The sequence below is a fragment of the Rhodoglobus sp. G.S.23 genome (assembly GCF_056675935.1).
In genome coordinates, this window is the sequence record NZ_CM155237.1 from 224,538 (window position 1) to 339,880 (window position 115,343).

97 protein-coding genes and 3 pseudogenes (2 of these 100 cut by a window edge) are annotated in these 115,343 nt (G+C 59.7%); 51 read left to right on the forward strand and 49 right to left on the reverse strand.

Going from position 1 to position 115,343, the window contains the following annotated elements; translation table 11 throughout:
* Positions 1–240, forward strand: the final stretch of a protein-coding gene (locus AC1ENN_RS01160; RefSeq protein WP_480406436.1) for a peptidase M56 family protein. Its footprint begins 531 nt before the window's first position; 240 of the gene's 771 nt are visible here — the last part of the coding sequence; its start codon lies beyond the left edge, outside the window; the stop codon is at positions 238–240.
* Between the two features lie 210 nt (positions 241–450).
* Here AC1ENN_RS01160 and AC1ENN_RS01165 read toward each other — a convergent pair whose 3' ends face one another.
* The 3 genes from AC1ENN_RS01165 to AC1ENN_RS01175 all read right to left on the reverse strand — a co-directional run bounded on the left by AC1ENN_RS01165 (position 451) and on the right by AC1ENN_RS01175 (position 3,135).
* Positions 451–1,011: a recombinase family protein gene (locus AC1ENN_RS01165; protein WP_480406437.1), complete on the reverse strand. Its 561-nt coding sequence runs from the start codon at positions 1,009–1,011 to the stop codon at positions 451–453.
* A 278-nt stretch (positions 1,012–1,289) separates the two neighbouring features.
* On the reverse strand, positions 1,290–1,976 hold the full coding sequence (locus tag AC1ENN_RS01170) for an MAE_28990/MAE_18760 family HEPN-like nuclease (RefSeq protein ID WP_480406438.1): 687 nt from the start codon (positions 1,974–1,976) through the stop codon (positions 1,290–1,292).
* Complete coding sequence (locus AC1ENN_RS01175; protein ID WP_480406439.1) at positions 1,966–3,135, reverse strand: DUF262 domain-containing protein; 1,170 nt, start codon at positions 3,133–3,135, stop codon at positions 1,966–1,968. Before AC1ENN_RS01175 ends, AC1ENN_RS01170 begins: the two co-directional genes overlap by 11 nt.
* A gap of 658 nt (positions 3,136–3,793) precedes the next feature.
* On the opposite strand from AC1ENN_RS01175, the gene AC1ENN_RS01180 reads away from it, so the two are divergent.
* The 4 genes from AC1ENN_RS01180 to AC1ENN_RS01195 all read left to right on the forward strand — a co-directional run bounded on the left by AC1ENN_RS01180 (position 3,794) and on the right by AC1ENN_RS01195 (position 10,482).
* Positions 3,794–4,768 (forward strand): DUF3560 domain-containing protein, encoded by a 975-nt coding sequence (locus AC1ENN_RS01180; protein ID WP_480406440.1) that lies wholly within the window; start codon positions 3,794–3,796, stop codon positions 4,766–4,768.
* A 201-nt stretch (positions 4,769–4,969) separates the two neighbouring features.
* The gene (locus AC1ENN_RS01185) at positions 4,970–5,707 is read left to right on the forward strand and encodes an HIRAN domain-containing protein (protein ID WP_480406441.1); all 738 of its coding nucleotides are present in this window, start codon (positions 4,970–4,972) and stop codon (positions 5,705–5,707) included.
* Positions 5,708–6,289: 582 nt separating this feature from the next.
* Positions 6,290–9,310 carry an AAA family ATPase gene (locus AC1ENN_RS01190; protein WP_480406442.1) on the forward strand — a complete coding sequence of 1,007 codons (3,021 nt, stop codon included), beginning with the start codon at positions 6,290–6,292 and terminating at the stop codon, positions 9,308–9,310.
* A 275-nt stretch (positions 9,311–9,585) separates the two neighbouring features.
* On the forward strand, positions 9,586–10,482 hold the full coding sequence (locus AC1ENN_RS01195; RefSeq protein ID WP_480406443.1) for a hypothetical protein: 897 nt from the start codon (positions 9,586–9,588) through the stop codon (positions 10,480–10,482).
* Positions 10,483–10,849: 367 nt separating this feature from the next.
* Here the strand turns inward: AC1ENN_RS01195 and AC1ENN_RS01200 are convergent, their stop codons facing one another.
* From AC1ENN_RS01200 to AC1ENN_RS01245, 10 genes are read right to left on the reverse strand one after another with little or no spacing between them, the layout of a single operon-like run.
* A complete protein-coding gene (locus tag AC1ENN_RS01200; RefSeq protein ID WP_480406444.1) occupies positions 10,850–11,299 on the reverse strand; it encodes a hypothetical protein in 450 nt (149 codons plus the stop codon).
* Positions 11,296–11,691, reverse strand: coding sequence for a hypothetical protein (locus AC1ENN_RS01205; protein WP_480406445.1), 396 nt, complete (start codon positions 11,689–11,691; stop codon positions 11,296–11,298). Before AC1ENN_RS01205 ends, AC1ENN_RS01200 begins: the two co-directional genes overlap by 4 nt.
* Positions 11,691–13,526 carry a type IV secretory system conjugative DNA transfer family protein gene (locus AC1ENN_RS01210; RefSeq protein WP_480406446.1) on the reverse strand — a complete coding sequence of 612 codons (1,836 nt, stop codon included), beginning with the start codon at positions 13,524–13,526 and terminating at the stop codon, positions 11,691–11,693. The genes AC1ENN_RS01205 and AC1ENN_RS01210 overlap by 1 nt, the downstream gene beginning before the upstream one ends.
* Positions 13,523–14,839, reverse strand: a complete 1,317-nt coding sequence (locus AC1ENN_RS01215) for an AAA family ATPase (protein ID WP_480406447.1) — start codon at positions 14,837–14,839, stop codon at positions 13,523–13,525. The genes AC1ENN_RS01210 and AC1ENN_RS01215 overlap by 4 nt, the downstream gene beginning before the upstream one ends.
* Positions 14,836–16,464 (reverse strand): hypothetical protein, encoded by a 1,629-nt coding sequence (locus AC1ENN_RS01220; RefSeq protein WP_480406448.1) that lies wholly within the window; start codon positions 16,462–16,464, stop codon positions 14,836–14,838. Before AC1ENN_RS01220 ends, AC1ENN_RS01215 begins: the two co-directional genes overlap by 4 nt.
* Entirely contained in the window at positions 16,464–17,960 is a 1,497-nt protein-coding gene (locus AC1ENN_RS01225) for an SCO6880 family protein (protein WP_480406449.1), read from the reverse strand. Before AC1ENN_RS01225 ends, AC1ENN_RS01220 begins: the two co-directional genes overlap by 1 nt.
* Positions 17,960–19,375, reverse strand: a complete 1,416-nt coding sequence (locus AC1ENN_RS01230) for a TrbL/VirB6 family protein (RefSeq protein ID WP_480406450.1) — start codon at positions 19,373–19,375, stop codon at positions 17,960–17,962. The genes AC1ENN_RS01225 and AC1ENN_RS01230 overlap by 1 nt, the downstream gene beginning before the upstream one ends.
* Before the next feature lie 6 nt (positions 19,376–19,381).
* Entirely contained in the window at positions 19,382–19,696 is a 315-nt protein-coding gene (locus AC1ENN_RS01235) for a hypothetical protein (RefSeq protein WP_480406451.1), read from the reverse strand.
* 28 nt (positions 19,697–19,724) lie between these two features.
* A complete protein-coding gene (locus tag AC1ENN_RS01240) occupies positions 19,725–20,330 on the reverse strand; it encodes a M23 family metallopeptidase (RefSeq protein WP_480406452.1) in 606 nt (201 codons plus the stop codon).
* Positions 20,330–21,115, reverse strand: a complete 786-nt coding sequence (locus AC1ENN_RS01245) for a hypothetical protein (RefSeq protein ID WP_480406453.1) — start codon at positions 21,113–21,115, stop codon at positions 20,330–20,332. Before AC1ENN_RS01245 ends, AC1ENN_RS01240 begins: the two co-directional genes overlap by 1 nt.
* Positions 21,116–21,573: 458 nt before the next feature.
* On the opposite strand from AC1ENN_RS01245, the gene AC1ENN_RS01250 reads away from it, so the two are divergent.
* From AC1ENN_RS01250 to AC1ENN_RS01260, 3 genes are all read left to right on the forward strand, one after another.
* On the forward strand, positions 21,574–22,104 hold the full coding sequence (locus tag AC1ENN_RS01250; RefSeq protein ID WP_480406454.1) for a helix-turn-helix domain-containing protein: 531 nt from the start codon (positions 21,574–21,576) through the stop codon (positions 22,102–22,104).
* 170 nt (positions 22,105–22,274) lie between these two features.
* Complete coding sequence (locus AC1ENN_RS01255; RefSeq protein ID WP_480406455.1) at positions 22,275–28,412, forward strand: P-loop domain-containing protein; 6,138 nt, start codon at positions 22,275–22,277, stop codon at positions 28,410–28,412.
* A gap of 334 nt (positions 28,413–28,746) precedes the next feature.
* Complete coding sequence (locus tag AC1ENN_RS01260; protein WP_480406456.1) at positions 28,747–28,917, forward strand: hypothetical protein; 171 nt, start codon at positions 28,747–28,749, stop codon at positions 28,915–28,917.
* Here AC1ENN_RS01260 and AC1ENN_RS01265 read toward each other — a convergent pair.
* The 5 genes from AC1ENN_RS01265 to AC1ENN_RS01285 form a co-directional block, all read right to left on the reverse strand.
* A complete protein-coding gene (locus AC1ENN_RS01265) occupies positions 28,901–29,680 on the reverse strand; it encodes an SDR family NAD(P)-dependent oxidoreductase (RefSeq protein ID WP_480406457.1) in 780 nt (259 codons plus the stop codon). The genes AC1ENN_RS01260 and AC1ENN_RS01265 overlap by 17 nt on opposite strands.
* 194 nt (positions 29,681–29,874) lie before the next feature.
* Positions 29,875–30,702, reverse strand: a complete 828-nt coding sequence (locus AC1ENN_RS01270; RefSeq protein WP_480406458.1) for a fumarylacetoacetate hydrolase family protein — start codon at positions 30,700–30,702, stop codon at positions 29,875–29,877.
* Positions 30,699–31,478, reverse strand: a complete 780-nt coding sequence (locus tag AC1ENN_RS01275; protein WP_480406459.1) for an MBL fold metallo-hydrolase — start codon at positions 31,476–31,478, stop codon at positions 30,699–30,701. Before AC1ENN_RS01275 ends, AC1ENN_RS01270 begins: the two co-directional genes overlap by 4 nt.
* Positions 31,475–32,395, reverse strand: a complete 921-nt coding sequence (locus tag AC1ENN_RS01280) for a ketopantoate reductase family protein (RefSeq protein WP_480406460.1) — start codon at positions 32,393–32,395, stop codon at positions 31,475–31,477. The genes AC1ENN_RS01275 and AC1ENN_RS01280 overlap by 4 nt, the downstream gene beginning before the upstream one ends.
* On the reverse strand, positions 32,392–33,405 hold the full coding sequence (locus tag AC1ENN_RS01285; protein ID WP_480406461.1) for a zinc-binding dehydrogenase: 1,014 nt from the start codon (positions 33,403–33,405) through the stop codon (positions 32,392–32,394). The genes AC1ENN_RS01280 and AC1ENN_RS01285 overlap by 4 nt, the downstream gene beginning before the upstream one ends.
* Before the next feature lie 157 nt (positions 33,406–33,562).
* Here AC1ENN_RS01285 and AC1ENN_RS01290 point away from each other — a divergent pair, with 157 nt between their 5' ends.
* The 6 genes from AC1ENN_RS01290 to AC1ENN_RS01315 all read left to right on the forward strand — a co-directional run bounded on the left by AC1ENN_RS01290 (position 33,563) and on the right by AC1ENN_RS01315 (position 40,111).
* Complete coding sequence (locus AC1ENN_RS01290) at positions 33,563–35,137, forward strand: sugar ABC transporter ATP-binding protein (RefSeq protein ID WP_480406462.1); 1,575 nt, start codon at positions 33,563–33,565, stop codon at positions 35,135–35,137.
* Positions 35,134–36,135 (forward strand): ABC transporter permease, encoded by a 1,002-nt coding sequence (locus AC1ENN_RS01295; RefSeq protein ID WP_480406463.1) that lies wholly within the window; start codon positions 35,134–35,136, stop codon positions 36,133–36,135. The genes AC1ENN_RS01290 and AC1ENN_RS01295 overlap by 4 nt, the downstream gene beginning before the upstream one ends.
* 90 nt (positions 36,136–36,225) lie before the next feature.
* Positions 36,226–37,236 (forward strand): substrate-binding domain-containing protein, encoded by a 1,011-nt coding sequence (locus AC1ENN_RS01300; protein ID WP_480406464.1) that lies wholly within the window; start codon positions 36,226–36,228, stop codon positions 37,234–37,236.
* Positions 37,237–37,323: 87 nt separating this feature from the next.
* The gene (locus AC1ENN_RS01305; RefSeq protein WP_480406465.1) at positions 37,324–37,827 is read left to right on the forward strand and encodes a VOC family protein; all 504 of its coding nucleotides are present in this window, start codon (positions 37,324–37,326) and stop codon (positions 37,825–37,827) included.
* Complete coding sequence (locus AC1ENN_RS01310) at positions 37,824–38,582, forward strand: SDR family NAD(P)-dependent oxidoreductase (protein WP_480406466.1); 759 nt, start codon at positions 37,824–37,826, stop codon at positions 38,580–38,582. Before AC1ENN_RS01305 ends, AC1ENN_RS01310 begins: the two co-directional genes overlap by 4 nt.
* Positions 38,579–40,111, forward strand: coding sequence for a D-apionate lactonase family protein (locus tag AC1ENN_RS01315; RefSeq protein ID WP_480406467.1), 1,533 nt, complete (start codon positions 38,579–38,581; stop codon positions 40,109–40,111). Before AC1ENN_RS01310 ends, AC1ENN_RS01315 begins: the two co-directional genes overlap by 4 nt.
* Here AC1ENN_RS01315 and AC1ENN_RS01320 read toward each other — a convergent pair.
* The 3 genes from AC1ENN_RS01320 to AC1ENN_RS01330 form a co-directional block, all read right to left on the reverse strand.
* The gene (locus AC1ENN_RS01320; protein ID WP_480406468.1) at positions 40,080–40,814 is read right to left on the reverse strand and encodes a FadR/GntR family transcriptional regulator; all 735 of its coding nucleotides are present in this window, start codon (positions 40,812–40,814) and stop codon (positions 40,080–40,082) included. The genes AC1ENN_RS01315 and AC1ENN_RS01320 overlap by 32 nt on opposite strands.
* A gap of 51 nt (positions 40,815–40,865) precedes the next feature.
* Complete coding sequence (locus AC1ENN_RS01325) at positions 40,866–42,131, reverse strand: four-carbon acid sugar kinase family protein (protein WP_480406469.1); 1,266 nt, start codon at positions 42,129–42,131, stop codon at positions 40,866–40,868.
* Between the two features lie 321 nt (positions 42,132–42,452).
* Positions 42,453–42,887, reverse strand: a complete 435-nt coding sequence (locus AC1ENN_RS01330; RefSeq protein WP_480406470.1) for a sigma factor-like helix-turn-helix DNA-binding protein — start codon at positions 42,885–42,887, stop codon at positions 42,453–42,455.
* A 22-nt stretch (positions 42,888–42,909) separates the two neighbouring features.
* On the opposite strand from AC1ENN_RS01330, the gene AC1ENN_RS01335 reads away from it, so the two are divergent.
* The 4 genes from AC1ENN_RS01335 to AC1ENN_RS01350 all read left to right on the forward strand — a co-directional run bounded on the left by AC1ENN_RS01335 (position 42,910) and on the right by AC1ENN_RS01350 (position 46,715).
* A complete protein-coding gene (locus tag AC1ENN_RS01335; protein WP_480406471.1) occupies positions 42,910–43,827 on the forward strand; it encodes a DNA-processing protein DprA in 918 nt (305 codons plus the stop codon).
* 182 nt (positions 43,828–44,009) lie between these two features.
* Complete coding sequence (locus AC1ENN_RS01340; RefSeq protein ID WP_480406472.1) at positions 44,010–44,606, forward strand: hypothetical protein; 597 nt, start codon at positions 44,010–44,012, stop codon at positions 44,604–44,606.
* A gap of 353 nt (positions 44,607–44,959) precedes the next feature.
* Entirely contained in the window at positions 44,960–46,171 is a 1,212-nt protein-coding gene (locus tag AC1ENN_RS01345) for an integrase core domain-containing protein (protein ID WP_480406473.1), read from the forward strand.
* 352 nt (positions 46,172–46,523) lie between these two features.
* Positions 46,524–46,715, forward strand: coding sequence for a hypothetical protein (locus AC1ENN_RS01350; RefSeq protein WP_480406474.1), 192 nt, complete (start codon positions 46,524–46,526; stop codon positions 46,713–46,715).
* A gap of 87 nt (positions 46,716–46,802) precedes the next feature.
* Here the strand turns inward: AC1ENN_RS01350 and AC1ENN_RS01355 are convergent, their stop codons facing one another.
* The 10 genes from AC1ENN_RS01355 to AC1ENN_RS01400 form a co-directional block, all read right to left on the reverse strand.
* Entirely contained in the window at positions 46,803–50,495 is a 3,693-nt protein-coding gene (locus AC1ENN_RS01355; RefSeq protein ID WP_480406475.1) for a cutinase family protein, read from the reverse strand.
* 75 nt (positions 50,496–50,570) lie between these two features.
* Positions 50,571–51,059, reverse strand: a complete 489-nt coding sequence (locus AC1ENN_RS01360; RefSeq protein WP_480406476.1) for a hypothetical protein — start codon at positions 51,057–51,059, stop codon at positions 50,571–50,573.
* 121 nt (positions 51,060–51,180) lie between these two features.
* Positions 51,181–51,630, reverse strand: a complete 450-nt coding sequence (locus tag AC1ENN_RS01365; RefSeq protein WP_480406477.1) for a hypothetical protein — start codon at positions 51,628–51,630, stop codon at positions 51,181–51,183.
* Entirely contained in the window at positions 51,627–52,040 is a 414-nt protein-coding gene (locus tag AC1ENN_RS01370; RefSeq protein ID WP_480406478.1) for a hypothetical protein, read from the reverse strand. Before AC1ENN_RS01370 ends, AC1ENN_RS01365 begins: the two co-directional genes overlap by 4 nt.
* Complete coding sequence (locus AC1ENN_RS01375; RefSeq protein WP_480406479.1) at positions 52,040–52,519, reverse strand: TraM recognition domain-containing protein; 480 nt, start codon at positions 52,517–52,519, stop codon at positions 52,040–52,042. The genes AC1ENN_RS01370 and AC1ENN_RS01375 overlap by 1 nt, the downstream gene beginning before the upstream one ends.
* A gap of 1,130 nt (positions 52,520–53,649) precedes the next feature.
* Complete coding sequence (locus tag AC1ENN_RS01380; RefSeq protein WP_480406480.1) at positions 53,650–55,398, reverse strand: ABC transporter ATP-binding protein; 1,749 nt, start codon at positions 55,396–55,398, stop codon at positions 53,650–53,652.
* A complete protein-coding gene (locus AC1ENN_RS01385) occupies positions 55,379–58,213 on the reverse strand; it encodes an FAD-binding and (Fe-S)-binding domain-containing protein (protein ID WP_480406481.1) in 2,835 nt (944 codons plus the stop codon). The genes AC1ENN_RS01380 and AC1ENN_RS01385 overlap by 20 nt, the downstream gene beginning before the upstream one ends.
* Positions 58,210–59,223, reverse strand: a complete 1,014-nt coding sequence (locus AC1ENN_RS01390) for a DUF4432 family protein (protein WP_480406482.1) — start codon at positions 59,221–59,223, stop codon at positions 58,210–58,212. The genes AC1ENN_RS01385 and AC1ENN_RS01390 overlap by 4 nt, the downstream gene beginning before the upstream one ends.
* Positions 59,220–60,218, reverse strand: a complete 999-nt coding sequence (locus AC1ENN_RS01395) for a class I mannose-6-phosphate isomerase (protein ID WP_480406483.1) — start codon at positions 60,216–60,218, stop codon at positions 59,220–59,222. Before AC1ENN_RS01395 ends, AC1ENN_RS01390 begins: the two co-directional genes overlap by 4 nt.
* A complete protein-coding gene (locus tag AC1ENN_RS01400; RefSeq protein WP_480406484.1) occupies positions 60,215–61,246 on the reverse strand; it encodes a carbohydrate kinase family protein in 1,032 nt (343 codons plus the stop codon). Before AC1ENN_RS01400 ends, AC1ENN_RS01395 begins: the two co-directional genes overlap by 4 nt.
* A gap of 113 nt (positions 61,247–61,359) precedes the next feature.
* On the opposite strand from AC1ENN_RS01400, the gene AC1ENN_RS01405 reads away from it, so the two are divergent.
* Positions 61,360–62,205, forward strand: coding sequence for a class I fructose-bisphosphate aldolase (locus AC1ENN_RS01405; protein ID WP_480406485.1), 846 nt, complete (start codon positions 61,360–61,362; stop codon positions 62,203–62,205).
* Positions 62,202–63,350 carry a Gfo/Idh/MocA family protein gene (locus AC1ENN_RS01410; RefSeq protein WP_480406486.1) on the forward strand — a complete coding sequence of 383 codons (1,149 nt, stop codon included), beginning with the start codon at positions 62,202–62,204 and terminating at the stop codon, positions 63,348–63,350. The genes AC1ENN_RS01405 and AC1ENN_RS01410 overlap by 4 nt, the downstream gene beginning before the upstream one ends.
* 51 nt (positions 63,351–63,401) lie before the next feature.
* Here the strand turns inward: AC1ENN_RS01410 and AC1ENN_RS01415 are convergent, their stop codons facing one another.
* Positions 63,402–65,297 carry a glycosyl hydrolase 2 galactose-binding domain-containing protein gene (locus AC1ENN_RS01415; protein WP_480406487.1) on the reverse strand — a complete coding sequence of 632 codons (1,896 nt, stop codon included), beginning with the start codon at positions 65,295–65,297 and terminating at the stop codon, positions 63,402–63,404.
* The gene (locus AC1ENN_RS01420) at positions 65,294–66,355 is read right to left on the reverse strand and encodes a glycoside hydrolase family 130 protein (protein WP_480406488.1); all 1,062 of its coding nucleotides are present in this window, start codon (positions 66,353–66,355) and stop codon (positions 65,294–65,296) included. The genes AC1ENN_RS01415 and AC1ENN_RS01420 overlap by 4 nt, the downstream gene beginning before the upstream one ends.
* Before the next feature lie 200 nt (positions 66,356–66,555).
* On the opposite strand from AC1ENN_RS01420, the gene AC1ENN_RS01425 reads away from it, so the two are divergent.
* The 4 genes from AC1ENN_RS01425 (at position 66,556) to AC1ENN_RS01440 (ending at position 71,829) form a co-directional block, all read left to right on the forward strand.
* Positions 66,556–67,884, forward strand: a complete 1,329-nt coding sequence (locus AC1ENN_RS01425; protein WP_480406489.1) for an ABC transporter substrate-binding protein — start codon at positions 66,556–66,558, stop codon at positions 67,882–67,884.
* 74 nt (positions 67,885–67,958) lie between these two features.
* Positions 67,959–68,870: a carbohydrate ABC transporter permease gene (locus tag AC1ENN_RS01430; protein WP_480406490.1), complete on the forward strand. Its 912-nt coding sequence runs from the start codon at positions 67,959–67,961 to the stop codon at positions 68,868–68,870.
* Positions 68,867–69,724 carry a carbohydrate ABC transporter permease gene (locus tag AC1ENN_RS01435; RefSeq protein ID WP_480406491.1) on the forward strand — a complete coding sequence of 286 codons (858 nt, stop codon included), beginning with the start codon at positions 68,867–68,869 and terminating at the stop codon, positions 69,722–69,724. Before AC1ENN_RS01430 ends, AC1ENN_RS01435 begins: the two co-directional genes overlap by 4 nt.
* Complete coding sequence (locus AC1ENN_RS01440) at positions 69,721–71,829, forward strand: hypothetical protein (protein ID WP_480406492.1); 2,109 nt, start codon at positions 69,721–69,723, stop codon at positions 71,827–71,829. The genes AC1ENN_RS01435 and AC1ENN_RS01440 overlap by 4 nt, the downstream gene beginning before the upstream one ends.
* Here AC1ENN_RS01440 and AC1ENN_RS01445 read toward each other — a convergent pair.
* The 4 genes from AC1ENN_RS01445 to AC1ENN_RS01460 all read right to left on the reverse strand — a co-directional run bounded on the left by AC1ENN_RS01445 (position 71,813) and on the right by AC1ENN_RS01460 (position 76,690).
* The gene (locus tag AC1ENN_RS01445) at positions 71,813–72,433 is read right to left on the reverse strand and encodes an SGNH/GDSL hydrolase family protein (RefSeq protein ID WP_480406493.1); all 621 of its coding nucleotides are present in this window, start codon (positions 72,431–72,433) and stop codon (positions 71,813–71,815) included. The genes AC1ENN_RS01440 and AC1ENN_RS01445 overlap by 17 nt on opposite strands.
* The gene (locus AC1ENN_RS01450) at positions 72,426–74,402 is read right to left on the reverse strand and encodes a hypothetical protein (protein ID WP_480406494.1); all 1,977 of its coding nucleotides are present in this window, start codon (positions 74,400–74,402) and stop codon (positions 72,426–72,428) included. The genes AC1ENN_RS01445 and AC1ENN_RS01450 overlap by 8 nt, the downstream gene beginning before the upstream one ends.
* Before the next feature lie 97 nt (positions 74,403–74,499).
* Positions 74,500–75,489 (reverse strand): LacI family DNA-binding transcriptional regulator, encoded by a 990-nt coding sequence (locus AC1ENN_RS01455; RefSeq protein ID WP_480406495.1) that lies wholly within the window; start codon positions 75,487–75,489, stop codon positions 74,500–74,502.
* A 781-nt stretch (positions 75,490–76,270) separates the two neighbouring features.
* On the reverse strand, positions 76,271–76,690 hold the full coding sequence (locus AC1ENN_RS01460) for a hypothetical protein (protein WP_480406496.1): 420 nt from the start codon (positions 76,688–76,690) through the stop codon (positions 76,271–76,273).
* A gap of 139 nt (positions 76,691–76,829) precedes the next feature.
* Here AC1ENN_RS01460 and AC1ENN_RS01465 point away from each other — a divergent pair, with 139 nt between their 5' ends.
* The 4 genes from AC1ENN_RS01465 (at position 76,830) to AC1ENN_RS01480 (ending at position 80,478) form a co-directional block, all read left to right on the forward strand.
* Entirely contained in the window at positions 76,830–77,576 is a 747-nt protein-coding gene (locus tag AC1ENN_RS01465) for an ATP-binding cassette domain-containing protein (protein ID WP_480406497.1), read from the forward strand.
* A 647-nt stretch (positions 77,577–78,223) separates the two neighbouring features.
* Positions 78,224–78,859, forward strand: a complete 636-nt coding sequence (locus AC1ENN_RS01470) for a DUF7224 domain-containing protein (RefSeq protein ID WP_480406963.1) — start codon at positions 78,224–78,226, stop codon at positions 78,857–78,859.
* 92 nt (positions 78,860–78,951) lie between these two features.
* Positions 78,952–79,461 carry a hypothetical protein gene (locus tag AC1ENN_RS01475; RefSeq protein WP_480406498.1) on the forward strand — a complete coding sequence of 170 codons (510 nt, stop codon included), beginning with the start codon at positions 78,952–78,954 and terminating at the stop codon, positions 79,459–79,461.
* Positions 79,462–80,298: 837 nt separating this feature from the next.
* Positions 80,299–80,478, forward strand: a complete 180-nt coding sequence (locus tag AC1ENN_RS01480) for a hypothetical protein (RefSeq protein ID WP_480406499.1) — start codon at positions 80,299–80,301, stop codon at positions 80,476–80,478.
* Between the two features lie 99 nt (positions 80,479–80,577).
* On the opposite strand, the gene AC1ENN_RS01485 is transcribed toward AC1ENN_RS01480, so the two are convergent.
* The 5 genes from AC1ENN_RS01485 to AC1ENN_RS01505 all read right to left on the reverse strand — a co-directional run bounded on the left by AC1ENN_RS01485 (position 80,578) and on the right by AC1ENN_RS01505 (position 86,306).
* Positions 80,578–84,270: a cutinase family protein gene (locus AC1ENN_RS01485; RefSeq protein WP_480406500.1), complete on the reverse strand. Its 3,693-nt coding sequence runs from the start codon at positions 84,268–84,270 to the stop codon at positions 80,578–80,580.
* A 78-nt stretch (positions 84,271–84,348) separates the two neighbouring features.
* Entirely contained in the window at positions 84,349–84,837 is a 489-nt protein-coding gene (locus AC1ENN_RS01490) for a hypothetical protein (protein ID WP_141629992.1), read from the reverse strand.
* Positions 84,838–84,958: 121 nt separating this feature from the next.
* Complete coding sequence (locus AC1ENN_RS01495; RefSeq protein ID WP_480406501.1) at positions 84,959–85,408, reverse strand: hypothetical protein; 450 nt, start codon at positions 85,406–85,408, stop codon at positions 84,959–84,961.
* A complete protein-coding gene (locus tag AC1ENN_RS01500; protein WP_480406502.1) occupies positions 85,405–85,827 on the reverse strand; it encodes a hypothetical protein in 423 nt (140 codons plus the stop codon). Before AC1ENN_RS01500 ends, AC1ENN_RS01495 begins: the two co-directional genes overlap by 4 nt.
* Positions 85,827–86,306, reverse strand: coding sequence for a TraM recognition domain-containing protein (locus AC1ENN_RS01505; RefSeq protein ID WP_480406479.1), 480 nt, complete (start codon positions 86,304–86,306; stop codon positions 85,827–85,829). The genes AC1ENN_RS01500 and AC1ENN_RS01505 overlap by 1 nt, the downstream gene beginning before the upstream one ends.
* A 393-nt stretch (positions 86,307–86,699) precedes the next feature.
* Between AC1ENN_RS01505 and AC1ENN_RS01510 the strand changes: the two genes are divergently transcribed.
* Complete coding sequence (locus AC1ENN_RS01510) at positions 86,700–86,828, forward strand: hypothetical protein (RefSeq protein WP_480406503.1); 129 nt, start codon at positions 86,700–86,702, stop codon at positions 86,826–86,828.
* Positions 86,829–87,450: 622 nt separating this feature from the next.
* Here the strand turns inward: AC1ENN_RS01510 and AC1ENN_RS01515 are convergent.
* Together AC1ENN_RS01515 and AC1ENN_RS01520 are read right to left on the reverse strand one after the other, a co-directional pair.
* Positions 87,451–87,753 (reverse strand): hypothetical protein, encoded by a 303-nt coding sequence (locus tag AC1ENN_RS01515; protein WP_480406504.1) that lies wholly within the window; start codon positions 87,751–87,753, stop codon positions 87,451–87,453.
* On the reverse strand, positions 87,750–88,460 hold the full coding sequence (locus tag AC1ENN_RS01520; protein WP_480406505.1) for a cytochrome P450 family protein: 711 nt from the start codon (positions 88,458–88,460) through the stop codon (positions 87,750–87,752). The genes AC1ENN_RS01515 and AC1ENN_RS01520 overlap by 4 nt, the downstream gene beginning before the upstream one ends.
* A gap of 719 nt (positions 88,461–89,179) precedes the next feature.
* On the opposite strand from AC1ENN_RS01520, the pseudogene AC1ENN_RS01525 reads away from it, so the two are divergent.
* Both AC1ENN_RS01525 and AC1ENN_RS01530 read left to right on the forward strand, forming a co-directional pair.
* Positions 89,180–89,380: pseudogene (locus AC1ENN_RS01525) on the forward strand (IS256 family transposase); the annotation flags it as partial.
* 985 nt (positions 89,381–90,365) lie between these two features.
* Positions 90,366–91,067: a Pr6Pr family membrane protein gene (locus AC1ENN_RS01530; protein ID WP_480406506.1), complete on the forward strand. Its 702-nt coding sequence runs from the start codon at positions 90,366–90,368 to the stop codon at positions 91,065–91,067.
* Positions 91,068–91,157: 90 nt separating this feature from the next.
* On the opposite strand, the gene AC1ENN_RS01535 is transcribed toward AC1ENN_RS01530, so the two are convergent.
* Both AC1ENN_RS01535 and AC1ENN_RS01540 read right to left on the reverse strand, forming a co-directional pair.
* Positions 91,158–92,048: a Rieske (2Fe-2S) protein gene (locus AC1ENN_RS01535; protein WP_480406507.1), complete on the reverse strand. Its 891-nt coding sequence runs from the start codon at positions 92,046–92,048 to the stop codon at positions 91,158–91,160.
* Positions 92,049–92,094: 46 nt separating this feature from the next.
* Positions 92,095–92,340, reverse strand: coding sequence for a hypothetical protein (locus AC1ENN_RS01540; protein ID WP_480406508.1), 246 nt, complete (start codon positions 92,338–92,340; stop codon positions 92,095–92,097).
* Positions 92,341–92,962: 622 nt separating this feature from the next.
* Here AC1ENN_RS01540 and AC1ENN_RS01545 point away from each other — a divergent pair.
* The 17 genes and pseudogenes from AC1ENN_RS01545 (at position 92,963) to AC1ENN_RS01625 (ending at position 109,971) form a co-directional block, all read left to right on the forward strand.
* The gene (locus AC1ENN_RS01545) at positions 92,963–93,229 is read left to right on the forward strand and encodes a GlsB/YeaQ/YmgE family stress response membrane protein (RefSeq protein ID WP_480406509.1); all 267 of its coding nucleotides are present in this window, start codon (positions 92,963–92,965) and stop codon (positions 93,227–93,229) included.
* 313 nt (positions 93,230–93,542) lie between these two features.
* On the forward strand, positions 93,543–94,097 hold the full coding sequence (locus AC1ENN_RS01550; RefSeq protein WP_480406510.1) for a hypothetical protein: 555 nt from the start codon (positions 93,543–93,545) through the stop codon (positions 94,095–94,097).
* Between the two features lie 279 nt (positions 94,098–94,376).
* The gene (locus AC1ENN_RS01555; protein ID WP_480406511.1) at positions 94,377–94,628 is read left to right on the forward strand and encodes a hypothetical protein; all 252 of its coding nucleotides are present in this window, start codon (positions 94,377–94,379) and stop codon (positions 94,626–94,628) included.
* Between the two features lie 849 nt (positions 94,629–95,477).
* A pseudogene (locus AC1ENN_RS01560) lies at positions 95,478–95,612 on the forward strand (IS3 family transposase); the annotation flags it as partial.
* A gap of 723 nt (positions 95,613–96,335) precedes the next feature.
* A complete protein-coding gene (locus tag AC1ENN_RS01565) occupies positions 96,336–97,445 on the forward strand; it encodes an iron-containing redox enzyme family protein (RefSeq protein WP_480406964.1) in 1,110 nt (369 codons plus the stop codon).
* 81 nt (positions 97,446–97,526) lie between these two features.
* Positions 97,527–97,763, forward strand: a complete 237-nt coding sequence (locus tag AC1ENN_RS01570; protein ID WP_480406512.1) for a CDGSH iron-sulfur domain-containing protein — start codon at positions 97,527–97,529, stop codon at positions 97,761–97,763.
* A gap of 1,111 nt (positions 97,764–98,874) precedes the next feature.
* Positions 98,875–99,828 (forward strand): hypothetical protein, encoded by a 954-nt coding sequence (locus AC1ENN_RS01575; protein ID WP_480406513.1) that lies wholly within the window; start codon positions 98,875–98,877, stop codon positions 99,826–99,828.
* A complete protein-coding gene (locus AC1ENN_RS01580; protein WP_480406514.1) occupies positions 99,803–100,630 on the forward strand; it encodes a hypothetical protein in 828 nt (275 codons plus the stop codon). The genes AC1ENN_RS01575 and AC1ENN_RS01580 overlap by 26 nt, the downstream gene beginning before the upstream one ends.
* Before the next feature lie 286 nt (positions 100,631–100,916).
* Positions 100,917–101,624: pseudogene (locus tag AC1ENN_RS01585) on the forward strand (integrase core domain-containing protein); the annotation flags it as partial.
* Between the two features lie 123 nt (positions 101,625–101,747).
* Positions 101,748–102,959, forward strand: coding sequence for an integrase core domain-containing protein (locus AC1ENN_RS01590; protein ID WP_480406515.1), 1,212 nt, complete (start codon positions 101,748–101,750; stop codon positions 102,957–102,959).
* 261 nt (positions 102,960–103,220) lie between these two features.
* A complete protein-coding gene (locus AC1ENN_RS01595; RefSeq protein ID WP_480406516.1) occupies positions 103,221–103,508 on the forward strand; it encodes a hypothetical protein in 288 nt (95 codons plus the stop codon).
* A 221-nt stretch (positions 103,509–103,729) separates the two neighbouring features.
* Positions 103,730–105,037, forward strand: coding sequence for a cyanophycinase (locus tag AC1ENN_RS01600; RefSeq protein ID WP_480406517.1), 1,308 nt, complete (start codon positions 103,730–103,732; stop codon positions 105,035–105,037).
* A 143-nt stretch (positions 105,038–105,180) separates the two neighbouring features.
* Positions 105,181–106,137, forward strand: a complete 957-nt coding sequence (locus tag AC1ENN_RS01605; protein WP_480406518.1) for an ABC transporter substrate-binding protein — start codon at positions 105,181–105,183, stop codon at positions 106,135–106,137.
* A gap of 30 nt (positions 106,138–106,167) precedes the next feature.
* Entirely contained in the window at positions 106,168–107,118 is a 951-nt protein-coding gene (locus AC1ENN_RS01610) for an amino acid ABC transporter permease (protein ID WP_480406519.1), read from the forward strand.
* The gene (locus tag AC1ENN_RS01615) at positions 107,115–107,879 is read left to right on the forward strand and encodes an amino acid ABC transporter ATP-binding protein (RefSeq protein ID WP_480406520.1); all 765 of its coding nucleotides are present in this window, start codon (positions 107,115–107,117) and stop codon (positions 107,877–107,879) included. Before AC1ENN_RS01610 ends, AC1ENN_RS01615 begins: the two co-directional genes overlap by 4 nt.
* 2 nt (positions 107,880–107,881) lie before the next feature.
* Positions 107,882–109,096, forward strand: a complete 1,215-nt coding sequence (locus tag AC1ENN_RS01620) for a M20/M25/M40 family metallo-hydrolase (protein ID WP_480406521.1) — start codon at positions 107,882–107,884, stop codon at positions 109,094–109,096.
* Positions 109,093–109,971: a MurR/RpiR family transcriptional regulator gene (locus tag AC1ENN_RS01625; protein WP_480406522.1), complete on the forward strand. Its 879-nt coding sequence runs from the start codon at positions 109,093–109,095 to the stop codon at positions 109,969–109,971. The genes AC1ENN_RS01620 and AC1ENN_RS01625 overlap by 4 nt, the downstream gene beginning before the upstream one ends.
* A 343-nt stretch (positions 109,972–110,314) precedes the next feature.
* On the opposite strand, the gene AC1ENN_RS01630 is transcribed toward AC1ENN_RS01625, so the two are convergent.
* Complete coding sequence (locus tag AC1ENN_RS01630) at positions 110,315–110,704, reverse strand: hypothetical protein (protein ID WP_480406523.1); 390 nt, start codon at positions 110,702–110,704, stop codon at positions 110,315–110,317.
* 253 nt (positions 110,705–110,957) lie between these two features.
* On the opposite strand from AC1ENN_RS01630, the gene AC1ENN_RS01635 reads away from it, so the two are divergent.
* From AC1ENN_RS01635 to AC1ENN_RS01645, 3 genes are read left to right on the forward strand one after another with little or no spacing between them, the layout of a single operon-like run.
* Entirely contained in the window at positions 110,958–111,599 is a 642-nt protein-coding gene (locus AC1ENN_RS01635; RefSeq protein WP_480406524.1) for an NAD(P)-dependent oxidoreductase, read from the forward strand.
* A complete protein-coding gene (locus AC1ENN_RS01640; RefSeq protein ID WP_480406525.1) occupies positions 111,596–112,039 on the forward strand; it encodes a MarR family winged helix-turn-helix transcriptional regulator in 444 nt (147 codons plus the stop codon). Before AC1ENN_RS01635 ends, AC1ENN_RS01640 begins: the two co-directional genes overlap by 4 nt.
* Entirely contained in the window at positions 112,039–112,899 is an 861-nt protein-coding gene (locus AC1ENN_RS01645) for an SDR family oxidoreductase (RefSeq protein WP_480406526.1), read from the forward strand. The genes AC1ENN_RS01640 and AC1ENN_RS01645 overlap by 1 nt, the downstream gene beginning before the upstream one ends.
* Before the next feature lie 109 nt (positions 112,900–113,008).
* Here AC1ENN_RS01645 and AC1ENN_RS01650 read toward each other — a convergent pair whose 3' ends face one another.
* Together AC1ENN_RS01650 and AC1ENN_RS01655 are read right to left on the reverse strand one after the other, a co-directional pair.
* A complete protein-coding gene (locus tag AC1ENN_RS01650; RefSeq protein ID WP_480406527.1) occupies positions 113,009–114,373 on the reverse strand; it encodes a hypothetical protein in 1,365 nt (454 codons plus the stop codon).
* Positions 114,374–114,388: 15 nt separating this feature from the next.
* On the reverse strand, positions 114,389–115,343 hold the 3' portion of the coding sequence (locus tag AC1ENN_RS01655) for an Rv1681 family radical SAM protein (protein ID WP_480406528.1). The gene runs 44 nt beyond the window's last position; only the last 955 of its 999 coding nucleotides appear in the window; its start codon lies off the right edge, out of view — the gene reads right to left on this strand; the stop codon is at positions 114,389–114,391.

Below are 115,343 nucleotides of genomic sequence, written 5' to 3' on the forward strand. Positions count from 1 at the left end.
TCGTACGGGGCTATGAATGAAAACGGCACCCCCGACCTCATTGCCGTAATCGCCACAAACGGGAAACAGGGCTACGTTTTTGCCGCTGATCTCGCCCACGCCGATGGCAGCGACCAAAATTTCAGCTCCCCTGAAGAAGCTGTCGAGTGGCAACGTGAGCGACTGGGGCAAACTTTCTCGATCACGGTCTATTTGGCCGACGGAAAGACGCCAATCGGCACCTTCGAAATTGCAGGCTGACAGCCCGAGGGAGATAGGCGCCCAGCTCGCAAAACCACGATCATAAGATCCGCAAGGGGATCCGTAAACGAGATCACTCCTGCCTGATGTCGAATGTGGGTTCTCGGAATCCCGTAAAGCGTGTGCGGAAAGGAATCTCGCAAGGGTTCCCTAAACGGTCTCGCATGGCGGTGCTAGTAATTGATGGGTTGGATCCACTCGGTAATGCAGTTACGGAGTGCGTGGCTGAAGGTACTCGTAGATCGTTTGACGGCTAACACCGAATTCGCGGGCGAGCGCTGCCTTCGTTTCGCCGGCGGCGGCGCGCCTCGCGACTTCGGAAGCTTGTTCGCTGGTCAGTGCTTTGCTGCGGCCTTTGTAAACGCCTGCTTTTTTGGCCAGGGCAATACCTTCGCGCTGTCGTTCACGAATGAGCGCTCGTTCGAATTCGGCGAATGCCCCCATCACAGAGAGTAGGAATGTTGCCATCGCGGTGTCGTCGCCGGTGAAGGTTAGATTCTCTTTCACGAACCGAACCTGTACCTTCTTGTCGGTTAGTTGTCGAACGATCGCTCGGAGGTCGTCGAGGTTGCGAGCTAATCGATCCATTGAGTGGACCAAGACGGTGTCGCCGTCTCGAGCAAAGTCGATTAGCTTCGCCAGTTCCGGGCGGTTCTGATCTTTCCCGGATGCTTTGTCGGTGAAGACGCGGTCGAGGGTTTCGCCGTCTAGTTGTCGGGTGGAGTTCTGGTCCAGCGTGCTGACTCGGATGTAGCCGAATGTTTGAGTCACTGTTCCCCGCCTCGATAGTGTCAAGGGAACTCTAAGACCCGATTGCAGTTAGTGTCAAGAAAGGCAATTGGGGCTTCAGCTTGACACATAGTTGCTGGGGGAGCGGTGACCCACCTTGACGTCTGTTTAGGGTGTACTCCAGCTAGGCATCCTTCCAACATTTCAGGGCTTACCTGTGCAGAATGCCTGACCGCAAGCGGAACCGTCAGCGGGCGTCCCGTGCGAGCGACCAGTTAGTTTTTTTCCTCAAGCCCACGCGGACCGCCCGTTGCGTCTTACTAGTTGCGTTGAGCCACTTGCGAGGTTAGGACGAGAGCTTTCCTTTGGAGTCGCTCGGAGAACGTGCGCAGGAAGTAGACATATCGCCTGATGTCGTCAGGCGTCGGCTTTCGCTCCGCCTTACCGTGGGCAACATCATTGCGACATGCGACGACATCGCGGAGACTGAATTCGACGCTAGCCGTGACGATGTCGCCGTTGAGATCCGACATCTCGATGTCCCCGTCACACACGTTGGTGCTATTGCCCATCCGGGCGAACAGATCATTGATAATGTCTGCTTTAGCGCTAGTCACGAGTCTCGCGAATGTGGCGGCGTTAAGCGCGCCCTTTGGGGGTTTAGCGTCGTCGTTCCATAGGGCGGCGATGCCTCCGAGCCTTTTGAGCAGCGCAGATCGCTGGTCGTCATCGCGCGAGGTGACTATGGACTCGAGCCGCGGGAGAGTATGCGCCTCGCGCAACCCTCGAGGTAGGCGGCTCGACTCCACGTCCCCCGTTCCCACCGCGTCAACGTATTCTTCAGCGATCGTTTTCAAAAACGACTCGAAGTGGCTGACGAGCAGAACGACCGCCGCGCGACACAGCGCATTTGTCTCATGGGTGGCCTCCCGCTGCTCCGCCGCAACTGCAAGTTCGCGAAGGAGAACGACTTCGGTAGTCCCATCCGAGAAAGTATCAATTGCCACGTGGCAACAGGCCTTCTGAAATCAAATCAGCTGGAAGTGAACTAGGTACCCCGGTCGCTGACAGGCGGTCGCTTAATGCAGATACCCGATACAGGACACGTGTGCGGTCTGCGGTTGCGCGGCCGATGGATAGCTGAAAACGATTCTCGGATGCGAGTGCTTTAAGAGCTGCGCGCGCCGCATCTTTGTTCTGTAGGAGAGCATTCTGCTCGCAATACGCGACGGAGACCATGACGGCGTCGAAGAGCGCCTTATTGACTGGATTATGAGAGCCGGGCGCCATAAACGGTCGGTCTCCGAATACGTTTTGTACGGCTAAACACACCCCGGAGAACTGATCTGTCTCGGCGACTGTGATCGCTTCTTTGCGGTGGGTTCTCATAAATTTGTTCAGCAGCTGACGCAATGGTGGCTTGTAGGTGCCGATCCCATCGACCAGGGCGAAGTAACGAAGCACGAGTTCCTCGTGACCCATGCGCTTGTTCGTGAAACTACCAACGAGGTCAGTGAAATAGCTCTTCCTTGCAAGCTCCTTCAGGGAATCATTGAACGGTCCGCGGTATACAGAATTGCGCAGCTCCTGCGCTGTGAGGCTAGCTGCGCCGGTGTTCAGGCGTTCGAAGACGTCAAATTTAATGTCCGGATGGCTGTCTGCGGTAATAACGATGCAGCGGATCGTCCGGCTCTCGAGGCGACGCTGATCTTTCGGTATGAGGCCGGAGAATTTGACGCCGTTAAGCTCCGCCAGCACCGATACGCCGTTCAGTGCGAATTCATCGTCCAAGAACCTCTGAATCGTTGTGAGGCGTTGCAATCCATCGATGACTTCGTAAACTCCGTCGTCGTCCTCGGCGAAATAGCAGACGGGGATTGGAACGTTGAGCAGCAGCGACTCGATGAGGCGTGAGGCTTTGCCGTTGTCCCAGACATACTTACGTTGGTACGCAATATTGAGACTGATCCTGCCGGTCCGAATGTCCTCACGGATTGAACGAACGCCGAGGTCGTAAGGCTGTGTCACTAACTTGCGCTCGTCAGGGGCGATTGAAAGTGGCTCCGCCTGTTCGGTGTCATCGCTGTCGTCGGGACCGTCGAGTGAATTACGGAGATTATTGCTGTCCTCGTCTTGCAAGGCGGACGTATCGATGGGCGTTGTCATGGTTTCCTTCCTGGAGATGATTCCGACTGTACAGCCCGTGACGGGAATCGGTCCCGTGGGTGAGCACCCATAAACCGCCTCGGCGCAGGCTGGGCCGAGGTCGAGCCGGAGCGTCAACGTTCCGTCCAGTGTGGCTTTCACCGAAAGATGGCGGTGCGGTGACGATCGCGTTGTCGATGCGAGGCCGGCGGGGTGCCCGGTATCGGGACGGCCAGCGGGCACTCCCGCGCCGCTACTCGCATCGCATCGGCGACGGTCGAACGCATTCGCGTTTAGGTCGCCCGAGATAAAGCCCGATGAACGGTCGTGAAACGCACGAGGTCGGGACGTCATTTGGCCGACTCTGGCTTCGGTTTAGGGGCTACCTCAGATAGACGCCACCGCGAGCATCAATCGACGGCGTGCCGCCGCAGTTCCTCCAGCGAGCTGGCGCTCACATTTTTGCCAAAGCGCTCTGCGAGCGATTGTACGGTCGGCTTCACGAAACACAAACGGCATTCTGCCGTCAGCTCCTCCGAAGATTTTTGGCGCGCGGTCGCAAGCTCCCTTATTTCGCGCCAAAATTCTTCGCCCCGCAGCCCTACGGGTTGTGTTGCGCTTCTCCTCCCATCGGCACTGCGTGCCGCTTTGGCAAAAAAACGTGGAAGAGAAGAAGAACATGTTGACAATCACCCATTCGCACGAGGCCGGAACCATGATCGAGGGAACGGAACGCGGAGATGGAACCGCTGAAATTTTGAAGGGTCAGCGCTGGCGCTGGGGGCGCAGTATCGAGGCGTGGTTCGTTCCGCAGACCCGCGACCGCCTCCCGAAGTTGCACACCATCAAAGCCACCGCTGCAGCGCTACGCGCTGCAGGGTTCGAGGTCGCCACAGAGATTGACGAGGCCACCCGATCCACAGCCGAAGTCGAGGCCGGAAAAATCGAGCGCCAAGAACAGCGCGCGGCCGCACTTGAGGCCAAAGCCGACCGCAAAGCCACGGACGCAGATCAGGCACAAGCGCGCGCAGACAGGGCACACGAATCTTTGCCCGAGGGAGGCGAGCCAATCAAGGTAGGCCATCACTCAGAGAACAGGCACCGTAACGCGATCGAGAAAGCGCACAACACACAGGGACGCGCAATCGCCGCAGGAAACGACGCGACCGAGGCAGCCAGACGAGCCGAAACAGCACACCACACCACCGACGCGCGCTACAGCGTGCAGACCGTCGCGAACCGAATCAAGAAGCTGGAAGCCGACACCCGCCGCACTCAGCGCCACATCGACGGCAAACGGGAGTGGACCACCGACGAAGCCGGACAAGACGCACTAAGCGCCGAGCCCATCGGAGCAACCGGCGCGTATCTTGACCGGCTCACCGTTCGACTCGTAGAACAGCGCGACCAGCTCGCCTACTGGCAGCAGATCCGCGCCGATCAAATCAGCGCCGGCGCCGCTACAAACTACAGCCGCGAAACGATCAGTAAGGGCGACTACGTGCGGTATCGGTTCGGGTGGGCAGAGGTCGCCCGAGTCAACGCCAAATCAGTATCGATCCGCACAGAGCACAGCTGGACAAATACGCTCGAATACGAAGCCATCAAGGAAGTGAGAAAAGCCGCCGACACGGGCGACCAAACAGCAAGCTAGGTATGTGTGAGGTTCTGGCGGTCTCAGTCAAAGTGCTGAGACCACCAGAACAAAAGTGCGAGGGGGCGCCCCTCGCGCTCCCCGACTCACAAGCAGGCACACACCAGCAATTTAGTGGATGCAGGAGTCACTTCTTTTGTGGGTGAAATTCACTTGCCGACCCCCATCACGTGCGTAATGTCGAGTCTGTAGTCTTTCCTCATGTGGCTAGTGCTGATTGGTGTCGGTGTGGTCGTTTTCGTCGTCTGGGTCGTGGCGAAGGTCGTCTCGGAAACTAAGCGCGGGACTTCGCCAATAAGCGGAACCGAAGTGCCACAGTCACAATCTGACTCTGAGGTGCGGCAGGCAGGGGATGCTGCCCTGCTCCGCACTGTCTCCGAGAGGATCAAAGCTCGCCAAGAAGCAGAGGACGTCAGCTTTTGGGATGTTGCAGAGACAGAGGCGACTCGTGCGGGTGTGTATGTCACGGACGTGAGGCACCAAGAAGCCCTGGATGCCGAGGCGAAGGATGCGTCGGAAGAAGCTGAGCGTCAGGTCCTGTTCAACGAACGCCACTTGTTCAATTTGGCGGATTATGTTGACCTGAGCGGGCTCGATAGCACGCCGTTGAAAGTACGCGGCAAGGGCAACTACACCGACAAGCCGGCATCGTTTATGTCGGGTGTGTGCCGACTAGTCCGTGAGCCTGAAAACACCTTCGATCCAAAGGCGATTGTCGCGTTTATTGGGGAGCAGAAGGTTGGATATGTCAGCGCAAGTCGGGCCGCGTCGATGGCTCCGCTGATGGACGAACTTGGTAGGCCGTTGATCATCCGTGCCGACCTGAGTGGGAGCTCCGTCACCCTTCTCCTGCCGACGTTGCCTGCCTTTCGATCGTGGGTAGCCTCGCAACGTTCGCGACCTGTCACCCGCAACGACTTTTTGTTCCTGCGTCCTTGAACAAGCCACGATGTCAGACCGCCAACAGCTATCTAGACCGTCGCCGAAGCCCGCTCAACAGCCGCCATTGTTCCCCTCGGTAAGTGTTCGCATTTGACCCATTAGCCGGTCGATCTGGTATTCGATGCAGTGAAATTTGATGCGACTGAACGAGGATGCGTTCACGGATTGTGATTGCGAACTGGGCGGGGGTCGTGAGAGCTCTACAACCAATTGCCCCGTACAGAACAACCTCCGTCTTATTCCGGCACGATCGCCGGCCCCTTCCTGTTCGTAGCTGTCAACGTGCGTGGCAACACTGTGTTGGTGACAGCGTCTCTTGCTCCGTCGGAGAAGCGATGTCGGAGCAAGAGAGAAAAGGACGTGCATGACGCACGATTAGACATGCCCTCTACGAGATGAGGAGCAATCGAGACAAGTAGCGATTAAGAGATAAAGATGTTGCAATGCACGCAGGCACTATTGAGTGTGAGGTACCCTTGTGGCATGCGCGGAGGGATAGCCAGATGGAAGCGAGGGGTCGCTTCTCAGGGTGTCCGGCAGGCTCTTGATTACGCATTTGGCGGTACCTGCGACTCGCATATGGCTACTTCTGCAGGATCTGAAGCGGCAGCCAATTACACCGATGGTGTGATGGAACGCTTCGTTGTAGAGGACGGGGTTACGGTCTCTGACTCGCTCAGCCGTGACCAATTGAAAGCGTGGATCGGTGGTGCTGATCCCGAAACCGGAGAGCACCGCGGGCGCGAACTTCCGTCTCCAGAAGCAGACCTGTTGCTGGATGCAACGGTCAATTCTCCGAAGTCCTTTTCGCTAGCGGCTCTTCTCGATGACGAGTTGGCGGCCGAGTTCGAGCAGCTCCAAGACCGCTTGCGGGACCGTGTGCTGCTGACTTGGCAGTCCGAGCTCAACGCTCGACGCGGCGCTGGCGGAGCCATTAGGCAGGAGCTTTCTCGCATTGAAGTCGTGGAGCTCAAGCACGAACGTTCGCGTTCTCTGGACCCTCACAAGCACCGTCATCTGTGGCTGAACATGAAGGTTTGCGGCGTCGACGGACGATGGTCAAACGTCGATTCACGAGCGGCATTACGGTTCCAAACTGTGGTCAATTCTGAGGGCGATTTGGCCGCCCGTACTGACCCAGAATGGATCGCTGCGTTGGCGGCAAAAGGGTTCACTTTGGATGCCTCTGGAGAGATCGAACAGCTCGCTCATTTGGTGCGTCCGCTGTCGCGCCGCTCGAACCAAATTGAGGCAAACCGGGCACTGAAACTTGCTGAGTGGAAGGCGGCTAACCCTGGTCAGGAACCTGACCACAATGTGCTGACTGCGATCGACCGGTGGGCCTGGGCGGCAGGTCGCCCGAACAAGCCCGGCAAGGTTGACGAGGCCCGCTGGACTGAGATTGTGCGCAACGAACTGTTGGAACTCGACCCCGAAGTGTTGGGTGCGCGAGCCGCTAACGAGGTCGCTCCGGTTCACGTCGGAGAGCTTGATCGTGACCTTTTGGCTGCCCAAGCAATCGCCGATGCTGACCGCCGTTCCGCTGGTACCGGTGGTCGATTTAGTCACTACGACATCCGCGCCGGTGCCGGCCGCGCCGTCGCCGCCAGCGGCATCGTCCTCGATCGAGCCCTTGTTTCAGAGCTACTCGAAGACGTCGTCGCTCGAGCAGTTGCGACAGAGACCGTCGAACTCTCGGAGGACGTGGACGCTCTTCCGGGTCACGTCAAACACTTCATGGCCGCCGATACTGCAGTGCTGAAAACGCAGCTCGCCGACCAGCTCGACCTGCTCATTGAGACAGGAGAACCTGTTGCCGTTGGCGCGATCGACACCATCGCCAGCCGTGTTCTAAGCGACGGCCGCAAACTGGATGAAGGACAAACGAACGCCGCTGCAGCGATAGCCGGCAGCGACCGTTTGGTTACAGTCACCGGACCTGCCGGCACTGGTAAGACGACCATGCTGAAGGTCACAGCGGCATCGTTGGCAGAGCAAGGTCGCCAACTCATCGTCGTCGCCCCGACGAAAAAAGCAGCCAGTGTTGCCGGTCGTGAGACGGGCGCCACAGCATCGTCGCTGCACGGCCTGCTGTACGACAACGGGTGGCGTTTCGCGCCGGACGCTGCCGGCGTCCAACGTTGGTCGCAGCTGACCGTCGGCGAAGTGAGCGCCGACACCGGCGCGATCTACGAAGGCCCCCGCAAGCACGTACTGCACCCAGGTGACCGCATCGTCGTCGACGAAGCAGGAATGATCGACCTGAACGCAGCACGCGCCCTGGCGATCTTGGCCGAGCAAACCGGAGCAGGAATTGCAATGGTCGGCGACCACCTGCAGGCTGCCCCAGTCGGACACTCGGGCGCAATGGCGTTGACCAAACAACGTTCCACCGCAGTGGTCGAGCTCACCGCCATTCACCGCTTCAAGGATGCCGAATATGGGCGGCTGTCGATGCGGCTGCGCGATCCGGGCAGCGAAGAAGCGGCCACGGATGTTGCCCGCGAACTTTACGACGGCGGACACGTAGCGTGCATGGCCAACGACATCGACGCTCGCGCCCACATGGTCTCTGGATACTTCAAAGCCGCGGGTGCCGGCCAGAGCATTGCCCTGGTCACTGGCACCAACTCGGACGCGCAACTGGTTAACGAGAGCATCCAGAGCGAACGCGTTGCTCGTGGCCAGCTCACAACGAAGCGTCTGGCCGAAGGCCAAGAAGGACAGCGCCTCTTGGAAGGCGACGTAGTACAGACCCGCCGCAACGACTCCACTTCGGGTGTCGAGAACCGTCCGTTGTGGGTTGTGAAGAAGATCCGCTCGGAAGAGATAGTGCTTGAGAACGCCGCGCAAGCCGGCGACACCAGGACAGTTACTCGTGACTACGGAACCAAGCACCTGCACCTTGCCTACGCATCCACGGTCCACGGCATTCAGGGTGAAACAACTGATGTTGCCATCGTGGGCCCTGGAGTCGATGCTGCTGGTTTGTATGTCGGAATGACGCGTGGACGGCGCCACAACGAGAGCGTTGTGATCGCGGGCAACCGTAGTCAGGCGGTCGATTCGATTTCTGATTCGATGCGCCGTGGCCGCGTGGAGATTACTCTTGACGATTCTCGAGCCGCTGCAGCAGCAGAATTGTCCCGCGCCGCGCGTACTCTTACAGTCGTTGGGCCCGAGCTGGCTGAGGGCATGCCAGCGGACGATCCGCGGCGTCCGGCGATCCTCGCTGCGCGCGCCGAGGCGCACGATCAGCTGGAAAAGGTATCTAGCCGGCTCACGCGCGATCGTCAGACGATTCGAGAGCTGGACACGCGCCTAGCCCAGCGCGCAGCGCGTAACCACAGTGCGCAGATCACTGGTGGAGAGCCGGAGCCTATAGACGTGCTGGAAGCTGCCAAGTCCAAACTCATTGAGAGAGTCGAACGGGATACAGCCCAGCGAGCTCAGCTCGCGGTGCACTACCGCAAGCTAAGCAATGAGCTAGAGAATCCGAATTCGAAGCAGACGGCGAGCAAGCCACAACCATCGCGGGATATGCAGCACTTCCAGGAGGCCGCTTCAGCAGATACAGAAGGGCTGGAGTCCTCGCTCTAAAAGATCTGTGAGGCCCACAATCGACCTTGACACGCCGGCTCAAGCAGTTGCGCAGATAAAACGATCATTTTCTTGAGAAAGTAATCGGCGAGGCCAGCGGGAGCCCTCGGAACCGCAACCATTGCAATCGCGCTAGTGGTGTATCGCATTGTGTCGCATCTGGTGCATCGCATCTGGAGTATCGAATCGGTGTATCGCACTGCTTGGCGCGAAACGACAATCGGAAAGTGCTGACTCTTGGAATGATTTCCGGCTTTCAGTGGTTCAATTATCTTATGAACCCGAAACCAGCACCTCCTGAAGAGGAAGAGACGACTGCCACTCCAGCAGACGCCCGTAAAGAGCTGACCCGACTCTCTGCGCGCGGGTATACCCAGCTGCGTCACATCCTTGTGCAGCTCCCGGATACAGAACCTACGCGCGCGTCTGTGCTCGGCAGCATGCTCAACAAGCGTAAACACCGCGCTCTCTTGCTTTATATCTTGCTATTGACAGCATGGCCTTGGCTTAAGGATCGGCGTGAACCGCTCGAAGCCAGCGTCTGGATCAGAGCGCTGGACGGCAAGGACGTGTCCTTCGCGGAGAAGGGTAATACCTGGTCGACATCTACTCTTTCGCGTGCGTGGTCTGACCTGAAAGAGATGAATCTAGTTACGACTAAGAGGGAAGGGCGCCTGCTTCGAGTGTCCCCGCGCCGGGAAGACGGTAACGCGGAGTACGAGCTTCCTGGCGGTCGTAAGGATCGTTGGAACGCTTACTTCACCTTGTCTGATGACTTTTGGAACGAAGGATGGTTTGCACGACTCTCGCTCCCAGCTCTTGTCATGCTGTTGGTCGTAGCCAAAGAGACGAACAAGAAGAACGAGGTCTGGTTCGCTTACGCGAACTGCCAGGAGTGGTACGGCATTAGTTCCAAGTCAGCTCAGAAAGGGGTCGAGGAATTGATCCGGAACGGGCTTCTTCATGTTCGCAAAGAGGTCAAGAAGGCTCCCCTGTCTCCCACGGGGCGCACAACGCGCTCCCACTACTCGCTGACGGGGAACTTCGGCCACATCGCGCGCGCAGCAAAACAGGCGCTTGCGGCTACTGAAACGAAGAACCGCAAAAGTCGAAAGTCCCCGAAGCCAATTGCGAGCAATCCTGAACCGAAAGATTCGCCGCATGTTAGTTAGTAGGGCCGAATTCCTGGCCCGCGAATCGACCGATTGCGACCGCAATCGGCGTCACAGAAATACAAAGACCCCAGCGGCAACTGGGGTCGGATGTACTTCGCCAAACAAAGAAAGGACTTGAAGAAAGTCCATGAACGAAGGCAATACTAACAAATCGGCGGATAGCCCGCCGAACGAAGCAGCCCTAGTGGCAGGGTACGGATTCAGCATCCGTTTGAGCCACTGGGGCGTAGTTGGAGCGGTGCTAATCGTCATAGCGTTTCTTCTCTGGATGACTCCAACCGACCTCGAGGGTCTATTAAACGCTCTGGGGGCGCTCTAGTTAGCTGGCCCAGCCCTTGATCTACTGGGGTTGGGCCAGAGCATCCTACGCATGATTGTTTTTAGTCCGCCGGCGCCACTCGTCGTCGACCGGAAAATTCCGGACTCGATCGGCACGATGACCTTGAGCGCAGGATCCTCCGGATATCTGCCGAAGTCGGGCTTGGGCGTTGTGCCAGCGTTCAACGAAGCCGATGGGACCGTAGCCGGCATCCGTGGTGTCGTATGAGACCGTCCATGCTGTGTGTAGCGCGGAGAGTTCTTCTACGAGGGCGCCGTGCTTCCACCAGCAATCAGGGATGACGTTTTCATCGATTGCGTAGCGTTGGCTGATCCACTCGACCCATGAGCGCAGCTCTTCCCATCTCTCAGGGGCGTCTTCGTTCGGTAGCGTTCGCCAGTTCACTGCGATTGCTGCGATCTCTTCGGAGTCTGGATCGCGGTCGCTTTCTTCTTCGGCGAGGACGTCGTCGATGTCGAAGTCGTCGTAGCTCATGGTTGCTCCGTGATTGTTATGGTCAGTTTTCGACGTAGAACCCGTAGGGCGAATGCGCTTGCGACTCGGCGGCTGCGCATAGCTCGCAGTACTTGGTCGCGTTCGAGAAGGCGGTGCAGCAGCTCGTGGTGGGCCGGGTGCAAGCTCACGAGGTCGTTGTGGCTTTCCTCTGCTCTCCAGCCGGTGGGAGTCTCAGTAACTCCGGAGTAGTCGATGTGGTGAAGTTCAAGCTCGCGAACTTTCGCATTTCTGCTGCAGGCGGCGCACCGCAACTCATTCCCCGCGGCAGTTTCTTCAGCGAACCAGCGGGCACGGCGGGCGAACCATGCGCGTGAGCGCAAATAGCCTGTGCGGTACTTGTTGCCGCGTGCCGGCCTGCGGGAGTTCGACATCAGTTCTGGGTTTCCTCGTAGTCCAGCTCGAGGGTTTCCTCGGGCTCGGGAAGCGCGAGCGGTTCGGCTTTGGCGAACTGGGTGCGGAACTGCTGTTGCTGTTCTGCTTCGGTGGTGCGCTTTCCAGTAGAGATGCTTTTGCTGTCTGCCCGGTCGGTCCATCCGCGTAGGTCGAGGAGAGCTCCGCGTCGGTTTCGGTAGGCCAGCAGTCCCATTGATTGCGGCATGCGACGGATCTCGTCAACGGTCATCAGCGGAACCCGCTCGAGCTGGTTACTGGTCGAGGCTCCCTGCTGGTTGTAGCTGTAGGAGGAACGCTTCAACTGTCGCGTTCCGAGCATGGCTTCAATATCGCGCAGGTGCCCCATATCTGAAGCGCCTCCGAGCAGAATCTTTGCCGTGGCTGCAGACCAGATTGTGTCTGCTTCTGCCTTCGACCAGGCGGTCTCGGCTTGCGAGAGTGCCTGCAGAACGACCATCGTACAGATTCCGCGGCCGCCACCGTCAGCCATGACTCGTGGCAGCGCTGGCCAGGCGAACATATTCGCGATCTCATCGAGGATCAGCCCTAACGGTAGGTCGAGTCGTGAGCCGGGGGTTGCCAGTGCCTTACGGCGTGCGGTTTCAACCACGTCGTCTAGGAGGGCGCCGAGGAAGCCTCCCATCGCGCCTGAGCCTCCGCTGGAGCCGATCAAGTAGAGAGTGTTTTCGCCGGAGAGGAACTCATCGGCGTCAAAATTTTCACCACGCTTGGGCGAGAGCGCTTCTCTGAGGCTCGGAATACCCAGAGGCCGAACGGCTGCCGCAACTCCGAACCACGATGACGAGAGAAGCTTGGGATCGCCACCGAGAACACCGTTGAGGCTTTCAGCCCACCCTGGTGCGCCGTCACTGCGAAGAATATCGACAGCGCCGCGAGCAAGACCGGGGTTTGAACCCCAGTGATACAGCTGCTCGACTCCGCCTCCGGAGACCGCAGCGGCATGGAGCAGCTGTGCAAGAACGCTCGAGGCTGCGCCGGCCCATTCTTGGTTCGACTGGCTGGAGCCGAGAGCTGTTCCGGCAATGATTGCTTGTGCACGCTGATCCGCGACGAGAGGATCGTCGCATCCTGTGATCGGCGAAATACGGAGAGCCGAACCCACACCAGACAGCTGCTGAGGGTCGAAGACCGTTACACGGCCCCGCTCAGCGCGAGGCCGCATCGTCGCCGCCAAATTGTCGTTGGTGGTCGATGTCGTGACCAGTGGGCCTGCCCAGTCGAGGATTGCCGAGATCAGGATGCGATAACCCTTACCGGAACGGGGAGCACCTTCCAGTGCTACCGAGTCCTCGATGGAGACGTATACGTCGACGCCCGATGAACGGCCGACTCTCCACCCGACGTCCGTGGCGGCAGGCTTGTGCAGGTTGGGGCGGAGTGTTTTTGCCTGCTTCAGCACGGCTTTTGCCGAGAGGTGCTTGGTGATTTCGCTACCCTTCGCGAACCCCTCACGGCCGCGTAGTTGCTGGATGAAGTAGCCATCTGATTGGCGGTATCGGAACCACATGATGGTCCCGGCGATTACCGCGAGCACGCAAATGGTGACGACGGCGATGCCGGCGATACGTGCCGCCGTTGCCGGAAACGAGCAACCTGCGTCGACTACATAGCTAGAGGTGTCACCGAGAAAGACGAACCCGAGACCTGCGAACATGGACTGCGGTGCTGCACTGCTGTCACAGATGATCTTCGTGACGAGAGTCGTCACTGCCTGGCACGCGAAGTTGATCACGAGGATCACGGCCACGAGGCCAAGAACTGGGTTCACCCACCAGTTCTTCGCGGTGTTCATGCGTTCTGCTCGTTCAAACTGGCGGCGACTGCGGCGCCGGCGGCGATCCATGCGTTCTTGGTCGCTGGCTTCAAGCTGTCGAAGCGCAGAGCGCCGGACTTCAGACTTGGGTCAAAGGGAATCACGACGGTGCGTGGTGCAACTTTTTCAAAGCCCGACACGATGCGTGCGACTTCTGACGCCGGGGTAGAGCGCTCTGCGACAGTGACGACGACGACAGCGTTCTTGACTAGCTTGGCGGAACGTTCATCTCGTTGACTCAGTTCCTCGAGCAGCAAGGCTGCTGACTCAGCGGCCTCGCCCGAGGGGCTTGTGGGTACGACGAGCTGGTTGCTGTGGTCGATCATCCGCAGCCAACGCTCGGAGGACTCATCGTTGCCTGTATCGAAGATGACCATCCGCGAATACTTTTTGATGACCTCGTTCAGAGCATCGAACTCGGCAGCGGTGAGCCGCTGATCAGAGGCCAGAAGCTTCGGGTTCGAGCGGAGCACGTCATACATATCTGCGCTCTGGTGATGGACGTAGAGAGCCAAGTCTCCGATGGTTGCTGTGGGCTGCATGAGCTGCTCCGTCACGCCTCCCAGGTCTTGGATAGTGGCGTTGTGGCTGGAGCGTTCAGTTCTCCAACCGAGTGTTCCACGGGTGTCGTTGTTATCCCAGGCGATCACTCCCGAGCCGCCATGACGTGCAAAGACAGCCGAGAGCATCGCTGTCGTCAGCGTTTTGCCGACACCGCCTTTCCCGTTGACAACGGAAATAGAGCGGCCGCCGGCCCAGTGCTGGCTGACAGCTCGGATATTCAGGAGGCGTTCCTGTTCGGCAGGTGAGGGCGCGATCTTGATACCGGTTGTGCGCGTAACGAGTCCGCGCCATCCGGTCGCCGGCGGCAGAGCCGCGCTGTCATCGGCAAGGAAAGAACGGCGTCCCTCCTTCGGCACCTCATCGACTGCCTCCTGTGTCGGTTCTGCTTCAGGAGCTGCAGGCGCTTGGATCTCGCGCTCGACGACCATCGGCCGAGTTCTGCGAAGTGGCTCCACGGGTGCGGTGTGCACTTGTGGCTCAGCGCTGTCGTCAGGGCTGATGCGACCGTCGCCGGACACCAAAAAGCTGAATACGCCATTGGATTGTTTCGACGTCAGGCGAACGTCGGTCCCGTGTTCGCGGGCAATCTCCGACGCTCTCTGGATGATCCCGGTGCGAAGCTGATCCTCGCGTGCGTACTGAACCGTTTCGGTCGGCTTACCGGCAACGCTGACGGTGGCTTCGGTGCCGTTGGCTGCAACGTCAGCGGTCATTTCGAGGGTGCTCATGCGGACTTCTCCTTGTGGCCCTGGACGGGCGCGGTCGAGGGCCAGATCTGGTCCAGGTTGGGTTCATCGAGTGGCCAGAGGTCGTCAAGGTACTGCGTTCTGAAATCCAGCTCAGCGATGGGATTGTCGACGATGTCTGCGGCACCTTCTATGGCGTCGTCAGTCTTGAAGAGTTCGTACTCCCACTCGGTGGAAGTGACGAATGCGTCGACCAGGTACGAGTACAGGCCGACATATGCGATGAAGGTGCCCGATCGTAGACGGCGGGCGATCAGCACATGCTGCGGTGGCAGTTTCAGTCGTTTGACGAGGTTGTCTTCTTCTTGCTGGTTCACACGGAAGATGAACTTGTTCTCGATGTCAGCGGCGATTGAGTAGGCCAGTGCGCGTTCTTCTGAGCCTTCTTTGCCGACGGCATCGAGGTCAGAGAACTTGTGCAGGATCAGTACGTTGCTGATGCCGTAGTGGCGTGACAGCTTCAGCCACTGCTGAAGCGTCTGCAGCGCGGCAACCGAGGACATATCGCGCCAGCCCTCTTCACGAATCAGATAGCGGGTGCGCTTGGCGGCCCTGTCAGAGATGACTGCTTGGATCCATGCGCTTGTGCAGAGCTGGGTCAGCTGGGCAACGAGGTTTCCCCGTTGGAAGAGCTCGGAGGTGTCAACGACAACCATTGGAGCTTCATCGTCAAACTTCACGGTCGACTCGTGTTCGAAGAGACCACGAAGATCCCCATCGATGAAGCGCTTGAGAACGTACCGTGCGCGCTCTCCTTCATTGAATAGCTTCTCTGCCCGGAGGGAAGAAGTCGGATCGAGATTTTCCAGCTGCTCGGACACCGCTGTCAGTGTCGGCCGGTCGCCGGTGACCTCAATCGCAGTGTCGAGGGCCCAGCTGATGGAAGCGTGCTCCATCGGGGTTAGCGGCGGCTGCCCGCTGAGCGTGAGCTCGATGATGCTTCGCAAGGTTCCGTGCCGGCGGTCGTGGACCATTTGCAGGTGCTCGTCATCGCTGGCGTTTGAACGTCGGGGGCCACCGTCTAGAGGATTGATTCGCGCGTCAGTGTGTGGTCCACCAACACGGATCACTTTTCCGCCAGGTGTTGCTTCGCACACGGCAACCCATTCGCCCTTGGAATCAGAGGGAACGACGACCTGGTGTCCGAAAGGGATGCTTCGGGTGGTCAGCATCTTGAGAACCCCGGACTTGCCAGACCGGTATGCGCCGAGCACGAGAATGTTCGTTGATAGCGTCGCTCGAGAGGTGGTGTCGGTGTAGAGATCCCAAGGTGAAAAGTGCCACAACGAGTCAGCGTTGAGATCAACGCCGAGGATGGGGCCGCGATGGCCAAGTCCGCGGTCGGCGATGAAAGGGTAGATGCCGGCCACGTTGTGGCTTGTGGCTTGGTGGTGGGGCTGCTGCAACCGCATCAGGTTCCAGTACTCGCCGGTGCGAACTCCCGGCCCGAACATTCCTGGGACGGCAGCGGGAGGCAAGTTGAGTGTGCTTTGGCTCTGGCCGGGCTCGTCTACTTGCGAGGCCAAGGCGGCGATCTCTTTCGCTCTCTGGCGACGTTCGCGGCGCGTTAGTGACGACGGTGTGACGCTGAATACTTTCCTTGCCATTACTTCAATCCCGTTCCGAGTGGCATTGCATTGATCAGCATTGCTTCTGCTTGCTGGCAGTAAAGAATCTGGCCTTCCATGCCGACGCGGGACATGGCGTTACGGATTCCGGCGATGCCGGATGCGAGGCGTTCCTCTGTGGGTGCGCTCACTGTGAGGTAGCCGCCATAGCGGTATTCGCCGTGCCCCTGGACGATGGATTCCTCTTGGTCGTCCAGCGCTTGCCAGTCGGCGCGGTCCTCCGCGGAGTCACTGTCGTTGCGCTTTGCTTTCAAGCGTTGATTTCCTCGCCACACTTTCTTTTCCGTGCGGATGCGCTTGAGGGCCGCTTTCACTGAAACCGGGGTCAGTACGAGGGTGAAGATGTGGCTAATTGCGTCATCTGTAGATGGGTCGCGGGCGAAAACGATGGGTTCGATGAATCCCACCTGTGCCATGCTTCGTGGCCACTCGTGGATCCACATAGTTGAGTGCCATGCACCGTCAGCGCGAACGACACCGTTGTTTCCACGTGGCTCATCGAAAGCCATAGGCCCGATCGCGTCTACCGAAACCCCAGACTGTTCGTCAGAGCGGTCTTGGATCATTGGTACGGAGTCAATGTCTAGCGCAGTGCGAGCCAGAGCTGCCCACTGGCGCGAATCGAGCCAACGGCGGACGTTGATGTTTGCTGCAGCGAGGGCAGCTGACACGTTGCCAGCTTCCAGCTTCGCCAGCGTCTGGATGGCCTGCTTTCCTCCGCCAAGGCTCTTCAGCTGCGACTGGAGCGCAACTAGATCGATGGTCAGTGTGAGGTAGTTGCGGTGTGAGACGGCGAAGCGTTCTGCGTTGTCCATGACGTCGAGGTAGTTCTGCGCAACGGCGGTTGAACCGTCTGTTCCTCGACGCACCAACGTGTCCTCGAAATACTGCCGTGCCGGCTGGATCGTCGTCGGCATCGTGCGCTCTTGCAGGGAAACCCGCTTGATGCCGGGACGTTGCGTGAATGAGGTGAGCACGGAAGCAAGCTGCTGCGACAGGTCGTATCGATCAGCATTGTCCATCATCAAAAAGCCGTCGACGTCGAGTTCGGCCGTGATCGAGACAGTTCGATCGCTGGGGTTATAGGCCGAGGTGAAGTCGTCTGAATCCCACAGCTGGATGTTTCCCAGCCTGCCGGGAAGGTTCAGGGTCGCTGCAATTCGTGGCCGTTCTGGGCGGAACCGGGTTTTCGTGCCACCAGTGGCGTGTCGAACCTGCTTTGACACCCACAGTGCAGCGAATTTAGAAGCGGCCATCCCCTGAACAGGGATGAATGACGATATGCCTAGCGGTGCCCAAACGATCGCACTGACGAAAAACCCCGCGAACCCGTATTGGGTCGCGGAAATCACTGCAATCGCTAGCGCTGCTGAGATTGCGGTGAATGCCCAGCCGTCAAGCCCGAGGAACACTCCTTGCGTCGACCTCCGGCTCAGTCGCACTGGTCGGTTGTAAACGTCGCTGTTGCTCGACATTAGCTTCTTCCATTCCGTGACGGTTCGCTTGAACGTGGCGTAGGTGGGTTTGATGTAGGAGCACTGGGCGTGATTCTTTTTGTCGTTGCGCTGCCGTTGCGGACGGCTGGTTTCGGCGCAGCAGCTGACGGTGAGGAAGTCCGAGACTGGCCGCTGCGGGGCTGCATAGCTTTTCTGCGAGCTGCGTTGGCGCGGCTAGCCGCACCGCGAGCCATTGACACACCCCGGGTCGCTTGGTGCGATGCGCCTGACCCCATGCGAGAGCCGACAGAATCGGCGGCAGTGCCGCCGATAAAGCTAAAGAGACTGAATGCAGCAATCGGAACGAAGGCAATCATGCAAAGTCCTATACCAAATGGGAGAGCTTGGATGCTCCAGAGAGTGTCGATTTCCCCAACACCAGTAATCACTAGGGATAGCAATCCCAGCGTCGACGGCGTCGTTAAGATCAGCGCCATCACTGCAGAGAAATAACGCACTACCCATTGGGTCCCGAAGGAAGTTGGGAAAAGCATCCATGCCACTGGGCCCATAGATATCAACGCTGCTAGAGCGAAATTGCGGAAGGAGAAAACGGCGACAAGGACGGTGGTCCCGATGGCTAGAAGCGCCAACGTCACGGTCGCGGCAAACGCATTGCCGCCGCCGCCTCCGAAGATCAGGTTCTCCATGAATTTCTCTAGTCCACCGTCTCCCCCCGTGCGGTTGATGAGTGGTTCAGTCATGAGATCGACAATGTCCAGCAGCGTCCCAATGACCCAGAGAGATGCAGCAGATAAAGGCAACGACAGTGCAAACCGCGCCACCGTTGCTACCAGGTTTGCGCGGTCGCCGCTAACGGCTGCCATTACGAGAGCCACAATGCCGGCGCCGAGGATAATCAGGATGATCGCGCCTTGCCACCAAGCCCATTCGGAAACTGATGCGTCCCAGAGCCGCGAATCTGAGTTGAAACTCGTTTGACTAATGGCCCAGCTCAACCCGGAACCGACTGTCAGTGCTGCGGCACTGGCAACGGTTTGGCTGACGGTACAAGGAGCGTCAAGCAAAGCGCACTTGAAATCGATCTTCAGCTCTTTGCCACCGTTGTCAACGATCGCTTTGACGTTGTCCTCTGAGCTAGTGCATACCGTTTGAGCTTGTCCATCGAGCAGCACCTCGTTGAAGCAGCGTTCCTCGACTGACTGGGAAAGGCTGGCGGGAGTGCAGTTGACACGCGCCCCAGTCCTTATGCACTCCACATCAGCTGCGGGTGCGCTCCAGGCCTGACCGGTCACTTCTCCTTGCGCTGCCGTAGCAACCGCGGAATAGGTATGTTCAATCGGATCCGCGGCGGCCGGCGCTGCGGCGAGAAAACCTATGCCGACGGCGACAGCCCCTACACTCTCCAGCATCATCCATTTTGAGATCCTCATGCTGTTCTAGAATCCGAAGTTGAAGTTGACGAGCCATGCAAAGATTCCCGAGATGCTTCCGAGAACGATCGTGACGATCGCAACGATGGCTACGTTCTCTCCGGCCCAACTTTGCATCCGTTCCGGAGCTATCGACTTGGCTCCTAACGAAATGACGGCGACTATCAATATCCCGAACATGATGACCAGCCCGGCGCCCAGAATGTAGGAGACGATGACTTGAATGCCGACCATGAAGGGTGCGTTGAAATCCGGATCGATTTGAGGGACATCGACATCAGCCGGGAGACTGGCGATGAGTTCCATTGCGGAGTGGATCATTTGTATTCCTTCTGTGAGCGAGTAATGGTCAGAGCGAGATGCCGTTTTGCAGCATGAAAGGTCTTGGATCAACGGGATTCCCGTTGATGTTGAGCTGGAAGTGCAGATGGCAACCGCTAGAGAGCCCCGTTGAGCCCTCTATGCCAATCTGATCGCCGGCGGACACTGTTTGGCCCTCGGTCGCCAAAACGCCACCGTTGGGCATATGGCCATAAATGGTGGTGTACCCGCCGCCGTGGTCGATAGTGACCCAGTTTCCGTATCCTCCTGAATTCCACCCGGCAGCGGTTACCGTCCCGGGGCCTGCAGCGTAAATGGGGCTGCCGCAGCCGGCCGATAAGTCGATTCCTTTATGGAACGTCGAGCACACTGCGCAGCCAGAACGATCGGGGTATCCGAAAGCTGCAGTTTCGTGGTAACCACTTTTCGGAGCACCCCAATCGCCCACGATCAGCGGCCCGCTATCGGCGCCCGTTGTCGGTGTCGGGGTGGGCATCGCGCTCACGACTCCGATGAATAGAGGGAGTGAGAGCAGTAGTGCACCTACCACCGCAGCTGCTCCGAAGCCGAGCAGTTTCAGAAGGGGCTTTAGCCCCACGGTTTGAATGACTTTTACGACCACGGGAGCTGCCATTAGTTGTATACCTCGCTGAAATACCGGATGACGGTGCAGTCACCGCTCTTCTGCGGAGTGGGAGGAACTGGGAAGGAGCCATCGCACTGGATTTGCATGGTGACGCTCAGCGGATAGGTTACTTCGATCGGATTCCCGCTTTGTTCCGCAGTAGTTTCCACTGTTAGGTCGACGGTCACTGTGTGGAGGCCACCAGCTATCGATTCATCCAGGGACCCAGCTTGGATCGATACATGGTCATAGTCGACCTTTACCGTCCCCGTGGGCTTCGCCACTAAGACGCTCGCATCGCGTGCAAGTGAATCCCAACGCGCGGTGTCTCCGATCACATTGCTGTAGATCTCATCGAGTCGAACCTCGCGGATCCGTTCGAGCTCTGCAGGATCAGTGCCATAGCGCTGGTCGTATCCGACCCATGCAGCGATGTAGTCCATGAAGCCTTTACGATCGACTTTCGTGGCATCCACCGTGACAACCGCTTTGGCTGCCTCGGTTGCGTAGAGTTCGAGATCTGACGTGATGGGCTGAGCAACGAGCCCGATTTCTGCGACAGTTGGATCGACCACATCTGTCTGGGGATCCTGCGGGGTACCGGTTGAATCGGCCGGCAGGCTTTCCTCCTCGCTTGGAACAGATTCTGAAGGTTGCGGCGATCTCGAATCGCTGGCTGCGATTGCTAGTGACCAGACGATGCCGATGATTACGACGAGTCCGACAAGTGCAACCGCGATCAAAGCGATCCATCGCCGGACTCGCAGTTGTTCCTCCGTGCGTACTTTCGTCATCAGCAATCTCTCCTCTAAGTGGTTGGAAATCCGAGCCTTTGCCCGAGTTTTCTTCGCATAACGTCCGTATCACCCTACTCTGGGGGGTAGACGCTTAGTTCCACTTAAGTTGTGCACGTCGCTGCGAGCTGCACCAATAAACAATGCCCAAGTGCGTTGATAGTGACAATACTGCATTTGAACATGTTTAACCTTAAATGACAACTAATTACTTCACCACGAGACGCCAAGGAGGGGTACGTTAAGTTCGCTCAGGGAGGCCTCGCCGTTAGGGTGGGCCTGGCGACGAGTTTCGGCGCCCGCAGCGCTTTTTCCCGGCTGAGTGCGTAGTCGCGGCATAATGCAGGGACTACGTAGCTCCTATTTGTCTGTGAAGAAACGGTTGGCCGTGTCGGTGTCAGTATCTTTTTGCTTCAGTAAGCAATGCATTGCTCCTATTGATAATGTAATCTCTCGTTGTGCCCAGCCTGTTGAGTCTCGCGATGCCTGAAGAGAAGTATTGGTTGCGGTTTCCCCAAGTCCTGAGCGTCACTGAGGTCGCCGAGATCACTCGAGTGTCCACCGTCACAGTGTGGCGGCTGCTCAATAGCGGCAAGATCCCGGCGCACCGCATCGCGGACGCTTGGATCATTTATAGGGAAGAGATTCAAGCCTGGGCCGATAACGGATCGGAGCCACTCCAAGTCCACTCACCCACCAAGTTCCTTGAGGGGTATCCCGAAGAGCTCACGATTGAAGATCTCAAGGCTCTGCTCGGAAAGACCCAACAGACGGTGTACCGCTGGCTGTCAGCAGGGAGCCTCGACCCGACAGGCTGGCGAGTGGGCAGAAAATGGTTGCTCCACAAGAGCAGCTTCATCGTCCTTCTTGAGAACAGCAGCAACCAGCACCCCGAGTTCCGAAGCGGCCTGGCTGACGAAAGCTGGGTTAGTGACGGTGTAAAACCTGGTGTGAGGCGAAGGGAAAAAGGCGACTTACGAGACGGTTGACGGCTACCTGCGGCGCAGAGGCAACCGTTGCCCCTAATAGCCGACAATGTAGTCGGGGCTCCGCTCGGTTCAATAGGACGCTAGTACTCTTGCAGGTGTGGCTCGCGCCGATCCCAACCTGGCTGAGTCTCGGAGCTGGATTAAGCGGGACGAAGGGGTGATGGTCCGAGGTGAAAGCCAACAGCCTTGCCCCTGCCCATCGCGGCTATCAATACCAAGACTTGATATCCGCAATGGCTCTCGTGGATACGCTCCTGCAGCAGACTACCGAGACGATCATCGATCGCAAGCTCTTTTCGGGCGACCTGTTCGACGATCTGACCATCTCAACTACGGTCGGTCGTCAGCGATTGCAACTCAAGCACTCTGGCGATCCGGATGCCGTTCTCCATCCTTCATTGTTCGGAGGGAATGCTCGCGGCGTACGACTGGACCTCCTGATCTCTGCGCTGCTCGGCGATCGTGCTGCTTTCCCCAGGGAAGCGGACGCCACGAAGTACCGCCTCATGTTCACAGCGCACCTCCCCGGCTCAGGGGAGTTGGCCAATCTTCTTCACCCCACATCCTTCGGCGGTGCCGCGCCGCTGACCGGTCTGGGAACGGTCGCCCGGCGCTTCGACCCGTCCCAGCTCTGGGAACTGCGGTCCCGGGGGCAAACGGGCGGGTCTCTTGCGGCTGCACTATCGAACCTCGAGAAGATCACGCAGGACGAGCTCCGTTGGGTATGCGAGCGGTTAATCATTGAGGGGTCAGCTCCCAGATTCAGTGGTGATCTGCTCGCGCCCGGAAACGCAGAGGAGCTCTTGCTGCACCGCGTGCGCAATGAGGTCGGGGCCGGCTCGTTCCCGAACGCCGATCTGGCGCCCATCGATTTCGCTGCTCGGCTGATTCTCGCCGCACAGTCGGCGCGCACAGGGCTCGACAGCACGACTCCCGAAACCCTCATCCGGCGTACTCGGCTGCGTACAGACTTCGGCGCGGTGAACGCCGCTACGCCCGTAGTCACGGAACATGAGGTTAGCCGCCATGCACTCGTCACGGACCTCGTCGCCAGGATTGATGCTCAGAGCGAGGCCGGGGGTGCCTTCGTCCTCGCGGGACCTCCTGGGCAGGGAAAATCGTGGGTCAGCGAACAGGTCACGTCTCGCCTCAAGACCGAGGGCTGGCTTGTCGCTGAACACTATTGCTTTCTGGGAGAAGCGGACCACGAGCGCGACGACAGAGTGCTGTTGGACGCGATCTTCGGGAGCCTGATGGCTCGTTTGGCCGACGCCGACGGGAAGTTGGTGGTCGACAACCTTCCGCGTTTTACCGCTGATCGCAGCACTCTGCAGCAGTCCATCCGTGCCGCGACACGGGGCGGCAAACGTAGGGTTGCGCTCATTGTTGACGGCCTCGACCATATCTCTCGAGTTGTGCGCGCTCACCGATCCACTAATCCGTCGCTCGTCGTGTGTGAGGCCCTTGCCCTGTTGGACCTGCCGGCCAACGTCGTACTCGTGATCCTCAGTCAACCCGGGGATCATCTCGCCCCGTTCGCCGGATCGAGCCGGGCGGACCTGCCAGGGATGACTCGTGATGAGCTCGGGGAACTGAGTGACCGCCTCCTCGGAGACACGACTGAAGCAGTCGACTCGCGTCGGCACTTTCTCGATGTGCTGGTCGACCGATCGGGCGGCAACGCTCTATATGCGACATACCTATGTTTCGAATCGTCCCGCCGCGACCTGGACCGGTATCCGGCACGTGCCGAGCTGATCTCCGCTCTGCCGCCGTTCGACGGCACCTTGAAGAGCTACTATCAATACCTCTACGCCGAGCTGGATGCTGAGGGATGGGTGGTCGCCGAGGAACTCGCGGTCGCGAACTTCGCGATGACGCGGGAGGAACTGGATCAGTTGCGGAGCCCGTCCCGCGTGGAGGCCTCGCTTCGTGTCCTCTCGCCGGTGCTCCGGGAGCAGGTCGGCTCAGGGATCCGGTTCTATCACGAGTCGTTCGGCCGTTTCGTCCGAGAGAGCCTCGCAGAGCATCCGGACGAGGTTCAAGCACTTTTAAAGACGATCAGCGACTGGCTAGTCAGGCGGGGACTCTTCGAGGATCAACGTGCGTTCCGATGGCTTCTCCCGACCTTGGCTGAGCAGGGGCGGCACGCCGAACTGGTGGCTCTCATCGGCGACGACTTCGTCGATACGGCTATTGCGAACGCGTTTCCTGTTCGAGGGATCAGCGCGAACCTCGCACGCGCCTCGGAGTCCGCGGCCATCCTTTCGGACTGGCCCGGGTTGGTTCGTCTGATCCAGATGGCAGGCGCCGCTCACACTTTCGATTTCGATCGCTTCGAGACGCTCGTCGATTTCACTGACGTGCAGGCGAGCTTCGTCGAGCCTCAGCAGATCGCAGATCGGCTCAGTGATGGCGATCGCTTGGTCGTGACCGGTAGGCAGGCTGTGCTGAGGTGCGCTGCGCTTGACGCCGCTGGTGCGGTGGCGCCCTGGGCGGAGTGCCTCGCCGCCTACGAGCGCGAACGAAAAGGCGGCAACGTGCACCGGGGGAGCGCCGACGATCAGGAGGTCGCGCTAGCCGTGCTTCGGGGGCGCCTTCGCCTCGTGCCGACTGGGCTGTCTCCTCGCGACCTCAAGTGGAAGCGAATCGCCAAGTACGTCGACCGTGCCGGGACCCACATCCCGGAGGTGGTTGACCTAATTGGCGACGTCGTCGGGCTCGAATACGTCCCGTTGCTCGCGAAGCACTCCAGCAACGGCGGACTTTTCCTGCTCGACCTCGCTGAGCGCGTACCTTTCTACCGCGACGTGGCGCTTGAGCAAATCCGAAACGAACGACGCGGGGTCGCTGGCTCGGCGCATCGCGCACTGGGGCTCGGCCTCGACCCGGCTGAGGTGTGGCCGGCGGTCTCAAAACTCCGAGAGCGGCTTCTCGACAGCACGAGAAAAGTCATAGTCGGCCCGTCATCGTCTCGACCGGAGTTGCTCGAAGATTGGCTTGACCTCTGCGCATATGCGGTGCTTCTCGACCCGGTCGGCCTCGCATCCGCAGAAGCTCTCGTGCAAGGTGAAGGGTGGTACCGGTGCTGGCTCGAGTTTTTGATCGAGCTGGTCAGAGCGGAGAACGCGGAGAAAAAGCAGGGCGCCGCTCTGGCGCTCGATGCGCTCCGGATTCTTGAGAAGGAAACCAATCCCTTCCGCGGCAAGCCGCGCGCCACCGACCTCTACTCGGCCCACGAAACGATCGGCAGCACGATCACGCGTGCGCTTAAACTCGTCTCGCCTGAGCAATGGGGACAAGCGCTCGAGATCCTCGGTCGGGTAAGTCACGCCACGACGACGACCGCGATGGGTTTCGCGGGTGGGCCGCTTCTCGCGGACGTCCTCGCGAGCATCGCCGAGAACGTTTCACCCGAGAAGGCGCGCGGGACTCTCCGGATCCACCTCCATTCCCAGATCGCCGACGCGGGGGCCGACGTGATGTATCCAGAAATCGCCGGCTACCACCTTCGTCTCGCGCGGCTCGAACTGCAGGACGGCGCGACCGAGAAGGCAGCGGAACATTGGCGCTTGGGAATCTCTCACCTCACCGCATATGGGTCACACAAAGACGCCACAATCTACGAACTTACGGAACCCCTCGAGGATCTGATCGAACTTGATCGACCCGCCGTACGGCAAGCGCTTCAGCGGCTTCAGCCGATCACGCTCGCCGTGGAGCATCACACCGACGGGCGCGGAACGAGCAGAGTGCACTCCGGCTGGTGGAAGGAGGTAGCGCGTGCGGATCCCACATGGTTGATCGACATGGCGTTGCCCGAACTCGCCGACCATGTCAACTCATCGCATTGGGCACTTCAAGCCGCAGTTGAGGAAGTCTGGGCCTTTCACCGCAGGAGCGCGGACCCGCGCATCTCGGCCGCCGTCCGCGTTGCAGTGGAGGTCGCCCTCACCGACACCGACCCACCCGACCTCGCGAGGTACCTAGAGGCTGGCCTCCTTGGCGAGGTAGGAGGCGAATACCTCCTCCGCGCGGTGATGTCACGCTTCGACGAGCGTGCGACAAGCTCGACGTATACCAACGGCCAAGAGATCCTTGACGCAACGGAGGCGCTTCTCGCTCGGGCGAACGAGGCCATCGAAACGACATCCCTCCCCCGTGCTTACAAAATCCGGCCGGAACGAGTTGCTCCGAAAGAGAGCGACCGCTGGGGAGTGTCGTCGACCCGATCCAGTGCGCCCCTGATAGTCGACTGGTCAAGTGGAGAAACCTTCGCGCCCGGTCTGCCTGGCGTGTACGAGGCCATCCACACGATCCGACAACTGCGGCGGGATTCCGAAGGCAGCGGGCTCGGACCCGATCAATATCAGAACGTGATCGGATATCGACTCGTTGAACTCGATGAGATTGGGCGAGTCGGTGACGCCGAACAGGCGCTGTTCGAACTCGCCGACGCTCTGCCGTACGGCGAGCGCCCGATCCTCTTGACCTCGCTGAGCGATGGGTTCCACCGGCTCGGTCGAACTGTGCTCGCGGCGACTGCGGGGGTGCTCGCGTGGACCCGAATGCGTCAACGTGGCGGCTGGGGGGCGTTCGGCGCGGATGCGAACCTCGAATATCTCGCGCGAGCATTCAGCGTCGATGAAGCCGTCGCTCGGCAGGTGCTCGGTCGCGAGGTGGCCCGCATTACGATCACATCGGACTCGTCGGGACCGTCGCAGGCGTTGATCCATGCGGCGGGAACTGGCGCCCTTCCTTGGGCCGGAGGCCCGGCTGATGCTGCTATTAGGTGTTGGACCGCGGCGTGCGACGTGGTGGACCGACGCACGCCGCGGTTCCCTGCATCGGATACCTCGGATTACCCGTACGTTCCGACAGCAGTTGCCCAGCTTGCACAAACAGAGATCGACCGCTGCGTCGCATCAGTGGCCCTCGCGCGAGTCTGCGCTCCCGGCCGGGAAGGGAAGCGCCGTGCGCTTATCGCAATTGGCGACCTCCTCGAGTTTCGACCTGGTTCGATCGTCCGCGATCTGGGTCACTTCGTCGGGAGTCTGAGTGACCCTGTGACCCAACACGCTGTGCTGTCGACCGCACTCGCCATTCCGGGTGTCTCTGACGAGCTACAGAGTGTCTTGTTCGACCTGGCCAGGTCCGAGCTGTTGTCGATCCGGAGCCTCGCACGTCTGCACGTCCACGATCTTCCAGATCTCCCTGTCAGTTCACCCCTCGACGAGCTTCTTGCAGCCTTGCGAGACACGGAATGGGACCCGCCACCGGGCCCTGGAGCGGAGGGGCTTCTCGAGGAGTTCCTCGCCAGCCGGATCGCGAGATCCGCCCGACTCATGCCCGAGCTGGAGAGCGCAATCCTCGCGCGCCTCTCCAACGAGGAAGCCGCCTCGAACTGGAAGAAGCGGGTCTCGTTGCAACTTGAGTCACTGGCGTCACGAGCTCGATTCCGTTGGCCCGACGCGGTTCTATCCCATGAAGAGGCAGTTGAGCGTGAGGTTCAGACCCTCGCCGGCGCGGCACGAGTGGCTCGTATCGTCGTGGGCGACCCAATCGCGAAACCCGCCGAATGGGAAGCCATGCTCGGCGCCCGTCTCGAGCCCGACGCCCGAAATGCATTGGACATCGAGGGCACCCGTATCCCCCGTCCGGATATGCCTGCCGCACCTCAGCCCGGCGACCCGGAATGGGCCGCCGGCGCCCAGGGATCACGCAAGACGATTCGGTCCGAGGGTGATCTTGCCGGGCTCGAGATTGATGGGTGGATCTGCGTCGGTCTCATCGAGCGGCGCGAGTACGAGGGCAGGCGTTCAGATTCGAAGGGCAGCACCAGCCTGACGATCGCGGGTGTTTACGTAGGCGAGCCGGCTCGCGGTGACATCCCACTCGGAAGAGGAATGCTTCGATGGTGGCGAGAATCTGGCCGAAACGAGCCCCTCTCACCGCAACCGTTCCCTCTCGTTGCGATGAGCAATGACGAGTCGAGTCCTACGGGTCTAGGAGCTCCCAACTTTCTCCTGACGCCAACCCCAGCTCTCCGGGGTGCGCTCGACCTTCGGCCAACCGACCGCGCGTTCTCGATGGCCGATGACACCGGTGAGGTGGTCGCTCGGCTACTCGTATGGCGCGCGGAGTACGAGGCTAGCGACTACGAGCTCACCTATCCGCGAGTCCAGGGCCAAGCCCTCGTGATTCGACCCGACCGGATGGGCAAGGTCGCGAAGTCGATGCCATTCGACTTGCAATCCGCGCTGTCTAGGACACTTTTCGTTGTGTCCGATCCGGGCGACGATGAGTGACGTCCATGACCAGTGTGATGTCTCAAGACTGTGGTTTCTCAGGATTGTGATCTAGCAGGACTGTAAAACTGAAAGAGGTTGTTGACAATCGGTCTTCCTGATGGAAGGAAGATTCTATGAAATCAAGGACCTCTGCTTCGGTCGAGCGGGAGATCGAGGTCACCGCGCGTCATCATGATCGACCTCAGTCACCAGCGTTTCGCTGAAGTTTCGACGACTTCCGCATTGTGATGTCTCAGGACATCACACAGGGGCGGTCTGACCAATAAGCTTTATTTTGTTGCTGATGATCGGGGTCGTCCGCTGAGCCTGATCCTGACTCCAGGAAGCATTAATGATGCTCGCCGCCACGATCGAGGCGATCTGCGTTCCGGGCGTGATATTGGCCGACCTCGTACTCGATCGGAGCGGGTCCTCGCAGACAAAAGAATTCCATCGCATGGGGATGCATGCCACTGTCGTAGATCGTCGCCGTGGTGAGGGTGCGCTTACTCCCGATCAATGACCTGCCCTCCGTCGACGGGGAGCACCGCGCCTGTAATGAATGACGCCGCGGGACTGAGCAGCAAGACAATCCATCTAGCTAGTTCTTCGGCGGTGCCGATCCGGCCCAGGGGCACCTGTTCGGCGAGCCATCGGTGGGCTTTATCCAGGTCGTCGGCCCAGGTGGCATGGATCGGAGTGTCGACCGGGCCAGGGGCTACACCGTTGACACGTACCCCGCTTGAGGCGAGTTCACCTGCAAGCGAGGATGTCAGGTAATCAAGCGCCGCCTTGCTCATCCCATACACGGACTGACCGACTCGCCGAAGCGTGCCAGAAGACGAGCTGACATTAACTATGGCTCCCCTTCCCGACCTCATCAGCTGAGGCAAAGCGGCTTGGATGAGGAAATACGGAGCGCGCACGTTCGTATTGATGTGGTCATCAAAATCATGCACCGTCCAGTCGGCTAGCGGCTGATGACGCACAGTCGCCGCGTTGTTAACGAGCCCATCGATACGGCCCAAATTGGCAAGCGTCTCGGCGATGATGTGGTGCGGACTGGCGGCAGCGGAGACGTCCGCTGTGATGGTCAGCGAGCGACCTCCAGCTGATGAGATACGGGCTGCCACCTCATCCAAGGTGTTTGAGCGGCGCGCGACGAGTACCGGTACGGCACCGGATGCCGCGAGCAACAGAGCGGTTTCACGGCCAATTCCGCTGCCAGCCCCAGTCACGATCACGACAGCATCTTCCATCTTTAGCGAAATTCCGGGTGAGTTCACAGATTGTCCTTTCAAGAGTTCCAACGTCAGGGCCGTATCAGGGATGATGTTTAGCGCTAGATGAGCAAACCGCAAACCGCGTGAGGAGATGCTCCCGTTCTAGGCCGATTTTACGCGCGCCATCTTCTTGTATCCGATGAGTGGGTGGTGCGCTGGGACCGCCGGTCATCGCCCAGCGATCCCAGCTCCCGCGCCTACCAGCCTCGGACGATGCGGTTTCGCAGCTGTCCTATTCCGGTCGCCTCGATCATGACATCATCCCCGTCACGCAACCAGAGTGGCGGCGTGCGGAACGTACCGCACCCGGCGGGAGTGCCGGTCGTGATGACGTCACCAGTCTGGAGGGTGAGGTGTCGCGAGGCGTGCTCGATAAGTGCAGGCACGTCGTAGATCCATTCGCTGGTGCTCGAGTCCTGTCGCAGCTCGCCGTTGACCCAGCTGCGTATCTGCATAGCGTTTACGTCGGTGATGTCGGCGGCGGAGACGATCCACGGGCCCATTGGGCAGAAGGTGTCGAACCCCTTTCCCAGATCCATCTGGTTCGCGCGAAACTGCACGTCGCGACCGCTGATGTCGTTGATGAGTGTGTAGCCGAAAACATGCGCGAAGGCGTCGTCGCGAGAGATATTCTTCCCGGGCTTGCCGATCACGATTGCCAGTTCCACCTCATAGTCGACCTCGGACTCGGGTGCGGGGAGCACCACCTCGGTTTCGGGTCCGGTAACCGAGCTGGGGAACTTCGAGAAGAATCCCGGCTCGACGGGCATCACGGCCTTCGGGTTCTCGGCGCGATGGCTGACGTAGTTGATACCGCTCCCGAAGATCTTGCCCGGGCGCAGCAGCGGAGCGAGCAAAGTATACTCGTCCTCGATCGACTGGCCAGTCGGGGAGGCGAGCAGGCCCTCGACGTCGGCCGCGATTGCCTCGGCAGCGGTCGGGTAGGGCAACAAGAATGCCGTGCCACTGTCGTCGATCGTCGCCGCGCTGGTGGCATCGTCGACAAAGATGGTCGCGAGTCTCATCGTTCCCGTACCTCATACTGGTCGCCATCAATGATGAGCTGCTGGCCGGCCACGAGCGCGAGCGGCACGCGGGAGCCGCTTGAGTCGTGGAGCGGGACCTCACGCAGGAACTCCTGAACGTGCGGGTCGGACACTTCTTCGTAGTGAGTCGCTACGGCGTACTTCACGCCCAGTAGCTCGGCGGCATAAGCCGCCTCGGGAGCGCTCATTTCGCCGGTAACCACGGTGCCCCCGCCGGGGGCCACAAGTGACCATGGTTGCGAGCAGCCGAGAAGGCCTACAGTCGGCTTGTGCAGCGTGCCGATCAGGGCCATCTCGGCCGTAATCGCGCTGTCGCCGAAGTGGTACACGCGCACGTCGGGCTCGAACTCCACGACGAAAGCCATGGGCACGCCGCTGATGACCTGCCCATCCGCGAGCTTGGCCTGCGACCAGTGCGCGCATGGCACGGGCCGAATGATCAGATCTCCGAACTGCACACGGATGCCCCAAGTGGTGAGTCGTAGCTGGCTGTCGGGCACTCCGGCCTCACGCAGCAGCGCTGCCGTGTCCGTCCCGCACACCACCGTGGCGCCGGTGCGGATCGCGACGCGAGCGGCATCGCCCATGTGGTCGATCGCCGCGTGGGACGCGACGATCACGTCGGGCGCCTCGAGCTCATCCGAGGAGATCACTGCGGCGGGATTGCCGTCGAAGTAGGGGTCGAAGAGCACCCGACCGTTAGGCCCGCTGACCTCATACGTGGAGATGCCGTGATAGGTGATTGTCGTGGTCATCGGATCCAGCTACTTTCAAGTCCGGAGATCAAGGAGACCATGACCTCGTTGAGGGGCGTCGGAGTTGAGGTCGAGACACCCGCGCGCACCACGGCGGCATTGATGACCTCGATCTCGGTCTTGCGGTGGGCGTCGGCATCCTGCAGCATCGATGCGCGTCCGTTGCCGGCACCGGTGAGGGTCGCCCGGATTTGTTGGACGCGCTCCTCGGGGTCTATATCCATTCCCATCGCGACCGCGACCGCGGCGCTCTCGCGGGCGATCCGCTCGACGACCGGCCACATAGCCTCGCTCGCGCCGAGCGGGCCAGCGGGCAGGCCAGTCAGCGCTGCGGTGGGCAGTGTCGCGGCATTTAGGATGAGCTTCTTCCAAATCTCGGTGCGAACTGTCGGGGTGACCGTGGTCGACCACCCGCTCGAGTCGAGCAGTGCCGCGGCAAATTGTGCGGAGGAGTCGTCGCGCCCGTCATAGCTGCCGACGAAGGTGCCGCCACGGCCCGAGTGGCTCACCACGCCCAGGGCCATGACGCTGCAACTGTGGTACGTCACGCCGAAGACGAGTCGCTCGGATCCGAGCACCTCGGCGAGCACGTCGGCGTTACCCCAGCCATTCTGGAGCGAGAGAACCACGGTGCTGTCGCCACGCATGAGCTTGACCGCCTCCGCTGCGCTCCTGGTGTGCTGCGCCTTCACGAAGAGCACGATCAAGTCGGCGATCCCGACGCTCGAGGCGTCCGTGGTCGCGTGTGGGCGACTAATCACGGAGGTGTCACCGGAGCGCACCTCGAGACCATCGGCTAGCACCTTGTCGACCAGCTCCGCGGACACGTCCACGATGAACACCTCATTGCCGGCAAGAGTTGCCTCTGCGGCCAGCGCACCGCCCATGGCTCCTGCGCCTACGACTGCGAGCTTCATCTTTTCTCCTTCATTTGTACGAGCATCTTTTCGACGCTCTCGGGGTGTGCAATGGCGAAATCGATCATGTCGGGGACCTCATCGAGTGAGATGCGGTGGGTGATCCACGTTCGGAGTTGGTCTTGGTGTCTTCTGACCAGCTCGACGGCGCGGGGAAAGAGCCCTGTATTGTTGCGGGATCCGTAGACCGTGACCTCCTTGCGGGAGAACTCGATCACCGGGATCGACACCTCGCGGTCGGAGATGCCGACGATCACGATCGAACCTGAGTGGGCGACCAACTCGAAAGCCAGGCGGATGAGCGCGGGAACACCGGTCGCGTCGATTACGACGCCGATGCCATCGCCGCCGGTGAAGTCCGCGACCAGCGCAGTGAGGTCCTCTCCTGACGTGTCGACGACCTCCGCGGCACCCATAATCCGCGCCGCCTCGAGTCGGGAAGAGATGCGGTCGGCTACCATCACGCGCGCTCCGAGGTCGGCTGCAGCGAGGGTCGCGGCGAGCCCGATCGGTCCGGCACCGAGCACGAGAACCGTGTCGTCCTCGGCGATCTGTCCCCGCACCACGGCCTGCAGCCCGATCGATACCGGCTCTACGATGGCTGCGAGTTCGGCATCTAAATCGCCAACGCCGTAGAGGGCGCTGCTGCGCACGACCACCTCATCAGCGAGCGCTCCGGGCGCATGGGCGCCCATCACCTTCAGCGACGCACAGGCGTTGTAGTGACCGCGACGGCAGGCGAAACACTCACTGCACGGGATGACCGGCTCAACGGCAACGGTGTCGCCGACCTTCAGCTCGCCCTCATAGTCGGCGCCTAGTTCGAGGATCTCCCCGCTGAACTCATGGCCTTGTGTTTGCGGATACCGCGCGTAGGGGTGCTCGCCCGTGAATAGTGCGTAATCGCTTCCGCACAGACCAACGATTGCGACGCCCACTCGGGCTTGGCCCGGATCCATGGTCGGTGATTCAACATGTTCGATGCGCATGGATCGAGGGGTGAGTGTCACGGCTTTTCGCATCCTTCAACAATACGGAACTTTACGGAAGTGGTCAACCGGTTTGACAAAAAATCACGCGGATTGCCCCAATCTCCTTGACGATTGCCGTGGCTCTGCTACGATCGCCTCTAACTGGTCAACCGGTTAGACAAATTTTGGAGGTTTGATGGAAACCCAACAGGGCACCCTGGGCGAAGATCCGAGCGGCTCCAATGGCGAGGCCATCACCCCGCGCCTTGTCATGACAGACGTCGTGAAGACCTTCGGTGCGGTGCACGCACTCAGCAACGTGTCCATGGCCGTACTCCCCGGCGAGATCAAGGCGATCGTGGGCGAGAACGGCGCGGGCAAGTCCACGATGATGAAGATCGTAGCGGGTGTCGAGAACCCCGACTCCGGAACCGTGCTGTTCGACGGCCTCTCAATTGCATCTATCGACGAAGGCCAGGCGGCAGCGCTCGGCATAGCCATGGTGCACCAGGAGCGAAGCCTTGTTCCCCACCTGACGGTGGCCGAGAATATCTTCGCCGGCCGCCAGCCGGCGCGTTTCGGACTCATCGATGGGCGCCGTATGAGTCGCCTGTCGAAGGCGCTGCTCGAGCGCCTGAACATGAGCACTTCACCGAGCGCTCTCGTAGGGTCAATCAGCCCGGCGGAGCAGCAGATGGTCGAGATCGCCAAGGCATTGTCGCAACACCTTCGCCTACTGATCCTCGATGAGCCAACAGCAGCGCTCACCGTCACCGAGAGTGAGCAGCTCTTCGGGATCGTGCGTAAGCTCCGCGACGAGGGCGTCTCGGTGCTCTACATCTCTCACCGGTTGGCGGAGGTCTTCGCGCTAGCCGATTCGATCCTCGTGATGCGGGATGGTTCGGCTACAGCTGACCAGCCGACGGACGAACTCACCGAGAGTCAGCTGATGACCCTCATGGTGGGACGCGAGTTGTCGTTCAGTCGCGTCCAGCGCCCGGAGGGCCACACGGTCGGAGCTGTGCGCCTCGCCGTGAGGGACGCTTCGGCGCCACCGCGGGTGCTGGATGCGGACATCGAGGTGCACGCCGGTGAGATCGTGTGTCTCGCCGGGCTGATCGGCGCGGGCCGCACCGAACTGTGCGAGGCCGTGTTCGGACTCAACCCGAGGTTCTCGGGAACCATCGAGGTCGACGGCGTGCCCGCCAGAATTTCCTCGCCCGCCCAGGCGATGGCACATGGTATCGGGATGATTCCCGAAGACCGCAAGGATGCTGGGCTGTTTCTGGAGATGAGCATCGCGGCCAATATCGCAGCGACCAATCTCGATGAGGTCTCCACGAGGGGCTTTATCTCGGACTCGAAGACCGCGAAGCTCGCTTCGCGGTTCGTCGAGCGGCTGAGCGTGCGCACGCCGAACGTCCACCAGCCCGTGGATGCGCTGTCTGGCGGCAACCAGCAAAAGGTGCTGCTCGCCAAGTGGATTGCCAGGAATCCGGGGGTTCTCATTATCGACGAACCGACCCGCGGTGTTGATGTCGGTGCGCGCACCGAGATCTACACGGTCATCCGGGAGCTCGCCGCGAACGGCACGGCAGTGCTCGTCGTCTCGAGCGACCTCACCGAGGTACTGAGCCTCAGCGATCGCATCATCGTCATGGCCGAGGGCCGAACCGTAGGCACGCTTAGGGGTGCAGACGCGACCGAGCTCGCGGTACTCGAGTTGGCAGCGTCCACCCATCCGCACGACAACAAGGAGATATTCGCATGACCACCGTCAAGGATGACGCCGCAACCGTAGTCGCCCCCCGCCGCAATCCCATGCTGCGCTTCGCCGTGCTGCTAGTGAACAACCGACCGATCCTGCTGGTCGTGCTCATCGTCGCCTTGTTCGCCTACATGACCTACATGTTCCCGTACTCGTTCCCGACGACAGAGAACGGGCGAGCGGTGCTTCTCAACGCGGCGCAAAGCGGAATCCTGGTGGTCGGGATGATGCTGCTCATGATCGGCGGCAGTTTCGACCTCTCGATCGGCTCGATCCTCGCGCTCAGCGGTGTCACAAGTGCACTCGTGATCACGCAGCTCGGACTCCCGCCGCTGGTTGCCGTTCTCGGCGGACTCGTCGTGGGTGCGTTGTCGGGGGTGCTCAACGGATTCATTGTCACGCGCATCCGTATCAGCGCACTGATCGCGACTTTGGCAATGGCCGGGATCCTCCGCGGCGTCACTCAGATCTTCTCTGGCACCGGCGTAGGATACATCGACCCCGAGTTCGCGAAGATCGGTCAGACTAACATCCTCGGGTTGCAGTCGCCCTTCTGGATCATGATCATCGTCGCGATCGTGGGTGGGGTGCTGGTATCCCGCACCCGCTTCTTCAGGCAGTACTACTTCGTCGGAAGCAACCCACGCGCTGCCCGGCTGTCCGGAATGAAGCCCGATCGACTACTGATGATCGCGTTCATCTTGATGGGAACGCTGGCGGGCCTCGCCGGCGTGCTCAGCGCAGCGCGACTGAACGCCGCCGTTGTCAGCGCGGGAGTCGGCATCGAGCTCCAGGTCATCACCGCCGCGGTACTGGGCGGCGCAAGCCTGAAGGGCGGCGAAGGCTCCATCCTTGGCGGAGTACTCGGTGTGCTGTTTATCGCCCTGGTCAACAACGCGCTCATCATCCTGCGCGTCGATGCGTTCTGGCAGAACATCGTCGTCGGGGTCGTGCTGCTTCTCGCAGTATCACTCGATCGCTGGAAGAGGTCCACCGCCTGATCCATCCGAAGCAGGCGCGGAACAGTAACACCTGTCATATCTGGTGCAGCCCGCACCGAAAATTGCAGTTCACCAAAGAAAGGATCGAAGATGATTCGCAACACCAAGATTAGAGGCGGAGCCGCCATCGCTCTCAGCCTCGGCGTAGTGCTGGCCATCGCGGCCTGTACTCCTGAGAACGCTCCAACACCCCCTACGGGTGACGGCGCTGACGTCTCCGGTGAGACCTACTACTGGATCTCACAGAACTCGACCTTGCCGCTGTTCGTCGCGAACGACTACCCAGGCTGGGAGGCTGCGGCAGCAGAGCTCGGCGTTAAGGGAGAGATGACCGGTCCGACCAACATCGACCTTGCCGCGTTCATCGCAACGATCGACCAGATCTGCGCACAGAAGCCGGCCGGCGTCGCCGTCGTCGGATGGGACCCGTCCCTGAGCGCCTCGGTGGACAAGTGCATGGCCGCGGGCGTGCCGACTATCACGGTCGATGCCGACCTGCCGGATTCCGACCGACTTGCTTTCGTCGGCACCGACTGGTACCAGATCGGTGTCGCGCAGGCGAAGGCCATGATCGAGGCTACAGAGCCGGGAAAGGTCGCAACGCTGTCGATCATCGCAGCCGACAACATGAAGCAGGCGCGTCAGGGATTCCAAGACACCCTTGAGGGCACCGGCTTCGAGATCGTTGCCGAGGAAGATGACGGTGGAGGCGCGGAGATCGCGGCCACCAAGACCTCAGCCCTGCTGGTCGCCTACCCAGACCTCGTGGGTATCGCCGGATTCGACTCGGAGAGCGGTGCGGGCATTGTGCGCGCGCTCACAGAGGCGGGCAAGGCCGGCGACGTTGCGGTCACCGCGATGGAGCAGACCCCGGAGTTCTTCCAGACGGTGAAGGACGGCACGGTCAACGCGATCATCATCCAGAAGCGCGTCCTGTTCACCTACTACGGGCTCAAGATGCTCTTCGACTACAACCACAACCAGCAGCGCATTCTCGGGCTGGACACGGATGTGGCGTCCTCGATCCCGGCGGGCATCGACACGGGTCTGCTCGTGGCAACTGCCGAGAACATCGACGGGATCATCGACGCACAGAAGTAGAAGTTTCGTCCCCTCCGCGGCCGAGGTCAGGACGGCCCGCGGAGGGGACGATTTCTCCTCCGCCGACCCGATATGAAAGGAACACCCGTGTCAGGCGAATGCCATCACACCACCCCCGCCGACCCCCCACGTTCAGTGCCCGCTCGACGGATCGACCACGTCGCGATCGCGACGCTCGACGCCGACGAAGCGGCCATCTGGTACATCGAAACCATGGGTATGACGATCGTCGGTGACGAGCTTGTAAGCTCGGCTGGTGTGCGGCTCATGTACCTCGCCCCCGACGGCACCGATCCGTCCGTAGCGACGATGGTGCAATTGGCGGAACCGACCGCCGAGGGCCAGATCCGCACATTCATCGAGGAGCAAGGCGAGGGGTTCCACCACCTCTGCTTTACGGTAGACAGCATCGAGAACTTCCTCGAAGATGTCGAGCAGGCAACGAACTCGATCTTCCGGGGCGGCAGGGATCGACTCGCCTGCTTCCTCGAGCACCGTCCTCTCGGGGTGTTGATCGAGCTCACCGAGACCGAGCTCATCGTGCCGACCGCTACCGTGACCGTGACCGACAGCGCGGCGGTCGAAAGATGACCGGGCGCCTGGACGGCAAGCGAGCTGTCATCGCGGGTGCCGCTGGCGGAATTGGGTCGGCGGCGGCTCGCGCCTTCGTGCGTGAGGGGGCGGTGGTCGGGCTTCTCGATCGACCACTACCTGCACTCGATGCCCTCGCGGCCGAGTTGGGCGAATCCGCGACCGCACTCCCGTGCGACATCACGGACGAGTCCGCGGTGGCGGCATCTTTTGCCGACTGGGCGAGGGCGTACGGAGGCCTCGACGTGATTTACTCGTGCTCGGGCATCCAGTTGCACGGTGAAGACGGTGTGACACACGAGACGAGCCTCGAGGTATGGCAGCGTACTTTCGCGGTCAACGCCACCGGTGTATTCCTGACGCTCAAGTACGCACTGCCTTTGCTGGTTGATTCGGGCGGCGGCTCTGTGATCATCTGCGGTTCGCCCACGGGTCTCACCATGTCGGGCGCTGGATACTCGGCCTACTCATCATCGAAGGCCGCCGTCATGGCGCTCACCAGGGTGGTGGCGTCCGACTACGCATCGCAGGGGATCCGTGCGAATACGATCGTTCCAGGCACCACGCGCACGCCCCTTATCGCGGGATTGCTCGCCGACGAGTCGCTGCTACATGAGCTGGAGGCCAAGGTGACCACGGGGCGGATCGGAACCCCGGACGACCTCACCGGTATCGCAGTGTTCCTCGCTTCGGACGAGTCGTCCTATGCGACCGGTGCGATCTTTGCCGTTGATGGTGGACTCACCAACCGATGAGTGAGGTGCATGAGCTTCGCGCGGGGCCGCTCTCGGTGATCTACAAAGGCGACGAGCTGCGCGACATCCGCATCAATGGGCGCGTCGTGCTCGACCGGCTGTACTTCGCGCTGCGCGATACAGACTGGCTGACCCTGCCGCTATCGCTTGAGGACCCGGTCGTCGAAGTCGACCCGAGCGGGTTCAGCGTCTCGGTTGCCGGCTCCAGCGCGACGCCGGATGCGGTCTTTCGGTTCTCGCTCGAGTTCGTCGGAGCTACCGGCTCGCTGATGGCGCGCGTGCGCTACCGAGCCACCGAGGCCACCGCCGTCAACCGTATCGGTTTCTGCCTGCTGCACCCTATGGACTTCGCCGGCGAGCCGCTCGTCGTGAAGGGTCGCGACGGGCCGATCGAGAGCAACTTCCCGTCGAGCATCGCACCCTGGTCGCCCTTCACTGAGTTCCACGGCCTACGGATGTGGGTGGGTGGGGTGAACGTCGATTTCGATTTCGAGGGTGACGAGTTCGATCTCGAGGACCAGCGCAACTGGATCGACGCGTCGTTCAAGACTTTCGCTCCACCGCTCTCCAAACCCCTCCCGCGGCAGCTCTCACCCGGCGAGGAGGGGGAGCAGTCCGTGACGCTCCGATGGGCGGGTGCCCCGGACTGGTCGACGATGCTAACGCGGGTGACGTCGGCTCCGGTCGCCGCCCCGAGCATTGGGTTAGGGGCATCACGTGGACAGGTTGCCGTGACTCAGGCTGAGGCAGAATTGCTGCGCGCCCTGGACCCCGCCTGGATCGCCGTGACTCTCTTGCTCGATACCGAGTGGGAGTCACGGTGGCGCCGCGCCGTGACGGAAGCAGAAGCCATCGGGCTTGGCATGGATGTGACCCTCGTGGCGTCGGACCCGGCGGCGGTGGCGGACTGGGGGGACGGCATCCCAATGCCCTCGGCGGGCCTCGTTCGCCTGCAGAGTTACGACTTCGAGACCCACGTCACCACGACCCCCCACGCCGAGGCTCTGCACCATCTGCGTACGCGCGTGCCGCGCTTCTCGGGCGTGCCGATCGCGGGCGGCGCGAGGTCGAACTTCGCGGAGTTGTCGCGGACCAGAGAGCAGCTGCCGCTGCACCTGCTCGACGAGGTGGTGTTCGCCGCCAACCCCCAAGTGCATGCCTTCGACGAGGAGTCGATCATGACCACGCCGCGTGCGCTCGCGGTCGCGGTCTCAGACGCTCAACGCCTAGCGGGTGGCATTCCACTGCTGGTAGGACCGTTGACATTCACTCGTACGTTCAACGCAGTCGCCGCCCATCCAAGGGAGCAGCCCGAACTTCCGCCGGATAAGAGGCAGCACGAACAGGTCGCCGCCGACTGGATGGTTGCCGCGATCGACGCCTCGGCCAGCGCCGCAGGCATCACGGTCTATGAAACGCGAGGGGACTGGGGAGTACTCGACGCCGCCGGTGCCCCGACACCCGTCTACCGCGCGCTCGCCGCGCGGGCGGCTCGGATCAGGACTGAGCCTCCTCCACCGAACGCTTGAGGCGGTTGCCCGCCGAAAGCATGTGCGCTTTCATGGCGACTTCGGCCGCGTCGGCGTCACCCGCCTTGATCGCTCTCAGGATGCGACGGTGCTCATCTAGGGTTGACTTCGTCGTGCCATCCGCCTTCACGGCGCGCTCCACCCACACCTGCAATAGGGAGCGAACGCTGTGCAGGATGTCGGCTAGCACGGTGTTGCCTGTGATATCTGCGATCTCAAGGTGGAACGCCACGTCGGCGTCGATGAAGTCGTCTAAGCCGCTCTTTGCAGCGGCCATGCGATCGGTGTGCACTGTCAGGCGCACGATATCATCGGGGGTTGCCCTCTGCGCGGCAAGCCGCGCAGTTATCACCTCGAATTCGGCCCGAGCCTCGACCAGGTCGAGGGTGCGGGGCTGCCCGAGAGCGAGACCCCAATTGATGACCGTCGGGAGAAGGTCGGAGCTGTGGCTGCGCAGGTACGTTCCTGAACCGGGTCGGCTGTCCACGATTCCGAGCACCTCGAGCGCGGCGAGGGTCTCGCGGATTGCCGACCGGCCCACCTGCAGCTGGGCGGCGAGCTGGCGTTCTGACGGCAGGCGCGATCCGGGGACGAGGTCACCGGTGGTGAGGTGGTTAAGCAGACGGCTGGCAACTTCGCGAGTGATTGAGTCGCGCGTCAACGGTGTCAAGTTGCTGGTGTCGAATACTGATTCCTGTGCCACGTGCCTGCCTTTGTCTCAACGTGCTTGACGGAAATCCAGTCATGGATCGTCCTACTGGTCCACCAATTCTCGCACGAGTTGGGACAGCGTTTCTGGCTCACCGATATTTCCCGGAACGACGATGTACGGAATAGGTCCCCCCGTCCGGTCGATTCGCCATAGAGAGATCCCCGCGGCGACCTGGCCCTCGACCCACGCGGTCGCGGCCCCGAGACCCAGCCGGGCGATATCGGCCGACGTGATCCCACCCTTCGCGAGCACGAGGCCTGGGAGGTCAGCCACATGCGCGACAGTCGCACTAAGGGCGGACATCACGCGAAAGGCATCGGCGAGTGAACTGTGCTCGGCCCGGCGAACCCGCTCCGTGGAAAGCACCACCACGTCGTGGCTGGATAACGCTTCGCGCAGGGCCGTGCCCGCGATACGGGATGCGGCGGCAGGATCAACGATTGCGGCATCAGTATCGATCTGCACGAGCGTCGGCCACTTCTCGAGCAAGGCCGCCAGTTGCGCGGTCGTCGCCGAGGTGTGCGATCCGGCGACGACCAGCACCGGTCTAGTCCGGTCGATGGATTTCAGGTCAATGAGGCTCGTTGACTTCACGCTGGCGAGGTAGGCGGCGAGCGGCGCGGCGCACCGCACTACGACGGAGCGGCCAGAGTCGACGAGGCTGAGGATGTCGTGGGCGATGGCCGCGAGGTCGGCGTCTGTGCGGGCATCCGGAATCATCACCGTGCCGGCATCGGCCCGCGCCGCGCTCTCTAGGAAGCCGCCGGGGGAGCAGGTCACGACGGCGCGATCGCTGCGCTCGCGCACGTAGTCGCGTAAAGTTCGTGCGGTGAAGCCGAAAACGGGGTCGCCGGCGAACTCCGTATCTGCTGCGTTCAGCCATGTCCCGCCGACGAGCACGCGGTGGACCCCGTCAATGGTTTTGCGACCACCGGCGGGGAAAGCCGGTACGAAGACGATGAGCGAGTCCGGTTCGACGAAGACCTCGATCTCCGGGAACACATGGCCTCGCAGGGTCGAGTCGCCGCGCTGCACTACGAGAATCTGCGCGTGCAGCTGCTCGCTCGCGTAGGCGATGTGCTCACGAAGCTCCTCGAGCAGCGCGCGCGCGTCGGCCTCTGTGACCGCGCGAGTGTTCGTGATGACGTAAACGGCGGCGTGATCGGCGAGCAGGCGCCGAAGTCCCTCGCGGTCGCTAGAGAGCATGACAGGCACCCCGGCCGCCTCCTGCGAGCCGGTCGGGTCGTCATCAAGCACCACCACACGTCGTTTTCGCGGGGAGGATGAGAGGTTCTGTTTGGCAGGCACAGCTTAAATTTGACAACCGGTTGACCAATTTGTCAAGAGTTATTATCGTCGCGGTACGGAAGGAACCGACTCCAGCGATGGAGATTCGCCCCACGCAGTCGGCTCGACGGCGACGCGGTCGTTATACTGGAGGGACTCGATCTGCGGCCGGTACCATGCCTTGCCTTACACCTCAGCGTGGTTCGGCGTACCCACTCATCGTAATTTCTCACGTTTGAGATGCTCGTCGCCAGCCGCGGCGTCACCACGGCCGACCTCACCGTGCCTGCCGACGAGGTATCTGCGCTATGGCCGTCCTGCGCCCCGGACAGGTCAGCTGTGTCATCTTCGCCCACGGCGTCGGCCTGGGGTCTGCTGCACTGATAGGTGCCAAGCGATGGTGTCGGGTCGGCTCCCATTCCTTGGCCGTTGCAACTTCGGCGCAGTTTCAGATGAGCTCGATGCTGCCGGTCGGGATCGCGCTCGGGGCGTGGTGTGGCGGCGGGAGTGAGGCTCGAACGCGGCCTCACCCTCGATTCGGTAGCGGGCAACTAGTTTGCTGACCCATCCTTTTGAGATCCCGTAGTCGCGGCCGACTTCGGCGTGGGTACGGCCCTCGAGAACAACGGCGGTGATAACCAGACGAGCTATCGACATGTTCCACTGTGTCGAGAAAAGAGTTTCCTGTGGCTTGGTGGTGGGGTTTCCGATGTCTTGAAGCCACACATCTTTGGGGACCTGGGCGCGCCGTCCGCCTGCCCATCGGTTCAATGACATCCGTGGCGACTATTGTGTGCTCATGGGCGGAGAAGAGTTGCAAGCGGAACGCGCTGCACTCGTGGCGCTGTTGCGGCACGTGGAAACCACGAAGACGACCACTCACACAGCGCTACGCGCCCGATTCACGGGCGGTGAGACGCCCACCGAAATCCTTGCGGGGTTCGGTGGTAACACGCTATTCGACGACACCCCCGAGCAGCTTCAAGCGGGATTTCGAGACATTGAGGGTTGGAGCTCATCGGGGTATCCGATGCTCACGTTCTTGGATGACGCGTATCCGGCGAGCTTGAAGGCTGTACATGATTACCCGCTCGTGCTTTTTGCAACGGCCCCCCTCCGAAATCGAGAGAGCGGCTTTGCCGTGGTCGGTACTCGCCAACCAAGCCATCAAGGTGCCGCGTTTGCCCGCGATCTCGCCAGAGAATTGGGAAAGGCGAATTTCTCAGTGATTTCTGGCCTGGCACGGGGTATCGACACGTGCGCGCTCGAAGCGGCAGTTGCCATCGGGGCCAGGGCAGTTGCCGTCATTGGTAGTGGACTCCAACATTCTTATCCCGCTGAGAATGCAAAACTTCAGGGGACCATTGGAGAAACCGGAGTTGTGCTCTCTCAGTTCTTTCCGGAGGCGCGGCCAGTGCGCGCAAACTTTCCCATCCGAAACGCGACGATGAGCGCATACTCTCTGGGGACGATCATCGTCGAAGCTGGTGAGACAAGCGGTACGCGGATTCAGGCGCGCGCTGCGATCAAGCATGGGCGACCACTAATCATGACGAAGCAAGTCGCGTCCCAGACAAAGTGGGCACAGAACTACATTGAGGCGGGCTTTGACATTTCAGTCGTTGGATCCGTGGAAGAAGCCCTAAGGGCAGCGGACACCATTGCGAACCGCAACCAGCGATTTGAGACCTGGGTCAAGGAGCTAGTCTCGGGTTGAAATACACCGCGGCAGATATCCAACGGATGACGAGAGTTGTCAGCCGAGACCTGAATGGAATAGTGGAGCTCCCCCGTTGGACGCTGGGAGAGTTTTGTCAGGTCTGCGGTCATCCTGGGGTCAGCGAACCGCTTTGTAATGCCTGCAGCGACCATGAGAGTACTCGAGTGGTGTCGTGCGGTATGGCCGACCGTGTTGTTCCGCTTACGTATGGGTGGTGGGGAACGCAAATTTGGAACGACATCTATAACTACAAGAGACCAGATGAAGAAGTTGCGCGCGACGGGCGTATTCGACTAATGAAGCTTGGATGGTGGGGGACCATCGTGCACGGACGGTGTATCGAGAGCTTGGCTCCCGGAATGGATCTCGCCATGGTCACGGTGCCTTCAACGAAAGGGCGGAAGGGTGTGCATCCGATTGAGCAAATAGCCCGCCTGTTTCCGGACAGTTGGGCGCGCACCACAGCGCGCCCTTCGAAGGCTGTCGGTAGAGCGTACGACCCGACCGCATTCAGCCTCGATGATCCGGCCTCAGTCGAAAACAAGCACACGATCGTCTTTGACGACACGTGGGCAACTGGTGCACGGGCGCAATCGTTGGCGACCGCGGTGAAGGGCGCCGGGGCCGCATATGTCACCGTTCTGGTACTCGCCAATCATCTAAAGCCCAGTGCGTGGCCCCGGCTCGCGGATTTCAGGCAGAAGCATACGAGTGTCGGCTGGTCGGTCGATCAGTGCCCTGTTAGCGATGTCACATGTCTCGCGGCGCTGACATAGCCAAGCCACCTGGGCGTAGGACCAAGCGTTGGGTCTGGTCGTGCTGTGGCTTGCACTCGGCATAATGAGGAGCACTGCCCGTCTTTCTCGACATGCTCTTGCGGGCCAGCAAAGGCCGCCACCTGTGCTATTTGTGTCCTCGAGCTATAGTCGGAGAGCAATCCGGTGATGTTGCGGATGTGGCAATAAAGCCATCGGCCGGATACGCGGGTTCATATTCTGCGGAGCTGTCGCCAATTCACTGATATTTAATCATGTGTTATGTATCAGGACATCGGTGACACTTCTGCATCAATAGTTTGGTGACCACTCGTTGGTTCTTGGTGGTGACACTTTCCCTCATTGTTTGAGGCATGAGCCCTTTTGAACCTGTCGATCCTCGTGTCCGTCTTGCTATTACCCAGTGGCCGCCTGATTCGCCAAGAGGCTCGGTGAGCACGTTTTGCGCCGAGCATGGGATCTCGCGGAAGACTTTCTACGCGATCAAGAAGCGGGCCGAAGTAGAAGGTCAGGCGGCGGCGCTCGAGCCTCGAACTCGTCGGCCGAGGTCGAGCCCGAACCGGACGGCTGACGCGGTGAAGGTTCAAGCGATTGGTGTGCGGGCGGCGTTGGAGCAGTCGGGGCTCGACCACGGGCCGATCAGTGTCCACGAGAAAATGAAGGCGCTCGGGATGACTCCAGTCCCGTCGACGGCAGCACTGTCGCGGATCTTCCGAGATGCCGGGGTTGCGCGGGTGGAGCCGCGGAAGAAGCCTCGGGCCTCGTTTCGTCGGTTTGTTTATCCGGCTCCGAACGCGTGCTGGCAGCTCGACGGCACCGAGTATGTCCTGACCGCTGGTCGCAAATGTGTGATCTTCCAGTTGATCGATGATCACTCCCGCCGCGCGGTTGCCTCCCATGTTGCTTGGGGTGAAACCTCGAAGGGCGCCATCGCGGTCGTTGCGAAAGGGATCACAGCGCACGGAGTTCCGCAGCGCCTCCTCACCGATAACGGGGCCGCGCTGAACCCGTCGAGGCGCGGAGCGGTCGGACAGCTCGTCACCTATGTCACCGCCCTGGGCGTTGAGGCGATCACCGGCAAGCCCTATAAGCCGACCACCCAGGGCAAGAACGAACGCTTCCATCAGACCCTGTTCCGATGGCTCGACAAACAACCCCTCGCCGGCACCCTCAAGGAGTTGCAGGAGCAAGTCGACCGCTTCGACCAGATCTATAACACCGAGCGACCCCATCAGGGCCTGCCCGGCAGGATCACGCCGGCCGCGGCATGGGAGGCAACACCGAAAGCGGACCCGCCAAGGCCCAGGAACCAGCAACGACCAGTTGGTTGGGACGGCATCCGCCGCACCACCGTCGCTGCGAACGGCATCGTCCAAGTCCGGCAAACCCGGTTCCACGTCACCCGGCTCCTCGCTGGCCAAAGCGTCTATCTGGTTGAGACCGACCAGCACCTGCTCGTCTTCGACGACCAAGGCACCCAGCTGATGAAACACCGCTGGCCGCGGCCGGGAATCAAATACGTCGGCTCCGGCCGGCCCCGCGGACGTCAACCCAGAACCCTCTAAGTGTCACCGATGTCCTGATGCAGGAAGTGTTACCGATGTCCTGATGCAGAACTGTCACCTATGTCCTGATACATCACAGCGGTTGGGCCTGTTTTTCTTTTGCCCACATTTTGCCCACACTTCACAAAGTTTTGGGCCGAAAATCGACTGATATGCGGCATTTCGACTCGTCCCGGCCCAGTGTTTGCCTGAGGTTTGGTTCTCCACACGGGAGTGACCTATTGACCTCTGATCGAGGGGCGGGAGAAATAGCCGCTCCCGATGTCCTCAAAGTGGAAACCAAACCATAGGTCAGGTCAATGCGTCACCTATCCGTGCAGCAAACCCGCACTTTCGAGCCTGCCAAGGTCAAGTGCTCGAGCTGGTTGAAGGCGATTCGGCCCAGCGCGCCCAGCTTGCGGTGTATTACCTCGAGCTCAGCGACGCTCTCGAGAAGCCTGCGCGACCACTAATCGCGCGACTTAAGGGGCGAACGCCCGATCCCGTCGCCGTCCCGCCGACTGCTGGTGAAGGCTCGGAGATGTCTCGACAGCAGGCAGCATAAGGCGATGAAGTGCTTGCCCAATTAACTGAGCTGGTTTGCCCAGAGCTCGTAGCGGAAGAAAATTTGAAGGCAACGTGAGCATGCTCTTTAGGGCTGCCCGGGTTCGTATATCTCCAGCGGTCCGAGTTCCACGGTATTGGTCGCTCCGCCGTCGTAGACGAATGAGACTGTCGCTCCTTGCGCCAGCAGCGTTTCCAGCGTGGTGGTGGCGTTGTCACCGATTACAGCATTTGTTGACTGAATATCGATGATGTCAGGATTCGAACGGAACATGCTCACGGTGAAGCTACCTGTCACCGTGATCGGTGCGCCGTTGGGATCCGTGATGGTGAGGCTATCGAGCGGCCCACTTAGATAGCCGCCCTCGGCTTCCAACTGCGTGATGATCGGCAAACGACTGATCACGTTCGGGTTGTCGGAACGGAAATAGTCCGAACCCTGCAACAAGAAGAACAAAGTGTTGTCTTGATTGCGGTCGACGATGGTCCGATTCAATGTGTATCGGGTGTCAACGGTGTTCGCTGAGACGACGATGTTGTACACGCGACTGACTTGGCCCGCATCGTTGGTGGCAGTGATGGTGATCGGGAAAGTTCCCTGCTCTAGCGGCATACCTTCTAGCCGGCCCGTTTCCCAATCGGGGAAGAGTGAGCCGCCCGGGAATATTCCGTCGTAAACGATCGTGCCGGGATCCGCAGAGCCCCAGTCGATCACTGGTTTCCAGGTCGCGCTGCTTCGATATTCCACGAACCTCGCTGTTGTGCCTCCGACGAAAGCTGGAGCCACGACGGGTGCGGGGTAAGCGCTATCGGCTTCAGCCGTTGCCACGTTCATGCTCACGACGTTGGGCTCACCAGTGCCTACTCGGAACGAGACTGTTCCCTCCTGCAGGAACTCCCGCATTGTGCGGTAGTCCCCACCTCCGATGTTTCCATTCAACGTGAACGCCAACGCTCCCGGAGTGTTCGCATCGCCCTCGGAGGCGGTGAGATTCACTAGGGCAGCCGCATTGGTCATTTCAGCGTTACCGATCCAGGTTCGCACGTCTGAAATTGCCGCTGTTGACCAATCAAACAGCGGGTCGGCGGCTTCTGCAAACATAGGCATGGTGGCAGGATCCACTGCTCCACTGAAGTCGAGTGAGACCGAGTTGTTGGCGGGGTCCGCGACGAAACTGGTTATTGGAGTGCTCGCTGGCGGTGTTGAATTGGCGTCGATGACGAACTCACCGGGTTGAGAGGTTTCGGCGGTCGGTTCAACTTTGAGGCGCATACGATCCCCGTTGACCAGCACATCCAATGTGCCGCCCAAGAGGAACTCATCCGCGAAGCCCTCTTGCATGGTTTCCCACACAGGTCTTCCCGCAGAATCTACCGAGTCTCCAAACTCCACATCGATTTCAAAAGCGTCGTCGATCGTGATGTCCGTGGTGACAGAGGACATGTCGAGCGCGAAACTCACTCCTGAGGGCGAGTGGAATGTCGCGTTGTAGGTCCCGCCAATAGAAGCCACGGCATTGCTCGCGTCCAGTTTGGCCTTAAGCGCGGTCAGTTCTGGAGTGCTGTCACCGGCCAGGTGCAATGTGCGCCCGCTGGGTACTCCTTCAACATCAAAAGCGTGCTCGTAGATCGCTGAATCGGCTCTGACGAGCATTGTCGCTGGAGTCTCTCCGGCCGCATTAACCGCGACGACTGAGTAGCTGGGTTCCTCAGCGGGCTCTAGCGGGATCGTGAACTCGAAGTCCATGAGTCCGTTCTTCCCAATCGTGGCTACTGGTGCCAACGATTGCAGAACGGTACCGTCAGCATCCACCACGTTATAGAACGCGGCAGGTTCACCCTCGCCTGCTGTCCACGCCAAGACTTGTGCGTCGTCTTCCACTATCGAAGCCAGAAGAGGCGAGGCGGGAGCCTCCGTGGGGAGCTCGTCGATCCGAACGCTAGTGTTCCACTCTTGCATCACATCGTCCACATACCCCGTGAGTGTCACCTGGTAGATGCCGGATTCTAGGAACTCGATCTCGTACATCGGCCCCATATCGGCAGGCAATGGATCCGGATCCATTTCTGGCTCTGGTGCTGTCTCATTCAAGACTCCGAACCGGGATGCGGACGCACCGCCACCGTCGTCACCATCCGAGGGCAAGGGCTGGTGAGTGTAAGACCACTGCAAGTTCCGTGGCGGTGAATCCGCGTAGAACGGCACCACTTCCGCGGCGTTGAAGGTCGCTTTTTCTCCGACGAGGGATTCGGAGATTCCCGATATAGGCTCGTCTACTTCTGTCAATGCGGAAACGAAGACTCGCTTGAGCTCTTCAACCATGTACGCGTTGGTTTCGTACTCTCCAGGTCGGGACCTCCAACGATCATCCATGATCGCGCTCCACCCCGCGGTTTCGAAGAAGTACTCATTATCCTTTGTGTAAACGCCTGCAGCCCGCAGGTTCGCCGGACGGTGACGATCGGTGTATTCCGGGTAGGGGACGTCGCTTCCGCTCTCCACATTGCAATATCGTAGATCGCACGCGCGCGACCCTGTCAGCGTGAGAGTGATCTTGCGCACACCTGGTCGCCATGACATGGCATCGATGGTATTGACGGCGGAGTAAATGGCACCGGTTGTTCTGCCGCCTTGGCTGATGTCTTGCAGAGCATCAATAGCGTCTTGACCATCGTCGCTAAAATCACTGGCAATGTTCACCGCGTAAGGATTATTGCTCGTGAGTTCGCCGCCACTCTTGAAATCGACGACAGCGACACGAGAGTCCTTTACGTTGTCGGTCACCAGTTCCACAAACTCAGCGGCGTCGCCCTGCAGCAACGAGACGGCCCCGCCTGCGTTTCCCGTGGAGTCCACGACAATGACTACGTCGACCGGGGCCGATTCGCCCCATGCCTGCTCGGGGAATGCCATGCCCATGCGGGTCCCTAGCTGGTACGCTGCAGATTCTGTGTAGCCCATTTTGAAATACAGCTCGTGTTCCCTGAAGATATTTCCACCGTTTGCTGAGACCGCCCGCGAAAGAATCTGTAACGGTTCGAGGACAGGTGTTCCCGTATATGTCAGCAGTCGCGAGTTCGTTCGAGGCTGGCACGCGAAATCCCACTTCACACAAACAGATATCACTGGAGCGTCTGTTAGATCTCCCCAGTTGGCATGCGGTGTGAACGAGTCATCCCGCATTGGTCCGAATAAACCGAAACGGGAGGGGCTGTAGGTGCCGTAGTTCGCAGCGCTGTCCTCCGGATCGAAGTAGGGGTCACCGAAGGTGGCGATCCCGGCGACTTGATCAATTGCGTCGTAGTCGCCAGCGCTGGCGAGCAATTGCAAGGCCTTCCGAACAACTGCCGCGCCTTGGGAGTAGCCTGTCAAAACGAATTGGGTTTCAGAGCAGACAATGCTCTTAACGGACATCTCGTTCTTGAGGTTCGCCGCTCCGGCCTGCACTGAGTCGAAAAAAGCCTGTGGGTACTTCCCTTGGTAAGGAAGTTCTTCTGGAGCATCAACCGTATAGAAAGCTGCCGCAGGATAATCTACGGCAAAGAACTCAACAGGTTCGAACGAATCCGCCTCGGGAGTAGGGTCCAAGAGGTCTCGTAAAGCTAGGGCAAAGGATTCAGTCATAAACCCCATTCCGAACTCACCGCCAGCTTCATCGGTTCCCCTTGCTCCCAAGATCTGAAAATCTGGGCAGACGGGTGCAGCCGCAACCGGGCCTGCGGAAGCGGCAGCTAAGCTCGCAAGAATCGAAGCGACTACGAACGCGATGAGCCTTCTCATTGATGATCCCTCATTTTGACAGTTAGCTAACCATCGTGTTCTCGCAATGGATCAGTCAATCCCCCTGTTGTGGGGCTAGTCAGAATCTTCTGTCGTACCTGTCTCTCGAAACTGGACCCACATCGCACCAGTGCTCGGGAAGTCGCACTCGTCTTCTGCAAGCCGTACTCCTATTCGACCGGCGACATCGCTATCGTCCAATGCGTACCCAGTAACTCCGATGCCGCCAGCGTTTCTGTAACTCAGAGAATCTGGCCGAGTGAACCCGGTGTAGTCCAGCGATTCGAGTCGGGCGCCGACAGCTGCGGGAATATCGTCTCCCACAAAGACGAAGTAGTGGGTGTACCCATTCTTCGGAGTGGGCTCGCCACCCGCCCCTTCGCAAATTACTTCGGCAACGGTCGCCGCGCCAAAATCAGCTACTGCAGCGTCGAGGTAGTCCTGACGGTCCTGCTTCCAATTCGGGTTGAAAAAGTAGCAGCCGCTGAGCGAAAAGGCGAGCAGCAGTATTGTTCCTGCGGCAACCGTGCGATTGCCCGCTGTGTTCGTAGTCTTGTGCCTCATGCAGATGAGTATGTCAGTTGAGGCGAGAATGAGACCTCTTTTGTGTAGGAATCCTCGACAATTTTTGGACTAGCTCTAGGTGCAATGCTTTCGCATATTTGCTCGAGATAGACAGGGCGATTCATACATGGCTGGATGTGCTCCAACGGTTCCACTCGTCGGTGTCAGGGAAATCTCGGACGCGATCGGTGCGGTGGCCCTGGGTGCACGATCCTCCGGAGATTTGTCGGAGCCGTGCTTGAGCGTTGTGCCAGCGTTCAACGAATCCGACGGGTCCGTAGCCGGCGTCGGTGGTGTCATAGGAGACAGTCCATGCGGTTTGTAATGCGGAGAGCTCTTCTACGAGGGCGTCGTGCTTCCACCAGCAATCAGGGATGACGGTCTCGTCAACCGCGTAGCGTTTGCTGATCCACTCGACCCACGAGCGCAGCTCTTCCCATTTCTCAGAGGCGTCTTCGTTCGGTAGCGTTCGCCAGTTCACTGCGATTGCTGCGATCTCTTCGGAGTCTGGTTCGCGGTCGCTTTCTTCTTCGGCGAGGACGTCGTTGATGTCAAAGTCGTCGTAGCTCATGGTTGCTCCGTGATTGTCGTGGTCAGTTTGCGTCGTAGAACGCGTAGAACGCGTAGAACGCGTAGGGCGAATGCGCTTGCGACTCGACGGCTGCGCATAGAGCGCAGTGCCTGGTCGCGTTCGAGAAGGCGGTGTAGCAGCTCGTGATGGGCAGGGTGCAGGCTCACGAGGTCGTTGTGCTTTTCGTCAGCTTTCCACCCAGTCGGAGTCTCAGTAACTCCGGAATAGTCGATGTGGTGGAGTTCGAGCTCGCGAACTTTCGCGGCTCTGCTGCAGGCGGCGCAGCGCAACTCGTTTCCGGCTTCGGTTTCTTCGGCGAACCAGCGGGCACGGCGGGCGAACCATGTGCGTGAGCGCAAGTAACCTGTGCGGTATTTGTTGCCGCGTACCGGCCTGCGGGAGTTCGACATCAGTTCTGGGTTTCCTCGAAGTCCAGTTCGAGGGTTTCTTCGGGCTCGGGAAGCACGAGCGGTTCGGCTTTGGCGAACTGGGTGCGGAACTGCTGTTGCTGTTCTGCCTCGGTTGTGCGCTTTCCCGTCGAGATGCTCTTGCTGTCAGCACGATCAGTCCATCCGCGCAGATCGAGGAGCGCACCGCGTCTGTTCCGATAGGCCAACAATCCCATCGACTGAGGCATACGACGGATCTCGTCAACGGTCATCAGCGGAACCCGCTCGAGCTGGTTGCTGGTCGATGCTCCCTGCTGGTTGTAGCTGTAGGAAGAACGCTTCAGCTGCCGCTTTCCAAGCATGGCTTCAATATCGCGCAGGTGCCCCATATCTGAGGCACCGCCGAGCAGGATCTTCGCCGTGGCTGCAGACCAGATGGTGTCTGCTTCTGCCTTCGACCAGGCGGTCTCGGCTTGTGAGAGTGCTTGCAAGACGACCATCGTGCAAATTCCTCGGCCGCCACCGTCAGCCATGACGCGGGGGTAACGCTGGCCAGGCGAACATATTCGCGATCTCGTCGAGGATCAGTCCCAGTGGCAGATCGAGTCGCGAGCCGGGTGTTGCCAGTGCTTTGCGGCGTGCGGTTTCAACCACGTCGTCCAGGAGAGCGCCGAGGAAGCCTCCCATCGCGCCTGAGCCCCAGCTTGAGCCGATCAGGTAGAGAGTGTTTTCGCCGGAGAGAAATTCGTCGGCGTCAAAGTTCTCGCCACGCTTTGGCGAGAGCGCTTCATTTGAAAAGTCACGAATCTGAACTCAAAGTTTGCTCGCTTCGTCGAAGCCAGCGGAGTATTTAGCTCGTGTGTAACCCCTGCTGCGCGTTGAGGAAGTCCGTCGTGGAAGACATTGTCTTGGCCATCCTCGATAAGCAACTCACTAGATGTCGACATTCCTCGACACAATTATCCTGAACGCAGTCGATCCTGCGGCAACGCGGCAGCCAACTTCGAAGACGTGGATCTAAGGCTGCATGTTCTCTTTCCCTGATTTCACCGATCTGCTGGAGGCAGAGCACTTTGCCGAGCAATAATCAGATTAGCCGTGCCCACATTTCACCCACACTCGGAGAGCATCGTGGTCAACTCGTGACATCGGGGTCGCACCCAGTCATCAATGTTCTGCAGCGATTTTCGCGACTTCCGCATAGTTCTGCGGGAATGGTTTTCGACTACGGATCAATAGGCCGGGGGTTCAAATCCCTCCGGGCGCACCAAAAAAAGCAGGTCTGACCAGCACTTTCTTGTGGAGTGCGGTTGGGCCTGTTTTTGTTTGCCCACATTCTGCCCACACTTCACAAAGTTTTGGGTCGAGAATCGCTTCAACGCGCGGGTCGCGGAACAGATTTAGCCCAGTGTTTGGCTGGATCTTGGCACAGGGGCAAAGTTGACCTATTGACCTATTGACCTTTGGGTAATTGCATGACCGTCGGCGTTTGAGTGTTGGTCACCGATCCAGCGCTCAGGGATGGGACCACTGTTGCCCCTAAGCGTACTGGCCGCGTGGAGTCTGCGGGTCAGTCCGCCATCGGCGCGGAAGGCTTCCGGCGAGCGCCAAAACGAGCCAAGGGATACAGCTATCCGGATTGGATTTCGTTCAGATGCGCGTACCGTCCGTCCAAGACGAGCAGCTCCTCGTGGGTACCGCTCTCGACGATCCTTCCGGCCTCAAGTACGACGATTGTGTCGGCTTGACGAATCGTGGAGAGTCGGTGTGCGACGACGAGTGTCGTGCGGTCGCGCATGAGAGCGTTCAGAGCGACCCGCACCTTTTGTTCAGATTCGACGTCCAGTGCAGACGTTGCTTCGTCGAGCAACAGGATGCGAGGGTCGCGCACGAGTGCCCTCGCGATGGCGAGTCGCTGGCGTTGACCTCCCGATAGCGCTGCCCCCCGCTCACCCACTCGTGTGTGCAGCCCTTCTGGCTGCGCTTCGATGATCTCGAGGGCGTTTGCTTGGACAAGCGCGCGTAATACGCGTTCTTCCGAAACGTTCTCAAGCCCGTAGACGATGTTTTCGAGGATGGAACCTTCGAAAAGTACCGACTCTTGTGGAACGACAGACACGAATTGCCGGAAAGTGCGCATATCGAGACTCTCCATGTCCGCGCCGTCGAACACTACCCGCCCTGAGGTTGGGCGTACGAAACCCAAGATTAGATTGAGCAAAGTCGACTTCCCGGAGCCGGACGGCCCAACGAATGCGATCGTCTTCCCCGGCTCGACTGTGAGATTCAGCGAGTGAAGGGCTGAGTTGCCACCCTCGGGGTATTCGAACGCAACCGACTCAAGATCGATCCTGCCCGAGATGCTTGTCACCCTGGTCCTTCCCTCGTTGAGTTCGACGTCGGGTTCTTGCATCACCTCCGCGATGGACCGGATCGACTCACTGCCTCGCATCAGTATTGGCAGCAGGGAGAGGAGGGCTGTCACTGCCCCTGTAAGAAGGGCAAAGTAGCTACTCAGCAGTACCACTTGGCCCGCGCTGATGGGCAACCAGCCGAAAATGGATGCGGCAGCCGAGAGGAGCAGAGAGCCGACGCCTATCAGCTGAAGGATGACCCAGGTCCCAGCACCAAACCCGCTATTGAGGAGATCGAGCGTGTAGCCGGCGGACCGAACCGACTCCGCGCTTCGAGCTACTCTCTCACGGGCCACGGTCTCGAGACCGTGCGCTCGGGTGATGGACATAAGGGTAGCCATCTCCCCAATCTGAGAGGAAAAGCTCTCAATTTCACGTCGGAAAGTCTCGTTGCGCTTGGCAGAAGCGCGGGTCATGACGGTCCATAGCACTGCACCGACCGGGACGGTGAGAGCGAAGACGGGCAGAAACTGCGGAACCGAAAGTGCGGTAACAGTGATCGCGCCCGCGAGTACGAGGATGGCAGACATCCCCGACGGGCCAGCCTGCTGCATCATCAGCTCTATGTTCTCAACATCGCGCACGACCTTGGACTGGATGACCGCGGCACTCTTGCGAGAATGGAATCCGATCGACAAGTGCTGTAACTGCCAAGTAATCCCGTTGCGAAGATCGGCACCGAGTTGCCGGGTGGCTCCGCTGTACCAACGTGTGAAGAGCAGTTGAGTGGGTAGGTTCTGGGCAAGTACGAGAAACGCGATGCCACCGAGCAGAAGGAGTCTGACGACATCCCTCTCCCCGACCACAAGATCGATCACCGCTGCCGTAATCACTGGCATCACCCAGACTGGGCTGTCCTTGAGAACGAAGATCAGGGATGCCGCGATGAAGCGTCCGCGATACTGGGTGAGGAGGCGGCCGAAGCTGCGAAAGGGCCGGGCAGCGTCAAGCGGGAGATGTTGCACGGGTTACCTCCTCAAGCACCTCAAGAAGGTGACGATAGTCTTGCCCGGTTGCGCGAGTCATACCGATTTCGCAGGTGCGGTTGGCCGACACGTATGAGTCGAAATCGCCCCCCATGACTTCAGCAGCTTCACGCTCGGTTGCCGAGGCGGTGAGCTCTGGATGCAGGAGACCTCGATCGCCGGCGAAGGCGCAGCAACCCCAGTCGACGGGCACGGTGACGTCGTCAGCGACGGCGTGCGCGATCGCGAGCATGGCAGCGTCGATTCCGAGCTGGGCCGTCGAGCAGGTTGTGTGAACGACCATCGAGCGCACAGGCTGCACCACGTCAAGGTGTGGCAGCAGGCGCTCGTGGGCGAACTGCACGACATCGACGAAACTCAGCGCCGAGTACTCGCCGCCGGCTCGTTCGGCGATCTCGCGCATAGTCTCGAGCCCTTCCGTGCAGGACGCCGCGTCGCAAACGATCGGAATGCGCCCGCCGTCGCTTGCAGCTAGTAGCGCGGGCAGCACAGCGGCTGACATCTGGTCGTAGCCATCGGAAAACCCCTTGGATTTCCAAGGGGTTCCGCAACACATCGACGCAAGGTTCTGAGGGATCGCGAACGTGACTCCGGCACGCTCGCACAGGGTGAGGAACGCGCTGGAGACCCCAGGGGAGCTGTCTTCGGGCCCGAACATGGCAGTGATGCAAGCGGAGAAAAACACAATGTCAGTTTCTGTGGTCGTCGCGATCGGCTTGGGCCGCGGTGATCCACCTCCCGGCAGACCGCGGTCGTACAGTGGCATGGTCTCGTCGCCGAGCACAGCGCGCCCGATTTTGGTCGCGGCGATCACGATGGGCGCGGGGATTGTGTGGGCGACATCCATCGCTAGCCCTCCTGCACGAGTAACGGGGCCCCACGCGGAGGCGAGACCCTTCCAAGCTTTCTGCTCGACGGCGTTGCGGCCTTCCTCGCGCAGGCGCCTCACGAGGTCTCCTGTGTCGATGTCGACGGGGCATGCCGTCTTGCACATACCGTCGACGGCGCAGGTCTGAACGCCGTCGTACTCGTAGTCGTCCCTCAGTTCGGCGAGCAACTCGGTGTTGCCGGCTTGCTCGGCGACCTGCATCTCGCGGCGAAGCACGATTCGCTGTCTGGGGGTGAGCGTGAGGTCCTTGCTCGGACACGTCGGTTCGCAGTATCCGCACTCCACGCAGCGATCGACTTCCTTCTCTACGGTCGGCACAAGTTTGAGGTTTGCAAGATAAGACTTTGGGTCGTCGGAGAGGAGAACGCCGGGGTTGAGGATCCCGAGCGGGTCGCACAGGTTCTTGACGGCCCACATGACGTCGTACAATTCGGCGCCGAATTGGCGTTTCACGAAGGGCGCCATGATCCGACCAGTACCGTGCTCGGCTTTCAGCGAGCCACCGTGGTCAAGCACCAAGTCGACCATTTCGGCAGTGAAGCGCTCATACCGGTCGAGTCGTTCGGGGTCATCGAAGCGCTCATTGAGCATGAAGTGAATGTTGCCGTCTTTGGCGTGGCCAAAGATGACACTGCCCTCGTAGCCGTGGTCGTCAAACATGCGTATGAGTGATTCGCACGTAGCAAGCAACTCGGAGACAGGTACGACGATGTCTTCAAGCAACGCAGTGGTACCGCTCGGGCGTGCACCCGCGATGGTTGTATATAGGCCTTTTCTGGTGTTCCACAGAGCCGAGCGAACGGCCGGGTCTGTGCTGAGTGTTGGCTGCTGGACGATTGGCAGAGACGCGAAGATAGCAGATGCACGCATCTCTTGCTCGGCGACTTCGTCTGCGCTGTGCCCTTGAAGCTCGATGAGGAAGGCTGCTTGGGTCGTGACATGCAGCTCCGCGACTTCGCGGGGGCAGTCGTGTTGTTGTTGGGCGACGCGAAGACTCTGGGCATCCATCAGCTCGATGGTCGCCAGACCGGCACTGACTAGTTTAGGCAGCGCGCTCGTCGCGTCACGCAGAGTGTCGAAAACGAGAAGACCTGTGGATGCCACGGGCATCAGCTCCACGGTACGGAACGTCGCCTCGGCGACAAACGCGAGCGTGCCCTCGCTGCCAATGATGAGGTGGGAGAGCACATCGATTGGGCGCTCGTGGTCAGTGAAGGAATTGAGCCCGTAGCCCATTGTGTTTTTCATCGAGTACTGGCGGCGGATTTCGGCGACGGATGCCGCGTTGCCGTGCACGCGCTCGCGAAGTTGCTCGATCCCGCGGTAGAGGAGCGGCTCGAGAGCGAGCAAGCGAGCATCAGCATCTTTTGCTGCGGTATCGATGATGGTGCCGCTGGGCAACACAAAAATCATTGAGTCGAGGGTCTGGTAGGTATTCTGCTCGATGCCGCACGCCATACCGCTCGAGTTGTTGGCGACGACGCCACCAATCGTGCAGGCAATTTCGCTCGCGGGGTCTGGGCCTAGCTTGCGTCCGTGGCGAAGCAGTCGAGTGTTTGCCTGGCGCACCGTTGCACCGGGTTGAACACGCAGGCGCTCGCCCGAGTTTTCTACAGTGATGCTTCTGAACTCCGACCTCGTGTCAACGAGCACGCTTCCCGTGACACTTTGGCCCGACAGGCTTGTGCCGCCCGAGCGAAAGGTGATCGCACGCTCGCTGGCGCTGCACGCGTGGAAGATCTTCGCAACATCCTCCGCGGTTTTAGGCGTGAGCACGACATCGGGAATGAGCAGGTAGTGCGATGCGTCGTGTGCCATGGCGAAACGGTCGATCGACCTTTCGCGAATGCCAACACCCTCTCCCAGTAGGGCCGGATCGAGTATCGCAGCAAGCGGCGCGCTCATGCGGTCTCCTCTGTCACGATAGCGCGTTGCCCGATTGCGATCCGCACTTCGTGTGATCTCAGCTGACCGGGGTCGAGAAGCGGTGCGCCAGCGTGCTCGGCCTCCCTGTCGGGCCCGAAAAGCGGTGCAGTTGCCGGCTCGATCCCGAGAGCCCAACGTCCTCGCGTCGGAAAGACCCATTGGTGAAGCCGAGGGAGCGTCGCACTGCTCCACTCGATGCTCACACCCAGGTCATGGATGGAGCTTGCGACTGTCGCGCGCGCGAAGCCTGCAGATGTCGATGTCACGCCGCGGTGCTCGAACACTGCCTCGGCTACGTGAGCGGCAGGCTCGGGAAGCACGCGCCAATCTGGCACTTCGGGATGAGGGCCCGCAGCTTGGACTGAGGCGCTGTCGATGTCTACGATGCTGCCTGGTGCAACGAGAGGTGCACCGAGATTCAGGTGGTACATGAGGCTGAGAGGGGATGCTTCCGGGCCGATGTTTGTGATGTCGTCGGTGACGCGCAGCCTCGCGGTCCCACGCTCGTCAGTCGTCGCCGTGATTGTTCTGCGCACACGGAAAGATGGGCCGAACAGAGCGATGCTCTCAACGACTGCTCGTAGTTCAATGCCTGCGTCGGTCACGGACCACGAGACTTCATCGGCGGGGAGGTGGCTAGCGTTGCCGTGTAAGCCCTCGCCGTTTGCTGACGTTCCTATCGTGTTGAACCCACAGGTGGTCAATAGACCCCCCGTGAACCGCGACAACCACTCTGTGCCGGTAGGCGAAGAGAGAGCGCGGGCATCACGCACGGGGGAGAACCACGACACGGGAACTCCGCGGAACCATGTGTCTCCGATATCGAACCCACGGCTCGGGATCACTTCGAATTCGAGCGAGTCAAATAGGCGAGCCGTCAGCAGGCGTTCCGCAGCGTGCGAACCAGGTACGCCGAGTGATTCCTTGACAGAGGCGAGCAGGCGATCGCTAGCAATCAGTCCGGTGTCTCGCAGGATGGTGTTTCTCATGATTGCGGTGGGCGGGCGACGAGCGCATCGCCGTCAAGATGGAACGTGCCTGCTGCGTGAGGGATCAGCGTTGTTGAGCCCGCTGGGAGTTCCAGCGACGTTCCCGACGCCAAGGTCAGCTTTGCGGATTCAGCGACGACAATGACGATTGCGAAACCCGCGGGGAAATCTCGGCTCGAAGTAACGCGATCTAGGCGGAAGAACGGGTCGGCGGATTCCGGAAGCACCGAACCTTCTGGGGCGTTACGAAGAACGAGTTCCTCCACCTCGGAGATCGAGCGCCCGCGGGACTCGACCGCCGTGAGCGCGAGGTCGAAGCCCAGCCCGAGGTGCCCGTCGTTTTCCCCGTCGAGGTCGAACCCGGTCCACTCGAGCAATATCGACAGGTCTTCCGGTTCCTGCACCTCGGCGAGAAGAATGCCCGCGCCGATGGCATGGAGCACGCCGTGCGGTACGAAGATACTGTCGCCGGCACGCACATGAATCTCGTGCATGAGCGACAGCAGCGTGGCCGAGTCTTGTGCGGTGACCAGGGCCCGAAGCTCACCGAGTGGCACATCGCGTCTGAGGCCGAGGTGCACTACGCCGGCCGAGAGGATGTACCAAGCCTCTGCCTTGCCGTGAGTGGTAGAGACGTGCTTCGCAGCAAAGCCGCCGTCAGGGTGCGCGTGCACTGGCAGGCGTTGACCGGCATCGAGCAGCTTGACGAGCAACATCGTGTCGATGCCGTAGTGCTGCACGTGAGCTGCACCCAACCACGAGAGCGGATCGCGTTCGATAGCGTCGGCCAGTAACTCGCCGTCCGCGAGACGGGTCATGCCTGTGGGAGCGTTACCGCGCACGCTTGTCGTCGACCCTATCCAGTCTTCTGGAGTATGGGGTGGGGATGGATGTTCGTTGCGAAAGCTCGAAATACGAGTTCCGCCCTCATAGAACCGGGCGGCGGGTTGGTTGGAAGGAAGCAGCAGCGGCTCCATTGCGGATCCTCTCGTCATGCGAACAGGGTATTCAGGGAGCGGTCAAGGGCGGTGACAGCTGCCGGTGTGGGCCGCGCGCCGCTCATGATTGCGGCGGAACACGCTGCTGCGAGTGCAGCGGCCTGTTCAACGGTGGAACCGCGACTAATCGCGAATAGCAGTCCTGCCGTGCTGGCGTCTCCGGCCCCGTTAGTTGTGACGGGATTGTCGACCCAGAGAGGCGGCACGGTGAGCGAGCGGTCGCCCCACGACTCGGCGAGTGGTGCGAGTATCGCGCCTCCCATTCGTAGGCGGGCTGCGGGTGCTGTGCGCAGATGGAGCCCGTGGCGTCCCGCTGAGATCGCGGCGACCGCGACACCGCAGGCGAGCATCCAGTCAGCGAGGCGACTGACGAGTGCGGCTGAATATGGCTCATCAATGTGAAGAGCCGAGGTCAGGTCGTCAAGGCTGGGGCTGGCGATGTCGCACTCGGCGAAAACAGACCCGAGGATGCTCGCCCAGTCGAGGGCTCCGACGGCCGAGTCGGGGTCGACCACCGCTAGGTCAAGTGAGGTAGTCGCGCCTGCGGCTCGCGCCCGGGCGAGGAGCGTGCGCAGTGGCCGGCCGCCGTCGGTGAGGGTACCAGGCAGTAGGGGTGGATAGCCGACGTGCACAAGCTCCCGGCCGTCGACGTCGACGTCGGTCCCGTCGAATTCATTGTTGGCGCCAGTATGGTGCCAGAACGTTCGGTCGGTTCCCGGTGCCTCGATGACGAGGCTGTACGAGGTCGTCGAGACGGAGGAAGTCGAAAGATGTGGTTGCGCGAACCCTTCGGCGCTCAGTTGGGAGAGAAGCAGGGCACCGAGTTCGTCATCGCCAATCGATGCAAAGGGGGTGACTTCCGCCCCGAGGTCAGCAAGCGCGCCCCCCGTGTTGGCGACTGATCCGCCGAGGGAGATGGCGATGGGCCCGACCTCCAGTAAGCGGCCAGGATCGAGGGCCGCGGTACCCGAGAAGCGCGGGACTATATCGAGGCAGAGATGCCCTGCGACGGCGATTTGGTGCACTGGAGTTCCATTCTGCTGAGCTAGACAACGTTATCTCAACGGAGCTACTCTGGCACAGACGCAGCCCGAAACAAACCGCGGCGGCGATAAAATCCCAAGGAGAGTTTCACGACATGTCCCAGTTCCGCCTCAATAGGCTCTTCAATGCGAGCTCTGGCAAAGCGCTCGACGTCGCCGTAGACCACGGATTCTTCGGCGAACCATCGTTTATCACGGGCATCGAGGACATGGACGCGGTCGTAGCGACTCTCGTTCAAGCCAATCCCGATGCAGTGCAGCTCACCCTGGGCCAGGCACGAATTCTGCAGCGAATCCCCGGGAAGCAGAAACCTGCGCTCGTGCTGCGAACGGATGTCGCGAACGTCTATGGCAACCCGCTAGATAGCCACATTTTCAGCCACCACGTGCCCAATGCGATCGAGGAGGCCGTTCGACTAGATGCCGTCGCGGTGTGCGCAAATCTCATGCACCTGCCCGGTCGTCCCGAGATTCGGGAAGCGAACATCCTTTCGATTATGGCGCTTCGTGAGCAGGCGACCCGATTCGGGATGCCGCTGATGATCGAGCCTCTCGTAATGCACGATAACGCGAAGGCGGGTGGCGGCTACATGGTCGACGGCGACACCGACAAGATCATCGCGCTCGTTCGCCAGGCGAAAGAACTCGGCGCCGACCTGATTAAGGCCGACCCGACCGACAACATCGCCGACTACGGGAAGGTCATCACGGTTGCTGGCGACGTTCCCGTTCTAGTGCGCGGGGGCGGGCGCGTCGACGACCGCACGCTTCTGGAGCGCACTGTGGCCGTGCTCGACCAGGGCGCAAGCGGCATCGTGTACGGCAGAAATGTTATCCAGCACCCCAAACCCGCAGGCATCACCTCGGCCCTCATGGCCGTACTGCACGACGGAGCAAGCGTGGATGCCGCCCTCGCAATTCTCAAGGAGAGCGCAGTATGAGCCCCGCAATCGTCAATATAGCTATTATCGGTGCTGGCCTCATGGGTCGTGAGATCGCGGCGGCTATCCAGCGTTGGCCCGCCCTCATCGATCATCCCGTGCGCCCTCGACTGACCGCAGTATGCGACATCAACCCAGCGGCACTCGACTGGTTCGACGAGATCGACACCGTGACAACGAAAGTCACCGACTACCACGAGCTGCTCGCCGACCCCACGATCGACGTCGTCTACGTCGCCGTGCGCCACGACCTGCACGAGCGCATCTACACCGACGTGATCAACGCTGGCAAGAGCTTGCTCGCCGAAAAGCCGTTCGGAATCGACGAGTCGGCGGCGCAAGCGATACTCGTCGCTGTCGAGGAGCATCCCGAGAGCTTCGTGCGTTGTTCCAGTGAGATGCCGTTCTTCCCCGGGGCGCAGATGGCGATCAACTACGTTCGCAGCGGTGCCCTCGGCACGATTGTGGAAGCGCGCAACAGCTTCCTGCACGCGAGCGACGTCGATGTCACGAAACCGATCAGCTGGAAGCGCCAGAACCAGTTCTGCGGTGAGGCTGGCGTACTCAACGACCTTGGCCTGCACACTTGGCATGTGCCGCTGCGCCTTGGGTGGGCGCCCGACACCGTGTACGGAGTGCTGCAGAACATCGTCACAAAGCGTCCGGGACCGGATGGCGCGCTCGTCGAGTGCGACACGTGGGACAACGCTGTGCTGCACAGCTGGGCACACTACGATGGCGTGCGCTTCCCGCTCACGACCGAGACCAAGCGCATCGACCCCGGCCAGAAGAACACCTGGGTGTTCGAGGCGATCGGTCTCGACGGCGGCGTTCGCTTCAGCACCAAGAACCCCAAGCTCGTTGAGGTCTTCACAGTGTCGACGGTGCCGGGCAGCGGCAAGGAGCAGGTCTGGCAGCAGATCGACGCCGGCAGCCAGTCGGTGTGGCCGACGGTCACGGGCCCCAACTTCGAGTTCGGGTTCTCGGATTCGATCCTGCAGATGTGGGCGGTTTTTCTAGCCGAGCGTGCCGGTGAGATGGGCGACCGTTTCGGCTGTGTGACTCCACATGAGGCAGCGGCGACGCACGGGATCTACCGCGCGGGAATCCGTTCGAACGCCCAAGGTCTAGCAGTCGAACTGTAACAGCGCAGCCTCGGTAGAAAACGTCTAGCACGTGATGGTAAGGCGGTAGCGCTAGGCCGACCGCACGAAAGGGCTGGCGGTGAAGACCCGTGCGAGGGCCTTCGCCGCCAGTTTAGTCGTCGCATCGTAATCGAGCAGCGCGAGGCTGACCGCACACGGGAACGTGTCGTGACCGAGCCACACGACGAACCCGGCGGCCGCGGGAAAGCGATCTAGGGTTGCCTGGGCGGCTACCTCGAGCATGTCGGCTTGGCGCTGTTGGCTACGCTCAACCCAGGCCGCGACATCCGTCGTGTCTTCTTGGTCGAAGCGCGCCAGCCACCAGCCAGAGGAGTGGGTCCAGAGTTGGCGCAGGGCGGCTTTCTCGGATGCGTCGAGCAAGTCGTAGCGGGCCAGCAGCTTCATCGAACTCGCACCAGCTACCCCGACCTCGGATCGCATGATGGCGTCGTCGGCCAGCCAGTAGGCGCGCCACTCGTCGCGCGTGCCCGTGAACTCCCACGGGCCGTGAACATCGTGGTGCAGGCCCAGCCCAAATTCGACTGGGTTGGCGTCGAAGCGGGGGCCGAGTGGCGACGTGGCGACAAAGCGACGGGTGGGGTCTACGACCTGCAGAGCTTCGCCGGCCGCGGCGAGAGTCGGATGACTTCCGTCGAGCGGGGACCCCGTGACCGCAGGCGCCGATACGGCAGTTAATTCGTTGCCACCGCTCCACATGATGAGGCATGGGTGATGAGAAAGCTGGCGCGCATAGGTGTCGGCGATGTGGGTGAGCTCCGCAATGAATTCGGGATCGCTTGGTGGTTCGTTATCGAGGCCGGACGATGAGAGGGGGAGCTCCTGCCACACGAGGAGTCCCAGTTCGTCGCAGAGGTCGTAGAAAATGTCCCGTTCACGGCCGGTTCCGCCCCACACTCGTATGAGTGTCATGCCCATGTCGCGGTACGCCTCGAGGCGCACGCGGTAGTCGTCGTCGTTGACATCCGCGTAGTCCGGCCGGATCGGCACCCAGTTGACGCCCGCGAGAAAGACGGGCGAGCCATTTACGACGCACAGCCACGGGTCGGCGCCCGCCGGCGCGTCGTCCGTCGGGTGCCATTCGACGGTGCGGAAACCAACGAGGCGCTCAATCTTCTGGCCGTCGGCGCCGCAGATTCGCACGCGGTAGAGGCCTTGAGTGCGTTCGGGCCGCACGCGCCACGCCACGGCGTTCGGCACGGTAATCACGAGAGTTCCAGCACCGCTTGCTGTCAGTTCGCCAGTGGGGGTGTCCACGATGACGTCGGCGTCGACCCCGGACGGGAGCTCAATCGTGATCGTCGAGGTTTCGGCATCCATTGTCATGCGGGTGTCGTGAAGCGACGCTGTGGCGCGTACTTCAAGTTCGATGCCGCCTGCGATCCCTGTCTGTACGATGCGCGGGGTCCAATCCCAGCCGTAGGAGAAGCGCGGTTTGAAATCGCGGATGCGCGTAGTCCAACCGTTCTGGCCTAGCCCGTCCGGCACGGTGGTGAAAATTATGGACAGGGTCGATCCGCCCGCAAGTACGGAATCCGTGATGTCGAACTCGTGCGGAACGAACGTGCCGGCGAAAACGCCGATGACGGTTTCATCGACGAGCACTGTTCCAGCGTAGTCAAGCGAGTTGCACCGCAGGATGAGACGGCCCTCACTGACGAAGGCCGCCGCGTCGGTCGGAAGCTCGCGGCTGAACGTCCAGTGCCGGTGCTCCGTCCATTCTGAAAGGCGCGACTGCTGGCCGACCATCGGGTCGGCAACGATGCCCGCCGCGAGGAGTGCGCCGCGCACCGAGCCCGGAACCGTCACGGGAATGGGACCTACGTCGGGAACGCGCACCTTGTCGCGCTCAGGGGTCAGCCCGAGCTCCCAGTCGTTTTGTCGCCAGCCGCGCAGTTCCCAGGGCCCGGAGAGGTCCCAGCTTGTCATCGCTCCGCCCGGTAGAAGTACATCTCGCGCTCCTCGACGGGTGCGTCCCAGCCCTGCGCAAAGTAAAGGCCGTCGCCGATGTCCGTTATGCCGCCCCATGCGAGCGATCCTCCTCGGTGGATGTCGCGCTGGGTGAAAGGGTGGTCGACGCTAAACAGGGCCTGGGCCGCAGCAAAGTCGCCGTTGAGGTCGCTGTAAAAGAAATCAAGAACGATGTCGCCGGTGTCGTCGTGGGCCGTGAGCGCGCAGGCAACCTCGTAGAGCGTGCCGCCGAGCGGGGCAAGATCGAGGTAGGGCTGCGGAGTGAACTCCCAACTAATCATGTCTTCAGACCGGCCCACATAACGAACTCCGTCGCACCCTTCGGAGAGGTACATGAGGTATTGGCCGCCGATCTTGACGGCATCCCCTTGAGGGTTGCGTACGATGACTGCTCCCTTGGCCCAGAGTTGTGAAACCTCGTACGGCACAACGAGCCCGTGTTTGGTCCAGTTCACGAGGTCGTCGGAGACGGCGACCTTGATATCGCAACCGAGGGAGTCTACCGGGTACCCCGGAGAAGGGAATTGCTCCTTCTCCGGCGTGTCCCGGACATCCCAGATGCCGTTGTAGAAGAGAAAATAGCGCCCCTCAGCTGAGTAGACCTTGGGATCTTCGCAACTCAGCAACTCGTTGTCGGCCGTCGGGTAAATGACAGGGTTGGCCGGATGATCTTGCCACGTCGTTCCGTCGTGCACGGCGAGCCCGATGCGGCTGCCCGTCGACTCCTTCATGGGAGAGGCGCGGTAGAACAGGTGGATCGCGCCGTCCTTGACGATGACCGAGGGGTTGAAGATCGAGCTTGAGGTCCAGCCGATGCTGGTGGGGTCAACCCACTGGCCCTCTGGACGGAAGGTCAGCGCGTCATCCTTGGCGAACGGACCGACCGCCCAGGCCGGATTCTCGGGGTAGTCTGCCGAGAACTGGTCGGTCGAGATGACCGAAGTCAGAGGGTCCTGGAAGGTAAGGGCCTCGCGGTATGAGGCCAGAAGAGCATTCGTGCTTAGGGGAATCATCATTGCCTGTTCTGTCGTACGCGGTATCGCTCATGGGGCGCCGGTATCTAGCCGATAGTACGGCTGTGAGATAACGTTGTCCAGAACACATGCTCGGCGCTTGACTTTTCCACCAAGACACGTGAAGCTAGGGCACAACAGACGGGACAACGTTGTTTTCTCGCGTTATCCCCGACAACCCCCGCACACACCAGGAGAGTGAAATGGCAACGAAGAAGTTGCGAGCGCAAAAATCCGTCACCCGCGGAATTCTTGCTGTCTCGGTTATAGTAGCGATGGCGGGCCTGAGCGCCTGCTCTGGAAGCACAGACACCCCCGCTGATAGCGAGGTGTCGGGAACCCTGCGGGTGCTGACTCCGAGCGCGGATTCATCTGACAAGGCGTTCGAGGAGCTCAACGCGGCATTTGAAGCTAAATACCCTGACGTTACGGTCGAGTACACGACGGTCCCGACCAACAACTACAGTTCGGCGATGTCGTCGCGACTAACTGCTGGCAACGTCGACGTTCTCATCGCAGCACCAGTAGAGGTCCCCGACTATGCGGCCGACTCGAGAGGCAACGATGCGCTCGCGGCAGAAGCCGGCACGTTCCTCGACCTGACGAATGAACCGTTTATGGACAATTTCACCCCGAGCGTCGTAGAGTCGCTGCTCTATGACGGCAAGAACTACGTCGTGCCGACCGGCCTTAGTTACTACACCGGCGCCTACTACAACAAGGCCTTGTTCGCTGAGCTAGGCCTTGAGGTCCCTACTACGTGGGACGAGTTCATCGCAGCATGTGACGCGATAAGTGCCGCAGGTGTCGCACCCCTCGGCATCGGCGGAAAGGACAGCTGGCCCGCCGGGCTCACGATGCTCGCCTCGGTGCAGGGCGCGTACCCGACAGCCGACGACAAGCTCGAACTCGCGGCATCCCTCTGGGACGGTGCGACCGCGCTAGACGACCCCCGAATGGTCGACGTCCTTGAAAAAGTCGAGACGATGTACAGCTACGCTCAACCGAACTTCTCGGGCATCGGCTACTCCCAGATTCCTGGCGAGTTTGCCAGTGGTGCTGTCGCCATGACTCCGGATGGAACGTGGAACGCGCCGACAATCATTGAGGCCGTCGGCGATAACTTCGAGGTCGGTTACTTCCCGATCCCCACAAGTGATGACGCGGCTGACAATGCGACGTTGGGTGGCAAGGTCGAGATCAGAATCGCGATCGCTAGCTCAACGAAGAACGAAACGGCGGCCTTGGCGTACCTTGAGTTCTACTCCGACCCCGCCAACTACGCGCCGTTCGTCGCGCAGGCAGGTTTTGCGCCGGCTCAGCCGAATATTCCCAGCAGCGAGTTCATGGATTCGATCGCGCCTTATACGGCGACGTTCACCCCGGCATGGGACATCTTGTGGGCGCCGAACACGACGGCTGGCCCTGCAGCGCTCTTCCCTTTCAACTATGCAGGCATAGCTCCACTGGGAACTGCTGATGCGGAGGGCGCAGCCGAGGCATCTCAGAAGGACTGGTCAGCTGGTTTCTAGTCCCTGAGGGTGGTTCGGCTGGCCCGATGGCTAGCTGAACCACCCTTTTAGTTCCCTTACACTAAGGAAAGAACATGTCGAACTACTTTCCGTTCGGGCGAAGGTTGACGCTCCACGCCACGTTCAGTAGCGGCATCGCGGTGCTTGTGGCCTTCGCCATCGTTCCTGCGGTGGGAGTGCTAGTCATCTCTTTTACCGACATCCGCGGTCTCCCGTATTTGCCGGTCTCGTGGATCGGAATCGAGAACTACTTCAATTTCTTCTCGGAAGCACGGCTTGACTACAATCTCAATGCGCTGCGCAATACGCTCGTCTACTCGTTCGCGACGACCCTTATCTCCACCGTGCTTGCTCTTCTCATTGCTGTTTTGCTCAACCAACGCCTTCGAGGATCCACGTTCTACCGGGCTGTAGTGTTCATGCCCACCGTGTTGGGTGTCACCGTTATCGGGCTCATCTGGAGCCTCATTTTTAACCCGTCAGCGGGCCCGGCGGCGAGCTTATGGGGTCTCTTCGGCGCAGACTCCGCTTTTTTCGGCGACCAACGGCTCGCTCTCGGGCTCGTTATCTTCGTGCAGGTGTGGTCGGGCCTCGGCGTTGCCGTAGTGATCTATCTGGCTGGGCTCCAGGCGATCCCCGAGGAGTTGTATGAGGTCGCATCGATCGATGGCGCCACGGGGTTCCAAAAGTTTCGGTACGTCACAGTCCCGATGCTTGCGCCTTCGATCACGGCGAACGTGATGCTTGCTATCGTGGGGTCGCTACAGAGCTATCAGCTCGCCTACGTTTTGACCGGACCCAACAATGCCGCCACCCAGTTGCTGTCACTCGCGATCTTCTCGCAGGGCTTCGGCGGCAGTGCGGCATCCGGTAGTTCCCAGTCGCAGGGCTACGCCGCGGCGATCTCCATGGTGCAGTTTGTCATCGTTGGAGTGATCTCGCTTATCGTGCTTGCCTACCTACGTAAGAGAGAGGAAAGACTGTGAGCACCTCAGCACCCGTGGTCCGTCGATCGCGTTTTCGCCGACACATGACCCCTGGACGGGTCATGAACTACATCTTGGCGGCGCTCGTGATGGTGTTTTACCTGTTCCCGCTCGCGTTTCTCATCAACACGGCGCTGAAGAGCAACTCGGGCTTCTTTGCCGATCCAATCGGCATCGTCACCGATCCGCAGTGGGGAAATTTTCTGGATGCCTGGCTGCAGGGCAACTTCGCGGCCTACCTGCTTAACAGCATTATCTATACGGGATCAGCCGCACTAATCGGCACATTCATCTCTCTCGTAATCGGCTTTCCGGTCGCGCGCGGCTACATGCGCCACCCCAGGCTCTGGAATGTGTTCTTCGTCGTGCTGCTCTTCCTGCCAAATGCGATCATCACGCAGTTCCAGCTGCTGTTGCGCATCGGGCTATACAACACGGGAATCGGATACATCCTCATCATGGCGGCGGCGATCGGTATCGGACCGCTGCTCATGAGGGCTTACGCGACTTCGATTCCCGTCGAACTCGATGAGGCCGCGGCTCTCGACGGCATCGGCTACTTCCGTTACCTCTTTACGTTTGTGGTCCCGCTCGCGCGACCCGCCCTCGTGACGATCTTCATCCTGCAAGCCATCGGTGTTTGGAACGACATCATCCTCGCGACGATCCTGCTGCCCGAGGCTGCGAAGTCGCCGATAACTCTCGGTCTGTATGCGTTTCAAGGCACGTACCAAAGCCAGTGGGGGCTGCTCGCGGCCGCGACCATGATCGTCGCTGCGCCGCTCGTGATCGCTTACGTTTTCCTGCAGAAATACCTCGTGGGCGGCGTACTCGGCGGGGCAGTCAAGGGATGACCGCGATCGTAGTTGCGGCGACCGGAGCAAGCCGGCTCGTCATTGGTGACGACGGTGTGCATTTCGAAGTCGCCGTCGGGGATGACTGGCGGTCCGTCGGCGCGGCCGGACCTCTCGTCAGCGGAACCCATTTCGGTCTCGTGCCCTCGTCGGCCGTGGTGGGCGACGAGGGCGCCACTCTCGCGGGGTCCAGTGCAGCAGGGCCGTGGACCGCGTCAGTCTCAGCCGTACCCGGCACGGCATGGTTCCGCTTCATCGTTGAACTCGACTGCGTGGGTACAACTCTCGACGGGGTTGAGCCTGAGATCCGGCTCGACCTCGGCGACCTTCCGCCTTACGAGCGCGGCAATCACTTTTGGTTCAAGACCGTTGTTGAGAATCCGCCGCAGTGGAACCATGAGGGTCGAGGCAATGGATTCCCCGCTCTCTACTACTACGACCCCGCGGGCAAGGCCGAGTATTCGATGTTCTTCGACCTGACCGCGATGTCGTGGATGAGCCGTGAGTCCGGCGCGCGGTTCCTCGACTACCACTGCGGCGTCCGCCGTCGACTTGATGACGCTCCGGCACTTGAACTCGGGATGCTCACGACCGGTCGGGCGGGAACGTCGCTGCCGACGGGCATCCTTCGCTTCGAGTGGTACGCATCGGTCTCGCATCGGGAGGACTCGCCCATGCCGCCCACGGAGCAGGAGGCGGTAGTCGCCCTCGTCGACTCGTGTTTACCGCTCCTCCGACCATCGGGTGAACGGTGGCCGGACGGTGCACTGTCGTGGACCGAACTCTCGAATGGGCTCGCAGTTGACCTCATGAACGACGAGCACGTTTGGCACGGTGACGACCTGCTCGCCTATGTCGACGGACGTTCGGAAGCGTGGGTCGCCGCGCTCGATGCCCGCGGCATGCACTTCTCCGGTCTGGGCCCGTGCCTCGACTCGGCGCTCTGGCTTCTGCGCCCGCTCGAGGTCGTGATCGATCGGTTCCCCGACACGCAGTGGCGCGGGTTGCACGAGCGTGTGAATGCATTTGCCCGGCGGCAGCTGCTCGACCCGGCATCCGTTTTGCTCGGCGGCCGCACTACCGACCACCAGGAGATGGGTACTTGGCAGTACGTGTATCTGCTTTCCGACGCGTGGTTTGTGTTTTCTGGTCGGAATGACCGCCAGGTGATGGAGAGGATCCTTCTCGAGGTGGAGACAGTCTTGCTGCCGTTGGCGCAGGCGGTGCAATACGCATTCCCACTGTCGTTCGACAAGTCGACCCTGCGTAAGTTTGGGCCGGGTTCCAACCTCGGAACTGCCGGCACCTACGCAATGTTCATGCTGGGTCTTGCGCGGTCAACGGGGGATGATCGTTACCGAGGTGAGGCCGAACGCGCGCTGCGTGTGCTTGCCAACGTCCCCATCGACGATGCGTTGCAGGAGGTTTTCTTTAGCGCGCATGCGCTCGACGCGGCCGATGAGCTGCACGCACTGACGGGCGAGGAGGAGTGGCGCGATCTGCGTCACTACTTCCGTGCGCAGGCCCTGCGGATGATGTATTGGTTCGACGATCGCACCTCGTCGAACCTCGCGACCGTTGACCACCTCGGCATGTTTGAGGCGTGTCTCGGCATTAACTATCCGGCCCTATTCGAGAACCTCGAGATGGATGCCAGGCTCGCGAGTGCGCTGCCGTTCGACGATGACCCCGCCGCGACTCTACGCGTCCTCGACTACGGTCGCCGTAACAACACGTCCTTCTATCCTGCGGTGAACCCAGACGTATTTGGCCCGATGCCGCTCGCGTTCGTGCCCTACGAGGAGCTGCCGCTGCTCGACGGCACGATCGACGCAGGTTTTCTGGGTCAGGAGATCTACGGGTCCGGCTGGACGTTTCGAGCGTGGCTGCTTTGGGAGGCGTACGCGGTGTCATCCGATCGCGAAGTCATGGTCGTGAACACTGACTCCTATAGGGAGACGAATACGACGACCCTGAGCTTCTTTATCTACAACGGCACGACCCAGCAGCGCTCGACCGACGTAACCTTCTTCCATGGTCAGTCGGTCAGCGTCGATCTACCCGCGGGCGCATGGCAGAGGCTCGAGATTACGCCCGAGCGGTAACGCCGACGTGCGTGAGCCACAGCTGGGCTAGGAGCTTGTGGCCCAGCTCACTCGGGTGTACGCCGTCGAAGGCGATGCCCTCTGCCCCGTGTTCGACGGCGTATCGGTTGAGCTCGACGTCGGCGGGCACGAGGATGGTGTCGAACTCTCGTGCGAGTTGCCTGACGACCTCGATCTTCGGGTCGAGGTCGTCGCGCCAAGTAGCCTGCTCCTCTGACACCGGTACAAGGAAGGGCTCGATGAGCACGACAGTGCGTGTCACTTCGCGGTCGACTGCCTCGAGCATCACGCGGTAGTCGGCGGCGAAGCCCTCAGCGGTAGTCGGATCGTTGTTGTCATAGCGACGCCACATGTCGTTGACGCCCACGAGTATCGACAGTAGCTCGGGGCGGTGGTCGAGTGCATCTGCATTCCAGCGTGCCCTCAGGTCGGCGACCCGGTGGCCACCGACTCCCATGTTGATCGTCGTGACTTCGAGATCGGTTGCCCGAAAACTCTCGTCGAGTCGGCGCACGTAGCCTTCGCCGAAGTGGCCGTTCTGGTCGTCGAGCCGGCCTGCGTCCGTGATGCTATCGCCGATGAACAAATAGGGGTGATCAGGCATCGAACGAGAAACTGTTTCCTAGTGAGTATGTGGTGATGGCGTTCTTGATAAGGATCATGGCCCACAGTCCTTCTGCGGTGGATTCCCCGCCGGCGTCGCCTTTGCGGAACGGTACCCCGGCATTGATGTCGATGAGGTCGAGCACAGCACCGCGCCCCTCGTAAGAGCCGACTCCGGTGTTGCCCGTGTACATCGGTAGGAGGGCGTTGTTGTTCCCGATGAACCAGCTCGCGACGGTCTTCGCGTACCGCCTGTAGTCGGCTGCTCGCGTGACCTTGTCAACGCGGGCTGACTGTTCCCACGCGCCCGCTAGCTCAAGCAAGCCCCCGACGATACAAGAGTCCTGGTACACCGACTGTGCGCTGTTGGTGTGGAAAGACGCAGCCCATCCGGAGATTGCGGTGATGCGCTCCTTTGTGCGGATGTTGTTGCCCGTCGCATCCTTGTAATGGTAGCCCTGATCCCCGTAGAAGGTGTCTGCGGAGTAGGTGATGATGTCGAGAAAGCCGTCTAGAGCGGACGCCGCCTGGCCCATGTCGCGCTTGAGCCGGTATGCTTTTGACAGCGCGTAGATCTGGTGTTGACCCCAGGCCTGCCAGTCGCCCGCAACAGCGTCGTCGATGAAGATTCCATTGCGCCAGTCGCTCGATTGAAACTGCTTCGAGATGACACGGTTGATGCCCTCGTCAATCTTGGAGTAGATCGTCGATAGCGAGACGGGGTCGTCGAGACCACTCGTAGACCCTCCGGCGGATGCGCCTGTCTGGGGGAGCAGCGGCGAGTATACGCCCCAGCCGCCACCTACGTAGAGGGCCCGATAGGTCTCGACGTACCCAATGAGAAACATGCTCGCGAGCCGGTTGTCCAGGGTCCCTAGGTTGTACTGGCTGACGTTGCGAAGCTGGCGATTCAAGTGGTTCTCGAGAAACTTTGCGAAGATGGTCTCGTCGGTTGTAAGGCTTCCAGAGACGGCCTTTCGTTTCTGCATCATTTGGATGCCTAGGGCGAGCGCCCACAGCATCCGTGCGTCGTCGCCGCCCAGATTGTGGGTACTTGTGGTCCAGTCTTTCTTTATGTTGGTGAGGTAACTCGTCGCCGCACCCGTTGCCGCGCTATAGAGCGGGCCGTTGTAAACCGGCGCGACATCAGCTCCGCTCGTCGACTGCAGGTCGTCCATGGCGACCGTATACGGCGGGTGCGAGATGAATGGGTCGGCACGAACCTTGGTGCCACCGCTCGTGATGATGTGAGTGGGGTCTGACTCGAAGTCAAACCACGCTGCCTTCGAGCCGCCTGCTCCGAGGGGTGGGTATTGAGTGCGGCGGTAAAACTCGCTGCGATACATGTAGTGCTTGTTTTGGGACTGCATGGGGTCCCAAGAAAACATCGCCGGCGCATCCAACCACGCGAAGTTGTAGACCTTGCCCTCCATCGTGATCATGTAGCAGAGGAAGGCCAGCACAGCGCGGGCCGTCGTGTACGACGCGGCGGTGCCATTGAGAATATAATCGGTCATGAGGGCGACAGCCGTGCGCGCCGAGTCGTCTACGCACGTCGCACCTTCGGCAAGATCTTGGTAAGGATTCCAGCCGTCACTCTGCCAGCCGCCGGGTTTCTCAGTGGCGTAGAGCGTCATAGCCTTCATCGGCCAACTGTTGACTGCGGCGTAGCCACCCGCGCCGAGCACGGTGTCATAGTAGGCGGTCGTCGGCCAGGTCACGCCGTGCTGGTTCGTGCGTTGGCCCGCCCCCGTGCCAGAACCGTACGTGAATCCTGTGACCGTCGAGCCGCTCAGGGCGTGCACTGTCTTCAGCTGCCAGTTCATGTGGTCGAACTTAAGCGGGAAGTTATTGAAGTTCACCGTGTACGTTGCGGCTTGGGCGGCGAGTGGTTCACCGAATGCCCCCTTGCCGACCGCCGCGAGACCTGCGATCGCAGCAGTCCCGCCAAGAAAAGTCCTCCTGTGCATGCCGCAGCTCCTTTGCCGCTTAATGTGTCCAGATTAAGACAACGTTGTTTGACCAACAAAACTCCATCAGATCGACGATGTCAAGTCCCCATTAGGCTTAGGGGCGCTCTGAGCCGCGCAACTCGAGGGTCGTCGGGAGGATGTGGGTAGTCGCCTCGGTTGACGAACCCGCGAGCCGGCCCAACACGATCTCCGCGGCGAGTCTTCCCATCTCGGAAATATCTTGGCTCACGACCGACACGGCTGGCGTGCTGAGATGGGCGGCCTCGAAATCGTCGAAGCCAATCAAAGGCAATCGGCCGTGATCCCGAAAGGCGAACAAGGCGCCGACAGATGCGCGGTTGTTAGCGGCGAACACTGCGTCGATCCTCGAGGTGCGCATGAGGCCGCCAACAGCTGCGGCCGCCTGCTCGCTAGAGTGGGCATTCGTAGCAACGATGTCATCGTCGACCTCGAGACCGGCATCGTGAAGCGCCAAAAGGTATCCAGCGTAACGCTCGCGCATCGTGTAGATCGATACCGCATCACCGATGAAAGCTACCCGGCGGGCCCCGTTGCGGATCAGCTCGGCAACAGCGTTGCGTGCTCCGCCCGAGTTGTCAGCGAGGATCACGTCGGCGCCCACGAAGTCGATAGGGCGGTCGAGGAACACCAAAGGAGGGATCGGTGGCGGCACGCTTGCCCAGTCGCGGCCCGGATCACGCGGCGGCACGACAATGAGTGCATCTGTGCGTTGCTCCATAAGCCGGTCGACAAGACGGTCGTGCTGCGCGCCGCTCTCGTCTGAGCTCGCGCTGATTACCAGGTAACCGCGATCTCGGGCGTAGCTTTCGATCGCTCGCGTGAGCGCAGAATAATAGGGGTTGGCGAGATCGCTGATGATGAGTCCGAGTGTCTTGCTCGTCCATCCCGGACGGATGCTTGCTGCTGCAAGGTTGCGGCGGTATCCGAGAGCAGTGATTGCCTCGGCGATTCGGGTCGCCATAGCGGGATTGATGTTCGTCTCGCCGTTGACGAATCGTGAAACCGTCTTGAGCGCGACGCTAGCCTCGCGGGCCACATCGTTCATTGTTGGGGTGTCAGCCATCGTTGTCTCCTTCTGAGTAAGTATTCCACCAAGTACTCGTCGCAATTGGCGTCGCAATCGGAATGACGCGAACGGGAAGTCGCTCAGGTCGAGCAATCGCTTACGGAGCTACGGATTAAATATGTCGGCAGAAGTCAACCATAAGGACCCGGGCGAGCTGCCACTAATGCCCCAACATGTTGAATGAGTTTAAATCACTAAAATCGTGCCCACATTTCACCCACACTTGGGGAGCACTCCAGTCAACTCGTGGCATCGGAGTCGTGCCCAGTCACCAGTGTTTTGCAGGGATTTTGGGCACTTCCGCGTAGTTCTGCGGGAACGGCTTTCGACTACGGATCAATAGGCCGGGGGTTCAAATCCCTCCGGGCGCACAAAATAAAGCAGGTCTGACCAGCACTTTCTCGTGGAGTGCGGTCGGGCCTGTTTTTCTTTTGCCCACATTTTGCCCACACTTGAAAACAACGGGGCGTACTTTCGGGGCAAAAATCGACCTGTCCGACTCGGCGGAACCCAGTGTTTATCTGGGTTTTGGTCCAGCGGGCGGAGTTGACCAATTGACCTCTGATCGAGGGGCTGGGCGCTGGCCGTTCTCGATGTCCTCCATTCGTCACCTGTCCGTGCAGCAGACCCAAGCGGAACAAACCAGTTGTTGGGAAGGCTCGAACGGAATTGCTCGGCTTCCGGAGTGGACGAGCTTGTGTTTAGGCTTTCTCTTGGTGCTCTGCTAGTCAAAGCGATGGCAGTGGAGGCACTTCCCCGAGCCTCCACTGCCATTCGACTAGTACTGCTGGTAGACAGACCCTACGGTAAGTTTGAATCCGTAGTCGCCGCCATTAACGCCGTCGATTGTCCAGTGATACCGGTCAGATCGAGTCATGGCTCCCCAGTTACTCGTGCCACAGTAGTTCGTAATTGAACCAACGCTCTGGTCCGGGAAGGCACCGAACTCGTCGTATAGATTCAAGGTGGCGTTTGTGAACCCCGGTCCGGTTGCCGAACAACTCGAAAACGTCGCTGCCGTAGCCACGTTATCTAGAGCTGAGTCTTGCCAAGACCTTGAGCTGAAGCCAGCCTCGACGTTTGAGAGGTTCGAGCTCCAAGAACCTTCCGCGTATGCAGGAATCGCGATGGCGGAGAGAACAATGCTGCTCAAGCTGATCGCTAGAACAGTTCTCTTCTTATCTCCTAGCCTTTTCATGATCGATCCTTTCTGGGCGGTGCGTCCAAAGCCGCGATCTGCGGCCGAGAAAAAAAATCCGCTCACTTTTACGGTAGAACGGGTTGTCCCCTTTTGCAAGAGGGTTATATGGTGAAGCGGTGTTCACGGAGGTTATTGAATGATTGAATTACAAAATTGCACCTTTTCATACTCAAGAAAGCGTGACGTGCTCCAGGATTTCTCTTTGGGAATCGGTGGGGGAAGGACCGTGATTTTGGGGCCAAACGGTGCCGGAAAATCCACTCTGCTGGCTCTTATGGCGAATGCTCTGGAACCTTCGTCCGGACGGGTTGTGCTGGATGGCACGTGCGACCCGCACGCTTCAAAACATGATCGCGCACAGTTTCGGCGAGCTGTCGCATGGCTTCCACAACAGATCTACCCCTTCCCCAGCCTGACGGTTCGGGAACAAGTCGCATACATGGGTTGGCTAAAAGGTCTCTCACGGTCAGAAAGTTGGGCCAGGTCGACCAGTGCTCTGGACACTGTTGACCTACGCGAGAATTCTGATCGTCCAGCTCGTGGTCTCTCAGGGGGACAGCTGAGACGAGTCGGGCTCGCTGGTGCGTTAGTGCATCGCGCGAGTGTAATACTCCTCGACGAGCCGACCGCAGGTCTAGATCCTTCGCAGAGGAACCGGTTTCGGGAACTTCTTCTTCGAATTCCCGATGAGACCGCGGTGCTCGTATCTACACACCAAACTGAGGATGTTCACGATTCATACGAACGCACAGTCCTTATTGACGAGGGAGTGATTCTGTTTGACGGAACAATCGACCAGTTTGTGCAGGGAACACCGCAAGACATGGATATGCGAGACCGTGTCTTCCGAGGCTATTCGCGGCTGATTGCGAGCGAGGAGTGACAGCGGTGAGATCGTTCCTTCGCACCCATGTTGCCGTGTGGCTTTTGATCCCAGCGCTCGTGGGGGTGGCTGCTTACTACGCGTCCTTCGTTGACCCTCAAAATTACAGAGGTTATTGGCCTGCCGTCGCGTCAAATTCGGCGATATTCTTGTTGTTCTCCTGCATCCTGGCCTCCAGTTCGTCCGCGATAGAAATGTCGAGGTTGCAAAGAAGCGGGATTCTGGACTTGCCCAGCACCCGCACCCGGCTACTCGTAACTCTGGATAGGTTGTGGCCGGGCTTAGTCTTGGCTTTCCTAGTTCAACTTCTGGCGTTTGCGATGTTGAGTCTAGGTACGTGGGGTGTACCGGGCTTCACTCCGATAATCTTGTGGTCGAGTTTTGTTTCTGTCATTGTGATGCACGTTGCCTTGGGTGCTGTTCTGGGTAGATACCTTCCTATGGCAGCGGCTGTACCGCTTTCGCTCGTTGCGTCATATTCTTGGCTGGGTTTCACGTGGTCAGTGCCGTTCTTCCCCCTGAGATATCTCTCAGGTTTGGAAGTGGTGACGTGTTGCCGATTAGATATGCAGCTCGATCCCTTGGGGCCCTTTGTGACAGTGGTCTTCTCCTTGTCTGTTGCCTGTATCTTGCTTGCGCTGAGCGTTATGCGGTGGAGAGGACGCAATGCGGGTGGGATAACAACGTGGGTGGCTTTCCTAGCGCTCGCCACGGTCGCTGCAACGTCGCTATGCCTGTTCATTGCGCGGGATCTCGGCGCAGCACCTGTGATACCACGTTCTCAAAATGAGGCGAGTTGCACTGAGACGAACCCTTCGGTGTGTTTATTTCCGGAACAGCATGGAAAACGGGACCCGAGTCAACTGATAATCAAGGCATCTGACAACCTGACACGAGCCGGAATTGAGGTCCCGTCTACCGTTCGCTTCTCCATTAACGCCTCAACGAGTTCTACTTTGAACATGGCTGCTCGGCCCTATATGAAACCCGAAGAGGTCCTCCATTCTTTTACCTCCGCCTTCCTGCCTCCTCAATTGGCCTCGTACTGTGGTGATGCCGATGAGCATCAATCGCGGTTGTTAGTGGCGAGCGTTATTCAAGGTTGGCTGCTTGATAGAGCAAGTGTGGAAATAATAGAAGATCCTGTTCCAGACCCGCCGGCTCGGGTGGGTATAGAACAAGTGGAACAGCTATCGCCGGACGGACAAGCGTTGTGGGTTAGCACGAATCTTCCTCGCTTAACTGATTGCTCTGTCTCCGTCCTCGAATTACCTCCATCATGACTTGGTGGTTAACCTCTCACCGGCACTTCGTAGCTGTGGCTGTGTCCCTGGGTTGTGTCGCCCTTGGCGCACTTCTTGGGGAAGCAAGGCTATTGGTCCCAACCGCGAGTGGTGGTGTACCCTTCGGTGAACTTCCAGTCTTTGCGGTGTTGCCGTTGTTGGTTCCGATCGTAGTAGGCACCGCCCTCGATGGTGCGGAACGGCCGCCCTACGTGGTTTCCGCCCGACGGGTATATCGCTATGACGTACTTTTCTCAGCTACATTCGTCCTAATTTACGCTGCCGCCAGTATTCTCGTAGTGATGGTGTGGCCGGAACTTACCGCCACCCTGCCAGGGCTTCGCAACCTGGTAGCTTTCGTCGGGCTGCAGCTGGTGTCGGGCTGGTGGCTTCCATACCGCTATCAATCATCTGTACCCACAATCTACGTCTTTGCTGCGGCAACCTTCGGACGAGCGGATCAGGGTGGAGTCAGCGCATGGGCATGGCCCCTCGAGAGCAGCGCGACTCCGACGGGGTTTGCCTTCGCTGTTGGCCTGCTCGCTGTTGGAATGATGGTCTCTTTGCTTCGAGGTGACCGTGGCCGTCTCCGGCACTGGTAGCACCAAATAAAGAACACCTTCCCCTAATATCGCTCAATAGAGCCATGAGCGGGACTGTTTAGCGTCGATTGGTGCTTTCTGTCTGTTGGCCCGTGCCGGGTTTCACTGCGTCGAGTTGAGCGGAAGTCTTGTGTCCGAAGTTGCACCGTCGGAAACTGCCTTTGTCTTCGTCGATCGGGTCTGCTGCACGCTTAGGTGACAGGTCGAACAATCGACCAGATCTTCAGCAGTGCCGTTGGTGGACACAATCTTCCTGGACGCAGTTGACCCGGGGATAGCAGGAGAGGCAGTTTCGAAAACCTGGAACTGCTGCCGTTTTTCCTTTCCTCATTTTCATCGATACGTTGGAGACTTATTGCTTTGCTGAGCACGAATCTTATTATTCGTGCCCACATTTCACCCACACTTGGGGAGCATCGTGGTCAACTCCCGGCATCGGGGTCGTACCCAGTCACCAGTATTTTGCAGCAATTTTGGGCATTTCCGCATAGTTCTGCGGGAATGGTTTTCGACTACGGATCAATAGGCCGGGGGTTCAAATCCCTCCGGGCGCACCAGCTAAAGCGGGTCTGATCAGCACTTTCTTATGGAGTGCGGTCAGGCCTGTTTTTTGTTTGCCCACATTTTGCCCACACTTCAAAAAGTTTTGGGTCAGATTTCGATCGAAATGACCCATTGTGGCCCCTTAGAAGCCAGCGTTCGCCCGGGTTCAATCACACGATGCGCAGTTGACCTATTGACCTCTAATCGAGGGGCGGGAGAAGTAGCCGCTCTCGATGTCCTCATGCGTCACCTATCCGTGCAGCAAACCCGCACTTTCGAGCCTGCCAAGGTCAAGTGCTCGAGCTGGTTGAAGACGATTCGGCCCAGCGCGCCCCGCTTGCGGTGTATTACCTCGAGCTCAGCGACGCTCTCGAGAAGCCTGCGCGACCACTAATCGCGCGACTTAAGGGGCGAACGCCCGATCCCGTCACCGTCCCGCCGACTGCTGGTGAAGGCTCGGAGACGTCTCGATAGCAGGCAGCATAAGACCATGAAGTGCTTGCCCAGTTAACTGAGCTGGTTTGCCCAGCGCTCGTAGATGAAGAAAATTTGAAGACATCGTGAGCATGCTCTTTAGGGCTGCCCGGGTTCGTATATCTCTAGCGGTCCGAGTTCCACGGTGTTGGTCGCTCCGCCGTCGTAGACGAATGAGATTGTCGCTCCTTGCGCCAGCAGCGTTTCCAGCGTGGTCGTGGCGTTGTCACCGATAACAGCATTTGTTGACTGAATATCGATGATGTCTGGATTTGAACGGAACATGCTCACGGTGAAGGTGCCTGTCACCGTGATTGGTGTTCCGTTGGGATCGGTGATGGTGAGGCTATCGAGCGGCCCATTTATATAGCCGCCCTCGGCTTCTAACTGCGTGATGATCGGTAAACGACTGATCACGTTCGGGTTGTCGGAACGGAAATAGTCCGAACCTTGCAACAGAACGAAAAGAGTATTGTCCTGGTTCTGTTCGACGATGGTCCGATTTAGGGCATATCTGGTGTCAACGGTGTTTGCTGAGACGACGATGTTGTACACGCGACTGACTTGGCCCGCATCGTTGGTGGCAGTGATGGTGATCGGGAAAGTTCCCTGCTCTAGCGGCATACCTTCTAGCCGGCCCGTTTCCCAATCGGGGAAGAGTGAGCCGCCCGGGAATATTCCGTCGTAAACGATCGTGCCGGGATCCGCAGAGCCCCAGTCGATCACTGGTTTCCAGGTCGCGCTGCTTCGATATTCCACGAACCTCGCTGTTGTGCCTCCGACGAAAGCTGGAGCCACGACGGGTGCGGGGTAAGCGCTATCGGCTTCAGCCGTTGCCACGTTCATGCTCACGACGTTGGGCTCACCAGTGCCTACTCGGAACGAGACTGTTCCCTCCTGCAGGAACTCCCGCATTGTGCGGTAGTCCCCACCTCCGATGTTTCCATTCAACGTGAACGCCAACGCTCCCGGAGTGTTCGCATCGCCCTCGGAGGCGGTGAGATTCACTAGGGCAGCCGCATTGGTCATTTCAGCGTTACCGATCCAGGTTCGCACGTCTGAAATTGCCGCTGTTGACCAATCAAACAGCGGGTCGGCGGCTTCTGCAAACATAGGCATGGTGGCAGGATCCACTGCTCCACTGAAGTCGAGTGAGACCGAGTTGTTGGCGGGGTCCGCGACGAAACTGGTTATTGGAGTGCTCGCTGGCGGTGTTGAATTGGCGTCGATGACGAACTCACCGGGTTGAGAGGTTTCGGCGGTCGGTTCAACTTTGAGGCGCATACGATCCCCGTTGACCAGCACATCCAATGTGCCGCCCAAGAGGAACTCATCCGCGAAGCCCTCTTGCATGGTTTCCCACACAGGTCTTCCCGCAGAATCTACCGAGTCTCCAAACTCCACATCGATTTCAAAAGCGTCGTCGATCGTGATGTCCGTGGTGACAGAGGACATGTCGAGCGCGAAACTCACTCCTGAGGGCGAGTGGAATGTCGCGTTGTAGGTCCCGCCAATAGAAGCCACGGCATTGCTCGCGTCCAGTTTGGCCTTAAGCGCGGTCAGTTCTGGAGTGCTGTCACCGGCCAGGTACAATGTGCGCCCGCTGGGTACTCCTTCAACATCAAAAGCGTGCTCGTAGATCGCTGAATCGGCTCTGACGAGCATTGTCGCTGGAGTCTCTCCGGCCGCATTAACCGCGACGACTGAGTAGCTGGGTTCCTCAGCGGGCTCTAGCGGGATCGTGAACTCGAAGTCCATGAGTCCGTTCTTCCCAATCGTGGCTACTGGTGCCAACGATTGCAGAACGGTACCGTCAGCATCCACCACGTTATAGAACGCGGCAGGTTCACCCTCGCCTGCTGTCCACGCCAAGACTTGTGCGTCGTCTTCAACTATCGAAGCCAGAAGAGGCGAGGCGGGAGCCTCCGTGGGGAGCTCGTCGATCCGAACACTGGTGTTCCACTGCTGCATCACATCGTCCACATACCCCGTGAGTGTCACCTGGTAGATGCCGGATTCTAGGAACTCGATCTCGTACATCGGCCCCATATCGGCAGGCAATGGATCCGGATCCATTTCTGGCTCTGGTGCTGTCTCATTCAAGACTCCGAACCGGGATGCGGACGCACCGCCACCGTCGTCACCATCGGAGGGCAAGGGCTGGTGAGTGTAAGACCACTGCAAGTTCCGCGGCGGTGAATCGGCGAAGAACGGCACAACTTCCTCGGCGTTAAAGGTAGCTTTTTCCCCGACTAAAGATTCGGAGATTCCCGAGATAGGCTCGTCTACTTCTGTCAATGCGGAAACGAAGACTCGCTTGAGCTCTTCAACCATGTACGCGTTGGTTTCATACTCACCAGGGCGCGACCTCCAACGATCATCCATGATCGCGCTCCACCCCGCAGTTTCGAAGAAGTACTCATTATCCTTTGTGTAAACGCCAGCAGCTCGCAAATTGGCCGGACGGTGACGATCCGTGTAAACAGGGTAAAGAATTCCACTACCGCTTTCCGAAGTGCAATATTGTGAAACGCACGCTCGTGACCCTGTCAGGGTGAGAGTGATCTTGCGCACGTTGGGTCGCCATGACATTGCATCGATCGTATTCACGGCGGAGTAAATGGCACCGGTTGTTCTGCCGCCTTGGCTGATGTCTTGGAGAGCATCAATAGCGTCTTGCCCATCGTGGCTAAAGTCGCTCGCAATGTTCACTGCATAGGGATTGTCAGTTGTGACTTCGCCGCCACTCTTGAAATCGACTACCGCGACACGAGAATCGTTGACGTTGTCGGTCACCAGTTCCACAAACTCAGCGGCATCACCCTGAAGCAACGAGACTGCCCCGCCAGCGTTTCCGGTGGAATCCACGACAATGACGACGTCAACAGGTGACGATTCGCCCCACGCCGGCTCAGGGAAGGATATTCCCATGCGAGTGCCTAGTTGGTAAGCAGCAGACGCTGTGTATCCTTTATCGTCATATGATTCGTGTTCCGCGAAGAAGCGCCCGTTATTTGCTTCGTTCGCCCAAGCTTTTATCGGCCATAGGTCGTAAACAGGCGTACCAAAGAAGCTCAGTAGCGTCGAGCTGGTTCGAGTTTGGCACGCAAAGTCCCACTCCACACAAACCGAGATCACTGGTGCATCTGTCAGATCTTCCCAGTTGACAACCGGGCCCGACAGCCCATTCCGAACAGGGCCGAACAGTCCGTTCCGAGAAGGGCTGAAGGTGCCGTAATTTGCGGTTTTGTCCTTTGGGTCAAAGTAAGGGTCGCCGAAGGTCGCGATCCCGGAGACTTGGTCGATTACATCGTCTTCGCCGTCGGCGGCGAGCAATTGCAAGGCGGTTCGCACCACAGCGGCACCTTGGGAGTAGCCTGCCAGTATGTATTGGGTATCTGGGCAGGTAGTGCTCTTTAGGGACATCTCATTCTTGAGATTTACGGCTCCGAGTTGCACTGAGTCGAAAAAGTTCTTCGGGATCTTCCCCTGGTAAGGGGTTCCTCCTGGGTTTTCACTTTCCCAAAAGGCCGCCGCGGGATAGTCCACTCCGCTAAGTTCGACGACTTTGAAGGTGCCAGCGTTTGGGATTGGATCGATGAGGTCCGCCATCTTGTTGGCGAAAGAGAATGTCATCGCCCCCATCCCCGAGGCTTCGGCTGGCTCGTCGGTTCCTCGGGCGCCAATGATTTCAAACGTTGGGCAATCAGGTGAATCGGCAAGAGCACTAGATGGAAGTGCAGCGAGACAGGCCAGAATTGCGACAGTGATTGCCGCGATAGGTCGATTCATCGAATATCCCTCAGTTTGAAAGTTACCCAATAATGTGTGTGGTCTGCTCCTTTGTCAATACCCTCGAAAGTGAGGCAATCAGTCGGTCAGCTCCGTCGAGGGGGACTCGCGGAACTTTACGTACATAGTTCCCTTGGAAGGAAATTCGCACTCATCGGCGGCCAATGACGCTTCCAGCTCCTCCGTATAGTCGCTATAGCCGAGCAAATAGCCCTCCATGCCAACACCGTCGGCGCGCGAGTACGTGAGAGTATCTGGGCGATGGGTTCCGAAATAGCCTGTAGCTTCGAGCTGGGCAGCGACGACTGCAACAATATCGTCGCCCTCAATGACGAAGAAATGGGTGAAGCCGTTGTTTGGGGTGGGCTTGCCTCCGGACCCTTCGCAAAGTACTTCTCCGAGCGTCGGTGCCTGGAATTCCGCCACGGCAGCATCGAGGTTATCTTGGCGCTCTTGCGCCCCATAAGGGTCAAGCAAAAAACAGCCACCGAGTGACAAGGTCATGAGCAGCATCGTTACTGCAGCAACCGCGTGCTTCCCCGCCATGTTCATTTTCTTCTGCGTCATGCAGAAGAGTATGTCAGTTGAAACGCAGATCTGGTCTCGTTTGTGTAGGAATCCTCGACAATTTTTGGACTAGCTCTAGGTGCAATGCTTTCGCATATTTGCTCGAGATAGACAGGGCGATTCATGCATGGCTGGATTTGCTCCAACGGTTCCACTCGTCGGTGTCAGGGAAATCTCGGACGCGATCGGTGCGGTGGCCCTGGGTGCACGATCCTCCGGAGATTTGTCGGAGCCGTGCTTGAGCGTTGTGCCAGCGTTCAACGAATCCGACGGGTCCGTAGCCGGCGTCGGTGGTGTCATAGGAGACAGTCCATGCGGTTTGTAATGCGGAGAGCTCTTCTACGAGGGCGTCGTGCTTCCACCAGCAATCAGGGATGACGGTCTCGTCAACCGCGTAGCGTTTGCTGATCCACTCGACCCACGAGCGCAGCTCTTCCCATTTCTCAGAGGCGTCTTCGTTCGGTAGCGTTCGCCAGTTCACTGCGATTGCTGCGATCTCTTCGGAGTCTGGTTCGCGGTCGCTTTCTTCTTCGGCGAGGACGTCGTTGATGTCAAAGTCGTCGTAGCTCATGGTTGCTCCGTGATTGTCGTGGTCAGTTTGCGTCGTAGAACGCGTAGAACGCGTAGAACGCGTAGAACGCGTAGGGCGAATGCGCTTGCGACTCGACGGCTGCGCATAGAGCGCAGTGCCTGGTCGCGTTCGAGAAGGCGGTGTAGCAGCTCGTGATGGGCAGGGTGCAGGCTCACGAGGTCGTTGTGCTTTTCGTCAGCTTTCCACCCAGTCGGAGTCTCAGTAACTCCGGAATAGTCGATGTGGTGGAGTTCGAGCTCGCGAACTTTCGCGGCTCTGCTGCAGGCGGCGCAGCGCAACTCGTTTCCGGCTTCGGTTTCTTCGGCGAACCAGCGGGCACGGCGGGCGAACCATGTGCGTGAGCGCAGGTAACCTGTGCGGTATTTGTTGCCGCGTACCGGCCTGCGGGAGTTCGACATCAGTTCTGGGTTTCCTCGAAGTCCAGTTCGAGGGTTTCTTCGGGCTCGGGAAGCACGAGCGGTTCGGCTTTGGCGAACTGGGTGCGGAACTGCTGTTGCTGTTCTGCCTCGGTTGTGCGCTTTCCCGTCGAGATGCTCTTGCTGTCAGCACGATCAGTCCATCCGCGCAGATCGAGGAGCGCACCGCGTCTGTTCCGATAGGCCAACAATCCCATCGACTGAGGCATACGACGGATCTCGTCAACGGTCATCAGCGGAACCCGCTCGAGCTGGTTGCTGGTCGATGCTCCCTGCTGGTTGTAGCTGTAGGAAGAACGCTTCAGCTGCCGCTTTCCAAGCATGGCTTCAATATCGCGCAGGTGCCCCATATCTGAGGCACCGCCGAGCAGGATCTTCGCCGTGGCTGCAGACCAGATGGTGTCTGCTTCTGCCTTCGACCAGGCGGTCTCGGCTTGTGAGAGTGCTTGCAAGACGACCATCGTGCAAATTCCTCGGCCGCCACCGTCAGCCATGACGCGGGGGTAACGCTGGCCAGGCGAACATATTCGCGATCTCGTCGAGGATCAGTCCCAGTGGCAGATCGAGTCGCGAGCCGGGTGTTGCCAGTGCTTTGCGGCGTGCGGTTTCAACCACGTCGTCCAGGAGAGCGCCGAGGAAGCCTCCCATCGCGCCTGAGCCCCAGCTTGAGCCGATCAGGTAGAGAGTGTTTTCGCCGGAGAGAAATTCGTCGGCGTCAAAGTTCTCGCCACGCTTTGGCGAGAGCGCTTCATTTGAAAAGTCACGAATCTGAGCTCAAAGTTTGCTCGCTTCGTCGAAGCCAGCGGAGTGTTTAGCGCTTGTGTAACCCCTGCCGCGCGTTGAGGAAGTCCGTCGTGGAAGACATTGTCTTGGCCATCCTCGATGAGAAACTCACTGAGATGTCGACATTCCTCGACCCAATTTTCCTGAACGCAGTCGGTCCTGCGGCAACGTGGCAGCCAACTTCGAAGACGTGGATCTAAGGCTGCTTGTTCTCTTTCCCTGATTTCACCGATCTGCTGGAGACAGAGTACTTTACCGAGCAATAATCAGATTAGCCGTGCCCACATTTCACCCACACTCGGAGAGCATCGTGGTCAACTCGTGACATCGGGGTCGCACCCAGTCATCAATGTTCTGCAGCGATTTTCGCGACTTCCGCATAGTTCTGCGGGAATGGTTTTCGACTACGGATCAATAGGCCGGGGGTTCAAATCCCTCCGGGCGCACCAAATAAAGCAGGTCTGACCAGCACTTTCTCGTGGAGTGCGGTCGGGCCTGTTTTTCTTTTGCCCACATTTTGCCCACACTTCAAAAAGTTTTGGGATCGAAAATCGACCGATATGCGGCATTTCGACTCTTCCCGACCGAGTGTGTGCCTGAGATTTGGTTCTCCACACGGGAGTGATCTATTGACCTCTAATCGAGGGCTGGGGGCGTAGTCGCTCTCGATGTCCTCATGCGTCACCGATCAGTGCAGCAGACCCTTACTCCGTCAATGGGTCAGGCTCAAGGGCATGTCACTCCCGCGGATTACGATCTCCCACCACTCAACAAAAATATCCTGCTGAAGTTATCGGACGAGATCGGAAATCCGACCGTAGGCTAGCTCAACCGGTCGGCTACCGGTGCCGCAGACCCTTCCAGTGCAGCAAGGTGCTGACGTTCAATCTTCAGCAACACGACAGAGATACCAATAAGTACAACCCCAAGACCTTGGCTAACGATTGAAAGCCAAGCAATAAGGCTTGCAATGGCACCAATGAAAACAGAGACCATCGGCACTGGTTGGCTTATTGTCGCTTCAATAAGTAACGGGTTAAGAAAATTGGTTGAAAGTGCTCCGATAATGAGCATCCAGATACCGAAAACAAGTGCACCTCTCGGACGCTGCAGTGTGTCAATCATTGTGTAGTCTCCATCCATTTAGTGCTGCAATATTCCTTGGTTCCCGCGACTTCATAACTAAGTGCAGACTCTATTCGTTCAAAACGTAGCTCGGATTCGGGATCGGCAGCGACTAATCTTGGTGCCGCCTTCTCCACTAAATCAACGATGATAGGGCCCACATCCGGGAACAGGTACTCCTCCAAAGGTGATGACAGCTGACCGATCTCGGCTCCGTTGAGGACCTCGCTAGCTGTGCTCGTAATTATAGAGACGCACGAACTTTTCCATTCGATTTCTTCGCTCGCATCGGATTCTGGATATGAAGCAGGCGCGCTAATTTCAGTGAATGGTGGGGCCTTTGCGAGAAATTCCTCTAACAAACTAGTTTGCCCATAGACGATCCAATCTTCGCCGAGAGCCAGCGTCAGGTCCTCCCTCAAAGGCGGAACCCATTCGGATACAGCTTGCTCGAGTGCAACGCTGCTCTCGTACTGCCGGAAATGCACATACTCCCCGCCATTGAGGCAAAGAACACCCTTCATGCTGGGGTAGTTATATATATCGTCAGCGAACTGTATGACTTCGCCGCACTGAAAGCTCTCAGCGAGGGAATCGAAATCTAGACGTCTTTCGGGCTCGACAACTGCGCCAACAGCACAGCCGGAGAGAGCTCCAATGCACGCGAGTGCAGCCACGAGGGATGCACTCGCGAGGGAATTAGGCACTATCTAAAGTTGAGGGCTACGTTGTGCCCGGATGCCGACATAGTCCGAATAAGAACATGAGCCGCAGCGTTTCCCCAGCTGTAGATTTTAGTTTGTCCGGCTCCGCACCCAGCGACGTTCCACTGTGTACTTCCCGTGCTTGTGAAGCCGCGGACTTGAACGCACGGAGTCCCTCCGGCAAACCAGGCGCGTTGCCATTCAGTTGCATTTTGATAGCCCGGGAAGCCAAAGATCGCGCACCCAGGTGCAGAGTTCCGGTACGAGCCAGGAACTGCAACGGCATTTGTCCAGCCACACCTAGCGCTAGCACCCGTGGTTATTTCAGTAGGGTCCGATTCGCTCACCTCTGCTCGAAAGAGACCACCCTCTGTCGCGACCAGCGTCTCGTTAGTGACAACAAAGCCTGGCTCTACGAACATTTCATCAGTGTCGGCCACAACGTCAACAGGATTATCCGCGAAAGCGGCGGAGGTCCCGAAGAGGCTAAGCCCGACAAGTATTGCTGTGAAGGGTACTGAAAGTTTAGCGAAACTACGCATGAAATACTTCCTTCCAATTCATTTTTTAGGGCACTGGGTGTGCATCGAGCGCCCAGGTAGACCACCATGTCTACCGAAATTGAGTATCCCTATTTTTAACCACCTGAGTCAACCCTTTAACGGAAAGGGGCCGAGGTCAGGTCAAGATCTCACCTGCTCCTGCAGCAGACCCAATAGCATACTGTCGTCGTGGGTGTGTTCCCGAACCCGGCCGCCCTGTTGCGTCTTGCAGGTTCGGTGCTGATCGAGCAGCACGACGAATGGGAAGCTGGCGACCGCCGCTATTTCTCTGCAGCCTCGATGCTGGGACTGAAGGCCACGAACGTCGCCATCGAAACCGTCGAGGAGGTCAACCTCATCCCCGAACTCGCCGCCACGTAGGCTAAAACCACTGACCCGCACGGAGATGAGAAATCACACCACTCGGCGGGACGTGACCGCCGCTTTTCCCTTTCCTCAATTTCGCCGATACAGTGGAGACTTAGTGCTTTACCGAGCAATAGTCAGATTACGCCGTGCCCACATTTCACCCACACTTGGGGAGCACCTCAGTCAGCTCGCGGCATCGCAGTCGCACCCAGTCACCAGCGTTTTGCAGCGATTTTCGCGAGTTCCGCATAGTTCTGCGGGAATGGTTTTCGACTACGGATCAATAGGCCGGGGGTTCAAATCCCTCCGGGCGCACCAAAAAAAGCAGGTCTGACCAGCACTTTCTCGTGGAGTGGGGTCGGGCCTGTTTTTGCTTGCCCACACTTTGCCCACACTTTGCCCACACTTCAAAAAGTTTTGGGTCGGAATTTAGCCGAAATGCGGCCTTTGTGGCTATGCCCAACCCAGCGTTCGCCTGGGATTTGGTCTGCCGCGTAGAAGTGACCTGTTGACCTCTGATCGAGGGGTTGGGGACTTAGCCGTTCTCGATGTCCTCAAGCTTCACTTGTCCGTGCGGCAGACCCGTGTGGGGGAGAGGGAGGTGTCGCATTCGGCCCGTGCTGTTGCGGGCGGACCTGGCATCGCCATGGGCCTCATCTTTGGCGCCGGACTGCGCTTGGTGGCAGAGTCGATCCCGCGTCTGTGGTTTCGGCGGTCATGACGCGCCGAAATGACGGATCCGCAGTACACATTCTGTGATGGGTAGATACGGACGGAACAGTGGTTCAAACGAGCCCGTCAGCTTCCAGCTGGGTATGTGGAGCGGGCGCTGAGCCTCCGTAGCGAACAGTGCGTGTCGGCTCTGCACCAATAATTACTTGCATACTCGCCGTCATTGACGGACTGGTGCACGCTATGGAGTTCGGACTGTTCTGTTCAGCCATGGACGAAGTCGACGCTCTCGCAGATATAATTGTCCGCGCCGAGAGGACATGAGATGGCGACCGTTCCAGCGGACACACTAGTGCGGCTCGCTCCAGGAATGGCGAGAGCGTGGTTCGGCACTATCGCCGTTATCGTGGCGGCCTCATTGCTGATTCAGTTGATGTTAATTTTTGCCACAGATCAGAATGCGCACTACGGATCTGGCGGCGTGGGTCAGCAACCGGTAGTCAAATTAGTACGGTTTCTGAGCTATTTTACGATTCAGAGCAACTTCTTCGTTCTGTTTACCTCGATTGCTTTGGCGCTGAATCTGCACCGTGAGGGCCCCATCTGGCGATTTGTGCGACTCGATGCGATGCTCGGAATTGTCATCAGTGGGCTGGTCTACAGCACAGTACTCGCGTCGCAGGTCAACCTGACCGGGTGGGGTCTGGCAGCCACTATCGGCTTCCACTACATCGCACCATGGGCCACCCTCCTCGGTTGGCTCGTCTTTGGCCCCCGCTCCCGAATGTCGTGGTCTACGCTGGGATTCGCCTTCATCTGGCCGGTGCTCTGGTTGATCTACACGTTCGTTCATGGTGCGATCACGTCGTGGTATCCGTATCCGTTTCTGGACGTCATACAGCTGGGATACCTCGCAGTGTTCCGCAACACTGCACTCGCCTTAGTCATTGCGATTGTTTTCGCTGCAATTCTGATCCTTATCGATAAGCGACTCCCCGCATTGGTGAAGAAGGAATGTTCGCTCTAACCACAGCGAGCACGGTCCCTTCCGGACCAGGGAGCGGGCAGCGCAGCCCCGCTGCCCATCGAGTCGTCCCCGATGACGCCGCGAGTGGGCCTAACCGGCGTGCGGCAATCGAACCTCCACAAACCCGTCAACAACGCGAGTGTGGAATCGTGGTTGCGGGCTGGTTGCTGGACCATGGACGACCTCTCCGCTGCGCAGCGAAAAAACGCTCTCATGCCAAGGACACTCAACGCACGCATCACGAGTTCCATCGGCAGTCACAGCCTCAACAACCTCGCCTTCATGAAGCGGAGCCGAGAGATGGCTGCAGGTATCCGACAAAACGTGCACCTCGTCGCCGCGGCGGAAGACAAGAAGGGGAACGTTGCCGACAACGTGGCGTTCGAGTTGACCATCGGAAAGGTTGTTGAGCTGTGCCAACGGTTGCCAGCCCTGCGGGAAAAGATGGGGAACATCCTCTGTGTGATTGACGCCGGCGGCTTGTCGGTAGCTTAAGTGGCCACCCAAATATCCTCCTCCGGCCGCAACCATGAGCCCTCCATAGCTCAAGACTTTTCCACTCGCGTGCTTGCCGCGAGTGCGCTGCACGAACGACGCCGCATAAAGTCCGGTGGCACAGATGTTGATGGCAGCATGGACTAGTCCCACACGTTTCTGCTGCTCATGCAATTTCGACCAGTCGGCGAAACCAGCGGTCGCAGTCCCCATAGCGCCGACGACACCTACGCCGATCAAAGTACGAGCCGCGCGGTCGGTGGCCGGCATTAGGTCGAGCACGGCAGCAGAAATCCACGCCCCCAGAGGCACGTGAACGCCGAGCGGGTGCAGCGGGTGGCCCAAAGGAACACCGTGCAGGATGTCTCGAAGCCACCGTGGGCGCAACGCCGCGTTCACGACCGCCTCGGTCTGATTTACCAGTGGATCGAGGGCGTCGGCGTTCTCCAGCCTGTCGACTTGGTTCAGCAGGGGCAGTCGTCTCATAATTCCTCCGTACATTCAGAACAGTCTTTGGTGACGATGACTAGCGTTAGTTAATCTTGTAGTTGCCGCGGGGATCCCAGGTGAAGCCGGATGGCAGCTCGCTGCCTTCTGCGAAGCATGCACTGCCACCCTCAGTATCGTTCGCCGGGGCCCCTCCTTCAATACACGCCATTTCGTTGGAGAAAAGCGCGGTGCCGATCAGGAAGACGGCCACAAAAGTGGCGGCACCCAGCGCGACTACCGCCCCGACGATGAGCAGACCCTTCTTTGTCACACCACTGCTAGTGCTCATTAGACCCCTACTTCCATGACAAGAAGATATGACACGGTCAGCTTACTTACCGCTAGTGTCGTCGGCCATAGCGGTTCATTAGAGTCATGAAAGTTCCATAAGGAATGCAGGAGAGGCTCGTCCGCCACCCGTGCCGAAAGGTTCGGTGCGAGTACTGGATCGGGATCGAAGACAGTCCCAGATAATGCGCAGAAGACCTCATTCTCATGCTTGCGCGAATCAGCGTTGAGTGAAACCGTTTTTACCCAAGGATCGCGCCCGAGTCATAGCCTCGAAGAGGCTATGTGCGACCGCGGAGCTCGGACAGAATCGAGATGCGGTCGTGGACGAGCCACTTGCGGGGTGAGGTCGCATTCGACGGCCGGAAGCTTACGCGCTAGACCGTGTCCGAAGTCTGCGGCGATAAAGTGCGGTTGGTACTTGGTGTTCACTCTTATGCCCGGAGCAGCGAATGTGAAGTCGATCGCGTGACTCGGCTACCGCAACTTATCGGTATGCGGGCGCTCAAGAAGAATTGATGCTTGCCTAGGCGACAGCATTAGCGCTAGCTTCAGTTGCTATCAAATTTGCTCGATACCACCATCGGCTCGAGCTTCATCCTGAACAGAAAGAGAACACGCTCATGGGCTTCCTCGGATTCCTCCTTCTTGGCCTCATCGCTGGTGCAATTGCTAAAGCTATCCTTCCCGGCAAGCAAGGCGGCGGCTGGCTCATCACTCTCATCCTCGGCGTCATCGGCGCGCTGCTTGGTGGATGGCTCGGCTCATTGATCTTCGATGCGTCACTCGAAGAGTTCTTTTCGATCCAAACCTGGCTTCTGGCGATCGGCGGATCGGTCCTCGTGTTGCTCATTTACGGTTTCGTCACTGGCCGTAAATCACGAGCCTGATCCGCATAAGATTCTGCACATCTCAGCACGTAGGTAGATTGCGCTGTCGTTAGGGAAACTGCTCAGGTGGGACATTCGTCACACTTCAGAATTCGGTTCACTGCACGAAGGTGTCGGGTGCGACTTCATTGGCGATGAGTTCGTGCCCGGCATCACCGAGGGTTTGCTCCACACGCCTTCATAAAGCCGGATCTTGCCACCGCGCGCGGGCGTTACAGGCACGGCCAAAAAAATTCATTGCTTGACCTAAAAAGTTACTTACAAAATGCAATGTCAGAATTTAGGCTTATATTTCACGATAAAGGAGGACCCCATGAGCGGTCGCAATACTTTCGTTAGAAGCATGCACGACATAGGACTGGCCGCATGGTTCGGCGGTTCTCTAATGGGTGCGGTAGGACTGAACGGCGCTACTGCGGATGCGGCGTCACCGCGCGAACGGCTTAGGCTCTCTTCGCTTGGTTGGGCCAGATGGGCGCCAGTCCAGCTTGCGGCGCTAGCCGCCCACGGAATTGGGGGCATCGGACTTATCGCGTCGAATAAAGCACGTCTCGCTGCGCAAGAAGAAAGCCGAACGAACACGGCGTGGAAGATCGCGGCCACCAGCCTCGCGCTGGTCACCACCGTGTATTCCGGAGTTCTCGGAAAAATCATCAGCAACCATGCCGGCGAACCAACGGACGGTGTGACGGAGCCGGCGGATGACACCTCTGAACAACTTGCGTCAGCTCAACGTCAGCAGCGCGTCCTCCAATGGGCTACCCCGGTACTTACTCTGGTGATAATCGTGCTTGCTGCGCAACAAGGTGAACAGCAGAGGCCGCTTAAAGGTCTTTTCAAAACGACTATGAAAAATCTTCGGAACTAACACGGACTTTCCTGTGGGGCGATCCGCGATGAAGTGTTCGTAGTAACTCACCGGCACGCAGTTGACACGTGATCACTTCCGGCAGCTCGGTGCCCGCCCTTCGAGGGTATCGCGGTCAACTCGCGGCGGCGGGGGTGCGCTCCGGTGGCACGGGACGCCCTAGATCCACCCATCTCATCGGCGAAACTCTGAATGCAAGCGGAGGCATCTCCACTCTGTAGCTCAAGCTACGCCCGCCCCACCAGACCCATGAAAACCATCGAAGGGATTATAAAGATAATGAGCGACGAGAAGGCCGAAGAAGCCGCACCGTCAGATGCGCATTCCAGTTTCCCACCTATCGAGAGCTGGTGGCCCGCCCTGAGTATTGAAGCTAAGCACCGGCTACTCGAAGACCTAGAAGCGGAGGTTAGCGAACTCGTCGTGCAGGAGATTGAATCCGAAGTCACTTCGCGGATTGCACGCAACAACCGGCACCTCAACGAAGCTGAGCGCGCTTACATACGGACTCAGATCGAGATCGTCGATTAATGACGGCAGCCGCCACACAACCGCACGTCTAACGTCGCCGACTGCCGAGGTTAGCCACCTTAGCTACGCGCAGCCCGATGCCTGGCTACGGAAGACTAGCCGCGAGTGGGAGGTGAACAAGGTGACCAACCGCCCACCGGGATAAGCGCGCGGTGCGCGCGTATTAGCTAGGTTAGGAATGCGATTCCGGCCTACGAACATGCGCGCCCACCGGCGGCCGAACTTCACGATCTGCGAATGACACGACGCATCGAATTGCACCGGCGGCTTTCGCTGCGGTCAAGACCCGCTCGATTCGCGCTTTTCGAGGGGAAGATCGAGCGATTCTGCTCCCCCAGAAATATGACGCCAGTTGTCCTTACCCTGAGGGATTCTCGACTGGGTTGCCGTTCTCGTCCGTGCTTTCGTCGAGCTTAACGTCATCGGACGTCGTAGGAGATTCCGGGGGAGGTGGCGTCTTCTTCGGCCCGCGCGAGCTTTCTTCCTCTGGAAGGGGCGAATCGTAACTCATTATGTTCCTTTCGATATCGTGACGTGCATCGCATTAAATTGGAATAAAGAGTGCTTCGGGGAAGACTAGCTTCCTCTGAATCGCAAATACGGGGCTTGACAAGCCGAGTTCGCATCGTACACCGAAGGCTCGAATATTTGTCGCCCAGCTGAGAGCATGACTGTCCGCCGCTACTCAGAGCAGGAGGGTCTGCTGCACCGGTAGGTGGAATCCAAGCGGTGGGAGGAAAGCTTTACCTTCGTGGAAAGGGCCTCTGATCAAACTGTATTCCGGGGTACTCGATAGATTCAAGAATGAACCCCGGTTGGCCGTTTCGGTGCTGAACAAAGCAGTCGAAAGCCGCGACGGAATCGCTCTTTAGCCTGCTACAGAAGAACGTATTGAACCGCCGCTCTGGGGACACTCGTGAGCAATTGCGCATCACGATCGTCGTCTGGATCGAACGGACCTGCCTCCGACGCCGCTGGCAACCCTGACTGGGTCGCTTGAAGCCGACCGAATTCGACGTAATCGTAAAGACGTCAGCCAACTAGGCTGCGTAACTAACAATTTCACGTAAACGTGCAGCAGACCTTTGCGACCAGACTAGAAATTGTCATTACCGCTAAGGCGGTAGTTCTCGGGAACATCTTTAATAGCCATGATGGTGAATCCTCTTCGGGTGTATCTGAGCCCGCTGAGGATCTATCGGACAGTCTCGCCTATGTCCAACGCGGACGACAGATTCCGTAATGGGCTACCCCAACGCTTGCCCGGTGGTGATCGTGCTCGCGGCTAGGCAGGGGAAAAGCCGAAGCCCACAAACGGGCTAGTCCCGATGAAGTCCGAAAATTTTCAAATGTAGAGCAGCCGGCGAACCTAGAAACGGCGTCTGCGCAAACTCGCGTCAACCCTCTATTCGCGGATCGCAGCGAGCGTAGTAGTCCCTTTACGTTATAAGTCACGCGGATGCGCTCCGGCACTGACGCGCGTGCAGTCGACCTGCCCGGAATCTCGTCAGCGTGAGCTTTTCGAGCGCGCCCCTGACGAACGAAACCGCCCTATCCGAGCTCACAATCCGCGGGAGCTCGTATTGCGGTTCCAGCTCGTGACGATAATGACGATTCACGGAGCAATATGAAGTACGTCAACTCTCAGAAAAACTTCAGCAAGACTACTTAATATCTATGCATGATTTACGGTCGTACGCAATGACAATGACAATGGTGGCGCAAACGCCAGCTCGGTTTCACTCACGGGGACGTTTGAGCAGCCAAGTCCTTGACGTGCTCCTTTCTCCCCCCAATCTCGCAGGAGTTGCCTTAGAGGGGTTGGCCGAGTCCGTCCAACGAGCGTTGCTGGAAGCTACCGATGTGGTGCGAGATGATGACCTCCAATTGACTCTATTTATCTTGCACGGGTTGCATTACGGAGACACCGTCGTTGCCGATGACCAGTGGGAATGGCATCCGACTTTGGTCTCGATGCGTTTAGATATCGAAAGAGCTTTCGAGGCGTATCTGCGGTCGAAAGCCGCCGTACCCAGCTTGCCTCTGGTTGATCGGGAGGCCGTTGCCGCTGCGCTCTTCACGCTAACGGCCCCAGAACCCGGCCCGAGCCTGTCCCGCTACGTGGCAAAAAAAGCCACCAACGAACAACTCCGCGAGTTTGTCGTCCACCGTTCGATTTACACACTGAAAGAGGCGGACCCGCACTCTTGGGCGATACCGCGACTCTCAGGACGCGCCAAGGCCGCCCTTGTGGAGATTCAAGCCGACGAGTACGGAAGCGGTCGCTTTGATGACATGCATTCGATTATCTTCGCTCGGATGATGCGCGCATTGGGACTCGACGAGCGTTACGGCAGCTATGTGCAAAATGTTCCTGCGATCACCTTAGCTTCGCTCAACATGATCTCGATGTTTGGCCTTAATCGGCGGTTGCGTGGCGCGACGGCCGGGCATCTTGCGGCATTTGAAATGACATCTTCAATCCCCAACCGGCTATACGGCAACGGATTTCGGCGACTGGGCTATGACAGCGAGGTCACCAGATACTTCGACATCCACGTGGAAGCTGACGCTATTCACGAACAAATTGCTGGCCGAGAATTGGCGGGCGCTCTTGCGGAAGATTATCCAGAGCTCCTTGAAGACATCATGTTCGGTGCCAACGCCTGCATGATGGTCGACGGCTGGGTAGGCCAACATATTCTCGACTCGTGGAGCGAAGGCAAGTCGTCACTGCGAGTACCACTAAACGAAGAAACTAACCCGCTCTGGCGAGCCGCGCATCCCGCACGGATGTCGGGCCGACTGAACAACTAGGGCGGGACCGCCATGCCTTGTGGGCTCAAATTGATAGCCCGACAAGATCAACGCCTCATGAGCGATGAGTAGGAGAGTGCGATGACCGACGCAGGCTCATCTGCACCAAAGGCGCAGATCTTTGCGTGCCCGAACGGGCCGCTGTTGGTTCGGGGTGATGTAGAGATTGTCGACCCCGATGGCGAGTCGACGGTGACTCATCGAACCGTTGCACTGTGTCGCTGCGGCGTGTCTTCGATTAAGCCTTTCTGTGATGGGACTCACAAACTGGTCGACTTCCGTACTGTGCCCCGAGACGCATCTGAGAACGGATCGTGAGGGGTGCCAGAGACAAGCACATCGGAGTCGCGAGATATTTGGCGTGGGGGCGGAGTGGTGCGCCATCGCGCAGTTCCTGCCGCGAGCGGTCGGCCCGCTACAAACCCTAGTGATACTGACTCGGTCCCGGAGCCGACGTCTACTTCGCTGCAATGCATCGCCCGACAGGGCGGTCGTGTGCTGCGGGAAGCCCGTCGCCCAAGAGACCCCCTCGGCCGTTCGCAACGATCAGCTCACTGATGTGTCGACATTTCTGGATCCAGATTTCGTGGGCGCAGTCGATCCTGCGGCAGTGTGGGACCCAACTTCGAAAACCTGAAGCTGAGGCCGCTTTTCTCTTTCCTTAGTTTCACCGATCGACTGGAGACATAGCTCTTTACCGAGCAATAGTCAGATTGTTCGTGCCCACATTTCACCCACACCTGAGGAGCACCCCAGTCAACTTGCGGCATCGGAGTCGCGCCCAGTCATCAGTGTTTTGCAGTGATTTTGGGCACTTCTGCATAGTTCTGCGGGAATGGTTTTCGACTACGGATCAATAGGCCGGGGGTTCAAATCCCTCCGGGCGCACCAGCTAAAATAGGTCTGACCAGCACTTTCTCGTGGAGTGCGGTCAGGCCTGTTTTTCTTTTGCCCACATTTTGCCCACACTTGAGCCCGGAAACCAGACGATTGGGTGCGTTTCGACGCCTGAACATCCGCATGATTCCGCGGGCGTGGCCTGTTAACCTAGCGTGGCCTATTGATCTGCGGGTAACAGGCTCGGACATATTCGCTGCCGAGTTGGGTTTAGTTGACCAAGCGCTGCGCGGCGATACGTCCCTTGAGTTCGTGCAAATCCGAGGACGGTTAAACAAGTCCCCCCTCCCCGCACGACACCCGCACCTTCGTGCAGGTTGGCTGCGGACCTAGTGGGATCTGCGTTCAGGAAGACCGGGCCCGATGGATTGTTCGATGGGAATAGCGAGAGCGGCGCGGACGCCCTCACAAAGATTGCTGATATCGCAGGGTCAATTGCGGCCGTCGATGGCGAGTCCAGCTAAATCTGAGTTGCAGCCGAGGCGCCCTAGTCGGTGCCTCGCGCTCTCCTCTAGATGTGTATTCTTCAGTGGTGCCCAGTTTCCGCCGCATCGATGTCACGCAGTGGATTTTTCTGCGGACTGAGACCATCGGGCAGAGCGAGGCTGAGTGGCTATACGACCCCGCGTTCGATGCGACGGGCGAGCCTCCCCCTGAGTGGCTATTCAAACCTGTCGAGACACACAAGAACGGCACTCGCCAAGGCGGAGACTGGGCAGAAAAGATCGTGAGCGAACTTGCCACGCTGCTCGGAATCCCCTCCGCTTCAATCGATCTGGCGGCCCTGCGAGGCCGCGAAGGCTCAATTTCTCGCAACGTTGCGCCTCCACTATTTGACCAGTTTTCTGGGCGGTTGTGGGTGGCGGCCGCAGTCAATGACTATCCACAAAGCCATGTCAGAGTCGGTTCGTTTAGCGAGGGCTACACGCTCTCAAACATCCAGGCTTCCCTTTCCGCTGTCGGCCCACCTCCCGATTTTCAGCCCACTCAGGGGCTTTCCGGGTTTGATGTCTTCTGCGGGTACTTGCTGCTCGATGCGCTGGTTGCAAACCGTGACCGTCATGAGGAGAACTGGGGAGTGATGAAGCCCACAGTTACTCCCGGCACCGCGATGCTGGCGCCACTCTTCGATAACGCTGGGAGTGTTGGGTATCAGTTGTCTGACTTCAACCGAACGTCAATACTTAAGGAAGCCGGCGGGCTGGACAAGTGGGCCGGCAAAGGTTCCGCTTGGAGATTTGACGAGACCGGCAGCAACGGCAAGATGCTCACTCTGGTTGAGCTTGCTTTGAAGGCGTTCGCCAGCTCGAGTCAGGCTGCTCAACGGCACTGGCGCTCACGGTTCAACGCACTAACAAAGAACGATGTTCAGGGGATTGTCGAGCAAATCCCGGGAATGTCGGTGGTTTCCCGTACATTCGCAGTTGAACTAATCATGACAAACGTAGGAAGGATTCGTGATGGCTACCGCAGTATTGCCCCGTGACAGCAGGTCATCCGAGAACGACGGCGCCATCGGCGACGCCCAGCGTCTTGTCGTTACTTGGCAGCACCCTGTTTCTCGAGACATTGCACCTATTGCTGTGCTTACTTTCGATGGCACCGAGTACACCTTTGCCTATTTGGAAGGTGCGCCGGGCGTAGAGGGCTTCAGCCCCTTACTTGGGTTCCCCGAATTTGGAGAGCGCTATGTGTCGGAAAGACTCTTCCCATTGTTCGCTCAGCGTGCAATGGACCCGCGACGCCCCGATTTTCAGCGATACGTTACGGAATTGGGATTGACAGAGTCGACGGCATCGCCGTGGGAGCAGATCTCAAGGTCGACGGGCTCGCGCGGAAGCGACACGCTTCAGCTATTCCCCGCACCTAGGTTTGAGACTGACGCCTGGGTGTGTGACTTCCTTGTTCACGGCATCCGACACCTCCTCACAAAAGATGTGACGTTCGCTGGTGAAGTGCAGCCGAAGTATGAGCCAGACCAGTTGGAAGTCGCTCTAATGGGGCTCACTGCTGGTGACCAGCTGGTCGTGGAGCATGAAACGGCCAACAAGTACTCGGATACCGCTCTACTTATCGGTTCGTTGACTGGTCAGCCAGTCGGATGGGTGCCGAACTGGCTGGCAAAAGAGGTCTTAAAGCTTCAAGCGGACGGACGTCTTACATTTCTCGTCGAACACGTGAACCCAATTGACGCCGGTTGGCATCTGAGATTGGTTGCGCGCATGCGGGCAGCTTGTGAAGAGGACTTTGAGTTCTTCGTTGGTGAGGGTTGGCGCACTTTAGCGTAAGTGTCTCGAACTCTATGGGCTCTCTGGAGCGGGGGACCTCCTCCGACGCCGAACCAAATCGGGATCTCGCCGCGCTCGGCGTGCGGCGGGGTGCGTCCGATGGCGTGGCTTCCAAACGGGGTGAGACTGACCGCCTACTAGGGCGAAGCGTCAGACCTCAGTTCTACCGAACTGTAGGGGTTCATCGATGCTGTCGCTAGTGGCCCCCACGCGTACCGCTCGGTCGCGTCTATTTGCTCGACGACATCGCGCAGGCGCACCGCGACATCGTCGAGCAGTCGTCGGGGTTCGGGCGGCGTTGGAACGCTCTGGCGTGGATCATGGGCCGTACAGCGTTCACGAGAAGATGCGGTCCCTCGGGATGGCAGCGCCGTCGACGGCGTCGCTGTCGCGAATCTTTCGCGACGCCGACGTTGCGAAGGTCTAGCCGAGGAAGAAACCGCGGGCCTCGTATCGGCGGTTCGTCTATCCTGCGCCGGACGCCTGCTGGCAGCTCGACGGAACCGAATACGTCCTGACGGGCGGACGCAAATGCGTGATCTTCCAGCTCATCGACGACCACTCCCGGCTCGCGATCGCCTCCCAAGTCGCCTGGGGCGAAACCTCGGCCGGCGCCATTGCCGTCGTCAGCAAAGGCATCGCAGCCCACGGGGTTCCGCAGCGACTGCTCTCCGACAACCGCGCAGCGCTGAACCCACCCCGCCGCGGAGCGGTGGGCGAGCTCGTGTCCTATGTCACCGCGCTCGGGGTCGAGGCGATCACCGGCAAACCCTATAAACCAACCACGCAGGGAAAGAACGAACGCTTCCACCAGACCCTGTTTCGCTGGCCCGACAAACAGGACCTCGCCGGCTCTCTCGAGGAACTCCAAGCCCAAGTCGACGCGTTCGACCGGATCTATAACAACGAACGACCCCACCAAGGACTCCCAGGCAGGGTCACGCCCGCTGCTGCTTGGGAGGCGACCCCAATAGTGGACCCACCGAAACCCAGCAACCAGATTCGCCCGGTCGGGTCTGTTTGTTATGTATCAGGACATCTCTAACGGTTCTGCATCAATAGAGCTCTGACCTTTCAGCGGTCTTTGGTCCTGACACTTCCCGTCATTGTTTGAGGCATGAGTCGTATTGAGCCTGTTGATCCTCGTGTCCGTCTTGCTATTACGCAGTGGCCGCCCGATGCTCCGCGGGGTGCGGTGAGCACGTTCTGCGCGGAGCACCGCATCTCCCGGGAGACGTTCTACGCGATAAAATGGCGGGCGCTCGTGGAGGGTCAGGCGGCGGCCCTTGAGCCTCGAACTCGTCGGCCGAGGTCGAGCCCGAACCGAACCGCTGACGACGTGAAGGCTCAGGCGATCGGGGTTCGGGCCGCGCTGGAGCAGTCGGGGCTTGATCATGGGCCGATCAGTGTTCACGATAAAATGCGCGCGTTGGGAATGACGCCGGTCCCGTCGACGGCAGCACTATCGCGAATCTTCCGCGATGCCGGGGTTGCCCGGGTGGAACCGCGGAAGAAGCCGCGGGCGTCGTTCCGGCGGTTCGTTTATCCAGCGCCGAACGCGTGCTGGCAGCTCGACGGCACCGAATATGTCCTCACCGCTGGGCGCAAATGCGTGATCTTCCAACTCATCGACGACCACTCCCGCCGCGCGGTCGCCTCCCATGTTGCTTGGGGTGAAACCTCAGAAGGCGCGATCGCGGTCGTGAAGAAAGGCATCCAGGCCCACGGTGTTCTGCAGCGCCTGCTCACCGATAACGGGGCCGCCCTGAACCCGTCGAGGCGCGGAGCGGTCGGTCAGCTCGTTACCTATGTCAGCAGGCTCGGCGTTGAGGCGATCACCGGCAAGCTCTATAAGCCGACCACGCAGGGCAAGAACGAACGCTTCCACCAGACTCTGTTCCGGTTCCTCGACAAACAACCCCTCGCCGGCACCCTCGAGGAGTTGCAGGGCCAGGTCGATGAGTTCGACCAGATCTACAACACCGAGCGGCCCCATCAGGGACTGCCCGGACGGATCACCCCGCTTCAGGCTTGGGAGGCAACACCGAAAGCAGACCCACCCAGGCCACGAAACCAAATACGACCCGTTGGCTGGGACGGAATCCGCCGCACGACGGTCGCCGTCAACGGCATCGTCCAAGTCCGGCAAACCCGGTTCCATGTCACCCGGCTCCTCGCCGGCCAGAGCGTCTATCTCGTCGAGACCGACCAGCACCTGCTGATCTTCGACGACCAAGGCACCGAGATCATGAAACACCGCTGGCCGAAACCCGGAACCAAATACGTCCGCTCCGGTCGGCCCAGAGGACGACAACCCGGAACCCTCTAAGTGTCAGAGATGTCCCGATGCAGAAACTGTCAGAGATGTCCTGATGCAGAGTTGTCAGGCATGTCCTGATACATCACACGGTCAGGCCTGTTTTTTGTTTGCCCACATTGTGCCCACACTTCACAAAGTTCTGGGTCGGATTCCGGCCGAGATGCGGCCTTTGCGACTTGTCCCGGCCCAGTGTTTGCCTGAGATTAGGTCTACCGCGTAGAAGTGACCTATTGACCTCTGGTCGAGGGGCTATGGGTTTGGCAGTTCAAGATGTCTTCATTCGTTGCTGATCAGTGCAGCAGACCCGGAGGGGCAGGGGCGATCGTGTCCTTCTTCGCCGTCGGTTGCCCTGTATGCAACAAACTTGTCCTGATCGCTCTGGGCACTAGGGGCGCCCTGCAATTCTTCGAACCCATCCAACCGTATCTGGCTGCCGCATCCATCGCTTTCTTGGTCTGGGCGCTCACCCGTCGACTGACCAGCGAAGAGGCCTGCGCCGTCACCAGTGTGAATATCGCGGAAGGCGCCGATCTCTCTCCCCAGATAGCGGGAACCTAGCTAGCGGAACCTGACCCCCTGCTGAACTTGACCATCTAAGCGGCCATCTGTGGAGCAGGTATATGAGCCGCTGGTCTCGAGTCAACAAGGACGCCAGGCACTGCGTTTTTGGCTACTCATGGTAGAAAATGTGCTGCACAGGGGTAGGCGGTGGCTGAAATTTCTATTATGCTTCCACGCAATCTGCATCATTCTGAAACATTCATTTCAAGGAGATCATCGTGGATCATCGCTATTTGCCACCCCTAGTGGGCTTGGTCACCGTCATGCTTGTCGCATCAAGCGTCCCTGCTGCAGCATCGCCCACCGCCACAACATGGAAGAACAGAATCCGCCCTACCGCTGTCCTCATTGGCGGAAATCTGGCCGAGAACGCGGATATCCTCTCCGCCATTGTGGCGAAGGCTGATCCAGATGGATCTGGCCCGGCCAAGGCCAGAATCGCGATCGTGACAGCAGCATCCACCGATGCAAGCACCCCAGAGGATGCAGCTAATGACGAACTCAACAATGCAGCCGCGAATGGAATCTACTATTCGTCACTGTTCCAACGCTTCGGTGCCGAGACCTACGCGGTGCCGATCGATGGAGCCGTCGACTACCCCGGGGATGAGTACACGCCCGACCGGGCGAATGATCCAGCAGTAGCTGCGGCGGTGCGCGAAAGCACTGGTGTCTTCTTCGGCGGTGGCGACCAGATGCGGTATGTGCGCACTCTCCAGAACTGCGAGGATGCCGCGCGAGAGGCATTCACCAACTGCACCGACACGCCCGTTCTCAGCGCACTCCGCGAGGTAGCCGATCGAGGGGTGGTCTCCGGAGTCAGTGCGGGACTCACGATCCTGCAGGGGGCAGACATGATCACGGGCGGTGAATCCTACGAGGGATGGCGGGACGGCGCTACCGCGGGGTACCTCGACGATGCGTCCGAGCTCGGCTACCTTCCATCTGGGGGCTTCGGCTTCATTGACTCCGTGATGCTAGACAGCCATTTCACGACGTGGGGGCGGCAGGGGCGTGCGGTGAAGCTCGCCCTCGAGACGGGACACAGGCTCGTACTCGGTGTCGACGAGACAACCGCCGTCGTCGTGGACCGTCGTACTCAGCACGCGACGGTGATCGGCGTCAATGGGGCATCGCTGCTCGACCTCCGGTTCGCCCGATCGAATGACGCAGGTGTCTCTGGCGTGCGGTGGAGCTACCTGACTGCGGGAGATACTCTCAATCTCCGCGCCGGCCTCACTCGGCGCGCGCCAGGATCGACGGCCGTTTTGACGACTGCGGCCGCTGTGGCACCCGTCGAGGATGTTTGGGATTCAATCGATGGCGACGGTAGCGAGTACACGCTACGCGATCTCGGTCGCTCGGTCGTGAGCGCAACGAGCCGCGAAGGCAGCGGGAACAGTCTCGAGATCGAACCGCAGTTCACCACGTCTCTGCGCGGCGATCGGTTCACCCAGGCGTGGACCACCCCAGCGGGAGTGATCTCGTTCTCGAACGTGAAGCTCGCAATTCAGTCGAGCGAGTAGCTCGGTCCGGAACAACGGCCGCATCCATTCGGGTGCGGCCGTTGTTGTTACAATTTGTTGGAATACTGGCAATTAAGAAACGTTTGTTACATACTGATCGTGACGAGTCGCTCAACGAAGAGCGGCCAAAGGAAGGGCATCTCATGGCACTACATTCCCAGCACACTCGCCGCACTCTCGTGGGCGCGGCCATCCTTGCAACCACCGCACTCTTCACTACAGGGTGCAGTCCGGCCTCCGAACCCGGAGATTCAGCAGCCAAGCCCGTCGAGGTAGCAGGTGTCACAATCAGCGTCGACGATGCTGCACGCGCGGCTCTACCGCAGAAATACATTGACGCTGGTTCCCTGAAGGTAGCCACCGATGTGCCGTACGCACCCTTCGAGATGTTCGAAAGCGAAGGATCTGACGTCATCACCGGCGTGGACTACGACCTCGGTCAGGCAATCGGCGCAAAGCTCGGCATCAACTTCGATTTCGAACAGCAGAAGTTCGACGGCATCATCCCGGCGCTGCAAGCCGGCAAAGTCCAGGTCGCGATCTCGGCAATGACCTCGAGCGTCGACCGGATGGACGTACTCACTTTCGTCGACTACTCCGCATCCGGAACCGGAATCCTGGTAAAAAAAGGTAATCCCGCCAGCATAGGAACCTACCTAGATCTGTGCGGGCAGAAGCTCGCAGTCCAGTCCGGAGCCAGTCAGATTGACCTCGTCGCCGTGTGGCAAGACGAATGCGCTGCCGCAGGAAAGGGTGCGATCGCACTGTCGGAGTACCCCAAAGACTCAGACGCGCAGCTCGCGATCACCAGCGGCAAAGTCATTGCGAGCGTACTGACGAAGCCATCGGCCGGCTTCGTCGCAAAGACGGCCAATGACGGCAACACCTTTGAGGTCATCGAAGACCCGAAGGCACCGACCGGCTACGACTCGACACTCAACGGAATTGGTGTGTTGAACGCCGACTCGGATCTCGCCGATGCCATCCAACTGGCCCTTCAGTCCCTGATGGATGACGGCACTTACATGACCATCCTCGAGGCATACGGTGTTGAAGGCATCGCAATCGACGCGGCAACCATCAATGCCGCCAAGTCCTAGGATCTCGATCCACTCTCATTGGAAGTGACCATGACTTCAACGCAGCAGCCCGTCGCAACACCGCCCGCGGGATCACATCCCGCGGGCGGGTCGCGCCCAACTCCCACCCAAGCCGTTCCCCTGCGGCATCCGGGCCGCTGGGTGGCGGCCATCATCGTCGCGCTCTTCACCACGAGTCTGCTCGTCTCGATCGCGCAAAACCCGAACCTCGACTGGCCGACCGTCGGAGAGTACCTCTTCGCTCCGCTCACCCTCAGCGGCCTCGCCACCACCCTCTACCTCACCGTGGCAGCCATGGTGATCGGCCTGAGCGGCGGCATCGTCGTTGCTGTGATGAGGATCTCGCCGAACCCTGTGCTGCAGGTTGTCAGCGGCCTTTTTGTCTGGGTTTTTCGTGGAACACCCGTGCTTCTGCAGCTAATCTTCTGGGGCTTTATCGGAGCCTTCGTGCCCAAGCTCGTGATTGGTATCCCCTTCACGAGTATGGAATTTTGGTCGGTGTCCACTTCGGACATCATCCCCGCAACGGTGGCCGCGCTGCTTGCCCTCGGACTCAATGAAATGGCATACGCCTCGGAGATCGTGCGCGCTGGCATCCAGTCGGTCGACCTGGGACAAACCGAAGCCGCACACTCCCTAGGCATGTCGCCGGCCAAAACACTGCGGCGAATTGTGCTCCCACAGGCGATGCGAGTCATCGTGCCCCCGATGGGCAACGAGGTTATCACCATGCTGAAGACCACCGCGCTCGTTTCAGTAATCGCCGGTCACGACCTCATGTCCAACCTGCAAGCCGCCTATGCCCAGAACTACAAAATCATCCCACTGCTGGTCGTCGCTGCCATCTGGTACCTCGTGCTCACCAGCGTTCTCAACGTGCCGCAAATGTGGCTCGAACGCCGCTACGGCCGCGGAGTCGCGGGGCGCCGTGTCGGCGTGGCGGGATGGTTCCTACGCCTTCGGAAGAATGGAACGAAATGACAAACCCCATGGTCGAAGCGATCGACGTGCACAAGCGCTTCGGATCACTCGAAGTACTGAAAGGCATCAACCTCGCGGTTGAACAGGGCCAAGTTGCGTGCCTTCTCGGGCCGAGTGGGTCGGGCAAGTCCACCTTCCTTCGCTGCATCAATCACCTAGAGAAAATCGACGCCGGAACGATCCGGGTTGCTGGCGACACCGTCGGCTACGCCGAGCGCGGTGGCCGCCTGCACGAGCTCCGCGAAACCGAGGTCGCTGCTCAGCGACGACGTGTCGGGATGGTGTTCCAACGCTTCAACCTGTTTCCTCATATGACCGCTCTGGAAAATGTCGCTGAGGCCCCGGTGCAGGTGCTCGGCCGATCGAAGTCCGACACCCGCCGTCGCGCGCTTGAGCTGCTCGATGAAGTCGGTCTCTCGGATAAGGCCGACGTGTATCCATCTGCTCTGTCTGGCGGTCAGCAGCAACGCGTCGCGATAGCTCGCGCGCTGGCGATGGAACCCGAGCTGATGCTGTTCGATGAACCGACATCAGCATTGGATCCGGAACTTGTCGGCGAAGTTCTCGATGTGATGCGTAGGCTGGCCGAATCCGGGATGACGATGATCGTGGTCACCCACGAGATCGGCTTCGCCCGCGAAGTGGGAGATGTCGCCGTGTTTATGGACGAAGGTGTCATCGTCGAAACTGGTGACCCTCAAACGGTCCTTGTCGATCCTTGTGAAGAGCGCACCCGATCCTTCCTCTCCAAGGTGCTCTAACGATGACGGAATCCATCATCGCTGTGCCGACCGCCGAGATTCTTCTCAGTTCTGCACGCTCACTCGACCACGCCTTCCGCCACGACCTCGCCGCGCTTGTCGCGATCGATTCTGGCTCCCAGCACGCTGCTGGCGTCGAAGCAGTCGCCGTCTGGTGCACCGAACGTCTCGCTCAGGAGGGCTTCTCCGTGTCGGCTCACGAGACGGAACCGGTCGGCGGACAAGCCTACGGCCCCGTGATCATCGCCCGACTAACAGGCACGGGCACGAACCGCGTCCTTCTCTTTGCCCACATGGACACAGTCTTCGACCAGGGAGAATCGGCGAAACGCCCCTATAGCGAGCATGCCGGACGCGCGTATGGTCCTGGCGTCAGCGATGACAAGGGTGGCATCGCGGCCGCGTTCGCCGCTGCGAGGGTGTTAGCCGACTCGGGTTGGGATGGTTTTGGGGAACTCGTCATCGCTCTAACCCCCGACGAAGAGGTGGGCTCACCCGCAAGTCGGGCCATTCTGGCGCAACTTGCCTCGACGAGCGATGTCGCTTTCTGCATGGAATGCGCGCGCGAGAATGGGGACATTGTGGGGTCGCGCAAGGGAGTCGCCGATGTGCACATCGACGTGCGGGGCCGCACTGCGCATTCGGGAGTGGAACCAGAGCGAGGGGTCAATGCGGCTGTGGAAGCGGCGCACCTTCTCCTCGAATTGCAGGCGTTGTCGGGATCAGCCCCAGGCCTTTCAGTTAACGTTGGCACCATTGCCGCAGGGAGCAGGGTGAACATTGTCCCTGGTTCAGCGCAATTGACCGTTGAGGTGCGCGCCGAGCGCATTACTGATCTGGTCGGGGTCCTCGATGCCATTGACGAGCGCGCACGAACGCCACACGTCTCGGGCGCGGTAATCACCGCGAAACGGCTGGATGTCTGCCCTCCCTTAGAAATCGATTCGACACGCGATCTCGCACGCATCGCAACTAGACTTGCCGCCGACCTGGGCGTGAACCTTCAAGTTGCGGCGACCGGTGGAGTATCCGACGCGAACTTTGTCGCGGCGACCGGAGTTTCAACCCTCGACGGTTTGGGCCCCATCGGAGGAGGAGACCACACCGACGACGAGTGGATCGACCTGACCACGGTTCCCCAGCGCGTCGCCCTGCTTTCAGCGCTTATTGTCGAGGTCTCGCGCTACGATGATGAGAGTTCGAGAGGGGCACGATGACGTCAGAAGAACACGTGTCTGTCACTGAGAGGATCCGCCGCGGAATGGGTGATTGCACCCCCGCTGAACGTAAAGTTGCCCGGGTTCTGCTCGCCTCTTCGCCGTCGGCAGGGTTCGAGACTGTTGCCAAACTCGCCGCTCGTGCTGGCGTAAGTGGTCCGACGGTGGTGCGGTTCGCCGTTCGATTCGGCTTTACCGGTTTTCCGGAATTCCAACAGGCGATGCGAGATGACCTCGACCAACGTTCCGCGTCACCCATGGCGATCTACGACCGCGACCTGTCGGCGTCCGGCGCGAGAAATGCGGAGGAAACGAGCATTCTCGCCCGAGCAGCCGAGACAACCACTCGTGCCATCGCCGGCACCTTCGCTGAGGTCGCTCCTCACGATTTCGAAGCCGGTGTCGCCGCTCTCGCTGGCGCTCGTGGTCAGGTGTGGCTGGCCGGTGGCCGCTTCGGTGGCCTCTTCGCACGGTATCTGGCGCAGCATCTTCAAATGCTGCGGGCGGGCGTCACCCTCCTTCCGGAGGAACCCAGCGCGCGCGCCGCGGCCATGACCGGCATCGGTCGCGCCGACGTCCTTGTCCTGTTTGACTACCGCCGCTATGAGGAGGGAACGCGTGCACTGGCGACTCGGGCCGCGACGCGTCACACGCCCGTCGTACTTTTCACCGATTCGTGGCTCTCGCCGATAGCGTTAGATGCGACGGTGGTGCTCGCCAGCCAAACCGATTCGCCTTCCCCGTTTGATGCAATGAGCCCCGGTTTGGCTCTCGTCGAAGCGGTGATTGCCGGATGCCTCGAATCGTTGGGCGATCCCGCGACCGAACGGATGCGCCGGACGGAAGCGACTGCCGACGAACTGGGTCTCTACTAGGAGCACGATTCTGGGGAGAACCTGCCGTCTGCGGCGATGGCGGGAATTCGAGCACCGTCGAGGGTATTGGCATAGATTGGAGCAGCGGATGTCCCTTGGCTGCCCTCGTACCTTCACCCGTTCTCACCGACAGGATCCCACTGTAAACGACACGTCTAACTCAGTCGACTTCTGGCTTATAGGCCAAAACGTGTGGATGGGGTCGGGCGAGTCATGCTCGGCCGGCCCATCCTGATCTGGCCCAGAGGACTTCTTCGGCTTATAGGCCCAAAAGAGTGGATGGTTCGGGCGGGTCAGTGGCTGCCGGCCCATCCGTTTCGTAGCCAGAGGCCTTCTTCTGCTGTTAGCGCGGTGTCATCGAGGGCTGGGCCGTCGGGTTCCTCGGCGGTGTGGTTGGGTGCTTTAGCCGCGTCGTGTGTGGTGAGTTCAGAGCGCTGTCGATGTCGCGGTCGTGGAGGGTGAGGTACCACTCGATGGCTCGTCGTCGGTGTTGTTCGTTCATGCCGCGGTGGCGACGCAGCAGTGCACGGATCTGGCTATTGATGCCGACCTCTAGGCAGCTGGTCGTGCGGGGGTTGTGGGTCAGGTGCCGGGTGATGTTCGTCTGCAGGGGGAACAAGCACCGCTGATGTTTCGTCTCGGGCCAGACTGTTGCTAGCACTGTGGGTAGTCCTGTGCCGCCGTCAGAGACGAGAACCTCAGGTGTGGGATCTGTTCCAGCGGAGCTGTCCACGCAGCAACAGATCCCCCACTCGACCATTGCCAGGTCAGCACGTTGCCAGTCTCATTGATCGCGATCAGCAGACCCTCTTGTCTTGTTGGGGTTGGTGGTCGCCTGAGGGTTCGCAGAAATCGACGCTGCCGCAGCAGGAACAGATTGCCGCACGGGGTTGAAAAGTCCACACCAGCGGGACGTGACCAGACCTGCGAATCAGCCGATGCCCGCACCCCACAGGAGCCTATGCTTTAGCTGCTAAAGTAATTGCATGACTTCAACCATTGCTCTGTTTGGCGCGACCGGCAAGACCGGTCGCCGTGTGCTCGATCAAGCTCTAGCGCAGGGGCTCTCGGTGCGCGCACTCGCGCGCGACCCCGCCAAGATCGCCGTCGTTGATGATCGACTCACCGTAATTCAGGGGGATGTGCTCGATGCACGGTCCGTCGATCGTGTGGTGGAGGGAGCGGATGCTGTGCTCAGCGTTGTCGGGCATGTGAAGGGCTCCCCAGATGACGTTCAGGCCGCTGGCACCCGGCTGATCCTCGAAGCGATGAAGCATCACGGGATCACCCGGATCGTGACCCTCTCGGGCGGAGGCTTGCGCGCCGAGGGCAAGGACCAGCCGAAACTTCCTGATCGAATCATCCGTGGCCTCCTAAAGTTGCTGGCAGGTCAGGTGCTCGCGGATGCCGAAGCACACTTAGAGCTCTTGAAGCAGAGTGGGATGGAGTGGACGGTCGTGCGCGGGCCGCGCCTGACTGAAGAGCCGGGAACAGGCTCGTACGGGGTCGGCTGGGTGGGTGGCGACAGCACCACAAAGATCAGTCGCGACGACCTCGCTAAGTTTCTCATCGCCCAGATTGACGATCGCCAGTACGTGCACGAGATGCCGTTCGTCAGCGCCCGATGAGCGCCGGCGAGGCGGCTGTCGACCCAGTGCGTACCGTGCTCGGGGCTGTGGCATCGCTCAGTCGAGTGCTGTCGTCAGAGCAGCGGCGTCCCTTCGAAGGCCGGGTACTGACCGGCACACAACTGGCGGTGCTGTTCTTCCTCGCCCGAACGTCGTCCGGCCTAACCCCTGGGCGGCTCGCGGACCTCCTCGCTGTGTCCGCCGGTGCTGTCACTCAACTGGTCGACACGCTCCGGACGAATGGGCAGGTCGACATAGGAGTCAACCCCGATGATGCCCGCTCGCGCATCATCGTGCTTTCCCGCGCCGCTCGCGACGAGGTCGAGCACTTCGAAGGAGCCACCGCCGAACGCCTGCGACCCAGATTCGCAGCCTTAACATCGGCCGAATTGACGACACTCGCCGACCTCATGAATCGCATCACGACGGAGAAGAACTAATGACCGGAAGTGTTCTAGTGACCGGCGCGAATGGCACCGTTGGCGACGCCGTGACGGAGTTTCTACTTAAGCGCGGAGCATCCGTGCTCGGTGCCGTGCGCAACGCTGACGATGCGGCTCATCTTCGTGAGGGCGTGGATGCGCGCCACTTCGATTTCTCTATGTCGCCATCTGAACTCGATCAGGCGCTGGAGGGATGCGACCGACTATTCCTGATGCGACCTCCCGCAATCGCCGATGTGCAGAAGTACTTGTTTCCGGTCATCGATGCTGCCCAACGTCGTGGCATCCAACAGATTGTGTTCCTGTCGTTGCAGGGTGTGCAACAGAACCGCAGCACCCCGCACTACGCCGTCGAGCAATATTTGAAGAGCACTGGTGCGCCGTATACGTCGCTGCGCCCCAACTTTTTCATGCAGAACCTGTCTACGACCCACGCGTCAGAGATCCGTGACGAGGATGACGTCTTCGTGCCCGCCGGGCACTCGTTCACCGCGTTCATCGATGCCCGCGATATCGGTCGCGTTGCCGCGGCCGTGCTCACCGAACCCGGTCACATCAAACAGGCATACACGCTCTCGGGCGAGCAGAGCCTCACGTACCGCAACGTCGCTTCCATCCTTAGCGACGTGCTCGGGCGAAGCATCCACTACCGGCGACCCAGCGAGACCGAGTATCTCTCCCGCCTGCACACTCAGGGCAAACCCGACGACTACATTGCCGTGCAGAAGATGATCTACCGCATCGTGCGGTTTAACATCTCCGCCTTCCCCAACCGAACAGTCCGGCGCCTCACCGGGCAGCACGCCACTACTTTTCGCGAGTTCGCGGAACGCGAGCGTTCAGCCTGGGATCAGTGACCCCAGCCGCCACGTTCAGGCGGTCCACTCGCCGGTCAGCTTTACCCAGCAAAGCCACGTCGTCGAGATTATGCGAATTGGAGGCAGCTCCGACAAACCAAGCCTCAACTCACCATCCCGTGAACAGGAGGTGTTGCGCGAGCAGCGCGAAGAGCAGTTGGGTTGCGAAGATTCCTTGACGGAGGTGTGGGGGGACCCACGCGGTGGCGATCAGAATCCAGGGCACGAAGGGTAGCCAAATTCGTTCAACTTCTCCTTTGCTCATTCCCGAGAGGTCGGCAAGCAACACGGAGGTGAGTGCTGCGGCGGCCAACCACATCACTACCCGGTCCTGTGCCACGTTATTCCTGAAGTGGCGAAGCCGGGACGCTGTTGAGGCGATGGAGGCACCCAGAACGGGGCCGGCGCTGATCGCGAGGGCTGCAACGTTTGCCCAGATCCAGTACTCAAGTGGTCGACGGGTTGCAATGCCATCCCAATAACGCTCGACTATCACGGGGTACGCCTCCCACCACGCAAAACCAGCTATGGCGAATGCGACTGCCACAATCGCTGCGGAGGCGAGAGCCCACGGTAACGGTCTCCAATCCTTTGCCACGACAAGGATCACGATCGCGAGCACACCGATCAAGATCAGACCGTACGACAAGAAAACACAGAATCCCAAAATGAATCCGGCAGCCACACCCCAGCCAGCCACCGCCCGATTTGATTTCGCCGAGGCAGCCATTGCCAGCAGACACAGCCCCCACGCAGCGAATGCCGTAAACATCCCATCGGCCGACACGGCCATCCAAATCGCCGCGGGGCCAGCTACGAGAAAGGGAGCAGCAGCGCGAGCGTGAGACTCCGCATCCAATTGTCGAAGCGTCACCAGAACGGCAACCGGAACAGAAGCGCCAAGCACGATGACGATGATGCCCGCTGCCAGCCAATTCCCGAGCCTCCATTGCGCCAACACCCAAAAGAACAACAGTGCGCCGGGCGGATGGCCAGCAACATGCGTCGGCCAGTTGTTGGTGGCGTCGAGGGGGATGCGCGAAATGTACTCCTGGAGCATCACCCCAACATCGGTAACCCTGCGCGCAACAGGGAGATATTCGTGACCGCTGTTAAGAATCGCGCCTAACCCCGACGGGCCATCGACGAGAGCGAGGCTCGCCAGCCACAATAGAGATGCGGCGAAGCTCGCTGGCAATAATGTAGTCCAGGATGCTCGTGAGGCCGCCGCGCTTCCCCAGCGGATGAGAATAATCGCAAGAACAATCGCGGGAATAGTTCCCGGCCCGACGTGGGGCATCCACAGCGCGTGCAGCGGTGGAAAATGATTCGCATAGACGTTCCAGCCGGTTAGCGCGGGAATCGTTATTGCGACGGCAATAAGCACAATCGCCGCAGCCAAACCCCAGAGAGCTGTTGGCCCTGGGCGCGGAGACGCTAGGTGTCGTTTCTGCCGCACCGTGTTGTCGCGCATCCGATCGACCAGTGCTTAGGCGCAGGGAAACCACGCGGCGGCAGCGTCAGCTCTCATCCGGTACTCGATAAATTCTGCTCGCACCTGATCGATCGCGTTCTTAAGCGGAAAAATCTGACGAGTGACCAATTGGTCATCGTGATCGGCGGCCACCGGATGCCAATAAACTCCCTCCGCCGTGATGGTCACTTCGGGGATGAGTGTTTCGACGGTGAGTTCGAGCCCTGATTCTGAGACCCCGCGGTGGGCAAGCGCACGAATCACCTGATCTTCACGCGAAATACCGATCGAATCAAGGAACGCATGAAACGGCTCAAGTTCATGGATCTGTTCTGCGGGAAGAGTCGCGGCTACTTTCACCCGGAACCCTTCCTCATGAGCAATTCGGATGCCGTTAACGGCGCGCTGCCATGAGCCCGTACCGCGGTGGCTGTCGTGTGCTTCGGGGGTGCCGGAGTCGAGACTAATTTGCAGAGTTACCCGCTCGCGGTCCATTGCCCGCAATCGCTCTAGTCGGTGACCCTGAAAGAGCATTCCGTTGGTCAGGAGGGTCGTGGGGAGATGAACGGCACAGGCCGCAACCACTTCATCGATGTCGGGCAACAGGAATGGTTCGCCGCCAGTAAGGATCAGCTCTTTCACCCCAGCCTCCACCGCCTCGGCAGCGAGCTGAGCAACACGGTCAACCCCCAACGCACGCCGTTCCGTTTGTGGAGACGATCGCACACAGCAGTAATCGCAGGCCAAATTGCAGTCGAAGTTGGTGTACATCCACAGCCGTGTGCCCGGCAACTGGTCGGGGTCGATCCCGGCGAGAGGGTCAGGTGCCCGACCGTGTCGCACTGTCGCCTCGTGGGCTGTCGCCGAAATAAGTTCATTGCCGGTGCGCTCACACCAACCGGCGATGGTGGCCGTAGCCGCGGTCAGATCTGCTTCAATCCCGCTCAACGCCACTGTGAACGTTGCGCCA

Excerpts from the sequence above, each read along its gene's own strand:
- AC1ENN_RS01535 (WP_480406507.1), bottom strand. The coding sequence starts at position 92,048 with ATGAGACGACTGCCCCTGCTGAACCAAGTCGACAGGCTGGAGAACGCC.
- AC1ENN_RS01530 (WP_480406506.1), top strand. The coding sequence starts at position 90,366 with ATGGCGACCGTTCCAGCGGACACACTAGTGCGGCTCGCTCCAGGAATG.
- AC1ENN_RS01450 (WP_480406494.1), bottom strand. The coding sequence starts at position 74,402 with ATGCACAGGAGGACTTTTCTTGGCGGGACTGCTGCGATCGCAGGTCTC.
- AC1ENN_RS01515 (WP_480406504.1), bottom strand. The coding sequence starts at position 87,753 with ATGATTGACACACTGCAGCGTCCGAGAGGTGCACTTGTTTTCGGTATC.
- AC1ENN_RS01620 (WP_480406521.1), top strand. The coding sequence starts at position 107,882 with ATGACGGAATCCATCATCGCTGTGCCGACCGCCGAGATTCTTCTCAGT.
- AC1ENN_RS01505 (WP_480406479.1), bottom strand. The coding sequence starts at position 86,306 with ATGGTCGTCTTGCAAGCACTCTCACAAGCCGAGACCGCCTGGTCGAAG.
- AC1ENN_RS01260 (WP_480406456.1), top strand. The coding sequence starts at position 28,747 with ATGATGCTCGCCGCCACGATCGAGGCGATCTGCGTTCCGGGCGTGATA.
- AC1ENN_RS01645 (WP_480406526.1), top strand. The coding sequence starts at position 112,039 with ATGACCGGAAGTGTTCTAGTGACCGGCGCGAATGGCACCGTTGGCGAC.
- AC1ENN_RS01315 (WP_480406467.1), top strand. The coding sequence starts at position 38,579 with ATGAGTGAGGTGCATGAGCTTCGCGCGGGGCCGCTCTCGGTGATCTAC.
- AC1ENN_RS01610 (WP_480406519.1), top strand. The coding sequence starts at position 106,168 with ATGACTTCAACGCAGCAGCCCGTCGCAACACCGCCCGCGGGATCACAT.
- AC1ENN_RS01625 (WP_480406522.1), top strand. The coding sequence starts at position 109,093 with ATGACGTCAGAAGAACACGTGTCTGTCACTGAGAGGATCCGCCGCGGA.
- AC1ENN_RS01650 (WP_480406527.1), bottom strand. The coding sequence starts at position 114,373 with ATGCGCGACAACACGGTGCGGCAGAAACGACACCTAGCGTCTCCGCGC.
- AC1ENN_RS01230 (WP_480406450.1), bottom strand. The coding sequence starts at position 19,375 with ATGAGGATCTCAAAATGGATGATGCTGGAGAGTGTAGGGGCTGTCGCC.
- AC1ENN_RS01210 (WP_480406446.1), bottom strand. The coding sequence starts at position 13,526 with ATGAACACCGCGAAGAACTGGTGGGTGAACCCAGTTCTTGGCCTCGTG.
- AC1ENN_RS01395 (WP_480406483.1), bottom strand. The coding sequence starts at position 60,218 with ATGACGAGAGGATCCGCAATGGAGCCGCTGCTGCTTCCTTCCAACCAA.
- AC1ENN_RS01440 (WP_480406492.1), top strand. The coding sequence starts at position 69,721 with ATGACCGCGATCGTAGTTGCGGCGACCGGAGCAAGCCGGCTCGTCATT.
- AC1ENN_RS01235 (WP_480406451.1), bottom strand. The coding sequence starts at position 19,696 with ATGATCCACTCCGCAATGGAACTCATCGCCAGTCTCCCGGCTGATGTC.
- AC1ENN_RS01365 (WP_480406477.1), bottom strand. The coding sequence starts at position 51,630 with ATGAGCTACGACGACTTTGACATCAACGACGTCCTCGCCGAAGAAGAA.
- AC1ENN_RS01280 (WP_480406460.1), bottom strand. The coding sequence starts at position 32,395 with ATGAAGCTCGCAGTCGTAGGCGCAGGAGCCATGGGCGGTGCGCTGGCC.
- AC1ENN_RS01390 (WP_480406482.1), bottom strand. The coding sequence starts at position 59,223 with ATGAGAAACACCATCCTGCGAGACACCGGACTGATTGCTAGCGATCGC.
- AC1ENN_RS01345 (WP_480406473.1), top strand. The coding sequence starts at position 44,960 with ATGAGCCCTTTTGAACCTGTCGATCCTCGTGTCCGTCTTGCTATTACC.
- AC1ENN_RS01385 (WP_480406481.1), bottom strand. The coding sequence starts at position 58,213 with ATGAGCGCGCCGCTTGCTGCGATACTCGATCCGGCCCTACTGGGAGAG.
- AC1ENN_RS01485 (WP_480406500.1), bottom strand. The coding sequence starts at position 84,270 with ATGAATCGACCTATCGCGGCAATCACTGTCGCAATTCTGGCCTGTCTC.
- AC1ENN_RS01275 (WP_480406459.1), bottom strand. The coding sequence starts at position 31,478 with ATGACCACGACAATCACCTATCACGGCATCTCCACGTATGAGGTCAGC.
- AC1ENN_RS01410 (WP_480406486.1), top strand. The coding sequence starts at position 62,202 with ATGAGCCCCGCAATCGTCAATATAGCTATTATCGGTGCTGGCCTCATG.
- AC1ENN_RS01370 (WP_480406478.1), bottom strand. The coding sequence starts at position 52,040 with ATGTCGAACTCCCGCAGGCCGGTACGCGGCAACAAATACCGCACAGGT.
- AC1ENN_RS01300 (WP_480406464.1), top strand. The coding sequence starts at position 36,226 with ATGATTCGCAACACCAAGATTAGAGGCGGAGCCGCCATCGCTCTCAGC.
- AC1ENN_RS01500 (WP_480406502.1), bottom strand. The coding sequence starts at position 85,827 with ATGTCGAACTCCCGCAGGCCGGTACGCGGCAACAAATACCGCACAGGT.
- AC1ENN_RS01615 (WP_480406520.1), top strand. The coding sequence starts at position 107,115 with ATGACAAACCCCATGGTCGAAGCGATCGACGTGCACAAGCGCTTCGGA.
- AC1ENN_RS01175 (WP_480406439.1), bottom strand. The coding sequence starts at position 3,135 with ATGACAACGCCCATCGATACGTCCGCCTTGCAAGACGAGGACAGCAAT.
- AC1ENN_RS01355 (WP_480406475.1), bottom strand. The coding sequence starts at position 50,495 with ATGAGAAGGCTCATCGCGTTCGTAGTCGCTTCGATTCTTGCGAGCTTA.
- AC1ENN_RS01490 (WP_141629992.1), bottom strand. The coding sequence starts at position 84,837 with ATGACGCAGAAGAAAATGAACATGGCGGGGAAGCACGCGGTTGCTGCA.
- AC1ENN_RS01595 (WP_480406516.1), top strand. The coding sequence starts at position 103,221 with ATGTCTTCATTCGTTGCTGATCAGTGCAGCAGACCCGGAGGGGCAGGG.
- AC1ENN_RS01310 (WP_480406466.1), top strand. The coding sequence starts at position 37,824 with ATGACCGGGCGCCTGGACGGCAAGCGAGCTGTCATCGCGGGTGCCGCT.
- AC1ENN_RS01555 (WP_480406511.1), top strand. The coding sequence starts at position 94,377 with ATGAGCGACGAGAAGGCCGAAGAAGCCGCACCGTCAGATGCGCATTCC.
- AC1ENN_RS01295 (WP_480406463.1), top strand. The coding sequence starts at position 35,134 with ATGACCACCGTCAAGGATGACGCCGCAACCGTAGTCGCCCCCCGCCGC.
- AC1ENN_RS01330 (WP_480406470.1), bottom strand. The coding sequence starts at position 42,887 with ATGTCATTGAACCGATGGGCAGGCGGACGGCGCGCCCAGGTCCCCAAA.
- AC1ENN_RS01565 (WP_480406964.1), top strand. The coding sequence starts at position 96,336 with ATGACAATGGTGGCGCAAACGCCAGCTCGGTTTCACTCACGGGGACGT.
- AC1ENN_RS01225 (WP_480406449.1), bottom strand. The coding sequence starts at position 17,960 with ATGTCGAGCAACAGCGACGTTTACAACCGACCAGTGCGACTGAGCCGG.
- AC1ENN_RS01460 (WP_480406496.1), bottom strand. The coding sequence starts at position 76,690 with ATGAAAAGGCTAGGAGATAAGAAGAGAACTGTTCTAGCGATCAGCTTG.
- AC1ENN_RS01445 (WP_480406493.1), bottom strand. The coding sequence starts at position 72,433 with ATGCCTGATCACCCCTATTTGTTCATCGGCGATAGCATCACGGACGCA.
- AC1ENN_RS01215 (WP_480406447.1), bottom strand. The coding sequence starts at position 14,839 with ATGAGCACCCTCGAAATGACCGCTGACGTTGCAGCCAACGGCACCGAA.
- AC1ENN_RS01605 (WP_480406518.1), top strand. The coding sequence starts at position 105,181 with ATGGCACTACATTCCCAGCACACTCGCCGCACTCTCGTGGGCGCGGCC.
- AC1ENN_RS01550 (WP_480406510.1), top strand. The coding sequence starts at position 93,543 with ATGAGCGGTCGCAATACTTTCGTTAGAAGCATGCACGACATAGGACTG.
- AC1ENN_RS01430 (WP_480406490.1), top strand. The coding sequence starts at position 67,959 with ATGTCGAACTACTTTCCGTTCGGGCGAAGGTTGACGCTCCACGCCACG.
- AC1ENN_RS01245 (WP_480406453.1), bottom strand. The coding sequence starts at position 21,115 with ATGACGAAAGTACGCACGGAGGAACAACTGCGAGTCCGGCGATGGATC.
- AC1ENN_RS01640 (WP_480406525.1), top strand. The coding sequence starts at position 111,596 with ATGAGCGCCGGCGAGGCGGCTGTCGACCCAGTGCGTACCGTGCTCGGG.
- AC1ENN_RS01455 (WP_480406495.1), bottom strand. The coding sequence starts at position 75,489 with ATGGCTGACACCCCAACAATGAACGATGTGGCCCGCGAGGCTAGCGTC.
- AC1ENN_RS01415 (WP_480406487.1), bottom strand. The coding sequence starts at position 65,297 with ATGACAAGCTGGGACCTCTCCGGGCCCTGGGAACTGCGCGGCTGGCGA.
- AC1ENN_RS01195 (WP_480406443.1), top strand. The coding sequence starts at position 9,586 with ATGAACCCGAAACCAGCACCTCCTGAAGAGGAAGAGACGACTGCCACT.
- AC1ENN_RS01360 (WP_480406476.1), bottom strand. The coding sequence starts at position 51,059 with ATGAGGCACAAGACTACGAACACAGCGGGCAATCGCACGGTTGCCGCA.
- AC1ENN_RS01205 (WP_480406445.1), bottom strand. The coding sequence starts at position 11,691 with ATGTCGAACTCCCGCAGGCCGGCACGCGGCAACAAGTACCGCACAGGC.
- AC1ENN_RS01270 (WP_480406458.1), bottom strand. The coding sequence starts at position 30,702 with ATGAGACTCGCGACCATCTTTGTCGACGATGCCACCAGCGCGGCGACG.
- AC1ENN_RS01465 (WP_480406497.1), top strand. The coding sequence starts at position 76,830 with ATGATTGAATTACAAAATTGCACCTTTTCATACTCAAGAAAGCGTGAC.
- AC1ENN_RS01570 (WP_480406512.1), top strand. The coding sequence starts at position 97,527 with ATGACCGACGCAGGCTCATCTGCACCAAAGGCGCAGATCTTTGCGTGC.
- AC1ENN_RS01375 (WP_480406479.1), bottom strand. The coding sequence starts at position 52,519 with ATGGTCGTCTTGCAAGCACTCTCACAAGCCGAGACCGCCTGGTCGAAG.
- AC1ENN_RS01590 (WP_480406515.1), top strand. The coding sequence starts at position 101,748 with ATGAGTCGTATTGAGCCTGTTGATCCTCGTGTCCGTCTTGCTATTACG.
- AC1ENN_RS01180 (WP_480406440.1), top strand. The coding sequence starts at position 3,794 with ATGTTGACAATCACCCATTCGCACGAGGCCGGAACCATGATCGAGGGA.
- AC1ENN_RS01200 (WP_480406444.1), bottom strand. The coding sequence starts at position 11,299 with ATGAGCTACGACGACTTCGACATCGACGACGTCCTCGCCGAAGAAGAA.
- AC1ENN_RS01190 (WP_480406442.1), top strand. The coding sequence starts at position 6,290 with ATGGCTACTTCTGCAGGATCTGAAGCGGCAGCCAATTACACCGATGGT.
- AC1ENN_RS01290 (WP_480406462.1), top strand. The coding sequence starts at position 33,563 with ATGGAAACCCAACAGGGCACCCTGGGCGAAGATCCGAGCGGCTCCAAT.
- AC1ENN_RS01420 (WP_480406488.1), bottom strand. The coding sequence starts at position 66,355 with ATGATGATTCCCCTAAGCACGAATGCTCTTCTGGCCTCATACCGCGAG.
- AC1ENN_RS01340 (WP_480406472.1), top strand. The coding sequence starts at position 44,010 with ATGGCCGACCGTGTTGTTCCGCTTACGTATGGGTGGTGGGGAACGCAA.
- AC1ENN_RS01635 (WP_480406524.1), top strand. The coding sequence starts at position 110,958 with ATGACTTCAACCATTGCTCTGTTTGGCGCGACCGGCAAGACCGGTCGC.
- AC1ENN_RS01220 (WP_480406448.1), bottom strand. The coding sequence starts at position 16,464 with ATGGCAAGGAAAGTATTCAGCGTCACACCGTCGTCACTAACGCGCCGC.
- AC1ENN_RS01185 (WP_480406441.1), top strand. The coding sequence starts at position 4,970 with ATGTGGCTAGTGCTGATTGGTGTCGGTGTGGTCGTTTTCGTCGTCTGG.
- AC1ENN_RS01495 (WP_480406501.1), bottom strand. The coding sequence starts at position 85,408 with ATGAGCTACGACGACTTTGACATCAACGACGTCCTCGCCGAAGAAGAA.
- AC1ENN_RS01545 (WP_480406509.1), top strand. The coding sequence starts at position 92,963 with ATGGGCTTCCTCGGATTCCTCCTTCTTGGCCTCATCGCTGGTGCAATT.
- AC1ENN_RS01540 (WP_480406508.1), bottom strand. The coding sequence starts at position 92,340 with ATGAGCACTAGCAGTGGTGTGACAAAGAAGGGTCTGCTCATCGTCGGG.
- AC1ENN_RS01335 (WP_480406471.1), top strand. The coding sequence starts at position 42,910 with ATGGGCGGAGAAGAGTTGCAAGCGGAACGCGCTGCACTCGTGGCGCTG.
- AC1ENN_RS01425 (WP_480406489.1), top strand. The coding sequence starts at position 66,556 with ATGGCAACGAAGAAGTTGCGAGCGCAAAAATCCGTCACCCGCGGAATT.
- AC1ENN_RS01470 (WP_480406963.1), top strand. The coding sequence starts at position 78,224 with ATGCGGTGGAGAGGACGCAATGCGGGTGGGATAACAACGTGGGTGGCT.
- AC1ENN_RS01580 (WP_480406514.1), top strand. The coding sequence starts at position 99,803 with ATGGCTACCGCAGTATTGCCCCGTGACAGCAGGTCATCCGAGAACGAC.
- AC1ENN_RS01240 (WP_480406452.1), bottom strand. The coding sequence starts at position 20,330 with ATGGCAGCTCCCGTGGTCGTAAAAGTCATTCAAACCGTGGGGCTAAAG.
- AC1ENN_RS01405 (WP_480406485.1), top strand. The coding sequence starts at position 61,360 with ATGTCCCAGTTCCGCCTCAATAGGCTCTTCAATGCGAGCTCTGGCAAA.